At 38.2% G+C, this 115,343-nt stretch carries 102 protein-coding genes and 1 pseudogene (1 of these 103 cut by a window edge); 44 read left to right on the forward strand and 59 right to left on the reverse strand.

Annotated elements, in window-relative coordinates; all coding sequences use genetic code 11:
- Nucleotides 1–850 precede the first annotated feature (850 nt).
- Nucleotides 851–1,357 (reverse strand): peptidoglycan-associated lipoprotein Pal, encoded by a 507-nt coding sequence (gene pal, locus Bra60_RS05820; protein WP_078688893.1) that lies wholly within the window; start codon nt 1,355–1,357, stop codon nt 851–853.
- Between the two features lie 209 nt (nt 1,358–1,566).
- Nucleotides 1,567–2,262 (reverse strand): DUF1013 domain-containing protein, encoded by a 696-nt coding sequence (locus Bra60_RS05825; RefSeq protein WP_078688894.1) that lies wholly within the window; start codon nt 2,260–2,262, stop codon nt 1,567–1,569.
- Between the two features lie 334 nt (nt 2,263–2,596).
- On the opposite strand from Bra60_RS05825, the gene Bra60_RS05830 reads away from it, so the two are divergent.
- Nucleotides 2,597–3,346, forward strand: a complete 750-nt coding sequence (locus Bra60_RS05830; RefSeq protein WP_078688895.1) for a YebC/PmpR family DNA-binding transcriptional regulator — start codon at nt 2,597–2,599, stop codon at nt 3,344–3,346.
- A gap of 473 nt (nt 3,347–3,819) precedes the next feature.
- Here the strand turns inward: Bra60_RS05830 and rpmE are convergent, their stop codons facing one another.
- On the reverse strand, nt 3,820–4,041 hold the full coding sequence (gene rpmE, locus Bra60_RS05835) for a 50S ribosomal protein L31 (RefSeq protein ID WP_035006561.1): 222 nt from the start codon (nt 4,039–4,041) through the stop codon (nt 3,820–3,822).
- 188 nt (nt 4,042–4,229) lie between these two features.
- Between rpmE and Bra60_RS05840 the strand changes: the two genes are divergently transcribed.
- A complete protein-coding gene (locus Bra60_RS05840) occupies nt 4,230–6,086 on the forward strand; it encodes an ABC transporter transmembrane domain-containing protein (protein ID WP_078674000.1) in 1,857 nt (618 codons plus the stop codon).
- Between the two features lie 188 nt (nt 6,087–6,274).
- Here Bra60_RS05840 and Bra60_RS05845 read toward each other — a convergent pair whose 3' ends face one another.
- The 4 genes from Bra60_RS05845 to Bra60_RS05860 all read right to left on the reverse strand — a co-directional run bounded on the left by Bra60_RS05845 (nt 6,275) and on the right by Bra60_RS05860 (nt 9,494).
- A complete protein-coding gene (locus Bra60_RS05845; protein WP_078688896.1) occupies nt 6,275–7,066 on the reverse strand; it encodes an inositol monophosphatase family protein in 792 nt (263 codons plus the stop codon).
- A 3-nt stretch (nt 7,067–7,069) separates the two neighbouring features.
- Nucleotides 7,070–7,642 carry an elongation factor P gene (gene efp / locus Bra60_RS05850; protein ID WP_035006559.1) on the reverse strand — a complete coding sequence of 191 codons (573 nt, stop codon included), beginning with the start codon at nt 7,640–7,642 and terminating at the stop codon, nt 7,070–7,072.
- Between the two features lie 137 nt (nt 7,643–7,779).
- Complete coding sequence (locus tag Bra60_RS05855; RefSeq protein ID WP_236823916.1) at nt 7,780–8,814, reverse strand: tetratricopeptide repeat protein; 1,035 nt, start codon at nt 8,812–8,814, stop codon at nt 7,780–7,782.
- Nucleotides 8,811–9,494 carry a thiamine phosphate synthase gene (locus tag Bra60_RS05860; protein WP_078698146.1) on the reverse strand — a complete coding sequence of 228 codons (684 nt, stop codon included), beginning with the start codon at nt 9,492–9,494 and terminating at the stop codon, nt 8,811–8,813. The genes Bra60_RS05855 and Bra60_RS05860 overlap by 4 nt, the downstream gene beginning before the upstream one ends.
- A gap of 105 nt (nt 9,495–9,599) precedes the next feature.
- On the opposite strand from Bra60_RS05860, the gene Bra60_RS05865 reads away from it, so the two are divergent.
- The 10 genes from Bra60_RS05865 to tolB all read left to right on the forward strand — a co-directional run bounded on the left by Bra60_RS05865 (nt 9,600) and on the right by tolB (nt 18,416).
- Nucleotides 9,600–10,721 carry an OpgC family protein gene (locus Bra60_RS05865; RefSeq protein ID WP_078698147.1) on the forward strand — a complete coding sequence of 374 codons (1,122 nt, stop codon included), beginning with the start codon at nt 9,600–9,602 and terminating at the stop codon, nt 10,719–10,721.
- Nucleotides 10,722–10,900: 179 nt separating this feature from the next.
- Nucleotides 10,901–11,419 carry a DUF1465 family protein gene (locus Bra60_RS05870; protein WP_078689067.1) on the forward strand — a complete coding sequence of 173 codons (519 nt, stop codon included), beginning with the start codon at nt 10,901–10,903 and terminating at the stop codon, nt 11,417–11,419.
- Between the two features lie 207 nt (nt 11,420–11,626).
- On the forward strand, nt 11,627–12,136 hold the full coding sequence (gene ruvC / locus Bra60_RS05875) for a crossover junction endodeoxyribonuclease RuvC (RefSeq protein ID WP_078674124.1): 510 nt from the start codon (nt 11,627–11,629) through the stop codon (nt 12,134–12,136).
- A 175-nt stretch (nt 12,137–12,311) separates the two neighbouring features.
- Entirely contained in the window at nt 12,312–12,959 is a 648-nt protein-coding gene (gene ruvA / locus Bra60_RS05885; protein ID WP_078698149.1) for a Holliday junction branch migration protein RuvA, read from the forward strand.
- Complete coding sequence (gene ruvB / locus Bra60_RS05890; RefSeq protein WP_078688901.1) at nt 12,959–14,041, forward strand: Holliday junction branch migration DNA helicase RuvB; 1,083 nt, start codon at nt 12,959–12,961, stop codon at nt 14,039–14,041. The genes ruvA and ruvB overlap by 1 nt, the downstream gene beginning before the upstream one ends.
- Entirely contained in the window at nt 14,034–14,504 is a 471-nt protein-coding gene (gene ybgC / locus Bra60_RS05895; protein WP_078688902.1) for a tol-pal system-associated acyl-CoA thioesterase, read from the forward strand. Before ruvB ends, ybgC begins: the two co-directional genes overlap by 8 nt.
- A 146-nt stretch (nt 14,505–14,650) precedes the next feature.
- Nucleotides 14,651–15,364: a protein TolQ gene (tolQ, locus tag Bra60_RS05900; protein ID WP_035006551.1), complete on the forward strand. Its 714-nt coding sequence runs from the start codon at nt 14,651–14,653 to the stop codon at nt 15,362–15,364.
- Between the two features lie 11 nt (nt 15,365–15,375).
- A complete protein-coding gene (gene tolR, locus Bra60_RS05905; RefSeq protein WP_078674005.1) occupies nt 15,376–15,828 on the forward strand; it encodes a protein TolR in 453 nt (150 codons plus the stop codon).
- Between the two features lie 76 nt (nt 15,829–15,904).
- Nucleotides 15,905–17,056, forward strand: coding sequence for a cell envelope biogenesis protein TolA (locus tag Bra60_RS05910; RefSeq protein ID WP_078692478.1), 1,152 nt, complete (start codon nt 15,905–15,907; stop codon nt 17,054–17,056).
- Nucleotides 17,057–17,093: 37 nt separating this feature from the next.
- Nucleotides 17,094–18,416 carry a Tol-Pal system beta propeller repeat protein TolB gene (tolB, locus tag Bra60_RS05915; protein ID WP_035006548.1) on the forward strand — a complete coding sequence of 441 codons (1,323 nt, stop codon included), beginning with the start codon at nt 17,094–17,096 and terminating at the stop codon, nt 18,414–18,416.
- A 291-nt stretch (nt 18,417–18,707) separates the two neighbouring features.
- On the opposite strand, the gene Bra60_RS05920 is transcribed toward tolB, so the two are convergent.
- From Bra60_RS05920 to tkt, 4 genes are all read right to left on the reverse strand, one after another.
- A complete protein-coding gene (locus tag Bra60_RS05920) occupies nt 18,708–19,739 on the reverse strand; it encodes a class I fructose-bisphosphate aldolase (RefSeq protein WP_035006547.1) in 1,032 nt (343 codons plus the stop codon).
- Nucleotides 19,740–19,818: 79 nt separating this feature from the next.
- Nucleotides 19,819–21,012: a phosphoglycerate kinase gene (locus tag Bra60_RS05925; RefSeq protein ID WP_035006782.1), complete on the reverse strand. Its 1,194-nt coding sequence runs from the start codon at nt 21,010–21,012 to the stop codon at nt 19,819–19,821.
- Nucleotides 21,013–21,232: 220 nt separating this feature from the next.
- On the reverse strand, nt 21,233–22,240 hold the full coding sequence (gene gap, locus Bra60_RS05930; protein ID WP_078674007.1) for a type I glyceraldehyde-3-phosphate dehydrogenase: 1,008 nt from the start codon (nt 22,238–22,240) through the stop codon (nt 21,233–21,235).
- Nucleotides 22,237–24,243 carry a transketolase gene (tkt, locus tag Bra60_RS05935; protein ID WP_078688907.1) on the reverse strand — a complete coding sequence of 669 codons (2,007 nt, stop codon included), beginning with the start codon at nt 24,241–24,243 and terminating at the stop codon, nt 22,237–22,239. Before tkt ends, gap begins: the two co-directional genes overlap by 4 nt.
- A gap of 312 nt (nt 24,244–24,555) precedes the next feature.
- Here tkt and Bra60_RS05940 point away from each other — a divergent pair, with 312 nt between their 5' ends.
- Together Bra60_RS05940 and Bra60_RS05945 are read left to right on the forward strand one after the other, a co-directional pair.
- Complete coding sequence (locus Bra60_RS05940; RefSeq protein WP_078688908.1) at nt 24,556–24,831, forward strand: DUF4164 domain-containing protein; 276 nt, start codon at nt 24,556–24,558, stop codon at nt 24,829–24,831.
- Nucleotides 24,832–24,842: 11 nt separating this feature from the next.
- A complete protein-coding gene (locus Bra60_RS05945) occupies nt 24,843–25,208 on the forward strand; it encodes a cell division protein ZapA (protein ID WP_078688909.1) in 366 nt (121 codons plus the stop codon).
- 340 nt (nt 25,209–25,548) lie between these two features.
- Here Bra60_RS05945 and Bra60_RS05950 read toward each other — a convergent pair.
- Nucleotides 25,549–26,013: pseudogene (locus tag Bra60_RS05950) on the reverse strand (DUF1036 domain-containing protein); the annotation flags it as partial.
- 299 nt (nt 26,014–26,312) lie between these two features.
- Here Bra60_RS05950 and Bra60_RS05955 point away from each other — a divergent pair.
- The gene (locus Bra60_RS05955) at nt 26,313–26,570 is read left to right on the forward strand and encodes a DUF2312 domain-containing protein (RefSeq protein ID WP_035006538.1); all 258 of its coding nucleotides are present in this window, start codon (nt 26,313–26,315) and stop codon (nt 26,568–26,570) included.
- On the opposite strand, the gene Bra60_RS05960 is transcribed toward Bra60_RS05955, so the two are convergent.
- Complete coding sequence (locus Bra60_RS05960) at nt 26,567–28,390, reverse strand: ABC-F family ATP-binding cassette domain-containing protein (protein ID WP_078698150.1); 1,824 nt, start codon at nt 28,388–28,390, stop codon at nt 26,567–26,569. The genes Bra60_RS05955 and Bra60_RS05960 overlap by 4 nt on opposite strands.
- A gap of 4 nt (nt 28,391–28,394) precedes the next feature.
- Here Bra60_RS05960 and Bra60_RS07750 point away from each other — a divergent pair, with 4 nt between their 5' ends.
- The gene (locus Bra60_RS07750; RefSeq protein WP_153300835.1) at nt 28,395–28,619 is read left to right on the forward strand and encodes a GvpL/GvpF family gas vesicle protein; all 225 of its coding nucleotides are present in this window, start codon (nt 28,395–28,397) and stop codon (nt 28,617–28,619) included.
- Nucleotides 28,620–28,953: 334 nt separating this feature from the next.
- Here the strand turns inward: Bra60_RS07750 and Bra60_RS05970 are convergent, their stop codons facing one another.
- A complete protein-coding gene (locus tag Bra60_RS05970; RefSeq protein WP_035006532.1) occupies nt 28,954–29,589 on the reverse strand; it encodes a thiamine diphosphokinase in 636 nt (211 codons plus the stop codon).
- A 156-nt stretch (nt 29,590–29,745) separates the two neighbouring features.
- Between Bra60_RS05970 and Bra60_RS05975 the strand changes: the two genes are divergently transcribed.
- A complete protein-coding gene (locus Bra60_RS05975) occupies nt 29,746–31,248 on the forward strand; it encodes a M48 family metalloprotease (protein ID WP_153300890.1) in 1,503 nt (500 codons plus the stop codon).
- Between the two features lie 84 nt (nt 31,249–31,332).
- On the opposite strand, the gene Bra60_RS05980 is transcribed toward Bra60_RS05975, so the two are convergent.
- The gene (locus tag Bra60_RS05980; RefSeq protein WP_078688913.1) at nt 31,333–32,244 is read right to left on the reverse strand and encodes an RNA polymerase factor sigma-32; all 912 of its coding nucleotides are present in this window, start codon (nt 32,242–32,244) and stop codon (nt 31,333–31,335) included.
- Between the two features lie 502 nt (nt 32,245–32,746).
- Here Bra60_RS05980 and Bra60_RS05985 point away from each other — a divergent pair.
- The 3 genes from Bra60_RS05985 to Bra60_RS05995 all read left to right on the forward strand — a co-directional run bounded on the left by Bra60_RS05985 (nt 32,747) and on the right by Bra60_RS05995 (nt 35,489).
- Entirely contained in the window at nt 32,747–34,282 is a 1,536-nt protein-coding gene (locus Bra60_RS05985; protein WP_194284813.1) for a hypothetical protein, read from the forward strand.
- Between the two features lie 42 nt (nt 34,283–34,324).
- Entirely contained in the window at nt 34,325–34,663 is a 339-nt protein-coding gene (fdxA, locus tag Bra60_RS05990) for a ferredoxin FdxA (protein ID WP_078688915.1), read from the forward strand.
- Between the two features lie 250 nt (nt 34,664–34,913).
- On the forward strand, nt 34,914–35,489 hold the full coding sequence (locus tag Bra60_RS05995; RefSeq protein WP_078688916.1) for a CarD family transcriptional regulator: 576 nt from the start codon (nt 34,914–34,916) through the stop codon (nt 35,487–35,489).
- A 545-nt stretch (nt 35,490–36,034) separates the two neighbouring features.
- On the opposite strand, the gene rpmF is transcribed toward Bra60_RS05995, so the two are convergent.
- Together rpmF and mtgA are read right to left on the reverse strand one after the other, a co-directional pair.
- Nucleotides 36,035–36,214, reverse strand: a complete 180-nt coding sequence (gene rpmF, locus Bra60_RS06000) for a 50S ribosomal protein L32 (protein WP_035006774.1) — start codon at nt 36,212–36,214, stop codon at nt 36,035–36,037.
- Nucleotides 36,215–36,379: 165 nt separating this feature from the next.
- The gene (mtgA, locus tag Bra60_RS06005) at nt 36,380–37,048 is read right to left on the reverse strand and encodes a monofunctional biosynthetic peptidoglycan transglycosylase (protein WP_078688917.1); all 669 of its coding nucleotides are present in this window, start codon (nt 37,046–37,048) and stop codon (nt 36,380–36,382) included.
- A gap of 118 nt (nt 37,049–37,166) precedes the next feature.
- Between mtgA and Bra60_RS06010 the strand changes: the two genes are divergently transcribed.
- Nucleotides 37,167–38,069: a polyprenyl synthetase family protein gene (locus tag Bra60_RS06010; protein WP_035006523.1), complete on the forward strand. Its 903-nt coding sequence runs from the start codon at nt 37,167–37,169 to the stop codon at nt 38,067–38,069.
- A 170-nt stretch (nt 38,070–38,239) separates the two neighbouring features.
- Here the strand turns inward: Bra60_RS06010 and ispG are convergent, their stop codons facing one another.
- Complete coding sequence (gene ispG / locus Bra60_RS06015) at nt 38,240–39,478, reverse strand: flavodoxin-dependent (E)-4-hydroxy-3-methylbut-2-enyl-diphosphate synthase (protein WP_078688918.1); 1,239 nt, start codon at nt 39,476–39,478, stop codon at nt 38,240–38,242.
- Between the two features lie 255 nt (nt 39,479–39,733).
- On the opposite strand from ispG, the gene Bra60_RS06020 reads away from it, so the two are divergent.
- Entirely contained in the window at nt 39,734–40,021 is a 288-nt protein-coding gene (locus tag Bra60_RS06020) for a hypothetical protein (protein WP_035006520.1), read from the forward strand.
- Nucleotides 40,022–40,221: 200 nt separating this feature from the next.
- Here the strand turns inward: Bra60_RS06020 and Bra60_RS06025 are convergent, their stop codons facing one another.
- From Bra60_RS06025 to Bra60_RS06065, 9 genes are all read right to left on the reverse strand, one after another.
- The gene (locus Bra60_RS06025) at nt 40,222–41,193 is read right to left on the reverse strand and encodes an HlyD family secretion protein (RefSeq protein ID WP_078688920.1); all 972 of its coding nucleotides are present in this window, start codon (nt 41,191–41,193) and stop codon (nt 40,222–40,224) included.
- Between the two features lie 23 nt (nt 41,194–41,216).
- A complete protein-coding gene (locus Bra60_RS06030; RefSeq protein ID WP_078698151.1) occupies nt 41,217–42,857 on the reverse strand; it encodes an MFS transporter in 1,641 nt (546 codons plus the stop codon).
- Nucleotides 42,858–42,877: 20 nt separating this feature from the next.
- Nucleotides 42,878–43,294, reverse strand: coding sequence for an ATP synthase F1 subunit epsilon (gene atpC, locus Bra60_RS06035; RefSeq protein WP_035006769.1), 417 nt, complete (start codon nt 43,292–43,294; stop codon nt 42,878–42,880).
- A gap of 47 nt (nt 43,295–43,341) precedes the next feature.
- Complete coding sequence (gene atpD, locus Bra60_RS06040; protein ID WP_078688922.1) at nt 43,342–44,934, reverse strand: F0F1 ATP synthase subunit beta; 1,593 nt, start codon at nt 44,932–44,934, stop codon at nt 43,342–43,344.
- 19 nt (nt 44,935–44,953) lie between these two features.
- Entirely contained in the window at nt 44,954–45,865 is a 912-nt protein-coding gene (locus tag Bra60_RS06045; RefSeq protein WP_078688923.1) for a F0F1 ATP synthase subunit gamma, read from the reverse strand.
- Between the two features lie 20 nt (nt 45,866–45,885).
- On the reverse strand, nt 45,886–47,421 hold the full coding sequence (atpA, locus tag Bra60_RS06050; protein WP_078688924.1) for a F0F1 ATP synthase subunit alpha: 1,536 nt from the start codon (nt 47,419–47,421) through the stop codon (nt 45,886–45,888).
- Nucleotides 47,421–48,005 (reverse strand): ATP synthase F1 subunit delta, encoded by a 585-nt coding sequence (atpH, locus tag Bra60_RS06055; RefSeq protein WP_078688925.1) that lies wholly within the window; start codon nt 48,003–48,005, stop codon nt 47,421–47,423. Before atpH ends, atpA begins: the two co-directional genes overlap by 1 nt.
- Before the next feature lie 186 nt (nt 48,006–48,191).
- Complete coding sequence (locus Bra60_RS06060; protein ID WP_236823980.1) at nt 48,192–48,806, reverse strand: hypothetical protein; 615 nt, start codon at nt 48,804–48,806, stop codon at nt 48,192–48,194.
- 61 nt (nt 48,807–48,867) lie between these two features.
- Entirely contained in the window at nt 48,868–51,096 is a 2,229-nt protein-coding gene (locus tag Bra60_RS06065; protein ID WP_078688926.1) for a primosomal protein N', read from the reverse strand.
- 292 nt (nt 51,097–51,388) lie between these two features.
- On the opposite strand from Bra60_RS06065, the gene fsa reads away from it, so the two are divergent.
- The gene (fsa, locus tag Bra60_RS06070) at nt 51,389–52,042 is read left to right on the forward strand and encodes a fructose-6-phosphate aldolase (RefSeq protein WP_078698152.1); all 654 of its coding nucleotides are present in this window, start codon (nt 51,389–51,391) and stop codon (nt 52,040–52,042) included.
- A gap of 165 nt (nt 52,043–52,207) precedes the next feature.
- Here the strand turns inward: fsa and Bra60_RS06075 are convergent, their stop codons facing one another.
- Together Bra60_RS06075 and leuS are read right to left on the reverse strand one after the other, a co-directional pair.
- Nucleotides 52,208–52,804 (reverse strand): hypothetical protein, encoded by a 597-nt coding sequence (locus tag Bra60_RS06075; RefSeq protein WP_078698153.1) that lies wholly within the window; start codon nt 52,802–52,804, stop codon nt 52,208–52,210.
- Nucleotides 52,791–55,415 carry a leucine--tRNA ligase gene (gene leuS / locus Bra60_RS06080; RefSeq protein WP_078698154.1) on the reverse strand — a complete coding sequence of 875 codons (2,625 nt, stop codon included), beginning with the start codon at nt 55,413–55,415 and terminating at the stop codon, nt 52,791–52,793. The genes Bra60_RS06075 and leuS overlap by 14 nt, the downstream gene beginning before the upstream one ends.
- Before the next feature lie 147 nt (nt 55,416–55,562).
- On the opposite strand from leuS, the gene Bra60_RS06085 reads away from it, so the two are divergent.
- The 5 genes from Bra60_RS06085 (at nt 55,563) to Bra60_RS06105 (ending at nt 61,048) form a co-directional block, all read left to right on the forward strand.
- The gene (locus tag Bra60_RS06085; RefSeq protein ID WP_078688930.1) at nt 55,563–56,243 is read left to right on the forward strand and encodes a YggS family pyridoxal phosphate-dependent enzyme; all 681 of its coding nucleotides are present in this window, start codon (nt 55,563–55,565) and stop codon (nt 56,241–56,243) included.
- Between the two features lie 421 nt (nt 56,244–56,664).
- Complete coding sequence (gene acs / locus Bra60_RS06090) at nt 56,665–58,620, forward strand: acetate--CoA ligase (protein ID WP_035006505.1); 1,956 nt, start codon at nt 56,665–56,667, stop codon at nt 58,618–58,620.
- 101 nt (nt 58,621–58,721) lie between these two features.
- Nucleotides 58,722–59,381: a cell division ATP-binding protein FtsE gene (gene ftsE / locus Bra60_RS06095; protein ID WP_035006504.1), complete on the forward strand. Its 660-nt coding sequence runs from the start codon at nt 58,722–58,724 to the stop codon at nt 59,379–59,381.
- Nucleotides 59,374–60,348 (forward strand): cell division protein FtsX, encoded by a 975-nt coding sequence (locus Bra60_RS06100; RefSeq protein WP_078688932.1) that lies wholly within the window; start codon nt 59,374–59,376, stop codon nt 60,346–60,348. The genes ftsE and Bra60_RS06100 overlap by 8 nt, the downstream gene beginning before the upstream one ends.
- A gap of 4 nt (nt 60,349–60,352) precedes the next feature.
- Complete coding sequence (locus Bra60_RS06105) at nt 60,353–61,048, forward strand: YdcF family protein (RefSeq protein WP_078688933.1); 696 nt, start codon at nt 60,353–60,355, stop codon at nt 61,046–61,048.
- A gap of 175 nt (nt 61,049–61,223) precedes the next feature.
- On the opposite strand, the gene Bra60_RS06110 is transcribed toward Bra60_RS06105, so the two are convergent.
- The 6 genes from Bra60_RS06110 to Bra60_RS06135 form a co-directional block, all read right to left on the reverse strand.
- A complete protein-coding gene (locus Bra60_RS06110) occupies nt 61,224–63,206 on the reverse strand; it encodes a MacB family efflux pump subunit (RefSeq protein WP_078688934.1) in 1,983 nt (660 codons plus the stop codon).
- A gap of 3 nt (nt 63,207–63,209) precedes the next feature.
- Nucleotides 63,210–64,430 carry an efflux RND transporter periplasmic adaptor subunit gene (locus Bra60_RS06115; RefSeq protein WP_371326067.1) on the reverse strand — a complete coding sequence of 407 codons (1,221 nt, stop codon included), beginning with the start codon at nt 64,428–64,430 and terminating at the stop codon, nt 63,210–63,212.
- Nucleotides 64,430–65,914 carry an efflux transporter outer membrane subunit gene (locus tag Bra60_RS06120; protein ID WP_078688935.1) on the reverse strand — a complete coding sequence of 495 codons (1,485 nt, stop codon included), beginning with the start codon at nt 65,912–65,914 and terminating at the stop codon, nt 64,430–64,432. Before Bra60_RS06120 ends, Bra60_RS06115 begins: the two co-directional genes overlap by 1 nt.
- Nucleotides 65,915–65,967: 53 nt before the next feature.
- A complete protein-coding gene (locus Bra60_RS06125) occupies nt 65,968–66,786 on the reverse strand; it encodes an exodeoxyribonuclease III (protein WP_078688936.1) in 819 nt (272 codons plus the stop codon).
- The gene (locus tag Bra60_RS06130; RefSeq protein ID WP_078688937.1) at nt 66,786–67,418 is read right to left on the reverse strand and encodes a LolA family protein; all 633 of its coding nucleotides are present in this window, start codon (nt 67,416–67,418) and stop codon (nt 66,786–66,788) included. Before Bra60_RS06130 ends, Bra60_RS06125 begins: the two co-directional genes overlap by 1 nt.
- Nucleotides 67,419–67,518: 100 nt before the next feature.
- On the reverse strand, nt 67,519–69,936 hold the full coding sequence (locus Bra60_RS06135) for an FtsK/SpoIIIE family DNA translocase (protein ID WP_078698155.1): 2,418 nt from the start codon (nt 69,934–69,936) through the stop codon (nt 67,519–67,521).
- Nucleotides 69,937–70,124: 188 nt separating this feature from the next.
- Here Bra60_RS06135 and Bra60_RS06140 point away from each other — a divergent pair, with 188 nt between their 5' ends.
- A complete protein-coding gene (locus tag Bra60_RS06140; protein ID WP_078688939.1) occupies nt 70,125–71,369 on the forward strand; it encodes a ubiquinone biosynthesis hydroxylase in 1,245 nt (414 codons plus the stop codon).
- A 216-nt stretch (nt 71,370–71,585) separates the two neighbouring features.
- Here the strand turns inward: Bra60_RS06140 and Bra60_RS06145 are convergent, their stop codons facing one another.
- From Bra60_RS06145 to rimM, 7 genes are all read right to left on the reverse strand, one after another.
- Entirely contained in the window at nt 71,586–72,365 is a 780-nt protein-coding gene (locus Bra60_RS06145) for a succinate dehydrogenase iron-sulfur subunit (RefSeq protein ID WP_078688940.1), read from the reverse strand.
- Between the two features lie 14 nt (nt 72,366–72,379).
- Complete coding sequence (gene sdhA, locus Bra60_RS06150; RefSeq protein ID WP_078698156.1) at nt 72,380–74,224, reverse strand: succinate dehydrogenase flavoprotein subunit; 1,845 nt, start codon at nt 74,222–74,224, stop codon at nt 72,380–72,382.
- A 4-nt stretch (nt 74,225–74,228) separates the two neighbouring features.
- Complete coding sequence (gene sdhD, locus Bra60_RS06155) at nt 74,229–74,615, reverse strand: succinate dehydrogenase, hydrophobic membrane anchor protein (RefSeq protein WP_078688942.1); 387 nt, start codon at nt 74,613–74,615, stop codon at nt 74,229–74,231.
- A 15-nt stretch (nt 74,616–74,630) separates the two neighbouring features.
- The gene (sdhC, locus tag Bra60_RS06160; RefSeq protein WP_035006763.1) at nt 74,631–75,032 is read right to left on the reverse strand and encodes a succinate dehydrogenase, cytochrome b556 subunit; all 402 of its coding nucleotides are present in this window, start codon (nt 75,030–75,032) and stop codon (nt 74,631–74,633) included.
- Nucleotides 75,033–75,796: 764 nt separating this feature from the next.
- Nucleotides 75,797–76,234, reverse strand: coding sequence for a 50S ribosomal protein L19 (gene rplS / locus Bra60_RS06165; protein ID WP_035006493.1), 438 nt, complete (start codon nt 76,232–76,234; stop codon nt 75,797–75,799).
- 203 nt (nt 76,235–76,437) lie between these two features.
- Entirely contained in the window at nt 76,438–77,136 is a 699-nt protein-coding gene (gene trmD, locus Bra60_RS06170; protein ID WP_078688943.1) for a tRNA (guanosine(37)-N1)-methyltransferase TrmD, read from the reverse strand.
- Nucleotides 77,137–77,187: 51 nt separating this feature from the next.
- The gene (gene rimM, locus Bra60_RS06175; protein ID WP_078698157.1) at nt 77,188–77,703 is read right to left on the reverse strand and encodes a ribosome maturation factor RimM; all 516 of its coding nucleotides are present in this window, start codon (nt 77,701–77,703) and stop codon (nt 77,188–77,190) included.
- Between the two features lie 178 nt (nt 77,704–77,881).
- Here rimM and Bra60_RS06180 point away from each other — a divergent pair, with 178 nt between their 5' ends.
- Both Bra60_RS06180 and Bra60_RS06185 read left to right on the forward strand, forming a co-directional pair.
- Nucleotides 77,882–78,700 carry a SapC family protein gene (locus tag Bra60_RS06180; protein ID WP_078688945.1) on the forward strand — a complete coding sequence of 273 codons (819 nt, stop codon included), beginning with the start codon at nt 77,882–77,884 and terminating at the stop codon, nt 78,698–78,700.
- A 2-nt stretch (nt 78,701–78,702) separates the two neighbouring features.
- Nucleotides 78,703–79,668: a tyrosine recombinase XerC gene (locus Bra60_RS06185; RefSeq protein ID WP_078688946.1), complete on the forward strand. Its 966-nt coding sequence runs from the start codon at nt 78,703–78,705 to the stop codon at nt 79,666–79,668.
- A 25-nt stretch (nt 79,669–79,693) separates the two neighbouring features.
- Here the strand turns inward: Bra60_RS06185 and Bra60_RS06190 are convergent, their stop codons facing one another.
- Complete coding sequence (locus tag Bra60_RS06190) at nt 79,694–79,972, reverse strand: BolA family protein (RefSeq protein WP_035006487.1); 279 nt, start codon at nt 79,970–79,972, stop codon at nt 79,694–79,696.
- A gap of 130 nt (nt 79,973–80,102) precedes the next feature.
- Here Bra60_RS06190 and Bra60_RS06195 point away from each other — a divergent pair, with 130 nt between their 5' ends.
- The 3 genes from Bra60_RS06195 (at nt 80,103) to cobT (ending at nt 83,794) form a co-directional block, all read left to right on the forward strand.
- On the forward strand, nt 80,103–80,720 hold the full coding sequence (locus Bra60_RS06195) for a J domain-containing protein (RefSeq protein ID WP_078698158.1): 618 nt from the start codon (nt 80,103–80,105) through the stop codon (nt 80,718–80,720).
- A 189-nt stretch (nt 80,721–80,909) separates the two neighbouring features.
- Nucleotides 80,910–81,896: a cobaltochelatase subunit CobS gene (gene cobS, locus Bra60_RS06200; RefSeq protein WP_035006761.1), complete on the forward strand. Its 987-nt coding sequence runs from the start codon at nt 80,910–80,912 to the stop codon at nt 81,894–81,896.
- 14 nt (nt 81,897–81,910) lie between these two features.
- On the forward strand, nt 81,911–83,794 hold the full coding sequence (cobT, locus tag Bra60_RS06205; protein WP_078688948.1) for a cobaltochelatase subunit CobT: 1,884 nt from the start codon (nt 81,911–81,913) through the stop codon (nt 83,792–83,794).
- A 140-nt stretch (nt 83,795–83,934) separates the two neighbouring features.
- Here cobT and Bra60_RS06210 read toward each other — a convergent pair whose 3' ends face one another.
- Both Bra60_RS06210 and rpmB read right to left on the reverse strand, forming a co-directional pair.
- Entirely contained in the window at nt 83,935–84,588 is a 654-nt protein-coding gene (locus tag Bra60_RS06210; protein WP_078688949.1) for a VUT family protein, read from the reverse strand.
- A 107-nt stretch (nt 84,589–84,695) separates the two neighbouring features.
- Entirely contained in the window at nt 84,696–84,983 is a 288-nt protein-coding gene (rpmB, locus tag Bra60_RS06215) for a 50S ribosomal protein L28 (RefSeq protein ID WP_078688950.1), read from the reverse strand.
- A 251-nt stretch (nt 84,984–85,234) separates the two neighbouring features.
- On the opposite strand from rpmB, the gene Bra60_RS06220 reads away from it, so the two are divergent.
- Nucleotides 85,235–86,011, forward strand: a complete 777-nt coding sequence (locus tag Bra60_RS06220) for an SURF1 family protein (RefSeq protein ID WP_035006481.1) — start codon at nt 85,235–85,237, stop codon at nt 86,009–86,011.
- A gap of 271 nt (nt 86,012–86,282) precedes the next feature.
- On the opposite strand, the gene Bra60_RS06225 is transcribed toward Bra60_RS06220, so the two are convergent.
- The 5 genes from Bra60_RS06225 to htpX form a co-directional block, all read right to left on the reverse strand.
- A complete protein-coding gene (locus Bra60_RS06225) occupies nt 86,283–86,435 on the reverse strand; it encodes a DUF1127 domain-containing protein (RefSeq protein WP_078674034.1) in 153 nt (50 codons plus the stop codon).
- Between the two features lie 158 nt (nt 86,436–86,593).
- Entirely contained in the window at nt 86,594–88,210 is a 1,617-nt protein-coding gene (purH, locus tag Bra60_RS06230; protein ID WP_078698159.1) for a bifunctional phosphoribosylaminoimidazolecarboxamide formyltransferase/IMP cyclohydrolase, read from the reverse strand.
- 151 nt (nt 88,211–88,361) lie between these two features.
- Nucleotides 88,362–90,074, reverse strand: coding sequence for a heparinase II/III family protein (locus tag Bra60_RS06235; RefSeq protein WP_078688952.1), 1,713 nt, complete (start codon nt 90,072–90,074; stop codon nt 88,362–88,364).
- Between the two features lie 57 nt (nt 90,075–90,131).
- Nucleotides 90,132–91,499 (reverse strand): RsmB/NOP family class I SAM-dependent RNA methyltransferase, encoded by a 1,368-nt coding sequence (locus Bra60_RS06240; protein ID WP_078688953.1) that lies wholly within the window; start codon nt 91,497–91,499, stop codon nt 90,132–90,134.
- A gap of 42 nt (nt 91,500–91,541) precedes the next feature.
- A complete protein-coding gene (gene htpX / locus Bra60_RS06245; RefSeq protein ID WP_078698160.1) occupies nt 91,542–92,591 on the reverse strand; it encodes a zinc metalloprotease HtpX in 1,050 nt (349 codons plus the stop codon).
- A gap of 78 nt (nt 92,592–92,669) precedes the next feature.
- Here htpX and Bra60_RS06250 point away from each other — a divergent pair, with 78 nt between their 5' ends.
- Entirely contained in the window at nt 92,670–92,885 is a 216-nt protein-coding gene (locus tag Bra60_RS06250) for a DUF1674 domain-containing protein (protein ID WP_035006759.1), read from the forward strand.
- Nucleotides 92,886–93,013: 128 nt separating this feature from the next.
- On the opposite strand, the gene rpsP is transcribed toward Bra60_RS06250, so the two are convergent.
- From rpsP to Bra60_RS06270, 4 genes are all read right to left on the reverse strand, one after another.
- On the reverse strand, nt 93,014–93,382 hold the full coding sequence (rpsP, locus tag Bra60_RS06255) for a 30S ribosomal protein S16 (protein ID WP_078688955.1): 369 nt from the start codon (nt 93,380–93,382) through the stop codon (nt 93,014–93,016).
- A gap of 79 nt (nt 93,383–93,461) precedes the next feature.
- A complete protein-coding gene (locus Bra60_RS06260) occupies nt 93,462–93,722 on the reverse strand; it encodes a hypothetical protein (RefSeq protein WP_078688956.1) in 261 nt (86 codons plus the stop codon).
- A gap of 25 nt (nt 93,723–93,747) precedes the next feature.
- Nucleotides 93,748–95,295 carry a signal recognition particle protein gene (ffh, locus tag Bra60_RS06265; protein ID WP_078688957.1) on the reverse strand — a complete coding sequence of 516 codons (1,548 nt, stop codon included), beginning with the start codon at nt 95,293–95,295 and terminating at the stop codon, nt 93,748–93,750.
- A gap of 227 nt (nt 95,296–95,522) precedes the next feature.
- Nucleotides 95,523–96,182, reverse strand: a complete 660-nt coding sequence (locus tag Bra60_RS06270; RefSeq protein WP_078688958.1) for a carbonic anhydrase — start codon at nt 96,180–96,182, stop codon at nt 95,523–95,525.
- A 238-nt stretch (nt 96,183–96,420) separates the two neighbouring features.
- Between Bra60_RS06270 and Bra60_RS06275 the strand changes: the two genes are divergently transcribed.
- On the forward strand, nt 96,421–101,151 hold the full coding sequence (locus Bra60_RS06275; RefSeq protein WP_236823917.1) for an NAD-glutamate dehydrogenase: 4,731 nt from the start codon (nt 96,421–96,423) through the stop codon (nt 101,149–101,151).
- Nucleotides 101,152–101,492: 341 nt separating this feature from the next.
- Here Bra60_RS06275 and Bra60_RS06280 read toward each other — a convergent pair whose 3' ends face one another.
- From Bra60_RS06280 to Bra60_RS06290, 3 genes are all read right to left on the reverse strand, one after another.
- The gene (locus Bra60_RS06280; protein ID WP_078698162.1) at nt 101,493–102,248 is read right to left on the reverse strand and encodes a glutamine amidotransferase; all 756 of its coding nucleotides are present in this window, start codon (nt 102,246–102,248) and stop codon (nt 101,493–101,495) included.
- A gap of 88 nt (nt 102,249–102,336) precedes the next feature.
- Nucleotides 102,337–103,881: a heme biosynthesis protein HemY gene (locus tag Bra60_RS06285; RefSeq protein ID WP_078698163.1), complete on the reverse strand. Its 1,545-nt coding sequence runs from the start codon at nt 103,879–103,881 to the stop codon at nt 102,337–102,339.
- A 12-nt stretch (nt 103,882–103,893) separates the two neighbouring features.
- Nucleotides 103,894–105,069, reverse strand: a complete 1,176-nt coding sequence (locus Bra60_RS06290; protein ID WP_078698164.1) for a COG4223 family protein — start codon at nt 105,067–105,069, stop codon at nt 103,894–103,896.
- Between the two features lie 664 nt (nt 105,070–105,733).
- Between Bra60_RS06290 and Bra60_RS06295 the strand changes: the two genes are divergently transcribed.
- Nucleotides 105,734–106,609 carry a YihY/virulence factor BrkB family protein gene (locus Bra60_RS06295; RefSeq protein ID WP_035006466.1) on the forward strand — a complete coding sequence of 292 codons (876 nt, stop codon included), beginning with the start codon at nt 105,734–105,736 and terminating at the stop codon, nt 106,607–106,609.
- 465 nt (nt 106,610–107,074) lie between these two features.
- On the opposite strand, the gene Bra60_RS06300 is transcribed toward Bra60_RS06295, so the two are convergent.
- The gene (locus Bra60_RS06300) at nt 107,075–107,773 is read right to left on the reverse strand and encodes a TlpA disulfide reductase family protein (RefSeq protein WP_078688963.1); all 699 of its coding nucleotides are present in this window, start codon (nt 107,771–107,773) and stop codon (nt 107,075–107,077) included.
- 33 nt (nt 107,774–107,806) lie between these two features.
- On the opposite strand from Bra60_RS06300, the gene argH reads away from it, so the two are divergent.
- The 5 genes from argH to Bra60_RS06325 all read left to right on the forward strand — a co-directional run bounded on the left by argH (nt 107,807) and on the right by Bra60_RS06325 (nt 114,268).
- Nucleotides 107,807–109,207, forward strand: coding sequence for an argininosuccinate lyase (argH, locus tag Bra60_RS06305; protein WP_078688964.1), 1,401 nt, complete (start codon nt 107,807–107,809; stop codon nt 109,205–109,207).
- A 64-nt stretch (nt 109,208–109,271) separates the two neighbouring features.
- Nucleotides 109,272–109,451 carry a hypothetical protein gene (locus Bra60_RS06310; RefSeq protein WP_035006462.1) on the forward strand — a complete coding sequence of 60 codons (180 nt, stop codon included), beginning with the start codon at nt 109,272–109,274 and terminating at the stop codon, nt 109,449–109,451.
- 7 nt (nt 109,452–109,458) lie between these two features.
- Nucleotides 109,459–110,733, forward strand: a complete 1,275-nt coding sequence (gene lysA / locus Bra60_RS06315; RefSeq protein WP_078688965.1) for a diaminopimelate decarboxylase — start codon at nt 109,459–109,461, stop codon at nt 110,731–110,733.
- 115 nt (nt 110,734–110,848) lie between these two features.
- Complete coding sequence (locus tag Bra60_RS06320) at nt 110,849–113,266, forward strand: TIGR02302 family protein (protein ID WP_078698165.1); 2,418 nt, start codon at nt 110,849–110,851, stop codon at nt 113,264–113,266.
- 231 nt (nt 113,267–113,497) lie between these two features.
- Nucleotides 113,498–114,268, forward strand: a complete 771-nt coding sequence (locus tag Bra60_RS06325) for a class I SAM-dependent methyltransferase (protein ID WP_236823982.1) — start codon at nt 113,498–113,500, stop codon at nt 114,266–114,268.
- A 60-nt stretch (nt 114,269–114,328) separates the two neighbouring features.
- Here the strand turns inward: Bra60_RS06325 and Bra60_RS06330 are convergent, their stop codons facing one another.
- Entirely contained in the window at nt 114,329–115,009 is a 681-nt protein-coding gene (locus Bra60_RS06330; RefSeq protein WP_078688968.1) for a response regulator transcription factor, read from the reverse strand.
- Between the two features lie 67 nt (nt 115,010–115,076).
- Between Bra60_RS06330 and Bra60_RS06335 the strand changes: the two genes are divergently transcribed.
- On the forward strand, nt 115,077–115,343 hold the 5' portion of the coding sequence (locus tag Bra60_RS06335; protein WP_078698166.1) for a L,D-transpeptidase family protein. Its footprint extends 297 nt past the window's final position; the window shows 267 of its 564 coding nt (coding positions 1–267); it begins with the start codon at nt 115,077–115,079; its stop codon lies beyond the right edge, outside the window.

Consider the following 115,343-nt stretch of genomic DNA (forward strand, 5'->3'; position numbering starts at 1 on the left):
ACGACTGCACTCCTCATTTAAAGCACGGACAAAAACACCTCTAATATTTTAGTCTCTTTTGATTTATCTTTAAGTTATCACAAACTTTACTCTTTTGATCAATCCATTATACACTGGATTAAAATCGGCAAAATCGCAAAACTATAAAGTATTTTTATCTTTCCAACTCTTCATAAAAGAGGATAGCGCTTCATAAAACTCTTTTTATCACTCTATAGCTTCAGCTGCATGTCTTCAAGAATTGATGATCAAAACACTTAATAAATGGCGTAAAAATTCTTGCATCCACACAATAAAGAAAACCTTCGATCACAGCAAATATGATACAGTATATGCCCCTCACAGCATTGTAGAAAAAATGCACCTCTTTGCTTGAGCGCTCCTTCCTATGATTGCTCTGCGTTATATCCTCTAGACAAACATTACAGGGATTATAATTGGCTGCCGCATCATCTTTCATCCCTTCCCGCATCAACCTTCTTTACAGTTTCCCTCATCCATCTCTTGAGAAACTCAATACACAAAGGAATTATGGATCAAATAAAGCACTCTTGCTTCTTAATCAAAAATCGCTTTTCTCTCTGTATTACACTGTTATATGTAAACACAGTTTGACACTTTTCGATTTTAAAAAGCATAGAATATTTTTCTCTCTGACGGAAAAAGGAAGAAAAGAATTTTTTAAATATTCTACAGAGAAGACTACAAACGAAGCCAAAATGAGAAGAAAATTCCCCACTCTGTTGTTCCCTTTCTGTTTTTTGCCTCTATCTTCTTTTCTTTTTATCCCTTCTCGGCATTTCATTCCTTTACCCAAACTACTGACGGGTCTCTTTCAACCCTTTATTTGTTAATAACTTCCCGTATTATTAATGACCAAAACGGCACGCCGATTTTGGTTCCAACAAGAGATGTTATCACAAACTGCTACAGGTCTTTCTTTTCCGTAAGAGATCGTATTCATTCGTTGGGAAGAGACACCCAAAGAAATGAGGTGATCACGCACCGCAACAGCACGGCGTTGTCCAAGAGCTAAATTGTACTCACGTGTTCCGCGTTCATCGGCATGCCCCTCAATCGTAATAGAATAGTGCGGATAACGGAGCAACCATTCTGCTTGACGGGCTAAAATATATTCAGCATCCGATTCAATAGAAGAGGAATCCAAACTAAAAAAAACACGATCCCCAACATTAACAGTGAAGTCTTGTGACGAACCCGCCTGTGCATTATTATACCCAGACTGACCGAGAGAATTTGTTGCATCAATACTTTTTTTGCCACAACCGATCAAAGTTAATAACAAACAAAAAACTACCGCAAGTGGGTAGCGAACAATATTTCGAAGAGAGTTCATAAACCAGTTCTCCTTAATTTTTAGCATCATCATAAACAGATGCTTTTCTTCTCACAATCTCTCCGAAAATAAAAGTTTATCCTCTTTTATTTTCTCTTTTTTCTCCCCTCTTCTCACGTTTTCAGTGAATGTTTCGCCTCCTTTTCTTTCTAAAATGCTTTTTTTCAGTTTATCTAAGATTTTCTGCCTCATTTATACAGCTTTGCTTATTATTCTTGCTCTTCCTCTTGAGATTTTGTTTGCAGAGCGTTGAGTTTAGCAAACACAGTATCAGCATCGAGATTTTTGTCAAAAGTTTTTTCAAGTTCACTCTCATCAAGAGTAACATTTTCTGTCACCGATGTAGGGAGTAAAGTTTTATCTCCCTCCATAGGGAGAGGAAGATTTTTTGCTGCTCGTTGCAATTCAAAATCCAAATCAATTTGCGAACATAACCCTAATCCTACCGGATCAAGAGGAACTAAATTATTACTGTTCCAATGGGTTCTATTACGAATTTGCTCGATCGTTCCTTTGGTTGTGCCAATCAATCGAGCGATTTGCACATCTTTTAATTCAGGATGATTGAGAATCAACCATAAGACACCATTCGGACGATCTTGACGTCGAGACAAAGGAATATAGCGTGCCCCTTTGCGTTTAACTTGAGGAACGCGCACTTTTGATTCAGAAATTTTCAATCGCGCTGTTGCATCTGCTTCAACACGTGCAATTTCACTCCGTGTTAACTGACCAGAACTAATAGGATCCAAACCTCTAATTCCGTGTGCAGCTTCACCATCAGCGATTGCTTTGACCTCCAACACATGCAATTGACAAAACTCCGCAATCTGATCAAAAGAAAGTGCTGTATTATCGACTAACCAAACAGCTGTTGCTTTAGGCATCAAAAGTTGCGTTGACATGTTTATTATATCCTTTTATCGACCTCTTTTTGAGGCAAGTTATTGCCCACTCTGAAACTTTGGAGCACTATGACCTTTCATCATAGAAGACTTTCACCCCTTCTAATAAGATGAAATACAAAATAAGTCACTTAATGACTATGAAATCACGATCTTTATACCCTGATTTTTGCCCCACGACAAGAGATCTCTCTTATAACAATCATAATCAGAATGTCTTTACCTTTGAGGAGAATTTTTTTATAAAGGTTTTCTTTATTCTCTTTCATTCTTTTTATGATACATTTATTCTTCAAAGAGGAAATGTTTGATCATCCAAACAAAAAGGTAAGCCATGGCAGGCCATTCACAATTTAAAAATATTATGCACCGTAAAGGACGCCAAGATGCAATGCGTTCAAAAATATTTTCCAAACTTGCACGTGAAATTACGGTTGCAGCCAAACAAGGCTCTCCTGACCCAACAATGAATCCACGTTTAAGACTCGCGGTTCAAAATGCAAAAGCACAATCAATGCCGAAAGATAATATTGAACGCGCGATTAAAAAAGCTTCAGGGAGTGATGTCGAAAATTATGATGAAGTCCGCTATGAAGGATATGGTCCCGGCGGTGTGGCTGTTATTGTTGAAGCCTTAACCGATAACCGAAATCGTACGGCTTCAAATGTCCGTGCTGCTTTTACAAAATCAGGAGGCGCCTTAGGAGAAACAGGTTCCGTTAGCTTTATGTTTAATCGCATTGGTGAAATTATTTATAAATTTGAATCTGGCACCGCAGACACTATTATGGAAGCAGCCATTGAAGCAGGAGCTGAAGACGTACAATCGGAAGAAGAAGGAGGCCACCATATTTTCTGTGCCTTTGAGGATATCGGTGAAGTTTCGAAAATTCTTGAAACCACACTTGGCGAAGCAGAATCTATCAAAACCATTTGGAAAGCAACCACCCTAGCACCCATTGATGAAGAAAAAGCGCTTTCTGTTTTACGTTTAATTGTAACCTTAGAAGAAGATGACGATGTGCAGAATGTTTATGCCAATTTTGACGTTAGTGATGAAATTTTAGCAAAATTGTCGGCATAATCTTTTATTCCGTTCCTTATTGACGGAAATTTCATAGGCAAAACAAAAGAACGAAAAGGAAAAAAGAAGCAAACATCCTGTTTGAAAAAGAATCTTCACTCGTTAAGGAAGGATTTTTATTTGACCTCTTTAAATGCAGAGAGGCTTTTTTCTTTTATTTTCTAAAAACAGCATTGCCTTTGTTTTTCACACGCAGAATTTTCAGCACTTTTTCTTTATTCTAGAGTTTTTTATTTCTCTGTTCTGTAACTTTTTTGATCGAGGATTAGGACTCTTGAGTTTTTCACTTATTTTTGGGATTCTTCAAAGATCTTTTACGCTTCTCTATCAAAATAAGGCTTTCTCCATCTAAAGCCTTCCCTTTTGACTTAAGCAATTAAATGCGTCCTATTTTTTCTTTGCAAAAAAAACAGAGCTCTCTTTAAGAGCTCTTGCAAAACGCATACAATTTATACCGCATATTCCTGAAAATTTTAGAAGCCAAGGCCCCCAAAGCGATTTTTAAACTTAGAAACACGCCCATCACGATCGACAAATGTTTGCGACCCTCCAGTCCAAGCTGGATGGCTTATTGGATCAATATCCAAATTCAGGGTATCCCCTTCTTTGCCCCATGTTGAACGCGTCACATATTTTGTTCCATCAGTCATCACAACATTAATCATGTGGTAATCAGGGTGAATATTGGGTTTCATACGACAAACTTTCTATTTCCACACAACGAAATAGCACTTTATGCATTTTTTAAGTGCGCTCTCCTTGTCTTTTTGATACACTTATTCAATTAAAATTTCAATAGCTGAGCACACATGAAAAAACAAGTATTCAAAATGTTTGAATTTCTTAAAATTTTATTGTCAACCCAATTAAGATACAAAATCCCATGCAATTCCTGAATCTCTCAGAAAAATCTAAGAAGCCTTTTAAAGCGAAATATTCTTTTTCTTTATTGTCCAGTTTTAGCCCTTATATAAAACGCTACAATTGGCTTATATTTTGCGCTTTTCTGTCTTTATTGGTTGCGGCTTTTGTCACTCTTGCGTTACCCGTTGCCATTCGTCAAATGCTTGATCATGGTTTTTCGGCTCCAAGCAATGGCAAGATTCATTTCTATTTTGGTATTTTATTTATCTTAGCTTTCCTGCTTGCTCTGGCTTCCGCCATCCGTTACTATTGTGTCGTTACATTGGGTGAGCGATTTATTGCTGATTTACGGCGTGATGTTTTTCAGCATATTCTGCACCTTTCTCCTGATTTTTTTGATGATTCCCATTCAGGAGAAATTGTTTCACGCCTCTTAACGGATACAACCCAAATAAAATTAGCAGTAGGATCGACAACCTCGACAGCATTGCGTCATCTTATTGTTGTGATTGGAGCCATTGTCATGATGGTCATCACAAACGCTAAACTCTCCTTTTTAGTTTTGATTTCCATTCCCCTGATTGCAATTCCCCTGATTATTTTTGGACGCAAAGTACGCACACGCACACGCACAACGCAAGACCGCTTGGCGGAAGCCAATGCTTTAGCCTCCGAACAGGTGAGCGCCATTCGCACGGTCCAAGCTTTTACAGCCGAAAAAGATATCTCTGAACGTTTTTCAATGTTAATTGAACGTGTTTTTCAAACTGCTCGTACTTCTGTGATTCTTCGTTCTTGCTTCACAGGCTTTATGATTTTTCTAGTCTTTAGTAGTATTGTCGCTATTTTATGGATTGGATCACAGGATATGTTGCATGGCACCATGACAAGCGGAACTCTCGGCCAATTTGTTCTCTATGCGGTTTTTGCAGCAACAACCTTTACACAATTATCCGAGATTGGTGCAGAATTAGTGCAAGCAGCAGGAGCAGCAGAACGTCTTGCTGAATTATTACAAAAGAAACCCACTATTACAACACCTGCATCTCCTTTATCGCGTGCCCTTCCCATTCAAGGATCTCTTATTTTTGATCGTGTTCATTTCAGCTACCCTTCCAGACCAGAAAAAAAGATTTTTCGTGATTTATCTTTTTCTATCAAAGCAGGAGAAACTGTTGCTTTTGTTGGCCATTCAGGTGCAGGGAAAAGTACTCTTTTTTCCCTTATTCTGCGTTTTTATGATCCTATTAGTGGTCAAATCAAGTTTGACGGCATTGACATTAACCGCCTTTCCCTTCACGATTTACGTTCTTCGATTTCCTATGTTCCTCAAGAAATCGATATTTTTGAAGGAACAATTCGCGAAAATATAGCCTTTGGTGCTCACAATCCTAATCAAGAACAAATTATTGCTGCAGCCCAAGCAGCCAATGCATCTGAATTTATCGACTCCTTACCAAAGGGTTTTGACACTCAAGTAGGCGAAAGAGGCATCACGCTTTCAGGAGGACAAAAACAACGCATTGGTCTTGCACGAGCGATCTTGAGAAATGCTCCTCTCCTATTATTGGATGAAGCAACATCAGCCTTAGATGCAACGAACGAAAAGCTGGTACAAAAAGCCTTAGATGAACTCATGAAAAATCGCACAACTTTGGTCATTGCTCACCGTTTAGCAACAGTCTTAAAAGCAGATCGTATTCTTGTAATGGATCAAGGCTCTATTGTTGAAGAAGGAACGCACACACAATTGATTGAGAAAAATGGAATTTATGCCCGTTTAGCTAAACTGCAATTTTCGCCTGAACAAACTTCACAAAAAATGAAACCAAACAAATCTCAAGAAAATAAAAAAAGAAAATCCTCAAAAAAATAAAGTCCAAAACCTCAAATCTAAAGAATATATGCCAACTGATTTGTGCTTCCCTTCAAACAACGCTGATCAATACTCAAACGAAAAAGAAAACCATCCCCATTTTTCTCGCCAGACATTTACTTTTCGTAAAGCCTCGCTTTTCTTTCTTCTGTAAAAGCTGCTTTCCTCTGTAAAAAGTTTGTATTTTATCACGTTCCTTTTTTGAGGATTTTTCGTAATTGGGTGTGAATAATCTCATTACCAGCAACAATATTTTTTTTATCAAAAATATCTTGCCTGCCGTCTTTATCGCTTACAAATCCACCTGCTTCACGAATCATCAAAAGTCCAGCGGCCATATCCCAAATTTGAAGATGATTTTCCCAAAAGCCATCGACCCTTCCAGCAGCCACATAAGCCAAATCAAGAGAAGCAGCGCCGAAACGACGAATTCCAGAAACTTCAGCCATTACATTGCGTAATTCCACCAAGTAGTTTCCGTGATTTGGATATCCCAAATGAGGTACCCCTGTAGCGATGATACAATGTTCCAATTGGCGTCGTGCTGCGACACGACAACGGCGATCATTGAGAAAAGCCCCACAGCCACGTTCAGCAGTAAAGAGCTCATCAAGAATAGGATTATAAATAACACCAGCGACGATCTGCCCTTGACGTTCTAAAGCAATTGAAACAGCAAAAAAAGGAAGACCATGCAAAAAATTTGTTGTCCCATCCAAAGGATCAACAATGAAACGATGCTGAGAATCTTCTCCGATAATTTCCTGAGACTCTTCCATCAGAAAGCCAAATTTTGGTCTTGCTTTGCTCAATTCAGTAAAAATAATTTTCTCAGCTTTATAATCTGCTCGGCTTACATAATCTCCTGGGCCTTTCAAAGATACTTGCAGATTTTGAATTTCACCATAATCACGCACCAAAGAACGGCCTGCTTTTATAGCGGCCTGCACCATAATATGCATGATTGCAGAATGAGCCATCTCTTATCCTTTTTCATTTGCACGACGTACATAACTCAACTCATTGGTATCCACAACGATACGCTCTCCTGAATTAATGAAAGGAGGAACAAGAATACGAATTCCATTTTCAAGCACAGCTGGTTTGTAAGAAGAGGTAACGGTTTGTCCTTTGATTGCGGGATCGGCTTCAGCAATGGTTACAGTTACTTGATCGGGCAGAGATACCCCAATGGGTTTTTCTTGGTAGAGCTCTACAGTCACGGTCATTCCATCGTTTAAGAAAGCAGCACGCTCGCCGACGAAATCTTTTTGCAATTCGAGCTGTTCATAGGAAAGTGAATCCATGAAGACCAAAACATCCCCTTGCTGATAAAGGAAAGTAAAATCTTTTTGTTCGAGTCGCACTCTTTCAACGGTTTCAGCGGCACGAAATCGCTCATTCAGCTTTGTACCATCGATCACATTTTTCATTTCAACCTGATTAAATGCGCCTCCTTTTCCTGGTTTAACGGCATTACATTTCACAACTGCCCATAAACCTCCTTGATGTTCAATCACATTTCCAGGTCGAATTTCATTTCCATTAATTTTCATTGTTCATCTCCAATTTGATAAGAACAGAGGAGACCTCTTATTTTACTTTTTACAAAAACCGTTGTGTTATTGAATATATGAATATTTTACACTACCATAAAACTTTAAACTTTCGTTTAAATGCCTTCTAAAAATTATTAGATCAATTTTTTTGCTTGTTGCACTGCTCTTTGTAATTGATCTCTATCCATCCTCTCAATCATGGTTTCAAGATCGGGAATTTTTGCTTTTTGAACTTTTGCAATCAAATACCACGCAGCAGCCATAATGAGATTCTCGGTTGTCCCAATCCCATCGCGATAAAGCCTTGCCAAATTGACCTGTGCGACCACAATATTTTTATGTGCACTGTCCAAAAATAAATTAAAAGCACGTTGAAAATCGTTTTCTCCTCCACGTCCCTGCAACAACCATTGTGCCAAAATAACTTGAGCCATTAAATGTTTATTTTGTGCTGCAACTTCCAAAAGTCTGCGCGCATTACCATCATTTTTGGGGATTGTAAAAGTGCCTACAGAAAGAATTTTCGCAGCAGCAAAAGCTGCTTCAGGATCTCCAAGAGAAGCACCTTTTAAGAACCATATTAACGCTTGTTCTATGCTCTCATTTTCTCGACTTTTTACATCACTCTCTTTTACATCTTCCTCCTCGGATGCTTTGTTTTCGTGCAAGGTTCTATAAAGGTGAATTTGCCCAGCATAAAAATAAGCTTCTCTAACACCAGCATGCATTGCTTTTTGAATGAATTCTTCGGCAAGATTTATATTTTTTTCGACGAATTTTCCATCAAACAACATCAAACCATAACGGAGCTGTGCTTGTGGTTCTTCTTGATTTGCAGCGCGTTCAAACCACAAAGCGGACTGTTTCCCATCAACAGGTCCGATACATCCTTCCATATACATTCGCCCTAACAAAGTCTGAGCAATTGGATCATTGTGTTCGGCACGCATGAGCGCGGCACGAAAAGCTTTTACATAATGCCCTTTGGTGTAATAATCATAGGCTTCATCATATTGACCGGCTTCTAAAGGCATCACAATTTTTTGAGCCTCTTGAATATTTTGAGAGATATCTACAATTTGCCCTCCCTGTTGAGCCTGTGAAGAACTTCCAAAAGCCATCACAAATGCGATTGTTCCCAGAATAAATACCCTGTAAAATTTATTCATGACTTTTCCCTCTCCGTCCGTAGAAGAACGTTTTGACATTTTTCTTTTATCATATCAAGCACCCTCAAAGGATCATCCTGCATAAAAATCATTTCTTCCACGGCAATAAATTCACAAGCGGTTTCCAAAGTTTCATCAAAAAATGCATATTCACTCCCCGCTTGAATAATGGCGGGCGTGTTCATAATCTCTGCCCACCATTGTGCCAGCTGAATATTTCGAGGATGGGCACGAGGTTTTTTGTCAGCACCTAATTTTCCAAAGAAAAGATAATCAACGCCTGTTTCAGCGATAACCATTGCAGAGTGGCGATTCTGAAAATTTCCACAACCAATTATTTTTTTTTCTTTTTTCAAGTTTTCGATAACTTGGGAAAGATTAAAATGGCTTTCTAAATGCAAACCATCCGCCTTGATCCGGCCGACAACACGACTTTGCTCAGCAATAATCAAAGCTGCGCCATTCTGCCGAATATCATGAGCATAGAGATGTCCACTCTTTTGCAAATGCTCTTCCCCCATTTTTTCCCCTTGCGAATCATACAGAATAACGCAAACAAAAGATTGCGTTTGCAAAATCTGACGAAATAAAACAGGATTGAGTGTACGATGGACATCAACTGTCAAAATCAACTGAGGGGAAAGACATTGCACAATTGGTTCACTTTTTTGTTTTGTCATCCTGCATCTTTCAACATTGCATTGCACGACTCACACTTAAAAACCATTTTATGGTCATGCGCTTTTAAAAACAGACTCTTTATTTGATACCTTAAGGGCCCCTTCATGACATATTCTAGAACGTCTTCTCATCATAATTTACAGATTCCCCGTGATACACGGATTGATGTTTGTCGTTCTTTAGCGCTGTTGACAATTTTCATCAACCATATTCCTGGTACATTTTATGAACATCTCACCCATAAAAACTTTGGTTTTTCTGATTCAGCAGAAATATTTGTCCTTCTTTCAGGCGTTTCACTTGGACTTAGCTTTCATGCGCGTTGGTATAAGTTACCTTTTTCTTCTCTGATGAGCAAACTTTGGAGAAGAGCTTTTCGCCTTTATAAAGCATATCTCTTTACTACTTTTGTCACCTTAGGCCTTTTTTGGGGAGCTTTTTCCCTGTGGCATTTAGAGAAATTCACCTCTATGAATAACGTAGGATTATTTTTTACAGACCCTTTTCTGGCATTTTTGAGTATTTTAAGTTTTGGTCATCAACTTGGCTATAACAATATTCTTTCGCTTTACGTTGTTTTCATGATTTTCGGGCCTTTTATGCTTTATTTGAGCTGTCGGCACAAGGGGCTTCTTCTTTTCACCTCCTTCACACTTTATGTTCTCTGTGGCCTTTATAGGATTGCGCCTCCTTCTTATCCTCTTCAAGGGCAATGGTTTTTAAATCCTCTTTCATGGCAATTTCTCTTTGTTATTGGCCTCACAACGACTCTCTTTCTCAAAGAGAAGAAATCGATTCCCTTTCGCCCTTTTTTGTTGACATTCTCTATCATCTATCTTGTTTTTTCTCTGTTATGGGTACGCTTAAATTGGTGGGGAAGCTTTAGTTGGCTTAGTTGGTCTTCCCCTTTGATTAATTTCAATAAAACTTTTTTAAGCCTCCCACGTCTGTTGCATATTCTTTCTTTATCTTCTTTGCTTATTTGTCTTCCTTGGATACATCAAAAGCTTCATGTCTCAACACGACATCCCTTAGCGATCTTAGGAAAACAGAGCTTACCGGTTTTTGTAACTGGAACTCTTTTTGCTATGTGCGGACAGATTTTAAAAACGGCAATGAACAGTACATTTATATGGGATAGTTTTTTGATCATAAGTGGCCTCTGTCTTCAATTTATGATCGCTTATTATTATGAAAACAAAAATGCGTATTCCACTTCACTGTAAAAAAAAACGGAGAAACCCTTCTCCTTCAAGCTCATTAACCTTAGCCTAAAAAGGACATTGCACAATAATGCTAAAAAAGGTACTTATTACCCTTCAGGAGGCATTTGAAAAAAGAAATTTCCGTAGTGTTATTTTTTAAATGTTCCCAAAATTGTTCTAGTTTTGGAGTATAGTAGGTGGTGAACGTACATGAGCGTCCACACAATCAAGCCATTGTCATGATTGAACACAATGCCTTTGAGAACGTGTTTAATCGTCTTTATGAAGAAACAATGGCCCTGATTGAAGAGACAGCAACTTATATTGATACAGAAGGTCGCTTAATTGCCCGCGATCTTTCGATAGAGCTCTCTGAAATTTATGGGAAAGAAGCAATGTATTTGAGTACACGTTTAATGCAAATTGCTTCTCAGCTTTTATTGATTCGAGCCGAGCGTGAAGGGGAAATGTCGCCGGAACAAATTCAAAAAGAGATCGCAAAAGTCTCTCTTTCCACCCCATCCCTTGAATCAAAATCTGCACACTGGAAAGAATTGCCAGAAGTTTTTCGTCACTTTGTCAAACGCTCGCTTCGATTAGAAAAAAGAATGCAGCATATGAACTATGATAAAAAACACACTTCTTTACAGACTGTATCTCAAAACAATCCAGTCAATAAACAACTTCAATTGCTTAAAACAGCTTTTCAGCGCCTTTAAGCACTTTCACCCTTAATGCCCTCTTAGACTTTCTTCTTCTATTTTTCTCTATAAAGGCCTTTAAAAAGAAAAAACAATTTTTTAAGGTTATATTTTTGTCTTTTTTTTCAAATATTTTTGAACTTTCTTTACTTTATATTTTCTTCTTTTGTTCTATTCGTTAACTCCATCTATTAAAATACTAAGAAATCAAATAAACTGGATTTTATGGTAGACACGATTCGCATCATAGGAATTGATCCTGGACTTCGACGTACAGGATGGGGGGTGATTGACCTATGCGGCAATCATCTCCATTTTGTAGCATCGGGAACACTTCACTCTAATGCGCAGAATGACCTTGCTTCTAGACTATGTGAACTTTATGAAGGGCTTTCAAAAGTTGTCCATCAATTTATGCCCCATGAAGCAGCTGTTGAACATGTTTTTGTCAATAAAAATGCTGCGGCCACTTTAAAACTTGGTCAAGCCCGTGCCATTGCACTCCTTGTTCCTGCTCAAGAAGGTCTTCCTATTTCCGAATATGCTCCGAATAAAGTCAAAAAATCAGTTATTGGTGTGGGACATGGAGAGAAAGAGCAAATTCACATGATGGTGAAAATTCTTCTCCCTCGAGCTGAATTTGATAGCAGTGATGCAGCCGATGCCCTAGCCCTTGCTATTTGCCATAGTGCTCACCACACAAATCCTTCTTACCGCCTAAAGGCAAGCGCATGATTGGGAAACGCAACACACCCCTAGCCCTTGCCATTTGCCACAGCGCTCAACACACACATTCTTCTGACCCCTCTACAGGCAAGCGCAGGATTGGAAAACGCAATACCTCCCTAGCCCTTGCCATTTGCCATAGTCCTCAACACACAAGTCCCTCTAACCGTTTAAAGGCAAGCGCATGATTGGGAAACTCAAAGGCATTCTTGAACATATTTTTAGCGATCACATTATTCTCGATGTGCAGGGTGTTGGATATATTATTTTTATCCCTAACCGCCTTCACTCTTCTTTACCAGCCATAGGTGAAAGTCTCAGTTTATTCATCGAAACCCATGTCCGTGAAGAAGCGATTCGGCTTTTTGGCTTTGCAACAAAATCTGAACAAGAATGGTTTTGCCTTTTACAAAATGTCCCGGGTGTTGGCGCAAAAGTTGCATTGGCAATTTTAGGATCCTTATCCGTTAATGAGCTCACCCAAGCAATTACCCTCAACGATATTGTGATGATCAGTCGTGCTCCAGGCGTTGGCAAAAAAGTCAGCGAAAGAATTGTAAGCGAACTCAAAAACAAAACGCTTCAATTTTCTAAAGAAGACAATAAGAATCTTGCTTTCTCGTCTTCTTTGACTTTTTCTTCAGAAGAGGAGTATCAGCCAACCAACGATGCTTTATTAGCGTTAATCAAGCTTGGTTTTGATCATGAAAAAGCGGCCACAGCTTTAGCTTCGGCCGTTTCTGCTCTTAAAGGAGAAACGATTTCCTCAGCACTTCTTGTGCGCCATAGTCTCAAACTTCTTTCCTCACAAAATCAAGGGAACAATGCATAATGCATAAAGATGATTCTCACCGCCTTCTCGGATCTATCCCTCTTCCTAACGATCCGGATCGCTCCTTAAGGCCTCAAACCCTAGATGATTTTATTGGTCAAGAAGCTGCCCGTGCGAATTTAAAAATTTTTATTGAAGCAGCGCGGACACGACATGAAGCCTTAGATCATGTCTTATTTGTTGGACCTCCTGGTTTAGGAAAAACAACACTTTCACAAATTATGGCAAAGGAATTAGGTGTTAATTTTCGTTCGACTTCAGGACCTGTCATTGCCAAAGCAGGTGATTTGGCAGCTCTTTTAACCAATCTAGAAGAGCGAGATGTTCTTTTTATTGATGAAATTCATCGTTTAAACCCGGCTATCGAAGAGATTTTATATCCGGCCATGGAAGATTATCAACTTGATCTTATCATTGGTGAAGGTCCTGCGGCTCGTTCAGTCAAAATTGACTTAGCTAAATTTACCTTAGTTGCAGCAACAACACGTTTAGGATTACTGACCACCCCTTTACGGGATCGTTTTGGCATTCCCATCCGATTAAATTTTTATACCATAGAGGAATTAGAATACATTGTTCAACGCAATGCGCGTCTTTTTTCAGTTCAGATCAGTGATGATGGCGCTCATGAGATTGCGCGCCGTTCCCGTGGGACCCCCAGAATTGCAGGGCGTCTTTTACGGCGTGTCTGTGATTTTGCTTTAGTCAAAAAGGCTGAAAAAATTGATCATACAATTGCTGATGCAGCTCTTTCACGTCTTGAAGTTGATCATCTTGGCCTTGATCCTTTAGACCGCCGTTATCTCATCCTCATTGCGCAAACTTTTTTAGGAGGGCCGGTTGGGATTGAAACAATTGCTGCGGCTCTTTCAGAACCGCGTGATGCAATTGAAGATATTATCGAACCTTACTTGCTTCAACAAGGCTTTATTCAACGAACAGCACGTGGGAGGATTTTAACAGAAAAAGCCTGGACACATTTAAGACTTTGTCCTCCCACAACAGCAGAAGCAATCAAAAAGGTTTCTTCATCAACGAAGACGTCTTCTCAATCTTCTCTGTGGGAGCAAGACAATGAATAAAACCACACCTTTGACACAATCACCTTCTTCCTCTTCTCATACTCTTCAAGCACGAATTTATGTGGCTGATACGGATTTTTCCGGTGTTGTTTATCATGCACGTTACCTTGAGTTTTTAGAAAGAGGACGTTCAGAATTTCTGCGTGATATGGGATTTAACAACAATGAATTACTCTCGGATAGCCAAGGGGAGAAATTATTTTTCGTCGTCCGTCATATGGACATCACCTTTTCCAAACCAGCCACGCTTGATGATCTTTTGACTATCAAAACATCCCTGCAAAGCATTCAAGGGGCGCGCTTTTTTATGAATCAGATCATTTTGCGCAATGAAATGACCTTAATTAAAGCAAAAGTTGAAATTGCCCTCATTAATCAAGAAGCAAAACCGCGCCGTTTACCTAAGAATCTCTCCTCTGCTCTTTTAAAAAGCGATCTTGGATCAGAAGTCCTTAAAGGGTAAACTGCTCTTGGAAGAAAATAAAGAAACTTTTTAGACATTTTTGTTAAAAAAACGCAACTTTGTTTTGTCAAATTTAGAAACTATAAAACAATATGCTGTAATGGACTGTAAAGAAATGAATCTTTCATTGAAGAGGTTAAAAGATCATGGCACAAGTAGAATTTGCAAGTCCAGAAACAATAGGAATATTAAGCCTATTTATGCAAGCCAATTGGATTGTAAAAGCTGTTATGCTTGGGTTAATCTTTGCCTCTATATGGAGCTGGGCTATTATTTTTGATAAGATCGTTTCTTATCGACGAATACGGCGTGATATCCACCATTTTGAGCGAAATTTTTGGTCAGGACAATCTTTAGACGACCTTTACAGCACCTATAAAAGTCAACGAAATAATAGTATGTCAATTGTTTTTCTTGCCGCAATGACGGAATGGAAAAAGTCACTCTCAAAAGGATTGCCCACACCCTTAAGCCTCCAATCTAGAATTGATAAAGCAATGGATCTAACCTTAGGCCGTGAAAGTGTAAAAATAGAATCACGATTAGGCTTTTTAGCAACTCTCGGATCTGCAGGTCCTTTCATTGGTTTATTTGGAACCGTTGTTGGAATTATGAATTCGTTTCTTTCTATTTCTGCCTCTCAAAATACATCGCTAGCAATTGTAGCTCCAGGCATTGCAGAAGCACTTTTAGCCACTGCCATTGGTTTGTTTGCGGCCATTCCCGCTGTTATTGCTTACAATAAATTGACAAGTGAAAGTGGGCAGATTATAGCAAAAATAGAAAATTTTGCTGATGAATTTTCGACAATTTTGTCACGGCGAATTGATGAAACAACATCCAACAATTCATCCTTATAAAGAGGTGTGCTATGGGACTCTCTGTTGCTTCTTCCGCTCACAAAACGACACGTAGACGGCGCCGTTCACGCACTTCTTTAATGAGCGAAATTAACGTTACACCTTTTGTCGATGTTATTCTCGTTTTACTGATTATTTTTATGGTATCCGCTCCTCTTTTGGTAAACGGTGTTCCTCTTGATCTCCCCCACAGCCAAGCAGGACCCGTGCAAATGGAAAGCACCCCCTTAACGGTTTCGCTTGATGCCCAAGGGCGTTTAGCTATCAATCAAAACTACTACGATACAAAAGAAGCTTTGATTGATCACCTCAAAGCCCTCTTAGCCGAGGATCCTAAGCAAAAGAACAAACGTATTTTTGTCCGTGCCGCCAAAACTGTTGAATATCAACAAGTTTTGCAACTTTTAGCACATATTCAAAAAGCAGGTTTTTCGCAGGTTGCTTTGGCCAGTTTAGGACAATAAAATTCTCTATAAACTGTTGCATTATCTATCTCAAAACTCCTTGCAAGAGTAAAAAACAAAACAGCAAGGCATACAAATGGAAAAAGGCTCTCATCACGGCATGAAGAAAAGTTTAACTTTATCATTTGCACTGCATTTCATTCTTTTCAGCTGGGGAATAATACACTTCACTCCCTCTTCTCCTTTCATGCAACACCCCTTAGAAATGGCTCCGATTACTTTATCTTCTCTTGACCAAGAGCTTGCTGTTCAAGAAGGCTCATCGAACGCTCCTCCTCTTGAAGACTCTGCTCCCAAACCAACGACGCAACCACAAGAAAAAGAAGATGCGCGTCATTTTGGTGAAGGAACGATGGATCTTCAAGCGCCCTTTCAGCCAAAAGAAAAAGTGCAATCTATAGATGCAACACCTTCTTCTTTTGGACAACAAGATGCATCGGATATCCCTGAAACATCCCTAAAAACGCAAAATTTGACAACAACAGAAACAGAAGCCTTATTCCACCCAGTACCAGAACTGACAAAAAATGAAGTGAAAACACCGCCACAAGAACCGGAATCAACAGACCAAACAGTTCCTCCTACAGCTTTAGAACAAACAAAGCCCGAAGATCCTCTTGAGAAAATACTAGAAGAACTTACTGAGGAAAGCCCTCATGAATCAACACCAACAATGACGCTTCCAGACACTATTCCTGTCCCATCGTTTAAACCAAAGGAAAAGCCGGTTGACCCTTCTCATCTTCAAAAGGCACAAAAATCTCCTCCCAAAGGAGAACAAACGATTGAAGACATTTTAGCAATGGAAAAAACACAGCTTATTAATCGTGCAAAAACCCAAGGGGGAGGTGCAAAACGTTCCAACAAACCAGAAGCTTTAGGTGCGCAAAAAAATATTGGTGATTCCGAAAAAAAAGCACAAACACTCGTTAATATTGTAGGCACCTGTATTCAACAAAAGCTCAAACTTGTTGCTATCGGAGGGAAGTTGAACAATCGCCCTGTTGTGCGTTTACAATTTTATTTAAATAATAATGGAAATGTGATAGGCGAACCAAAGATCGATCCTCTCAAAGGTGAAGAAAGTCAGCTTGCTATCATGACACAACAAGTTTATGCTGCTGTTTTTTCGTGCCAACCCTATGAAAATCTTCCCCGTGATCAATATAATTTATGGGGACAAGGCTTTGATTTTAATGTTGATCCTTTTCAAGAAACAGCACCATAAAACAACAGTTTTTATATAAAGAAAGGATGAAGACCACATGACTGTGATAAAACGTATAATTTCTTCCTTGTTTTTTTTCAGTGTATATTTATGGTTTTCCGGTTTTTCATCTTCATATGCACAGCTGAAAGGCACGATTGCAAAGGCTGATTTTAACCCCATTCCCATTGCCGTCGCGGATTTTGTTTCTCACGATTCATTAGGCATTAAAATTGCAGCTGTCGTTGCAGCAGATCTCGAAAGATCAGGCCTTTTTTTTCCCCTGCAGAAATCTTCTTTTCCTGAAATAACACCTAATCCCGATCAACAACCAAACTTTCCTGATTGGAAAAAAATAAACGCTCAAGGATTAGTCACAGGAAAAATTTATAGAGAAACAGATGGACGGCTTAAAGTTGATTTCCGTTTATGGGACGTTGCAGGCAAGCGACAAATCAAAGGACAACGCTTTTATACAGCAACGGAACGCTGGCGCCGTGTTGCCCATATGATTGCAGATGAAATTTATAGCCAAATGACAGGTGAAAAGGGCTATTTTGATACCCGCATTGTCTTTATTGATGAAACAGGACCACAGAATGCGCGTATCAAACGTTTAGCAATTATGGATCAAGATGGAGCAAATTTAATCTATCTTTCCGATGGCAGTGAACTTATCCTTACGCCACGTTTTTCTCCTAAGCGACAAGAAATCACTTATATGGCTTATGGGAAAAACAAAACACCTCATGTTTATCTCCAGCAAATGGAAGTAGGACAAAGAGAATTGATTGGAAGTTTTGATAACATGACCATTGCTCCCCGCTTTTCTCCGAATGGACAAAAGGTGATTATGAGTTTGTTACAAAACAATGGAAGTGCTAATTTATATACGATGGATTTACGCACACGGAAAATGACCCGTTTAACAGCAACCCAAGCGATTGATACATCAGCCTCTTATTCACCAGATGGCACTAAAATTGTTTTTTCCTCTGATCGGAATGGAAAACCACAAATTTATACGATGAACGTAGACGGCAGTGATCTCCAACGTATTTCTTCTAATGAAGGAAGCTATTCCACACCTATTTGGTCTCCGCGCGGGGATTATATTGCGTTCACAAAACAATTTCAGGGTCAATTTTCCATTGGCGTGATGCATCCTGATGGAAAAGGCGAGCGCATTTTAACAACAGGTTTCCATAATGAAGGTCCTACATGGGCACCCAATGGCCGAGTACTGATGTTCTTTCGTCAAAATCCAGGAGAAGGCTCAAAAATTTACACAATTGATATTACCGGACGCAATGAACGCCTCTTGCCCACTCCAAATGATGCCTCTGACCCAGCATGGTCTCCTCTCCTCAATATGCAATAAAAAGGATAAAGGACAAATAAAGAGACTATTCTCTTTTAAACTCTCAAAACTACTCTTACGGTCTTGCAGCCTTCTCTTTATACGCAACGGATTGTATCAGTGCTGTTTCGGTCAGATAAATTCCCCCGATCAATACTGCTCAAACCACGAAGAAGGGTATTTACTAAAGAATACACCCCTTGAGAAGAAGGAAAAATTATACATCTAAAACCCCTGTCTATCATTTCCATCATAAAGGACAGGGATTGAAGACAATCTAAAATTTGTTTTTATCTTCTCCTTTATTTTTCATTATGCACAAGACTGTTCTTGTTCTTTTGTCCACTGTCCTAAAGCCGCCAAATGGTTCATGCGCGCACGATGATAAAAAGCCTTTTGTGCCGCAGCGCTTTGTTCGGCTTTTCCACCCCATGCTTTCAAAGCTGCAGCTTGTAGCGCACGTCCATAAGAAAAAGTCAATTTCCAAGGCAATAAACCAAAACTATTCATAGCAGACAAATGCGCTGTTGCTTCTTCATCGGATTGCCCTCCAGAAAGGAAAGCAATTCCTGGAACAGCAGCAGGAACAGTTTGTTTTAGAACACGAACTGTCTTTTCAGCGACTTCATCAACGGAAGCCTTGCGTGCATCCTTGCCATCAATAACCATATTAGGTTTTAAAATCATGCCTTCCAAAAGAACACGTGCTTGAAATAATTCTTCAAAGACTCTTTTTAAAACTGTTTGTGTTACTTCAAAACAGCGAGCAATTGAATGCTGACGCGACGGACCATCCATCAAAACTTCAGGCTCCACAATTGGCACGAGTCCAACTTCCTGACACAAAGCAGCATAGCGTGCCAAAGCTTGAGCATTTTGATTGATTGCACCCCTTGTTGGCAAAGAATGTTCATCAATTGCAATCACCGCACGCCACTTAGCAAAACGCGCACCCAACGCATAATAATCCTTCAATCGCTCACGCAGACCATCCAATCCTTCTGTAATTGTTTCCTGAGGAAAAGCAGACAAAGGCTTAGCCCCTGTATCAACTTTAATGCCTGGCACAGCACCAGTATGACGAATGAGATCTGTTAACATTTGCCCTGTTGATGCTTTTTGACGAATTGTTTCATCAAATAAAATCACACCAGAAATAGCCATTTCCATTGCTTCTTTTGCTGAAAACAACATTTCACGATAAGCCCGACGATTTTCTTCGGTAGATTCGACACCAATGGTTTGGAATCGTTTTCCAATCGTTGCTGTACTTTCATCGGCTGCTAAAATGCCTTTTCCCGGACGAACCAGAGAAACTGCAATATCTTCAAGACGCTCACTCATAATCAAGCTCCTCTTTTTCCACGCTATAAAATCAATAACCGATCAGCCCATTTGCTGAAGTCATCGGATGCTTTTCCCTTCATACATGCTGAAGAGCGAGAATTCCAGGAAGACCTTTCCCTTCCATCCATTCTAAAAACGCCCCACCTGCTGTTGAAAGATAGGTAAAATCATTGGCAACACCTGCGTGATTTAACGCAAAAACTGTATCTCCTCCTCCAGCAATGGATACCAATTGTCCCTGCTGACTGCGTTCTGCAACATACCGTGCAACTGTCACCGTTCCCTGATCGAAGGGAGACATTTCAAAAACACCAAGTGGACCATTCCAGACAAGCGTTTTTGCCTTATCAATTGCTGCTTGAATATGTGCAATAGAACGAGGACCAATATCCAAGATCATTCCTTCTTCAGGAATATCCTCAAGAGCATAACACTGATGCGGTGTTTCTTTTGCGAAATGAAATCCAACAATGACATCCAAAGGTAAAAGGAGTGTACAGTGATTTTTCTGTGCTTTCTCAATGATTTCTTTTATTGTTGTCATCAGCGTTTTTTCACACAATGATTGACCAACAGAAACACCTTGTGCTGCTAGAAAACTATTGGCCATACCACCGCCAATAACCAAATAATCAACCTTTTCAACCAAATGATTAAGAACAAAAAGCTTACTAGAAACCTTAGCCCCTCCAACAACCGCTACCACTGGGTGCATCGGACGATCCAAACCCTTTTCTAATGCCCGCAATTCTTTCTGCAACGCCCTCCCTGCGTAAGAAGGTAAGAGATGTGTAATCCCTTCTACTGAAGCATGAGCACGATGAGAAACAGAAAAAGCGTCATTCACATAAAGGTCCCCATTGTGCGCTAAAGCTTGAGCAAAAGAAGGATCATTCTTTTCTTCTCCCGGATAAAACCGCACATTTTCAAGCAAAAGAATTTGCCCCTCTTGTACTGTATTGACTGCTTTTTGAGCGACCTCCCCTATACAATCACTTGCAAATAAAACCGACTGATTTATGATTTTTTCGAGCACCTCAACGACAGAACGCACGGTAAATTCTGGAACAACTTGTCCTTTGGGACGACCACAATGAGACAGGATAATAACCTTAGCCCCACGCTTTTGAAGTTCAACAAGTGTGTCTTTATGGCCTTCAATCCGGGTTGCATCACACACTTTCCCGTTCAATATAGGGACATTAAAATCCACCCGCACCAGCACGCGTTTTCCTGTTACATCAACATCATCGAGTGTCTGAAATTCCATAACTGTTTTCTCTTCTTCTTTATCCTTGAAAACACTCTTCTTTCCTTTGGCGTGCACTTTTAGCTCACTGTTCATCAGTTCTTTATATATTCAAAGCCTTCATAGCACTCCTTCACCATTTTTCTTGCGCTAAAATATTTTTTGATGCTCCTCAAAAACATCAGATTTTTTTCAAAACACCCTCTTTTTTATGCGACAACAAGGATCAAAAATCCTTCTTTCACAATGTTTTGGCAAAAGCAACAGCCGTATCACTCATCCGATTTGAAAAACCCCACTCATTGTCGTACCAAACCAAAACGCGACACAATGTTCCATCAATCACTTTGGTTTGATCATTCTGAAAAATTGCTGAATGTGGATCATGATTAAAGTCACTACTCACAAGTTTTTCCTCTGTATAATCCAAAATTCCTTTTAGAGATCCTTCAGCAGCCATCCGAATAGCCGCATTAATTTCTTCAACAGTCGTAGAACGCTTAGCAGTAAACGTTAAATCCACAACAGAAACATTGGGTGTTGGAACCCGCAGTGACACACCATCTAACAAACCATTTAGTTCTGGTAAAACTAATCCCACTGCTTTAGCAGCTCCTGTTGATGTGGGAATCATAGAAAGAGCTGCAGCACGCGAACGATAAAGATCTTTATGCATTGTATCTAAAACAGGCTGATCACCGGTATAGGAATGAATCGTTGTCATAAACCCTTTTTCGATTCCAATTGCTTGATGGAGCACTTGTGCAACGGGAGCCAAGCAATTCGTTGTACAAGAAGCATTCGAAACAACACGATGCTCTTTGCTCAATGCCTGATGATTGACTCCATACACTACGGTTAAATCAGCCCCTTCAGAAGGTGCAGAAACCAAAACACGCTTTGCCCCTGCATCTAAATGAAGACACGCCTTATCACGCGCTGTAAAACGCCCCGTACATTCGAGAACAATATCAATATCTAAAGACTTCCACGGCAATTGTGCCGGATCACGTTCAGCGATCACTTTAATCGCACCACATCCAACATCCAAACTATCCCCCACCACCTTCACAGGAGCAGGAAAACGCCCATGAACGGAATCGTAGCGCAATAAGTGCGCATTTGCTTCCACCGATCCTAAATCATTAAGCGCCACAATCTGAATATCTTGGCGTTTTTTTTCAACGACAGCCCGTAAAATATTACGTCCAATCCGTCCAAATCCATTAATTGCAACGCGAACACTCATATCATCACTTCCTTATTAATCTCTTCAAGTTTTTCTTTAACAATTGCCACTACAGCCTCACAGGTAATGCCAAAATGCCCATAGAGGGCATCACCTGGCCCACTGACTCCAAATCCCTCCATTCCAACAAAGACTCCATCACAGCCAATAAAGCGCTCCCACCCTTGTTGAATAGCTGCTTCAACAGCAATTTTAATTGGAGCATCACCAATGAGTGCCTTTTGATACGCAGCAGATTGTTGTGCAAATAATTCAAAGCAAGGGACAGAAACCACCCGTGTTGGAATCCCACTTTCTTCTAAAACAGAGTGCGCTTTGACAACAATATGCACCTCTGAACCAGAAGCAAAGAGTGTAACTTGAGCATCATCACTGGCTGTTAATAATTCATACGCCCCAAACATACAGAGATTTTCTTTTATATACTCTTGACGGACAAGAGGTAAATTTTGCCGACTTAAAGCCAAAGTAGAAGGTGTTTTTCTTGATTTTAAAGCCAATTGCCAACATTCGAGTGTTTCAACAGCATCCGCTGGCCGGAAAACAAAATGATTCGGCAATGCACGTAATGTTGCTAAATGTTCTACTGGCTGATGGGTAGGACCATCCTCACCCAAACCAATTGAATCGTGGGTCATGACATAAATAACCCGCAATCCCATAAGAGACGACAAGCGCATTGCAGGACGCATATAGTCTGAAAAACATAAAAAGGTCCCACCATAAGGAATAAAACCACCATAAAGTGCAAGACCATTCATCATCGCACCCATAGCATGTTCACGAATTCCATAATGGAGGTAGCGTCCTGAAAAATCCTCTGCAGAGATAGCTTTCATCTGACTTGTTTTGGTATTATTAGATCCAGTAAGATCAGCAGAACCACCAATTGTTTCCTCAACAACCTCATTGATAACTTCGAGCGCCATTTCAGAGGCCTTACGGGTTGCAACAGCAGGGCATTCAACAGTCAATTTTTGTTTATAAGCATCAACAGCATTTTCAAAATTTCCGATTAGATCACCACGCATCAACCGCTCAAACTCAACCCGCTCTGCAACAGATAAAGCAAGAAATTTCTCTTCCCATTTTTTTCGTTTTTTTGCAGCATTCAAACCAGCCAAACGCCAACTATCAAGAATATCAGCCGGCACAACGAAGGGTTCTTCTTCCCACCCCAAAGCTTTACGGGTTGCATCAATTTCTTCTGCTCCTAAAGGAGAGCCATGAACCTTATTCGTTCCACCTTTATTAGGCGCTCCAAAACCAATCGTTGTTTTACAAGCAATCAACGTCGGTTTACAAGAAGCTTGTGCCGCTTCAATAGCCCGCGTTAAAGCAGCCTGGTTATGCCCATTCACTTTGATAGTATTCCAGCCAGATGCTTTAAAACGCGCTATTTGATCTGTACTATCGGTTAATGAAATAGCCCCATCGATCGAAATATCGTTATCATCCCAAAACACAATCAGCTTATTGAGTTTTAAATGTCCTGCTAAGGTTATCGCTTCTTGAGAAATCCCTTCCATTAAACACCCATCTCCCACAAGAGCGTAAGTATAATGGCAAATTAACTCCCCAAAACGGGCATTGAGCAAGCGTTCCCCCAATGCCATTCCGACAGCATTCGCAAGCCCCTGACCGAGGGGACCAGTTGTTGTTTCAACCCCAGCGACATGTCCATATTCTGGATGACCGGCAAGCTTAGATCCTATTTGGCGAAAATTGCGCAAATCCTCACAAGAGACATCCTCGTAACCAGAAAGATACAAGAGAGCATACAGTAACATTGACCCATGCCCTGCAGATAAAACAAAGCGATCACGGTTAGGCCAATGTGGATTTTTAGGATCATAGGCTAAAAATTTTGTGTAAAGAACAGTAACAACATCCGCAGCTCCCATTGGTAAACCGGGATGACCAGAATGAGCAGCTTCAATTGCATCAATAGCAAGAAAACGAATGGCATGGGCCATTTGATTTTGTTGTTCGTTATTTGTCATAAATAATAGACCACTTTTTTGTAAAATTTACTTTTATCTTAATCATTCTTTATGCCGTTCTTATGCCGGTTAATTCTTAAAATACGCGCACACTTTGCACCTATACCTCATATCAACTAAAAGAACATCCTTCCTTATCATCCTTATGCACACCACACTTCTACCTATAATGTCAAATAATCCAGTTTTTAATTCACATCAATCTTCTGCTTTGCTTGCTAAAATAGCCTATATCTTTAAAAATGAAAAAGATGCAAAAAGAATATAAGTGATTCGTTTTTGCACAAATGACTGTTAAGGAATGCACTCATTATGAATCAAGAGACTGTTATTTTACCACAAGCTCTAGAAAAATTGGAAAAAGCACTCAGAAATTTAGAAGTTGCTGTTATCAATCACAACACTATTATTGATAAAAGCAACGAATGGGAAGAAGAAATTCAACGAATGAATGCGGATCGTAGTCGTCTTGCTCAAGAACTTGATAAATCCGAAGCGCAGACGGAACGATTGACCATAATCAACAAGGACGTTTCTAAACGTCTGATTAAAGTTATGGAAACAATTCGTGTTGTAGTTGATCGATAAAGGTTTAAAAAATGGAAACCGTTTCTGTCACGATTGATGGCAAAACTTACCGTATGGCCTGCGATGCAGGGCAAGAAGAATATCTCATTCAGCTCGCTGCTAAATTGGATCAATATATTGCACATCTTAAAAAAAACTTTGGGGAAATTGGTGATCAGCGTCTCTCCCTTATGGCCGGTATTATGATCATAGATGAAATGGAAGAAATAAAACGAGAAAATAAAAAATTACAAGAAAGTTATAAAGCTCTTCTCGAAGAAAATAAGAAAAAAGACTGTATGATGGATAAAATTATAACAGAAACAACGAAAAGAATTGAAAAGATCACCTATCAATTACTCAAAGACAATAAAGAGGAATCTTCTCTACGGGAATAAAACAAAATATATGCTTATCTGGATCCTTAAACGACCGTACTAACACATAAACAAAGGACCCAGTGAGCCTCCTCTCAACCAAGAGAAAAGACTTTATTTCCTTTAACACTCTTTCATATTTAAGAATTAAGCTTTTTATAGTAGCTTTAAAAAGTTTGTCATTCATGAAAACAGATCCAAATATCAGCAAGAAAAAAGCGACTAACACTTTATGCAACGATATATTTTATGATGAAGATGACGGTTTTGAAGGTGCAAGTGTAGGAACAGGAATAGATACAGGTGAAGAAAGAGGCTCAGCAGAAGGGACAAACAGGGGCACAGATGTAGCCGCCTTAGATGGTGAAGCGTTAGATATAGGGGTGGGTTTGAATACACTTGAATCGTGCGATACAGGCTTATCGGTCAGCTGCACCATCCAATTGGTTTGATCACCGGTATCAATTTCTTCAAACTCAGCTCTTTGAAACCCTCTTACAAAACAATTGTGGATACCTTCAATCGTAAATTGGCTATCTTGGACACACATCATAACTTTCCCTACCCCACTCCCTTTTTTTCGCGTGTTTTCGAAATATAAATAATAAAATCGTGATGCAAGGGGGCCATCGATCAAAGTTTTACACTCTGTTGTTGGAACAATCCACCAACCTTCAGTAACCCAATTTGAAACTGTACGATAGCCAATAGCAATACCGACAGACTCTTGCGTTGTATTACAAACGCGAAAATCAGCTTTCGCACACTCAAAAGCAGAGAAGAAAAAAAGAATATTGAAGAACAAAACTCTAAACTCTTTTAGCACAGTCCTTGCTCCTTATCTTCGTTTTAAAATTCATAAGTTCACTTTCACAAGGCAAATATTGAAAACAAAATATCCATTTTTCTCTTTTTTCAAAATTATAGCACTCTATATATTTCTTTCTATCTCTTTTTTACTCCTTGATCTCTTTATCTCAATGTAGACAACTCGTTTATACAAAAAATTAAAATCAATAGATTAAAAAAAACGTAGAGCTTGACTCTCTACCCCTTCTTAAGGCATCCCCAATAAGGGTTTATTATCAACAGTCCAATAAACAATATATATTCGGAGAGAATACGATGAGCGATGTGATTGATACCACACAAGCTATATCCGTTAATCAACTGCGTAGTTTTATCGAACGGATTGAACGGTTAGAAGAAGAAAAAAAAACAATTTCTGATGACATCAAAGATGTGTATACGGAGCTTAAAGGATCTGGTTTTGACAGTAAAGCAGTCCGCAGCATCATAAGACTCCGCAAAAAAGAAGATCACCAACGAATTGAAGAAGAAGCAGTAATCCAACTTTATAAAGACGCCCTGGGGATGACTTAATCAGTGAGACATTTTTGTTCTATTTCTTCACGTAAAAGCTCAAGTTCTAACCATTCTTCTTCTTTTTGCGCACAGAGCTTTTTCTTCTCTTCCAGTGCTATGGATAAATCTTCAAAACGATTTTTGTCACAACAATAAAGCGCTGGATCAGAAAGAGAATCTTCAATTTTCTTGATTTCATTCTGCAAAACAGTAATCTGTTCCGGTAATTTTTCCAAAGCGTATGTTTGCTTATAGGATAATTTACGGGGTGCTATTTTTGTATGTAATGATGTTTGTTTTTTCTGCTCCAGAGTTGTTAATTTTTGCGACTCTTTACGCAAAGGAAGCGCAGCTTTTTTTATTTGCACCTCCATATCACTATAGCCCCCAGCATATAAAATCCAATGACCATCCCCTTGAGGCGCTAAAATATGAGATACAGTTCGATCTAAAAAATCTCTATCATGACTTACCAACAAAACTGTTCCAGGAAAATCAGCAATAAATTCTTGTAAAAGATCAAGTGTTTCCATATCAAGATCATTGGTGGGCTCATCTAAAATCAAAAAATTTGCAGGTTGGGACAAAAGACGTGCCAACATTAAACGCGCTCTTTCACCGCCTGACAACTCCTTCAGCGGCGTGCGTGCTTGTTCTGGTAAAAATAAAAAATCTTTCATATAAGAAACAACGTGTTTCTCTTGCCCATTAATTAAAAGAGTATCGCCTCTGCCTCCCGTTAAATACTGCGCTAATGTTTCTTCTTCATTGACAGTACGCTGTTGATCAAGCAAGGCCATCGATAAATTATATCCCCGCTTTATGATTCCATGATCCGCAGGCTCCTGCCCTATCAAAACAGAAAGCAATGTTGTTTTTCCAATACCATTTCGGCCAACCAAGCCTACCCTGTCCCCCCGTTGAAGACGCCATGAAAAATCCTTAACGAGAATACGATCCCCATAAGATTTTGAAATCTTCCTCGCTTCCAACACAAGTTGCCCAGATTCTTGACTTTTAGACACCTCAAATGAGGCATTTCCGAGAGGTCCTTTATAGGTCTGAGAACGCTGACGCAATTCCTTTAACGCTCCTAATCGCCGTACATTGCGCTTACGTCGTGCAGTAACTCCATAACGCAACCATTGTTCTTCTCGTTCAATCTGACGGTTCAATTTATGCTGATCACGCGCTTCTTCCTCGAGCACTTTATCACGCCATTTTTCAAATTCAGAAAAAGGCTTTTCAACCCTTTTAGCTGTGCCCCTATCAATCCAAACTGTTGAACGCGTCACCGTTTCCAAAAACCTCCGATCGTGCGAAATAACCACAATCGCTGATCGTAAAGAACATAACATACCCTCTAACCATTCGATCGTTGGTAAATCAAGATGATTGGTTGGTTCATCCAACAACAAAATATCGGGTTGCACTGCAATTGCTTGTAATAATGAGAGACGACGTTTTTCTCCTCCAGAAAGGGTTTCTCCTTTTTCTGTACCCGAAAAACCAAAATTCCCCAAGAGAGTGTTGACCCACTGCCTATCGTGAGTCTCATTTAAACCAGCTTGTATATAAGTATTAACATCATCAAATCCTGAAAAATCAGGGTTTTGCGACACATAATGGACCGTCACCAGAGGGTGGCGAAAAACCTCGCCTCCACTCGGCTCTAATAATCCAGCAGCAATTTTTAAAAGCGTCGATTTTCCACACCCATTACGGCCCACAAGAGCTATACGCTCACCTTGACCAACTGATAAACTCACCTGATCGAGTAAAGGATGCCCTCCAAAGGTTAAGAAAATACGATCAAGCCGCAGAAGTGGAATAGCCATTCACATGATTAATGGCAAGGAGCCTGATAACGTTGTCCTCTTTGATCAGTATAAGTGCACAATTGTGGTATCTGATGTGGTGTCTGATGAGTACAAGGTGCTTTATACACATACCCTTTTCCATCACGATAGGTGCATAAGCCAGACTGTTGAATCACTTGCTGTTGTACCATTTTCTTTTGATTTTTTCTTTGAACTGCAGCAACACCTGTTACGGTTCCTGCAATAGCACCAACAGCCGCACCTGTCGTTACTGCGCCAAGTTTTCCACCATCAAGCGCTGCACCAGCTAAAGCACCCAATGCAGCACCTCCAACACCATATTCTGTAATTTTTCGTTCAGACATTGTACATGCTGTTGAACTCAACCCAACAGCTGCAATAACTGCCATTGTAAAAACTGGTTTTAACATATTAAACCCTTTCTTTTTCTACTTTTCTTTTTCTACTTTAAAGTCTAAAATCACGTTATACTATTATATCAGTCCCCCTGATTTTCCTGCTCCTGCTTTTTTACTTATCTCATACATATAAACGACTTGCCTTACACAGACAAGAAGACTCTATGAAACAGGTATAGACGCTAATAATATAGCTTTACCAGAATACAAATAACAATAAAAAGTTCCACAAATACGGTTAGAGAGTGTTAAAGAAGATCCAAAAGGCACATTTTTGTCTAACAATGGCCATTTAACCCCTGACATTGTTAAACCTTGTAAATCAGAAAATCCAATAATACTAAACAAGCATCCATTCGGCAAATCACAAGAAAAAGAGTTTGATATGATTGGCCATCCTTCTTCACAACCACTGGTCAATAACACTGAAATGCCTTTCTCTGCCATTGCTATTGCTTGAGTCATATGAGATAAAGTATGATCACTTCTTTCTCCTCCAAAAGCACCACATAAAATAAGTCGTTGAGCACCTTCCTGTAAAGCGCGCTCACAAGCTAATGCGCTATCGGTTGCGTCTTTATCAGAAGGAAAAAATTCCTGTGCAATATGGCTATATTTCTGCAATAAATCCTGCTCAGAAGAATCAAAATCCCCTAACCACAATTCGGGGACAACGCATAATACTTCAGCATGACGTATCCCCCCATCAGCAGCAATGACGCGACTATTACGAATTTGATCACGTAAACGTTGCGTAACGCAAATGTCGCCATTTAATAATATTGTAAATGTTTTCATGCCATATTATGCCTTGTATAAAACGTCCTTTAATATATTACTGCTATAGATTATAATCATGAAAACATCTCAAGAATCCTTATAAAAATTCTTAAATATAAAGTGCAAACAAAATCTTAAAGCTGAAAGTTGAAATAATAAAAAATGAAAAAAGCAATGATTCAAGGATTCAGATTTTTTCCAAAAAAATTCTTTTCTTACCACACAATTTATAGAATATTTTTTGTAAGCTTCTCTCTTTTCCTTGTCGCATGCCAAATAAAATTTAAAGGGAATAATCACTTACATCCTTCAGATTTCCCTATAAAAACGGCTCATTCCAACAACAATGATGTTTATGCCACATTGGGTGCTACACAACATCCCCGCATTTTAAAAACTTATGGTCAGGAATATAATAATCCAAAACTTGAGCGTATGTTAGCAAAAATTATAGGAAAACTCGTTGCCGTTTCACACAACCCCAATCAAACCTATCATGTTACAATTTTAAACTCAGCCCATGTAAATGCATTTGCGTTACCTGGTGGCTATATTTATGTAACCCGTGGAATGCTAGCACTTGCTAATGACTCTTCAGAAGTCGCTGCTGTCTTAGCACATGAAATAGCGCATATTACGGCTAATCATGGTATCTTACGCCTACAAAAAAAAGTAGAATTGAAATACACGAACAACACGTCCTCACATGTTGAATTATCCTCTGACATGAAATTGCACAACACCGTAAAAACAGAACAAACTCTGGCTCAATTTTCAAAGAATCAGGAACTTGAAGCTGATGCCATTGGAATTGAAATGCTCCATCATGCTGGATATGATGCATTTGCTTTTCCACGCTTTTTGCAATCCATGGAAGCTTATAAAGCTTTTCGCAACATCTCCGGAACAACGAATGATTCATTAGACTTTTTATCCCACCATCCTACAACCCCACAACGAATTCGCCTAGCTATTAATAAAGCATATCAAATAAGCACATCTGATCCTAAGACTAAAAACACTGATCGTGATACCTTTCTTAAGAGCCTTGATAACATGATTTTTGGAGATAACCCTGAAAAAGGATATATACGAGAGAATAAATTTGTCCATCCAAAATGGGGCGTCACTTTCTCAGTTCCAACCAATTTTACCATAAACAATTCTTCTCCAGCTGTCATTGCAAGTGGTCCAGATAAAATTGCTATTCGTTTTGATGCCATCCCTTTTCCAACAAACATATCTGCAAGCGATTACTTGAAAAGCGGTTGGGTTTCTGGACTTGATGAAACCTCTGTTCAACCGATAATAATTCAAGGCTTACCTGCAGCCCATGCCCATGCGACTAATAAACAATGGCAATTTGATATAGTTGTTATTCCCATCAAAAATCGTGTTTTCCGCTTTCTAACAGCTGCCCCTCATCATTCCAAAAATTTTGAAGCCATCGCAAAAAATACAACCGAAAGTTTTCACACCCTTTCTCCTCAAGAGCTGAGGAAATTACCCCCTTTAAAGATTCGTATCGTCCGCGTTGAACAGAAAGATACAATTTTAAGCCTTTCGGATAAAATGCAAGATACACCACACAAAGAAAAACTCTTTCGGGTGATTAATGGACTGTCACCAACACAAACTCTTCTTGAAAGCTCGTATGTTAAAATCATTTCTGAATGAATAATGAATGCAGAAAAATATTTTTGCTTCCTCATTCAACAATGATAATTTTAATTTTTTTCAAAGAAGCACCGAATACTTATCCTATACTTGATAAACTTCTGCAGAATTCACTGTTAACAAAGCACACCGAAGTTTTTGCAAAGCCCGCGCTTCAATTTGGCGTACACGTTCTTTTGAAATCCCCAATTTTTCACCAAGCACTTCTAAGGTTGTACCCTCTTCATTTAAGCGGCGAAAACGAATAATTTCGAGTTCTCGTTCATTGAGAATTTGTAAAGCCTCATGAAGCCATTGCGCCCGCCGTTGCCCATCAATTGCTTGCTCAATCACAGAATCAGGGAGAGGATGATCATCTATTAAAGAATCCATTTTAGCAATTGGAGTTTCACCGTTCTCAGAAATAGAAAGACTTAATGAATTATCCGTCCCAGAAAAACGGAAATCCATTTTTTCAACATCATTCACTGAAACCCCAAGCTTTTCAGAAATCGCACGAAAAATTTCTTGTTTGGTCAAAGTATTATCATCTTGCGCTAATTTAGCACGCAAACGTCGAAGATTAAAGAAGAGTGCTTTTTGCGAAGAACTCGTTCCTCCCCGAACAATTGACCAGTTCCGTAAAATATAATCTTGAATAGAAGCCCTTATCCACCATGTCGCATAGGTGGAAAAACGTACTCCACGATCAGGATCAAAACGCGCAGCTGCTTCTAAGAGTCCCACATATCCTTCTTGAACTAAATCACCTAAGGGCATTTTAAAACGTTTAAAACGGCTAGCAATTGAAATAACTAAACGCATATGAGCCGCTGCAATTTGGTGCATAGCATTATTATCACGTTTATTTTTCCATCGCAGTGCTAAATCATGCTCCTTTTTTCGTTCAAGATAGGGCGCCTGCTTCGCAGAACGCATCATATTGCGACCCAAACTTGTGTCAGTGTTATTATAATTTTTACTGCTTTTATACACAACATGTGAATGACTACTCATAATAATCCCTTGCGATTAAAATTATTTTCTAAGTTGTTTTGACAACGACATCATTATTTGCTCTAATAAACTTTAAAGTTGTTTATTATTACGAATACTACTTTAACGTGTATTTTTACAATCGCAATTGTTTTTTTATTTTGACAACACAACTTATTTCTTCACGCATAGGTTTTTACACAGCAAATGCCTGCAAATGCTTGCTTTCACCACATAATTAAATGAAGAAAAAAAATTAAAAAGGATAAATAAAAGAGAAATTAGTGTCTTTTATCACTCACTTTAATTGTGAAATAAGAGAGAAATTTTAACATTATTGCCTATATTTACAACTAAAAGTTGTATAGTTGTCTTGATAAGACAATATCGAAAATTAAAATACCTACAAAAAGACAATAAGAACACATTGAAGCAAGCATAATAAACATGCTAAAATGCTAAAGAGAATGCAAAGTGGTCTTATTGAGAATAACCTTTTACCCCATAAACTTTGAGAAAGAAAATGATCATGGAGAGCGAAATTATTCAAAAGGATGATGTTCTTATTGAAAAAAGTGGAAGTGGTAGATTTGAGGGGTTTCGTTTTTATATCAATAAAGGCAATACAGATACAGATAAAGAAACTGATGAACAAAACAATATCAATAACGAAAGTTTAATTGCTGCCTTTACGAAACGTGCAACACGTTTTTGTGCTGCCGCTAATGGGGATTTTACACTCAGTTCCGATGGGATTATTCGCTGGATTGGTCAACCTGTCGGACAACTCATTGCAACAACAGATATTTTAAAGCCCAAAGTTCTTCTCTTAGCAGATGCACAACTAACAGGCGAACCTCGTGATCAAGTAATAGCGCGATTAGAGCGTTTTGTAATCTTTCATTTTGAAACAATTTTAAAACCGCTCTTAGATTTACGCAATGCTGATCATTTGACAGATTCAACAGCTAAACTTGCTTCACAACTTTTCGATTCTTTAGGCATTTTACCCCGTCGTAGTGTTGCCAAAATGGTTAAAAATCTTGACCAAGAAGCACGGGGAAATCTTCGACAGCTCGGCATTCGCTTCGGTGCTTTTAATATCTATGTTATGGGAATGCTCAAACCAGCACCGATCCAAGCACTCACACTGCTTTGGTGTCTCCAAAATAAAGACAGTGATCAAACAGGATTAAATGAAATATTAGCTGCTTTGAACAACGGACGAACTTCATTTGTTGCGGACCCAACATATAACCCCACATTTTATCGTTTAGCGGGTTATCAAGTTCTAGGCAAACGTGCCGTACGTATTGATATTCTAGAACGTCTTGCCAATCTTATTCGCCCTGCACTCCATTGGAAACCAGGATTAGAGCCAAAACCAGACGGCGCCTATGATGGTAAAAGTTTTTTTGTGACTCCAGCGATGATGTCTACTCTTGGAGCCAATGAGACTGATATGGAGGAAATTCTTAAAGGACTTGGTTATCGATCGAATCGTTACGATAATTCTGTGCTTACACAAAATCTCGCCCACCAAGATTTAGCGCATAATGGCTCAACAACAAGGACACTGTTTCCTGAAGCAGAATGTGTGGGTGATCTTTGGAAAACAATACAACACTCCAACACACCCCAAGCCGAAATAAAAACGGTTTCTTCTCTTGAACAGCACTCTTGTGCTACAGATTGTCTACCAAAAGCTGAACCCGTTGGTGATTTTGCCAAACACATACAAAATAAAGCAGAAAATAAAACTATTTTATTATGGCATTATCATTTTCAACAAACACAACATAATCGGAAGCGTAATAGCTCTCAACAAAAATGGCAAGAGAAGAGCCAAAAAACCTCCACCCCAGGAAGCAATACACCCTATAAAATTTCTCAAGAAAAACCTTTAAAAACTCAACATTCTTATAAATATAATAAAAAGAAAACGGCTTCCTTACACAATAAATCATCGCGAACACAAAATCATGATTCCAATTCACCTTTTGCAAAATTGGCTGTGCTGCGTGATCAACTTAAACGTGATAAAGACGCACGCTTATAAACCCTTTTTAAAGATCACTAAGACAGAAAATGGAGTTTGATCTTGACCTACGTTGTAACTGACAATTGTATTCAGTGCAAATATACTGATTGCGTTGAAGTTTGTCCTGTTGACTGTTTTTATGAAGGTGAAGACATGCTTGTTATTCACCCTGATGAATGCATCGATTGTGGTGTCTGCGAGCCAGAATGCCCAGCTGAAGCGATTAAACCAGATACTGAACCAGGACTCGAAAAATGGCTAGAACTCAATCTCCGTTATGCAAAGAAATGGCCTAATTTAATGACAAAAAAAGATCCACTTCCCCAAGCAAAAGAAATGGATGGTATTCCCAATAAACTAGAAAAATATTTTTCAGAAAATCCAGGAAATGGCGAATAATACCTCATCTTCTCAACAAAAGATCTTTCCAAAAGTTTAAACCGTTGTATGGGTATACAAAATTCTTAAGAGAAATGATTGATTCTTTTGAATTTTTATGTTAACAAAGTCTTAACATAACTGTTTTGCTAAGCATTTTTTTGGCCTTAAAGTACTTAGCTTCAACGCTCAACTCTAAAGATATTTAGCTTTAAAGCATTTAATCCGTTTGCCAATATTATTATTGGCCATAAAGGGAGTAAACTAAAATATGGCACCCCCGCGAAATACCTCTTTCAGTGCTGAAGATTTTTCAACTTCTGAGTATATCGTTTACCCTACCCATGGAGTAGGTCAAATTATAGCGATTGAAGAACAAGAAGTTGCAGGACATAAATTAAAACTTTTTGTAATCCACTTTGCTAAAGATAAAATGGATGTAAAAGTGCCCGTTGCAAAAGCTCTTTCTACTGGAATGCGCAAATTATCTACAGTTGATTCTATGAATCGTGCTTTTAAAATTCTTCAAGGAAAAGCACGCATTAAACGCACTATGTGGTCACGACGTGCTCAAGAATATGATACTAAAATTAATTCAGGAGATATTATTTCTATTGCTGAAGTTGTTCGCGATCTATTTCGTTCAGCTCTACAACCTGAGCAATCTTATTCAGAACGTCAACTCTACGCTATTGCTCTCGATCGTATGGCCCGTGAAATTGCTATTATCAATAATCTCACCGAAACAGAAGCAATAAACTTAATAGAAAAACACCTCGATAAAAAATCGAAATGCGATTTTAAAAATGAGATTGATGAAGGAAATAATGCTGTTTACGCTGCGTAATCTCCTGAAAAATTTTGCCTTATAACAAGATAAATTGGTAAAAAGTCAATTTTTAATTATTCCTTGATCTGCTTCTTAAGCTTTCATCCTTTGCAATTGCAAGCAGAAGGGTTTCTTTTAATATATCAACGTCGCATACACACTATAGTCTCTCTTTTTCTGAGAGACTATAGCTTTATAAAGTAGATTGTAAACACAATAAAAGCTTTTATGATAAAAACAATGAACTGTATAAACTATGAAAAAGCTTCCGGTTCATTTAATCCGGATTACAGAATTTGCGATCAACTTGATTATTGACATCTGATAGACAATTGATCTTGAGCAAACAAAACCGAACGCCTACAATCTTCTGTTTTCAAATCAATATGATGAGGACGGCGCAATTCGCTGGAACTTTTATTATATATAATCGCTACAAAAACAAAAAACTTCCCTTATCAAAAGAACAAGCAGTTAACTGCAAGGAATGCAGAAAAGCCTTTTGTCGACTAAACTCAGGGGACAACGGGAACAATAAACTTATGTGGTAACTGAGAGAAAGCTTATTCTTTAGCAGGCAAAACCGAACGCCCACGATACATACCTGTTTTCAAATCAATATGATGAGGACGACGCAACTCGCCAGAACTTTTATCCTCGATATAAGTTGGTGCTTTAAGGGCATCAGCCGAACGGCGCATACCGCGTTTAGACGGAGAAGTTTTTCGTTTAGGTACAGCCATAACAGGACACTCCACACTCATCAACACAGAAGCGCTAATGCTCAAAATGACAACTTCTGTCAACAATAAAATAAAATTCCGCTTCTTTATACATTGATTATAATCTTTTGACCAGACTTTTATATAATTTTTTTATTTTTCTTTTCTAACAATTCTCATTCTTCTTTAATGAAGACAGTGTGTATAAGCACGTGAAAAATGAATTCGTTTTTCAATAAGATGAGTTAAAGCTATAAAATTATCGATTGGTTGATATGGATTGCGCCAATAAGGATTAGGTAAGCTTGCCACAAGAGCAGCAGCCTGTTGCACAGTTAAATTTCGTGCAGACTTTTGAAAATAATAAAAAGCGGCAGCTTCTATTCCATAAATTCCTGGCCCCCATTCTGCAACATTCAAATAAATTTCTATAATTCGTTTTTTTGATAAAATAACATCAGCCATAACAGAATAAGGAATTTCTATAATCTTGCGGATATAAGATCTATTAGACCATAAGAAAAGATTTTTAATCACTTGCATATTGATTGTTGATCCTCCTCTCAAAGGTTTTGAATCTGTTTTTAAGATGTCGATCAACATAGCCCAATCAACGCCAGAATGATGACAAAATCGCCCATCTTCGGACATAATAACTCCAGATGGAACTGAAAATGCAATATCAGACAGCGCAACCCATTCACGCTTGTATTTTTTATCACTCACCCAATCACGAATCATTAAAGTAGAAATAGGGTGAACACAATCCAAACGATAAATGAACAACAAAATAATTGGACATAAAAATAAAAACACAAGAAAACTGATCAAATAACGCATTCGCCCCATCGCCATCTTTTTCTTTCTTTTTATTTTTTTACAAAATTTAAGAGTGTGAAAATAACCGTTTTATTCTTCATTCTTTTATCATAAAAAGAACCTTATCATTTTGCAAAGAAGAAAGGAAGAAATGATGCATGAATTCACGACTCTTCTTGCAAAACATGCGCAGAATGTTGAAAAGCGACTTGATATACTTCTTAGTCATAAAGCCCAAAATGATGAAATTACCCGGCCTGAAATTCTCATCAATGCCATGCGCCATGGTGTTTTGAACGGCGGCAAACGCTTACGTCCTTTCTTGGTGATTCAAAGTGCTGCTCTTTTTGATATCTCTCCTGAAGACTCTCTTGATATTGGTGTCGCATTGGAATGTATTCACTGTTATTCACTCATTCATGATGATCTTCCTGCTTTAGATAACGACACACTCCGACGTGGACAACCCACTGTTCACATAGCTTTTGATGAAGGCACTGCAATTTTAGCAGGGAATGCGCTTCTCACTTTTGCCTTTGAAATCATTGCCCATAAAGCCTGTTCTTTTTCTTCAAAAACGAGAATTGAACTGATTACAGCTCTTACACAGGCTGCAGGTCTCGGCGGTATGATCGGTGGACAAATGCTCGATTTAGAAGCTGAAAAAAAACCACAAAATGAAAGTGCAACGATCACTTTACAACAAATGAAAACAGCTGCTCTTATCCGTTTTGCTTGTCAAGCAGGTGCTATTATGGGTCGAGCCTCCAAAACATTAACGCATAAACTAGCCTCCTTTGGGACACATATTGGCTTAGCTTTTCAATTGACCGATGACCTTCTTGACCTTACTTCTCATACAAAAATTCTTGGAAAAACTGCAGGGAAAGATCAAATAGCCAACAAAGCAACACTCATCAATCTTTATAGCCTTGACGAAGTTAAAAAAAAACGAGATGAACTTATCACAAAAGCAGAAGAGTTTCTTCTTCCTTTTGGAGCAAAAGCAATCCCATTGAAACAAGCAGCACACTTTATTGCAACACGTAAAAATTAACACTTCCCATTTTTTGGGGATCATCAATAAAATAAAAGCAAGTAGAACGAAATAATTGTTTTGTATCACCCATACCAAAAATACACGTCAATATATTCTTCTAAAATTTCTTCAAATATCTCAGCAATTGAGAACAAAGCAGAGGGAACAATATACTCCTCTTCTATCCATTATGTCCCAAAACGGGTATGAATATACTCTTTTAAAATCGCTTCAAATTCTTCGGCAATATGAGGACCGCGCAAAGTCTTTACTTTTTTGCCATCAATAAAAACAGGAGCCGCTGGATTTTCTCCCACCCCAGGTAAGGAGATTCCAATATCGGCATGTTTTGATTCCCCTGGTCCATTAACAATACACCCCATAACAGCAACTTTTAAACCTTCAACACCAGGGTATTTATTCCGCCAAATTGGCATATTTTTGCATAAATCTGCTTCGATTTTTTGTGCTAACTGTTGAAAAACCGTCGACGTTGTCCGACCACATCCTGGACACGCAGCAACCACAGGAACAAACTGCCGAAATCCCATAACTTGCAAAAGTTCTTGACAGACCTTTACTTCTCGCGTTCGATCACCGCCTGGCTCAGGTGTTAATGAAATACGAATTGTATCACCAATTCCTTGTTGCAATAAAATTCCCAAAGCCACAGATGAAGCAACAATTCCTTTTGTCCCCATGCCCGCCTCTGTCAACCCGAGATGAAGAGCATAATTACACCGTTGTGCCAACATAGTATAAACAGCAATGAGATCTTGTACATCACTCATTTTAACAGAGAGAATAATATATTCCCGTCCTAAACCAGCTTCTTCCGCTAAAAGAGCTGAATGAAGTGCCGATTGAACGACAGCTTCCCGAATAACTTCAGTAACAGACAAAGGCTTTTCCTGCCGAGCATTTTCATCCATAAGCCGTGTTAATAACACATGATCCAGTGACCCCCAATTCACTCCAATCCGTATAGGTTTGCGATAATGGCATGCCATCTGGATAATTTGAAGAAATTGCTTATCCTTTTTTGCACCAAAACCAACATTGCCAGGATTAATGCGATATTTTGAAAGCGCTTCTGCACACGCAGGATAATCAGCCAAAAGCGTATGGCCAATATAATGAAAATCCCCTACCAATGGTACAAAAATACCCAACCGTTCCAACCGCTCTCGTATTTTAGGAACAGCCGCTGCTGCTTCATTCCGATCAACAGTTATTCGAACCAATTGAGATCCTGCACGCCAAAGAGCAGCAACTTGAGCAACCGTCGCATCAATATCAGCCGTATCCGTATTGGTCATAGACTGAATAACAATTGGATTCCCGCCCCCAATCATAATATCATCAACCGCAACCGCAACAGACCAATGACGCTCTAAAGGTTTAGATAAATAATGTGCTATATTCATCAGCTCTTCAAAACTTTCAAAACTTGAACTTATCTAGCCTTATGGTAATACGCACCATAGCACAATTCAAAAGAATGGATTCATGGGAAAATTCTTTCAAGAGTCTCTCTTTTTAAACATCAAAAACCAACGCTCAACAGAGATTCAGAAAGAAAATGCAACCTTTCAATGTTCAATCCGTTATATCAAATTCCACAGAAAATTCCCATCTTATATATTTGCTATAAGACATTAAAAATAAGAAGGAGTAAACCCATGTATATCTTTCAAAGCCCTTGCAGTAAAAATGATAAAATCAAAAAACGCATTGCGCAATTAAAAGAGGAGCTCACAACCATCAACCGTCAGTCCCTTCAAAACAATCGTTTCGATAGCATTTCCAAAATGCTGAAAAAATGGAAACAAAAAGGACACCACGCTCTTTACCACATAAACAACCATGCCGAAGAGCTCAAAAAGAAAGCAAAAGACAATCCTAAAACCACTCTCTTATTAACTGCTGGACTTGTTTTAACCAGCTATTGTTTAATGCGCAAAAACTAACCAACGCACTAAGTGCTCCTTTTTTAAGGATTCATTGAACAGTTTTTTCACCATTCATCCAAAATGGGCACTCTGTTCTCTTATCTTGCAAAGATAAGAATTTCGCACCATTCTTTAAAACCAAAATAACAATAAAAAAATAAACCCAACGCAATCCTCTAAACTGAAAATACACTTGAGGATAAAATAAAGAGAATATTTCAATCCTTAGAATGGTGGGATGCTGTATCAACATAGGTAATCACCGACATTCCAGGAATAAGTTTTTCTATTCCCTCTTGCCCTTGATCTATGGCAATACGAATAGAGATGCGTTGCGCAATTTTGATAAAATTACCATGTGCAGTCTCTGTTCCTAATAATGAAAATTCTGATCCTGTCGCAGGAGCAAAGCGTACCACACGGCCTGTTAATTTTTGATTCTTTAAAGCATCAGCATAAAAAACAACAGGCTGTCCAATACGCATATTAGAAATCTGTGTTTCCTTATAATGGGCAATAATCCAAATGTCATCAGAAACAACAGCCACCAACCGCATACCAGACTCTACATATTGCCCTACTTGTATGCCAACCGATCCAATATGTCCTACAGCAGGAGAAATAATTTTAGTGTGCGCTAAATTTAGCTCAGCGACTTCAACACCCGCTTTTGCTTCCGCAATATCCGATTGTAAACCTTGTCGTTCAAATTCCAATTTCTTGTGCAACTGGCTCTTTGTTTCAAATGTCGCGGCTAAATGTGAAGCAGCAGAAGATAATGGCAAAGTTCCTTGAGAACTTAAACCCTTAGAATGAGACAACTCGGTTATTAGCCTATCAATTTCCTTTTGCAACAATTGAATCTGTGACAAAACACTCGCAAGTTTTGCTTTTTTTGCCTCAAGAATTGCTTGCGCCTGTGCAAGCTGATATCGGAAAAGGGTATCATCCAGTTCAAATAAAACCATTCCCTTTTCAACTTTTTGATAATCTTGAATATAAACCCGTTTCACGATACCAGAAACTTGCGGACTTATCAGAGTAATATTCCCCTTAATCAAAGCATTATCGGTTTTTTGAAGGGTACTCACAAATGGCGGCAATTGCCAAGCCCATAAAATCAATACAATTCCCATTATACCGGACAGAAAGGCAACAATGGTTGATTTTGATCGCAAGATTTTGATCATTGCTTTTCACACATCCTTACTGATCACACTTTACTTTTTAACAACATCATAAAATTCTCATAAAAATATGATTTATAAAATATTTTGAGGAGAAAAATAATTAAAACAATCATTGTCATATAAAAATAAAGTCGAAAAACATCATCATAAGCCAAAACATTTGCTGTCAATTGCAACTGATCCGTTAGACTTGATATCGTTTTTTCACTCTTTAAGCTATGAGAAACTAAAGCACTGTAAGGAGAAGATAAGTGATTTATCTTCTCAAAGATAAGTGTGCCCGTCGTTGTAATTTCTTGTGTTAAATATTCAAAATGATGGCGTGCGAAAAAAAATTGCAAACTACTAAAAAGAGCTGCACTCATAAGCCCTCCTGTAACTTGTGCCAATAAAAAAATTGCAATAAAACTTAAAACATAATTGGGTCCTCGGGCACTCGCTTTAACAAAACCATTACATAAAGCAGGAGACAAAAAAAGAGCATAACCAAAACCAATCAAGCCCTGACTTATAATCATATCCACTGGACGGGTTAACTGGCTCACACGACTATCTAAATAAGAGCCCAGTGCTAAACAGCTCAAAGATAAAAGATAAAAATAATCCTCCCGACCCATTCGTAAAAAAAAGACACACACACCGCCCCCTAAAAGGGTACCAAAAGTAACCGCAAAATACATAGGGGCCATATCACGATTTAACAAACCAAAAAGATTAAAGAAATCCGCAGCTAAAGTTGATTGCTCTAATAAAAGAATTCGAAACACCAACAAAACCAAAACAACTTGGATCATTTCTTTGCTAAAAAGCCACCGTAAATCAATCAACGGAGTTTCTCTATTCAGTTCAATTATAATAGCAATCGTCAAAGAGAAAATGGCAAGTGCAAGCCCACAACCAATCCATAGCGTTTCAGTCCACCAATACCATTTGCCAATAGACATTACGATAGCATTTAAACCAAGTCCAAGGGCAATCAAACTATAACTTACCCAGTCTAATTTCTTAATGACCTTGTTGCAAACAACTGGTGTAAGTGGGAGAGAAAAAATACATCCTAAACCGATCAAAACAAGTCCCATCTCCATTGCTGAAAGACTAGAAAATCCGCCATTTTCAAGAAGACTTGGTGAAATCAAACGAGCTAAAGGAACTGCTAAAGCCGCATTCATATAATTTAAACTGATACCGATAGTGTATTTTTTTTCCGGTGCAAAAGCCTCCATCATATAGAGAAAGGCTAACGAGGCCATTGGTGCAGCAGCAATACCAGCGAAAAAACGAATAATCAAAGCTGAACGTAAATCCGTAACAAACAAATGCAAAATACACACCACAACAAATCCAAGAATCGATAATTCAGCAAAATTCCTTAAGCCGAATTGATAACGAATCTTAATCAACATAATTGCAATACTGACATGCGGTGCCATATAAGCACTAACCAACCATGTCGTTTCAATAAGTGTTGTGTTGAAATCTCCTGTGAGCTCGATAATATTGGATTGAACCATATTGGCCCCTAAGCCATAAGCCCATTGTAAAATAAAAGAAGCAAAAATATAAGTGAAGCATTTTGGCAAAGGTCCTGCAAAAATAATACCTGGATGAGTGAAAGACCCAAGTTCTGCGGCAGATCCCCCACTGTTCCCCTCGTTACTCATCTTTCTATTCTCGCATTTCATTATGCCAGTACTGAAGCACCATCCATAGAAATTAATTTCTGAAAAACCTCTACCACTTTATGATGAGTTCCACCACTCGCGTTTTCTTCCACCATGACTCGAACTTCTGCCATGCGTTGTTCAAGATCCTGAAGAGATAAGTGATTAACGGCAACAGCGGTTTCAGCTAAGAGAGAGCACCCCGAAGATGTAATATCTGCAACCCCTCCTAAAAGAGCAAATATTTTTTCTTCTGAGGAAGACATAACCCTAATAACACCTGGAACGAGACTCACCACTAAAGGAGCATGATTAGCCATAATCGTTAAATATCCCGATACTGAAGGCAGAACAACAGACATCACTTTCTCTGAAAAGATAAGTTTTTCAGGTGATACAAGCTCAAACAAGAAAGATTCTGTTCTTTTATTTTCCACGGGAACCCCTTGTTTTTCTAGGACAAACATTCATCACAGAGCACCTTTTATGAAGAAGCTTCTTCAATCAAACGTTTTCCTTTTTCAATTGCTTCATCAATCGAACCAACCATGTAAAAAGCTGCTTCTGGTAAATCATCATAATCACCAGCACACAATCCTTTAAATCCTTCGATAGTCTCTTCTAAAGAAACCAACTTTCCAGGAGCCCCAGTAAAAGCTTCCGCTACATGGAAAGGCTGCGAAAGGAAACGCTCAATTTTACGCGCCCGCGCAACCAACAATTTATCTTCTTCAGACAATTCATCCATACCAAGGATAGCGATAATATCTTGCAAAGATTTATAACGCTGCAAAATAGTCTGGACCTGACAAGCAACAGTATAATGCTCTTCACCCACGATCAATGGATCCAGCATTCGCGAAAAAGAATCGAGTGGATCAACTGCTGGATAAATCCCCTTCTCTGCAATTGAACGGGAAAGAACCGTTGTGGCATCTAAATGCGCAAAAGACGTAGCAGGCGCTGGATCAGTTAAATCATCAGCGGGAACGTAGATAGCTTGAACAGACGTGATAGACCCCGTTTTGGTACTTGTAATACGCTCTTGCAAAGCTCCCATATCCGTTGCCAAGGTTGGTTGATACCCCACAGCAGAAGGAATACGTCCCAACAGAGCTGAAACTTCAGCGCCAGCTTGTGTAAAACGGAAAATATTATCCACAAAGAAAAGCACATCTTGCCCTTCATCACGAAAATTCTCTGCAATTGTCAAGCCTGAAAGTGCTACACGTGCACGTGCCCCTGGTGGCTCATTCATCTGTCCATAAACAAGAGCACATTTTGAACCCACAGTGGACCCATTTTCTCTTGGGTCAACGTTCACACGACTCTCAATCATTTCATAATAGAGATCATTCCCTTCACGTGTACGCTCTCCTACACCGGCGAACACTGAATAACCCCCGTGTGCTTTTGCGATATTGTTGATGAGTTCCATAATTAAAACAGTCTTACCAACACCAGCTCCCCCAAACAAACCAACCTTTCCCCCCTTCGAATAAGGAGCAAGCAAATCAATCACTTTAATTCCAGTAACAAGAATTTCTGACTCGGTTGATTGTTCCACATATTGAGGCGCTTCTTGGTGAATTGAGCGTTTTTTAGTCGCCATAATAAGTCCAGCGTCATCAACAGGTTCCCCAATCACATTCATAATACGACCAAGAGTTGCCTCTCCAACAGGCACACAAATTTGCGCTCCCGTATCATAAACCTTTTGACCACGAACAAGGCCCTCTGTTGTATCCATCGCAATGGTGCGAACTGTATTTTCACCCAAATGTTGAGCAACCTCTAGAACAAGCTTATTGCCCAAATTTTCTGTTTCTAACGCATTAAGAATATGAGGTAATTCTCCTTCAAAATGCACATCAACAACAGCGCCTATCACTTGCCTAATTTCACCAATAGATCCCTTGTGATAAACAGTCTTAGAATCAACACGCGCAAGACTAGAAGAGTCCTTGGTCTTTTTTGCCGATTTTGCTGAGGAAGTCTTTTTTACGCCTGAACGAGCAACTGATTTTTTTTCTTCACCCTTTGCTGTTCTTTTTTTTGACGTTGTTGCTTTCATCATTAATCTTTACCTTCTCACTTTAAAGCGCTTCAGCGCCCGCAATAATTTCAATCAATTCGGTCGTAATCTGCGCCTGACGCTGACGATTATACGTTACCGTCAATTTATTAATCATTTCACCGGCATTCCGTGATGCATTATCCATAGCGCTCATTTTTGCGCCCATTTCACCCGCGACATTTTCAAGCAAAGCACGGAAGATTTGTACAGAGAGATTACGTGCGACAAGCGCATCCACCAGAGAAACTGCATCCGGTTCATAATCATAAACAGCTGCTTGAACACTCCCACCTTTTTTTTCTTTTTTAACACCACCACCCTCATCAGAAAATTCCTTTTGAGCAACGACTGGAATCAAATTGACGGCCTTTGGAGACTGGTTAATAACCGACACAAATTCAGAATAAAAAAGTGTACAAACATCAAACACCTCTTCATTGAAAAGGTCAATAATACGTTGACTTACTTTAACCGCCTCTGCAAAACTGATCTGTTTCACAGAGCGCAAATCAATATGATCAATCATCAGAGCTTTAAAATCACGAAGTAAAATATCCGCTCCCTTTTTTCCAACAGTTAAAATTTTAACTATCTTACCGAGAGAAAGAAGGCTATTAATGTGTTCACGCGCACGACGAACAATTTGCGTATTAAAAGCCCCACACAAACCACGCTCAGCCGTACATACAACCAAGAGATGCTTATCGTCTCGACCCGTACCACGCATCAAAGCTGGGGAATCCACTGGATCAAGATCAGCAGACACATGCGCTAAAAGAGCAGCCATATGCTGAGCATAAGGCCGTGCAGATTCAGCCGCTTCTTGCGCACGGTGCAACTTTGCTGCTGCAACCATTTGCATAGCTTTGGTAATTTTCTGCGTTGCCTTAACCGAGGCAATACGGTCTCTAAGATCCTTTAGCGACGCCATTCAAGCATTCCACCAATCAATTAAGAAAAATTCTTTGCATAATAATCAAGAACAACAACCATCTGTCTTTTAATTTCATCCGTTATTTGTTTCTGTTCAGCAATCGCCTCTAAGAGCTCCACATGATTATTGCGGAGTAGTGTTAAAAGCCCTTGTTCAAATCGCCCAACATCAGAAACAGCTAATGAATCAAGATAACCATTCACACCAGCAAAAATAACAACAACTTGTTCTTCTACTTTAAGTGGTGAAAATTGTAACTGTTTTAAAAGCTCAGTCAAACGTGCACCACGATTTAAAAGATGCTGCGTTGACGCATCTAAATCTGAACCAAATTGCGCAAAAGCGGCCATTTCCCGATATTGCGCTAATTCACCCTTGATAGAACCAGCAACCTGCTTCATTGCCTTAATTTGAGCAGCAGAACCAACACGTGAAACAGAAAGACCAACATTCACTGCAGGACGAATCCCTTGATAGAATAAATTTGTCTCTAGAAAAATCTGACCATCAGTGATCGAAATCACGTTGGTTGGAATATAAGCAGAAACATCATTGGCTTGTGTTTCAATTACTGGCAGTGCCGTTAAAGATCCAGAACCATAATCAGCATTAAGCTTTGCAGCTCGCTCCAAAAGACGAGAATGCAGATAAAAAACATCTCCTGGATAAGCTTCACGACCAGGAGGACGGCGTAACAAAAGAGACATTTGACGATAAGCAACAGCCTGTTTAGAAAGATCATCATAACCGATCAACGCATGTTGACCATTATCACGAAAATATTCTCCCATAGCACAACCAGCGAGAGGAGCAATAAATTGCATCGGAGCAGGATCAGAAGCTGTCGCTGCAACAATAATTGAATAGTCAAGAGCTCCGCGTTCTTCTAAAACTTTAACAAACTGTGCAACCGTTGAACGTTTTTGACCGATTGCCACATAAATACAATATACTCTGTCTTGATCTTCCTCAGTATCATTGTCATGAAAATGCTTCTGATTTAAAAATGTATCGAGCAAAATCGCTGTTTTTCCTGTTTGACGATCACCAATCACCAATTCACGCTGCCCACGTCCAATGGGAATTAAGGCATCAATAACCTTTAATCCAGTTGACATTGGCTCATGCACAGACTGACGTGGAATAATACCAGGAGCCTTAACATCAACACGACGACGCTCCTTCGCTTTAATAGGACCTTTTCCATCAATGGGATTACCGAGTGCATCGACAACACGACCAAGCAAAGCAGGCCCTACAGGAACATCCACAATAGCCCCGAGCCGCTTAACGGTATCGCCCTCATGAATATCACGATCTGATCCAAAAATCACAATCCCAACATTATCCGTTTCCAAATTCAGCGCCATCCCCTGCACACCATTGGAAAAAGCAACCATTTCACCTGCCTGGACATTATCCAAACCATAAACGCGAGCAATTCCATCACCCACAGATAAAACCCAACCAACTTCTGAAACTTCAGCTTTTTGGTCAAAGCTTTTGATTTGTTTTTTTAGGATTTTTGAAATTTCAGACGGTCTAATATCCATCAGCTGACCTCTTTTTTCAATGCAAGCTTAAGTGAAGATAATTTTGTTATAAGGGACGCATCAATCTGACATGACCCTAAACGAATGATAAACCCACCAAGAATTGTTGGATCACTGGAAAATTGTAATACAATTTTTCCTTTCACAACATTCTCCAATGCCGTGCGCAACATTTCTTTCTGATCAGCATTTAATGGATATGCAGAAACAACTTGCGCAAAAAACTCTCTCCGGAAAAGAACAATATGACGCTGAAAAGCACGTAAAATACTAGAGAGTGCAAAAAGCCTACGATTAGCTGCGATAACCCCTAAAAAATTGCGAAAAATACGACCTGCCTCTTCATGCGCAAATTCTATAGTTTCACAAAGGACATTTAACGCTTCCTTTTGTTCTTTTTCTGAAAAAAACGGACTGTGCACAAAGTATTTTAAATCCTCATTTTGCTCTAAAATGTTCAATAAAGACGCCACTTCCTTTTCCACATGTTCGACACATCCTGCTTCTTGAACCAAATCAAAAAAAGCTCTTGCATAACGCTGGCTCACGAGCGGCAATGGGACAAGAGAAACTGAATCTAACACGAAATACCGCCTCTTTTCCTTAAGGGATTCTCTGATATTGATCAGAAAAAATGGACCACATATTTCAAATTCTAAAAATCTTTTTTCTTGAAACTCAGAACAAAAAATTTTCCAATCTCTAGCATAGACATAATTGACTCGCAACACCACAAAGTAGTGCTTTTTGAAAATTTTTCGTTAAAATAATTAAAATAGCTTTTCAGTTGGTGGATGAGGAACACAATTTTTTTTGAGTCCATTTTTAATCTTGGCTGAGACCTGATTTAAGTTTCTCATATCTCCTTCATGAAAGGTGTCGAACACTGAAGAGGAAATTTCTTGTCCAACTTTGGATAATAAAATATCGATTTTAAAACTTTCATCCATCAAAAGAGCTTTCACAACATCTCCTGAAAGATCCAATATACGTGCCTTTTCCATCAATTTACGATGATTTTTTAAATGCTGCAAAATTTGTGCTGTCAAAGGTCCGACAACAGCCTTATGATCAATATTCAATAATTTATTAAAGGCCATAATATCTTGCAAAATTATATCATCATAAAAAACCGCGTAGGCGTAAACCAACTGGCGAGCATTTACAACTGGAAAACCACAAAGGGACTGCATTGTTTTTTGTGGAGAAGCAATGATTGGCTGAAAAACTTTTTCCACTTCTCTTATTAAGCGATAAGTAAAAACAAAAACAGTCGCATCAGCACTTTTCATTTCCTTTTTTTCATTATTTTTAATGACATCAGAAACCGATGCGTGCGCTCCTGTCCCAATAAACCAACTCAAAATAAAAAGGATAAATCCCATCTTTTTCAAAACAACTCCCCCTTTAAAACAGTCTTTTAACAAACAAATATCCCTAAACTTTTCAGAGAAAACTTTGCGGATCAATATCAATCTGAACCCGAACCGAACTAGGCTTTTTTGGTGCACGAGATAGAACAACACGAATAAACCCTTGTAAATCAAAAGAGCGCTGCCCATGAAATAATAGGCGAAAACGATAACGCCCCCGCACAAGTGCCAACTGTGCTTCTGCAGGCCCCATTACCGATACACCTTTCATCGATGGTGCAACCTGGCGCAATGCACGGGCATAATTTTCCGCCACTTGGCGTTTTTCCGAAGAAATAATCAAAGCTGCAAGTCGTCCATAAGGAGGCAAAACATCATGTTGGCGTATTGCAATCTCACGCTTATAAAAATCCTCACGCTGTTGTGAAAGCAAAGCTTTTATAACCGGATGATCTGGTTGATATGTTTGCAACAATCCTAGACTTTCTAATCCCATACGCCCTGCACGCCCTGTAACCTGAGACAAAAGTTGAAAGGTACGTTCACTTGCACGTAAATCACCATTGGCAAGCCCTAAATCAGCATCAATCACCCCAACCAAAGACAATCCGGGAAAATGATGCCCCTTAGCAACTAACTGTGTTCCAATAATAATATCCACATCCCCCTTTGCAATTGCTTCTAATTCTCGCCGCAATTGACTGATTCTTCCTTTTAAGTCAGTAGATAAAATAAGCAACCGTGCCTGTGGAAAAAGCCTCTGTGTTTCCTCGGCAATTCTTTCCACCCCTGGCCCACAAGCCACTAAATGATCCAATGTCCCACATTCTGGACACGCTTCTGGAAGAGGTTCATAATAACCACAATGATGACATTTAAGCTGTCCTCGCAAACGATGCTCAACCAACCAACTTGAACAATCCGTACAATGGAAACGATGTCCACACATTCGACAAAGTGTTAAAGGCGCATATCCACGCCGATTGAGAAACAAAAGCGCCTGCTCACCCTTTTCCAAAGTTTTTCTTAAAGCTCGTTCAAGAACAGAAGAAATAAAGCGTCCTTTTTCTACACCCCCTTTACGCATATCAATGACTTGCAAATCCGGCAGTGCTACTGCTTGAAACCGTGAAGGCAAATGCACCCGCTGATAACGCCCCCATAAAACATTCACTTGACTTTCAATGGAAGGAGTCGCTGATGATAAAATAACAGGACAACGCTCAAAAGATCCGCGCGCCACAGCCATATCCCGCGCATGATAAAAAATACGCTCTTCTTGTTTATAAGCACCATCATGCTCTTCATCAACAACGATTAATCCAAGATCCAGAAAGGGTAAAAAAAGCGCTGAACGCGCTCCTGCAACAACCCGCACCTTTCCTTCTAAAACTTGCCGCCACACACGTTCACGACGACGTGGGGTTAAATCAGAATGCCATTCAGCTGCTGAAGCTCCAAAACGCGCACGAAAACGGTCTAAAAATTGTTGTGTTAAAGCAATTTCTGGCAGTAAAATCAAAACCTGTTTGTTGTCCCTTAACGCTTGAGCTACCGCTTCAAAATAGACTTCTGTTTTTCCAGATCCCGTAACTCCATCAAGCAAAAAAACCTGAAATTGAGAAAACAAAACACCTTCTCGCAACACATTCGCTGCCGCTTTCTGTGCTCCTTCTAAAACAGGTGGACAAAAATCAGGATCAGGGAGAGCAACCACTGCTTGTGCAGGCACCATAACTTCTTCAAAAACCCCAAGTGATTTTAAAAGATCTACCACGGAAAGCGCAGTTTTGGCCGCATGAGCAAGATCAGAACGATTCCAAATCATTCCATCACGCGCCAAGTCTAAAACGCGCGATCGTGCTGGTGTTAATCGTGCCACGTTCCCTCCACAATAACGCAGTCCCACCATCTTTTCTTCTGGATCTAAAGCTGTCGGTACACGTAAAACTAACCCCGCGATAAGACCGAAAGGCGTCATGGTATACTGACTAACAAAACGCAAAAACGCGATCATCTCAGCTTTTAATGGCGGACAATCAAAAACGTGCGTCACAAAGCGCAATTTATCACGCGCTACAGAAACAGCGGTTATGTTCTTTAAATGATCCTTTTGTTCTTCTTCAAAGATCGACTCACCAACAGCAACCACAAAACCACAAATCTCGCGTCCTGCAACAGGAACACGCACAAAAGAACCAACTTTGACCTCTATATGCGGTTCTACCCCATAGCTATAAGCCTGAAAAACTGGGATCGGCACCACAACCGAAACAATTTTCATTTCTGTCACAATGGACATCACCTTTTCATCAATAGTACTTTGGTTTTATTGTTGCATTTTTCTATTCTTGTACTACCCTATTTTTTCCCTGGTCTGTGCTTTATATAACCAATCCAATAACTATCCCAGAATGAAACAATAAGATAAGAGACTTTTTTCATCGATTTTCTTTCGTCTCAAGACGTTTTGTACCACTTCTCTATCCATCAACCAAATCCTTGCTTTTTCTATAAAGAATGACGCATAACATAGACAAAAAGAACCGATGGAAGTGTTAAAAACAAACTTTTAAAAACCAAGGAGATGTGAAATGAAATTTTTTGTGGATAGTGCTCACAGAGAAGATATCCAAGAATTACAAAATTTAGGATTAGTCGATGGTGTCACAACCAACCCTTCTCTCATTCTCAAATCTGGACGGAATATTCTGGAAACCATCAAAGAGATTTGCGCTCTTGTCAGCGGACCAGTCTCTGCTGAAGTTGTTGCAACTGACTTCGATAATATGATGGAAGAGGCGGCTGTTTTAGCAAAGATTGCCAACAATATTTGCATCAAACTTCCCTTAACACTTGATGGATTAAAAGCTTGTAAAGCCCTCACTGAAAAAGGATTAAAAACAAACCTTACCCTTTGTTTTTCGGCCAATCAAGCTTTGTTAGCTGCAAAAGCAGGTGCAACATTTATTTCACCCTTTATCGGAAGAATCGATGACTGTGGATATAATGGTATTGAACTGCTCCATGAAATTCGTACTCTTTATGACCAATATAATTTCAACACTCAAATTTTGGCTGCTTCTATCCGCTCTGTCAATCACGTTAAAGAAGCAGCATTAAGTGGCGCAGATGTTGCAACTGTTCCACCAGCAATCCTAAAAAATCTGATTAAACATCCTCTAACCGACCAGGGCTTACAAACATTTGCGGCGGACTGGGCAAAAACGGGACAAAGCATCGCTTAAAAAGCATTTAAAACCCTACAAATATTATGATTCTTCTTCAAACATCTCAACTGGGATGTTGAAACAAGCAAAAATATAAATTGAAGGGATGAGAATAAGATTTTTTTGGCTATACCGTGTCCGAAACTTCTTCATATCCTTTTAATTGTGAAAGAATTTGAGCTTTTACAAAGAAGAATTTTTTGCGAGATCTTTTGCAAGCAACATAAAAATGCGTTCAGCTAATTCTTCAGCAACGCGTTTTTGCGCATTTTTTTCAGCTTGCACCGTTGCATATTCTTGACGAAGTTGATCAAAAGAAGCCCTTATTGTTCCTGCCCCTTTCGCAATAAGTTCATTGTTCATAGTCTTTAAAAGATAAGAAGCTCTACTCACAATTGTCCCAACAGAAGGGTGTCCCCTTCCATCCCCTTCCTGGTCATTATCTATATCTATCTCGAAAGATGTTCGTGTAAAAACCGATGTTTGCAATGATAATTGATAAAGAGGTACAGAAGGCTTTCCTCCATGCCCATAGAGAAGAAACAATAAATGATTACGAACCATTTGACTGAAATGATCAGAGGGTTCTTCAATCACAATGGCTGCAAATTTCTCAGAAAGTCCTGTAGAAATCTTTTCTGATGTCCCACCATGCAAAAGAGAAATTGCGGATGTCGATCCCTGTGAAACCTGACGATAAAGTGGTTCAACGGTACATCCACTAAGAAAAGCAAACAAACAAGAAAAAACAGCAACACTCAATCCATTAAATAATGACATTAACAATCCTTTTTGGAACAATAATCATTTTCTTAATAGATTTGCCAGCTAAGTGTGCTTGGACAAAGTCAAGAGCACAAACCGCTTCTTCAATTGCCGCATTATCAGCCACTGCAGCAAGAGTGACAGTCCCTCGTTTTTTGCCATTAATTTGCACTGGTAAAGTAATATATTCCTCAACCGTTAATGCAGAATCATAAGCAGGCCAAGCGCACTGTGACATCAGTGTATTCCCACCCAAAGCAGCATGACATTCTTCTGCTAAATGAGGCATCATAGGAGCGATCATTGCAATAAAAAAATCCATTGCTTGACGTAGTGCAGACTTCATCTCATCTTCAGCATTTTCTATATTATTTAAAGAGGAAGCAATCACATTCAATAATTCATAAAGGCGTGCGACAGCTCGATTAAAAGCGAGTTTTTCTAAATCATCTTCTACAGCACAAAGTGTGCGATGGGCTGCTTTGGAAAGCTCCAAAGCAGCTCCTTGCTGTCCTGCACATGACTTTGCTTCCTTTAAAACTGGAGCACTTAAAGCCACTAAACGCCAAACACGCTGCACAAAACGGTGCGCCCCTTCAATTCCAGATTCCGACCAAATGACATCACGCTCAGGAGGAGAATCCGATAACATAAACCAGCGTACAGTATCCGCCCCATAGGAAGCGATAATGTCATCAGGATCAACGACATTCTTTTTTGATTTGGACATTTTTTCAATTGAACCAATCCTTACTTCACTTTGATCGGTCAACTTATAGGCATGACGTTTTCCATCCTTTTCAACAATTGCGACATCCGCTGGCGAAACCCATCCTTTCTCATCTTGATAGGTTTCATGAACAACCATACCCTGCGTAAACAAGCCTTTGAAAGGCTCATCTACCGAAACATAGCCTATCATCTTCATTGCACGTGTGAAAAAACGTGCATATAAAAGATGCAAAATCGCATGTTCAATCCCACCAATATATTGCTGAACAGGTAACCATTGTGCTGCTATTTTCTGGTCTATTGGTTCTTGGGCATGGGGTGTTGTAAAGCGTGCATAATACCAAGAAGAATCAACAAAAGTATCCATTGTATCGGTTTCACGTTTTGCCAACTGACCACAAGAAGGACAAACCACCCTTTGCCATTCATCATGGCGCGCAAGTGGATTACCGGGCTGATCAAAAGTGACATCATCGGGTAACACAACGGGCAAATCATCACGTGGGACAGGCACGACACCACAATCCGTACAATGGATTATAGGAATCGGACAGCCCCAATAACGCTGACGCGAAATTCCCCAATCCCGTAATCGAAATTGCACTGTTTTTTGTGCTTGAGGCTGATCCTTGAGCAACTGTTTCTCAAGCCGTTCAGCAACCATTTGAAAAGCTTCTTGCGGTGTCAAACTATCTAAAAAACCTGAATTCATCATCACGCCGTCGCCCATATAAGCTGTTTCAGCAATGACAAACTGCTTAGCGTCACTTTCTTTTGGTACAATTACTGGACGCACAGCAAGATTATATTTTCGAGCAAAATCCAAATCTCTCTGATCATGAGCAGGGCAGCCAAAAATAGCTCCGGTTCCATAATTCATAAGAACAAAATTAGCGATATAAACAGGAAGACGCACCGTCGGATCAAAAGGATGAAGAGCAAAAAGTGGTGTACGAAATCCTTGTTTTTCCACTGTCTCAAATGCCGCTTCTGTGGTACCATGACACTGACAATCTTTAATAAAAGTATCAAGTGTCTTATCTTTTTGCGCTAAAGCTTTTGCAATTGGATGATCAACAGAAAGTGCTAAAAAAGAAGCACCAAAAAGAGTCTCAGGACGTGTTGAATAACAAACAATCTCATCAAATGCATCACAGACATCATCCACTATATTGGTTTTATGCAAAGCCCAACGAATCAGAAGCCCCTGTGATTTGCCAATCCAATTTTTTTGCATAATGCGTACTTTTTCTGGCCACTGATCAAGCGTTTCAAGTCCCGCCAATAAATCATCACTAAAATCACTGATTTTGAAAAACCACTGGGTTAATTCGCGTTGTTCAACCAATGCACCAGAACGCCAACCACGACCATCAACAACCTGTTCATTCGCTAAAACTGTTTGATCAACGGGATCCCAATTAACTTTAGCCACCTGCCGTGCAATAAGCCCCTTCTGATAGAAATCCAGAAATAGCATTTGTTGACGATGATAATAGTCGACATCACATGTAGCAAATTCACGGGACCAATCCAAAGAAAAACCCAGTTGCTGCAACTGCTTTCGCATGACCTTGATATTGTCATAGGTCCATACTTTAGGATGGACTTTATTTTGCATGGCAGCATTTTCAGCAGGCATTCCAAAAGCATCCCATCCCATTGGATGTAGCACATGAAATCCCTTTGCCCGCTTATATCGGGCAACAACATCGCCCATAGTATAATTGCGCACATGCCCCATATGAATACGTCCAGAAGGATAAGGGAACATCTCTAAAACATAATATTTTTCATGCTCACCATTATCAGCGACTTGAAAAATTTTCTTTTCATCCCAAATCGCTTGCCATTTTTTTTCCTGTGCACGTGGATTATAGCGTTCGCTTATCATTCCCGTTATACTCTTTATAAAATTAACTTCAAAATTCTTGCAAGATTCACCACGGATTAACTTTATCGTCAACCTTTTCATGAATTATTTTAAAGCTTTTATAAAAAAATTATCTCATTCCTGCATAAAAACAGAAAGCACACCCCTATGAATATACCTCATATTTCCTCTATTGACGCGTGGAAAAACCTTCAACAAGACATTGCCAAAACATGTCATGACTATCATCGCCCCGTGGAGAATATTCAACTCATTGCTGTTTCAAAAACTGTTGCCGCAAACAATATTGTTCCTCTTCTACAAGCAGGCCACTCCCTTTTTGCTGAAAATCGCGTGCAAGAAGCAGCCGAAAAATGGCCTTCCTTACGACAAAAATTCAACACAATCGAACTTCATCTTATTGGTCCCTTACAATCCAACAAAACAGCAGAAGCTGTCAGAATCTTCGATGCGATTCAAACTGTTGATCGAGAAAAAATAGCTAAAAGCCTAGCAGAAGAAATGCACAAGCAAAAAAAGCATCTCCCCTGCTATATCCAAGTCAATATAGGATTAGAACCACAAAAAAGTGGCATTTTTCCACACGAAGTGAAAGCCTTTGTTGCTCAATGCAAAAATAATTACGGGCTTGATATCGTCGGACTGATGGGCATCCCTCCTATTCAAGAAAATCCCGGCCCTTATTTTGCTCTTTTAGCAAAACTTGCAAAAGAAATTGGTCTTTCAAAACTCTCTATGGGCATGTCCAATGACTTTAAAATCGCTCTCCAATTTGGTGCAAATGTTCTTCGTATTGGATCAGCTTTATTTGGTCCCCGCTCCTTTTAATGATTGTCTTTTTTAAGACTTTCCACCTTTTACAAACACACATAAAAAAGCTTTTTTTGATCTTCATTGCATAAAATTAACTATTCAAGCCTATGACTTAAACTAAGTTAAATATAAAATTTTCATTCTTATCAAAGTACTCATGAAAAAGTTGTCCCCAAAATAGAATAACAAGATAGCCATAGAGCAATCTTTTTGATATCAATAAAATAGGAGGGAAACAATGTCTGAAAAAACTTACCAGATCCAATGTATCTCAAAAATAGCATAACAAGAGAGCAACAGAGCAATCTTTTTGACATCAATAAATGAAGGGGAACAACGTCTGAAAAAACTTATCAGACCCAATGCATCTCAAAAAACAGAAGAACAAGAGAGCCATAGAGCAATCTTTTTGACATCAATAAAATAGGGGGAAACAATGTCTGAAAAAACTTATCCAGTACCAATGCATCTCAAAAAAAATGCTTTCATTCACTACGAAACCTACCAACAACAGTATCAAGAAAGCATTAACAATCCAGAAGCTTTCTGGGCAAAACATGGTCGCCGTATTGAATGGTTTAAACCCTACACAAAGGCAAAAAACGCTTCATTTAATGACTCTGTATCGATTAAATGGTATGAAGATGGAATTACCAATGTAGCTTATAATTGCATTGATCGTCATTTAAAAAATCACGGTGATCAAATCGCACTTATTTGGGAAAGTGATGATCCCAATATTGATCAAAAAATAACTTATAATTCTCTGTATGAAAAAGTCTGTCGTTTTGCAAACATCTTAAAAAAATACGGTATTAAAAAAGGAGACAGAGTCACCATCTATCTACCAATGATTCCTGAAGCAGCTTACGCTATGCTCGCATGTGCCCGTATTGGAGCTATTCATTCAGTTATCTTTGCTGGTTTTTCTGCTGAAGCGATTGCAGGGCGTCTCATTGATTGTGAATCAACTTTTATCATTACTGCTGATCAAGGTTTACGTGGAGGAAAAACAATTAATTTAAAAGAGAATATTGATCAAGCTATTCATATAGCAGCACGCCACAATGTGCATGTCAACCACGTCATGGTCATACAACGCACAAATGAAAAAATTAACTGGGTTGCAGAACGTGACTTCTGGTACCATGAAGAAGCACTTCAAGCTCCAACTGATTGTCCCCCTGAAAAAATGAATGCAGAAGATCCTCTTTTTATACTCTATACCTCAGGATCAACAGGCAAACCAAAAGGTGTTCTGCATACAACAGGTGGATATCTTGTCTATGTATCGATGACACATCAATATGTTTTTGATTACCATCCCCATGAAATTTATTGGTGTACAGCTGACATTGGCTGGATTACTGGCCACTCTTATTTGGTCTATGGACCTTTATGTAATGGTGCGACTACCTTAATGTTCGAAGGCACACCAACTTTCCCTGATAAAGGGAGATTCTGGGATATTGTCGATAAACACAAAGTCAATACACTCTACACCGCACCAACGGCTATTCGTGCTTTAATGGGCGCAGGAGACTCATATGTCACCCGCTCTCAAAGAACCTCTCTTCGCCTCTTAGGAACAGTAGGCGAACCGATCAATCCAGAAGCATGGGAATGGTTTTATCATACCATTGGAGACAGCCGTTGTCCCATTCTTGACACATGGTGGCAAACAGAAACAGGAGGACATATCATCACTCCTCTCCCCGGAGTAACAACACTCAAACCGGGATCAGCTACACATCCATTCTTTGGCATCCGTTTACAAATCATTGATGCGCAAGGAAATGTTTTGGAAGGAGAAGCAGAAGGAAGCCTTTGTATCGCTGATTCATGGCCTGGTCAAATGCGCACCCTTTATAATAACCATGAGCGCTTTATCCAAACATATTTTTCCACATATAAAGGAAAATATTTTACAGGCGATGGATGTAAACGGGATAGCGATGGCTATTATTGGATTACAGGACGAATTGATGATATACTTAATGTTTCTGGTCACAGACTAGGAACTGCTGAACTTGAATCAGCCCTTGTTTCACACCCTTCTGTTTCAGAAGCAGCTATTGTAGGATATCCTCACTCTATTAAAGGACAAGGAATTTATAGTTTTGTAACCTTAATGGAAGGGATAACATCAAGTGAGGAGTTACACCAAAATCTTATTCAACATGTAAAAAAAGAAATTGGGGCTATTGCAATAATAGATAAACTTCAATTTACTGCTCAATTGCCCAAAACACGATCAGGAAAAATCATGAGACGTATTTTGCGAAAAATTGCTGAAAATGATCTTGATACTCTAGGAGATATTTCAACCCTTGCCGAACCACAAGTCATCGATGATCTTATTGCAAACCGGCAAAATATAGAAAATAATTGAGGTTACCAATAGAACAATAACATTGGAAAAAGAAAGTAAATTAAGTACTTAAGAGAGCATTGTCATCATATTCACTCCAAAAACAGAAGTGGTATTTAAAAGTGATTCGTTTTGAAAATGTTGGTTTGCGCTATGGAATGGGACCCGAAATCCTCCGGGATATTAGCTTTCACATTCCCGAAGGGTCGTTTCAATTTATAACCGGAGCTTCTGGATCAGGAAAAACATCGTTGATGCGTCTTATGTTTCTTGCAATCAAACCAAATCGTGGTCACATTGATTTATTTGGCAATGATACAGCATTACTTAAACGACGAGAGCTTCCTGCTCTACGACGACGTATTGGGGTTGTTTTTCAAGATTTTCGATTGCTTGATCATATGACAACTTATGAAAATGTTGCTCTGCCTTTACGCATCAAAGGACAAGAAGAAGCAACCTATCGCAGTGAAGTGGAAGATCTTTTGCGATGGGTTGGTCTTGGAAATTATATTCATGTTTTACCACCCGTCCTTTCAGGTGGAGAAAAACAAAGAGTAGCGATTGCACGTGCTCTTATTGATCAACCCGAAATTCTTCTCGCAGATGAGCCCACAGGAAACGTTGATCCATCTTTAGCATCGCGCTTACTTCGCTTATTTATTGAATTAAATCGTTTTGGCACAGCTGTCGTCATTGCTACCCACGATATCTCATTGATGGAGCAAGTTTCAGCGCGGCGTTTAATTCTTCACCAGGGACGGATGACAATTTATGAATAAATCTTCCTCCATTTTCTACATTCTAAAACGCATCTTTACAGCTGATAAAGGAAAAAGAACACCTCTTATTCCTAGTAATAATATCTCTGGGCAAGCATTAGTTGCAGTCATTGCTATTATGACATTTCTTTCAAGCTTAACATTAATCAGCGTTGATTTAATACAACGCGCTGCCAATAACTGGAGCAGTCAAATAAGCTATGAAGCAACGATTCAAATCCGTCCAATTGAAAATATTGATATTGAAAAATCTCTCCATGATGCTGTTAAATTAGTGAAAACATTTCAAGGTGTACAAAACGCCAAAATTATTGATCAAAGAGCCACTGAACAATTACTCGAACCATGGCTTGGAACAGGTATATCCCTCAAAGAATTTCCCATTCCCCGACTTATCATTGTCACTTTGAAAGAAAATGAAAAAATTGATTTTCAAGCAATCAGTCACGCTATTAAAACACAAATTCCAGGTGGTCAATTCGATGATCACCGCTTTTGGATGAATCGATTTAGCACTATGACACAAACAACTGTTTTTATTGGTTTTGCAATTCTAGCTCTCATTCTTGGCTCATTAATCCTTACAATTATTTTCGCTACACGTAACGCGCTAGCAGAAAATGCACATATCATTAATGTCTTATATTTTCTGGGTACTGAAACCGTCTTCATTGCCCAACAGTTTGATTGGCATTTTTTTAAAACTGCATTCCGCGGTGCATTATATGGCGGTGTGATCAGTATACTACTCTTTAATGTTTTTCTTTTTTGGACAAATTACAATTTAGGTTTAGAAAAAACGCGTCAAATTATCGCTTTATTTGGGCACTTTTTCATTAGTTTGACCACCTATGGAAAAATTTTCATTCTTATTCTTTGTGTTGCTATCATCACAGCGCTTACCAATCGAATTACGATTCTCGCACAACTTAAAAAAATCGATCAATGCGAAAACGGCTTATTTTAATTTTATGACCCACAATACTCCTGATCCCAATTTTTCGCATGACAATTTTGCCCATGATAGACCGCAAAATTCTCTTCTTAAATACAGAATAGATGTTACGAGAAAACGTAAACGATTTTTTTACTATTTGCCACCAACAGCATTCTTTATTTTGATCATCATTCTCATTTTTTGTTTTACTTTTGTTGCCTTTACTGAAAAAGTTGGGCAGCTTACTCCTCCACAGCCTTTACCGAAAGCTGATGCTATTATTGTCCTTACAGGAGGAAAAAACAGAATAGAAACAGGATTAAAGCTTTTACAAAAAAAGCTTGGTTCGCGACTCTTAATCAGCGGAGTGAACACAACAACACATCCCAACAGACTGATCCGTATCATGAACATCAATCCTCGACTCTTTTCCTGTTGTGTTGACATTGATCATCAAGCGGTCAACACTCAAGGAAACGCTAAAGAAAGTACTCATTGGATCAAAAAGCATCGCTATAAAACACTTTATATCGTTACTCACGATTATCATATGATCCGTTCTTTACTTGAGTTTAAATATTTAATGCCTGACGTCAATTTTATTGCCTATCCGATAAAACAAAATGTTGCGGATAACTGGATAAAACAAGCCAATCAAATACGTCTTCTTGCCCTTGAATATATCAAAAGCATCAGTGTAAAAATAAGAATCATATTGTCTTCTTTGTAAAAAAATTTTCAACTGTCTTTTCACTTTAGACAATCAATCCTTTTTTCATATTTCCCTGCATCATAGATATTTTTAACTCTTAACATTCCAAAAACAACTCAACAATCTTATAAACAAGACCATCCTTTGCTCTTACAATTACGAAAAGAGTCATCATCCTCTTGAATGAAGTTTCTCAATCCCGTGCAAGAGCAACGACAGGATCAAGCCGTGAAGCTTTTCGTGCTGGAAAAAAACCAAAGCCCACCCCAATAAAGGCTGCAAAGAGAACAGCTATTATGATTGAACGAACAGTATAAATCAATTGTATAGGAGAATTTCCCAACATAAATATCCCCCCAATAGCAAGTCCAAAGAGAACCCCTAAACTTCCACCAATCAGACAAACCAAAATTGATTCAATTAAAAATTGTTGCAAAATATCACTCTGACGTGCACCAATCGCCATACGTACCCCAATTTCATTAATCCGCTCAGAAACAGTAACAAGCATAATATTCATGACTCCAATTCCGCCCACAATGAGTGAAATTGCTGCAATTGAAGTCACTAAAAGCGTTAAAATATCTGTACTATTCACAATTTTTTTGCGAAACTCTTCCGAATTTTTAATAAAAAAATCTTCTTGCCCATGCCGCATAATTAACAAACGCCGAATCATAGTTTCTGCTAAATGTGAATCAACGTTATCAGCAATTTTAAGAATAATAGCACGAACATCTGTTCTACCAAGAAAGCGCATTTGTACTGCCGTATAAGGCAAATAAATCTGTATTGTATCTGAAACACCGCTATTGTTTTGTGAATCCACAACACCAATGATACGAGCTGGCACATTCCCCACACGTATAATTTTTCCAATAGGATTTTCTTGACTATGGGGAAAAAGAACAGAAAGCGCCTCTTTTTCTATGATCAAATCAACAGCCCGATCACGCACACTTGATTGATCAAATAACCTTCCTTGAATGACTTTCAGCCCCTGTATTTCAAAAAATTGTTCTCCTACACCAACAACAATAGCCTTTGTTTCAATTGCATTATAATACACCATCGAGCTTACCGAAATCTGAGACGTAACACCAGCAACATAAGGCAATTCAGACAGTGCTTCTGCATCTGCCTCTACTAAACTGGTTATTTTTCCCGATTGTGGATCAGAAAAGCTTTTACCTGGCATAATTGTCAAAGTATTGGTCCCGAAACTCTTTAAATTTTCAAGAATCTTTTTCTGGGTACCATTTCCCAAAGCAATCATCGCAACAACTGAAGAAATACCGATAATCATCCCAAGCATTGTTAAAAAAGTCCGCATCCGATGGGCATTCATGGCCAATAAAGCCATAACAAACGCTTCACCAAAACGTCCCATAAAAGCGCGGAAAATTCCCAACTGTTGAGTACTTTTGAAATCACCTTCTTTTTGAAAAGAGTGTTCCTTATTAGGTGTTTTGTTAATTTTTGAAACAGTATCAGAAATAATCTCCCCATCACTGATCTCAATAATACGATCTGCCCTTTCGGCGACCTGCATATCATGCGTTACAATGATAATAGTCCGTCCCTCTTGATGAAGCTCATCTAAAATATGCAAAACTTCTTGACCACTTTTTTTGTCTAAAGCACCGGTTGGTTCATCTGCAAGAATAATATCAGCATCATTCATTAAAGCACGAGCAATTGAAACACGTTGCTGCTGCCCTCCTGAGAGCTGATTGGGATAATGGCTCATCCGATCACGCATTCCTAAACGTGTTAAAAGGCTCTGTGCACGTTGTTTTCTTATTTCTGCTGAACATCCTGCATAAATAGCCGGAATTTCAACATTTCCAAGAGCCGTTAATTCTTTGAGCAAATGATAACGCTGGAAAATAAAACCAAAATGATTGCGTCGCAAAGCTGATAAATCATCTGCTGAAAGCAAAGCCGTATCTTTACCAGCAATCCAATAGCGCCCTGAACTTTGTCGATCCAGACAGCCTAAAATATTCATGAGCGTAGATTTTCCTGAACCTGATGCTCCTACAATTGCAACCATCTCGCCACGCTTAATGGTTAAATTAATGTTTTTTAAAACACGGATCAATGTCTCACCTGCACGAAATTCGCGGACAACATCTTCCAAGACAAGAACAGTATCCTTCGATTCTGTTATCATGTTTTAAGCCCTATTTTCACTCTGCAAATTAGAAGATACGAGCAACCCATCTCGTGCACCAACCACCACCACATCCCCCTCATTAAGCCCAGAAACAATCTCAGCCATCACTTTATTATTGAGTCCGACTGTTACTTGTTTTGTAATCACTTTATCGCGACCAACCAAAAGCTGCACCCATGCTTTACGCTCTTTTGTCTCATTGCGCAAAGCATCACTTGGAACCAACAAGACATTTCGAGCACGCCCTAATATAATATGCACTTGAGCGGTCATATAAGTGCGCAAAAAACGATCTTTATTGTTAACATGCACAAGCCCATTATAATAGATAGCTGATGACGCTAAAGAGCTCGATCCCGACATGTTAGGGTTAATACTAATATCGCTACGAATATCTTCAGGAGCAGGTTCTATTGTCTCTAATGATCCCTCATAACGACGTTTTGCGTCTCCTAAAATGGTGAAATAAAGATCTTGTCCTGCATGAACTTTTAAAATATCCGCTTCTGAGATTTGTGCCTTAATTGTCATTTTCGTCAAATCTCCTAAAATAACAATTGTCGGTGCTGACTGAGTTGCATTAATATTTTGTCCTTCTTCGACAACGGTTGCTAAAACTGTTCCTGAAGAAGGCGCTGTTATCTTCGTATAGCTTAAATTCACTTCTGCACTTCTCACATCAATTTGTGCTTGCACAATCTGTTCCTGAAGTTGAGCAATTTGAGCTTCACGTATTTTGACTTGCGTGACTGCATCATCAAAATTAGCACGTGAAACTGCTCGTGCTTCAATCAGTTTATTTTGACGCTCTAAATTTTGTTTTGCCAAAGTGAGATAAGCTTCATGCTCTTTTAAACTCGCATAATAATAGGACAAGACTGCTTTTTTTCTTTTCAGATCATTTTCCTGATCCGTAGGGTCAATCTCTGCTATAAGATCTCCTTCTTCTACAAAATCTCCTGATGAAACACGGACAGAAACCACACGCCCTGTTGCACGCGCACCAACAGCCACCAATCGATAAGGACGCACAATTCCAGAAGCTAAAACCGTTTCTTCAATATCACCACGCGTAACCACTGCTGTCATATAATTTGGTGTATTTTTACTCCCAAATAAAACAAAGAGCATCTTAAAGGCAAAGATGATAATAACCACACTGCAAAATAAAAAAAGCTTTTTGCGTTTTATGGTTGCATATTTTTCCATAAGATATTTCATCATTGTTTCGCCCTCACATGTGAACTGGTAATCTTATCAACGACCTCTGGACGAGATACATCAACGACACCATTCCATCCTCCTCCTAATGCCTTCATCAATGCGATATAATGCTTTGCCAAAGTGATAGAGCTATCACTCAATGACATTTGCGAAGAATAGTAGGAACGATAAGCATTGAGTAATTCGAGAAAGCTGGTATTACCACTTTCAAAAAGGTCTTGCGAAAGCTTCAATGAATGTGAATAAGCTGCATTTGCAGCCAATAACTTTTTTAAACGCTGTTGTTCTTTGTACAATCGCACCAATGCATTCTCTACTTCTTCTAAAGCTCCTAACACTGCCGCTCGATAAGCAATAAAAGCTTGATCACGCTGAGCACGTGCTACAGCAATCGAGGCAACCACTTGTCCTCCATTAAAAAAAGGAAAGCGAATATTTGGTCCAAAGGACCAACCAATCGTCGAACCTTTTGCTAATTGACCCACGGATTCTGCTGTTGTAGAAATATTACCTGTTAAGCTTAATGAAGGGTAACGTTCTGCTTCGCGTTGACCAATTCGCGCTGTCGCTTGAGCATATTGACGCTCAGCACGTCGTAAATCTGGACGTGTCAACAAAATATCAGCAGGAATTCCCACAGAGATTGGCCATTTTGGTTTTGGAATCTGTTTCTTTTTAGCGCTTTTTTGCAAAAAATCCTGTAATGCTACAGGCACACGCCCAGTTAAAACAGAAAGACGATGAATACTCATCGATAAATTCACTTCCATCTGTAAAATATCGGCCTCTGTATTGATCATTTGTGCTCGTGCATTTGAATTATCCAGCTCTGAGATGTCCCCAGCTTTCAATTTAGCCTCTATTAATTGCGCTGTTTTTCGCTGCGACGCAGCAATAGAGCGCGCAATCGACAGTTTTTGTTGCCAACCACGCATTTCAACATAATTCGTTGCGATATCTCCTAAAAGAGTAACCATTGTAGCCCGCAGATCCTCTACCGCTGCATCAAGGCCATAACGTGCTGCTTCAACTGCTCTTTTATGTCCCCCAAACAGATCAAGCTCCCAACTTGCATCAAAACCACCACGATATTGACTCAAAGAAGTATCAGACTGACTAGAACTATGAGTGCCGACAATGGAACTTGAAATACTTGGCGAAAGATGTCCAATCGATTGCCCTAAACTAGCCCGCGCTTCACGAACCCGCGCTTTCGCAACCGCAATACTATTATTTGCAGCGATTGCATCATGAATCAACGCATCTAAAATCGGATCATTAAAATTTCGCCACCAACCCGCAAGTGTAGCGGAATGTTCAAGAGTTTGTACAGAAGAATGTTGCCCCCAAATTGCTGGAACAGAAAAAGATGTTTTACGATAATCGGGGCCAACAACACACCCTGGCAGAACAAAAAAAAACAGACAAAAAGGATGCAAAAACCCTTTTAATAGAATCTGTTTTAAATGACTGATCCCCATCCATTCCTCTGCATTCTTCGAGAATTAATCCATTCCTTTTCTTCATTCAATGCTTATTCTAAATTGCCTGAAAAATCAAATAAAGTTTGTACTGGGACATGATCTGAAGGCTGAAGCCATCCCCGTGTATCACGAAAAATTGCAAGTTCTTTAACGAAAGGCACTAAATTTGGTGAAGACCAAATATGGTCAAGCCGTCGACCGCGATCAGAAAGTGCCCAATCACGTGCACGATAACTCCACCAGGTATAAAGTTTAGTAGGAATTGGAAATTTCATCCGCATCAAATCAACCCATCCACCTTCACAACATAAAGCTTGTAAACGCTCTGTCTCAATCGGCGTATGGCTAACAACCTTCAATAATTGCTTATGAGACCAAACATCCTCTGGCAAAGGAGCAATATTAAGATCACCTAACAAAAGAGACTCTAAACCATCTCCCTGATCCGCACGGATAGAAGACATTTCTTCTAAAAAATCGAGTTTATGACGAAATTTTTCATTTTTGTTTACATCAGGTTCATCACCACCAGCAGGAACATAAAAATTATGAATCCGAATTTTTCTCCCATGAAGTTCAATAACAACTGAAAGGTGACGACAATCTTCTTTTTGACAAAAGAAACGCCTTTCAACACTAATAAAAGGCAAACGAGAAATAATCGCCACGCCATGATAAGATTTTTGACCACTCAATGCGATATGCTGATAACCTGCTGCTTCAAAAAATTGACGTGGAAATAAATCATCTGGACATTTTATTTCTTGTAAGCATAACATATCTACAGAAAAAATATCTAAATACTGAAGAACCTGGGAAAGGCGCAAACGAATAGAATTAATATTCCAAGTAGCAATATGAAAAAGCATTAATTGTTATTCCGACTTTGTAGCGTCACAGTATTTTTATGGGGAATGACGAACATATCATCAGAAAATCTAACGTTTGTACGCACATTCATGATTTTAACAGTTGTTTCTAAATTTTGTTGATCAAGAATTGCCCATTGTCGCAACGCATAACTTTGAGAATCAAAGATCATCTTTATTTGCCCTTTTCCAATTGTTTTATCCCGTAAAACAATCATGATTGTTGTCGGATCCTCTCGAAATGCTAACAAATTTTCTGACGATAAATGAATCACATTCCCTAATAAAAATTTCATTGGTGTTTGAGACAACTGGTAAAAGCTCCATGTATTTAAAGCCCGATTGTTAATCCCTACAGATTTACCATCTGAAATAACCTGCAATGGCACGCCTTTGTAACTAAAACGAATTTTCCCTGGACGCTCCAAATAAAATGTTCCTTTTGTCATTTTTCCCTTTGGATTAAATTGAATAAAATCCCCTGTCATCACTTTGATCGCCGCAAAATGATTAATAATATTCTGAGCCCGAGCAAACTGCTTTGCTGACTGCGAAAAAGCAGGACTACTCAACAGAAAAAATAACAAAATAAGACTAAACGTTCTTCTTAACGTAAAAAAATACACCCTCATACATCATGCTCCTCATGTGCTCACCATACATACTCTATTGATTTTTATATAAGCAATAGATGATAAGAACTTTCTAAAAATATGTTTTAAAAAACTTTATTTAAAAGGGTTCTTCTGAAGCAGGCACCAAAATTTCTCGTTTTCCTGCATGGTTAGCTGGGCTAATAATTCCTTCTTCTTCCATCCTCTCAATTAATGAAGCAGCACGATTATAGCCAATACCCAAACGGCGCTGAATATAAGAAGTTGAAGCTTTACGATCACGCAGAACCACCATCACAGCCTTTCTATAAGGCTCATCTTCTAAGGAAGAAACAGATGAAACACCACTTTCACGATCTGCAACTTCTTGTGTAATAGTCTCCAAATAATCAGGCATTGCTTGGTCTTTCAGGTGCGCAACAACCTGTTCAACTTCATCATCTGCAACAAAAGCTCCATGAATACGTTGAATACGTCCTCCTCCCATCATGAACAGCATATCCCCTTGCCCTAATAATTGTTCAGCCCCTTGTTCCCCCAAAATTGTCCGACTATCAATTTTTGAACTTACAGCAAAAGAAATGCGTGTAGGAAAATTTGCTTTAATTGTTCCTGTAATAACATCGACTGAAGGACGTTGTGTTGCCATAATAACATGAATACCAGCAGCACGTGCCATTTGCGCTAAACGTTGAACAGCGCCTTCAATCTCCTTACCAGCAACCATCATGAGATCTGCCATTTCATCAATAATAACAACAATATAAGGTAAAGGATTTAAATCGAGGGTCTCTGTTTCATATAAGGGCTCACCGGTCTTGTGATCAAATCCAACTTGAACCGTCCGTGTTAATACTTCACCCTGTTTTTTTGCTTCTTTTAAGCGAGCATTAAATCCATCAATATTGCGAACATTGACTTTTGACATTTTGCTGTAGCGCTCTTCCATTTCACGAACAGCCCATTTAAGAGCAATGACTGCTTTTTTAGGATCTGTCACCACGGGCGTCAATAAATGAGGAATGCCGTCATAAATCGAAAGCTCGAGCATTTTAGGATCAACCATGATTAAGCGACATTGTTCAGGTGTTAAACGATAAAGAAGAGACAAAATCATTGTATTAATAGCAACAGATTTACCTGATCCCGTCGTGCCTGCCACTAAAAGATGAGGCATCTTCGTTAAATCTGCAACAATTGTTTCACCGCCTATGGTTTTACCCAAAGCAAGCCCTAATTTTGCTTCAGTCCCAAAAAATTCCCGCGCCTGTAAAATTTCTCGCAAATAGACTATTTCACGAGATGCATTGGGTAATTCTATTCCAATAACATTCCGTCCTGGAACAACAGCAACACGCGCTGAAATAGAACGCATAGAGCGAGCAATATCATCTGCTAGCCCAATAATACGAGAAGATTTAATACCAGCAGCCGGCTCAAATTCATACAAGGTTACAACTGGACCAGGACGTGCATCAATAATTTCTCCCTTAACCCCAAAATCTAATAAAATATTTTTCAGTTCCTGAGAATTGGCTTTTAAAGTAGCAGGGGAAAGACGCATATTTTTTACTGCTGATGAAGGAATAGCAAGATAATCTAGCCGTGGAAGAGTAAAACAATATTTTGAACGCGCTTTTGAAGTCTTTACCACGAAGTTATCAGAAGCAGAAAGAGCTGTATTTTGGAAATCCTGAAATTCTGTTTTTTCATCAAAAAAAACCGGCTCAATTCGATCAAATGAATTTTCTATTTTTCTAAACCACCTCATAAACGAAAAAAAACGCTCAAAACGGGCTTGTAAAAAATAAAGAAAATGCAAAACTGCTCCAAAAGCTGTAGAGAAAAAACCACTATGGAGTTCATTATGAGAATATTCTTCATTTTCTAATGTCTCAAAAACTGGATCCACACGAACTGATTCGCTTTCACTTGTATCGGTCTGACGTCGCCACACTACATTGCCAGCAAAAATAGCCACTACAAAACTGGCAAATGCCAAAGCAATACCCCACAACACATTCTCTATAGATGAAGAAAAAGAAAATAAAAAAGAAATAACATTTAGAATCTTATCTCCCCAAACTCCTCCAAAACCAATCGGCAATGGCCAATTTGTAAAAGATGCAAAAGGGGTCATTAAAGCAAATGCAGTTGTAAACGAAATTATTGAAACCAACCATAAAAAAAGACGAAACAGAAAATTATGAATTCTTTTTTGTGCAAGTAACAAAAGTGACCAAAAGAATGGAGGCAACAAAATACCAAGACTTGCCAAACCAAAAAGTTGCATAGCAAGATCTGAAAAAACTGCACCAGGCCATCCCATAAGATTTGTGATCTCATTAGAACTAGCATAAGTCAATGATGGATCTACAAAATTCCACGTTGCTAAAGCTAAGATACAAAAAATCAAAAGCCCTAGAAGACCAAACCCAATCAAAACCCCTATTTGTTGCAAAAACATTTCAATAAAATGCGAATTTCGATATTCTGGTTTTTTTGGCAAATCATAAAGAGAGGAACCCCGATGCATTCATCAATCCCGAACGTAAGATTCTTAAAGCAAGAATTATATCTAAAATTTGTAACATAAAAAATATTAATACAGTTTTAACCAATATAATAACAACAATTTCTCTTTAAGACTGCACAAAAAATGATAATAAGATCAATATCCATATCATTTAAGATGAAATAACTGCTAAAAGTGAAAGAAACAACGTGACTTCTTACACCGATCAAACAATAAAACAATGTGACCTTCTTATTGCAGGTGGTGGAGTTGTTGGCTTGACTCTTGCTGTAGCTCTCAAACAGGCTGCCCCTGAACTGAAAATAAATGTTGTGGATGCCACTTCCCAAAGCAACACATCTCCCAAAAATACACAAGCATTTGCTCTTTCTGCCGCTTCTATTCGTATGCTTGAACAACTACAGTGCTGGAAACATATCAAACCTTACGCTCAACCTATCCATTCAATAACCATCACTGACGCACGTCTCAATGATCCAATCAAACCAATTTTTTTAACCTTTGAAAGAGATATAACACCCAAAGAACCCTTTGCAAGTATGATTGAAAATAAAAGGCTCATCAGTGCATTAAAAAAACGTGCAAAAGATTTGCATATCTCTTTTATCGAAAAAACCACTGTCGTTCATTTTCATCAAGAGAAGCAACATACAACCGTTACCTTAAGTAATAAAGAAACTTGGCAAACAAAATTGCTGGTTGCAGCGAATGGAGCACACTCTATATTACGAGAAAAAGCCGATCTTAAAAGCTTTGCTCATTTTTATCCACAAACAGCAATCACATGCATTATCGAACATGAAAAAGCCCACCATGGCCGAGCAATTCAACATTTCTTCCCTGCTGGACCTTTTGCTCTCCTGCCTCTCAAAGGCAACCGATTAGCTATCGTATGGAATGAAAAACATCACACCGCCCAATCTTATCTTAAAGCAGACGCTTTAATTTTTGAAGCAGAGATAGAAAAACGTATTGGTCATCAATTTGGAAAACTTTCTTGGAATGGTGAACGCCAAGCATTTCCCCTCGTTCTTTCCTTAACAAATCAATGCATCAAACCTCGTTTTGCTCTCATAGGAGATGCCGCCCACACAGTCCACCCTATTGCAGGACAAGGCCTTAATCTAGGACTCCGTGATAGTGCCGCTTTAGCTGAAGTCATCATCGAAACAGCACGATTGGGCCTCGATATCGGATCAATGACAGCTCTCGAACGCTATCAAAGTTGGCGACGTTTTGAAACTGTACGAATGTCTCTTAGTAATGACTGGCTCAACAGACTTTTTTCGAATGATATCTTACTCCTACGCCTCTTTCGCGATGTTGGCCTTGGACTTATTAATCAAATGCCAAAAATAAAAAAATATCTTATGCAAGAAGCTTCTGGACTCACCTCCAACGCACCACGCCTTCTCCGTGGACTTCCACTCTAACAACGAAAATAAACGCCTTCAATCTCCTGTATATCAACAACAAATAAGGAGTGATATAATAACACTCTCCTGCAAGCAACTATAACCACTCTGCAAAAAGTAAACATACAGAAAAGACTTTATACTTAAGCCGCGTCTACTTCATTTACCTTCAAAATACACATATACGAACCGCCAATGAGCCTGTACTTATTTTCTATTTTAGCTGGTAAATTTTCAAAGACGTCGTTCAACCATAAGCTTTTTAATTTCAGCAATCGCCTTAGCTGGATTTAAACCTTTCGGGCAAGTTTGCGCACAATTCATAATCGTGTGGCACCGATAAAGCCGAAAAGGATCTTCTAAATTATCAAGGCGCTCACCGCTCATTTCATCACGAGAATCAACAATCCAGCGATAAGCCTGGAGTAAAACAGCAGGCCCCAAATAACGATCACCATTCCACCAATAACTTGGGCACGACGTTTGACAGCATGCACAAAGGATACACTCATAAAGACCATCAATTTTCTGACGATCAGAATAGCTTTGTAACCATTCTTTTGCAGGCTTAGGAGAAACAGTTTTCAGCCAAGGCTCAATAGCGCGATGTTGCGCATAAAAACGCTTTAAATCAGGAACCAAATCTTTTACAATAGGCATAGAAGGAAGTGGATACACTTTAATTGGATGTTTTATATCATCCATTCCTTTAGTGCAAGCCAATGTATTGGTGCCATCAATATTCATCGCACATGAACCACAAATGCCCTCACGGCATGACCGACGAAGTGTTAAAGTTGGATCAATATGATTTTTAATAAATAAAAGCCCATCAAGAATCATCGGGCCACACAGTGAACGATCCACGTAATAAGTATCAAGATGCGGATTCTTCTCATCATCAGGTGACCAACGATAAATATGAAATTCTGTTAAATGCGTAGCACCTTCAGGTTTAGGCCAAACTTTTCCAGCTTTAACTTGAGAATTTTTGGGAAGCCTAATTTGTACCATAACTCACTTTCCCCTTAATAAACACGCTTTTTAGGCATAATACGCTTTAAATCTATACCACCATCCTCTTCAAACGTTAATGGATCAACATGAACAGGACGATACGATAATGTCACCTTTCCATCTTGAGACAGATGCGAAAGTGTATGACGACGCCAATTTTTATCATCACGCTCTGGATAATCTTCTCGTGCATGAGCACCACGACTTTCCAAACGAGCAGCTGCAGAATAAACAGTCGTAATTGCATTCACCATCAAATTTTCAAGCTCTAATGTTTCTACCAAATCAGAATTCCAAATAAGCGAGCGATCTGTTACTTTAAGGTCAGAAAGTTCATCCCAAATTTTACTGATCCGTTGACATCCTTGTTCTAAAGAATTTGCTGTACGGAATACCGCAGCATCCTCTTGCATCGCACGCTGCATTTTTTCACGCAGCATAGCTGTTGGAACCTGCCCTTGAGCAAAACGTAAACGGTCAAAACGTGCCATAATTGCATCAACTGCGGCTTCATTAAGCGCTGGGATTTCTGCATCGCGATCTATGACTTCTCCTGCACGAATTGCAGCAGCACGTCCAAAAACGACTAAATCAATCAATGAATTTGATCCCAAACGATTAGCCCCATGAACAGATGCACATCCTGCCTCACCCACAGCCATCAAACCTGGTTGAACACGATCAGGAGAATCAAGGGTTGGATTTAAAACTTCTCCATAATAATTGGTAGGAATACCACCCATATTATAATGAACTGTTGGCAAAACAGGAATTGGCTCTTTGGTCAAATCAACCCCTGCAAAAATTCGAGCTGATTCAGAAATCCCGGGTAAACGCTCATGCAATATAGCTGGATCGATATGATTAAGGACTAAATGAATATGATCTTTTTTCGCACCAACACCACGCCCTTCCCGAATTTCAAGTGTGATACAACGTGAAACCAAATCGCGCGACGCCAAATCCTTAAAAGATGGTGCATAACGTTCCATAAAGCGCTCACCTTCAGAATTCACTAAATAGCCACCTTCACCACGTGCACCTTCTGTAATTAAGCAACCAGAACCATAAATCCCTGTAGGATGAAATTGAACAAATTCCATATCCTGAAGCGGTAACCCAGCCCGAGCAATCATCCCGCCACCATCACCTGTACATGTATGCGCTGATGTTGCTGAAAAATAAGCCCGCCCATAACCGCCAGTGGCAAGAACAACCATCTTCGCAGAAAAACGATGAATTGTACCATCATCAAGATTCCAAGCGACAACACCTGTACACACACCATCTGTCATGATCAAATCAAGGGCAAAATATTCAACAAAAAACTGCGCATTATGCTTAAGGCTTTGCCCATAAAGCGTATGCAAAATTGCATGGCCAGTACGATCAGCTGCAGCACAAGTACGTTGAACTGGTGGGCCTTCACCAAACTCTGTGGTATGACCACCAAAAGGACGTTGATAAATTTTCCCTTCTTGTGTACGCGAAAAAGGAACCCCATAATGTTCTAATTCATAAACAGCTGCCGGTGCATTTCGCACTAAATATTCCATAGCATCGGTATCGCCAAGCCAATCAGATCCTTTCACCGTATCATATAAATGCCATTGCCAATTATCAGGCCCCATATTCGACAAGGATGCCGCAATGCCGCCTTGCGCTGCAACTGTATGTGATCGCGTTGGAAAAACTTTTGTAATACATGCTGTTCTTAATCCTTGCTCAGCCATACCAAGGGTCGCACGTAAACCAGCTCCCCCAGCACCAACAACCACAACATCAAATTTATGATCGACATAGTTATAGGCAGCACGCCCCACTCTAGCACCTAGAGATGATATTGCTCTCACCATATTTTCAAGCCCCTAATGCGATTTTCAAAAGAGCAAACATCATTATACTGCCCAGAATAAAACAAAATAAAATATTCAATACAAAAAAGAATATTCGCATACCTTCATGTGGAATATAATCTTCAATAACGACCTGCATCCCCAATTTCATGTAATAAAGACTTGAAAAAATCATCAACCCCATCCAAACTGTAACCATAGGATGGGAAAGTCTCGCATGAACAACACTGTAATCTTTTCCCACGCATGACATAACGAGAACAATAAAAAGTGTCCAAAGAAGCACATTAGCAAAACTGACCAGATTCTCTAACCAAAAATGCTCTGTTCCTGTATGCGCACTGCCGAAGCCACGTACTTTTCCAAGTTCTGTTCGCAAATCTTTTTTCATTTTTTCTACCCCTGGCTAAACAACGCCGTACCCAATGACCCAAAGTGCAATCGTGACAATAAGAGAAATAAAAACTGTAGCCCAAGCAGTTGAGGTTGCTTTTTCTTTTGCTAAATAACGAGGATTCAAATTCCACACAATATGGCGAACACATCCAACGATATGATGAACTCCAGCTAATGTATAAAAAAACAAAAAACAAAGCCCAGGAAAAGATCCATAAATCTTGTTAACCATTTTAAATGTATCAGCACCACAAGCAATTGAAACTAACCAAAGAGCCAAAAAACACATTCCAAAATAAAGCACTATACCAGTAATACGATGTGCTATCGAAATTGCCATAGTAATTGACCAGCGATAAACGCTTAAGTGAGGAGAACGAGGGCGATCTTTTGTTGTGGTTGTCTCTATCATAAAACATCCTGACCTGGCTTTCACTGCAACCTCATTATTACGAGAAAATCCACGCAAAGCGATTCAGTGCACAATCATTTCAACTTGTTCAGTCCTAAGGGACTAACATTACAGGCCGGTTATTAAAATGACGGATTAAAGGTCGCGCATAAAAAAACCGATTTGTTATATAGCCATAGACCATAAAACTTCCTCTGTTTAGTACAATTTTATCTTCACGTCAAAGGTTTAACATTATTTCTTAAATATAAACATATTTTTTACATATCTTTCACTCTACTTTTCCTTAAGATCAGCGGATCTATTCTATAATGATTATGATTGTGACTCTTTATAAAAAAGATAGTGTTAATTTTTTAAGTTTTATGACAAATCAGCCGTTCTTTATAATTCAATCTTGAACATTTACACCTCTACCAACTTCATTGCGTGAAAACTTATAAGATCCTTCACTTACTATATGCATCATACACTCTTCTAAAGAGCTTAAGTTTAAATAACCGTCGCCGAAAATATCAAAATTTTTCCTATCCTAAGATACTCTCTCATCAAAAATTCTATTCTCACAAAATATATTCTTCTGTAAATGTTCTTTATTCATGAGAAAAATTAATAATAAAAAACAAAAGAGACATTAAAAATTTTATTATAATTCTTTTAAAAATGGATATTTTATTCCTTTTTTGTTTTAATTATTACAATAAAAAAGCAGCCTTACAGCTGCATTTTTTAATAAATCTCATTCATATAATTTATTGAGTAATTCATTCTGAGACATTTGTAACATTGTCTACAACAGCGCTCTCTTCTGTTTCTTTTGCACTTTTTGCATCTTTTTTATGGTACTCTCTCTTTTCAGCAATACGTGCTGCTTTTCCTCTGAGACCACGTAGGTAGTAAAGCTTCGCACGACGAACTTTACCCCGACGAACAAGCTCAACCCCTTCAATTAGAGGGGAATAAACTGGAAACACACGCTCAACCCCTTCGCCATAAGAAATTTTACGGACTGTAAAAGTTTCATTTACACCACCCCCTGAACGAGCGATACAAATCCCTTCATAGGCCTGAATACGCGTTCGTGTACCTTCTGTCACACGAACCATCACACGCACTGTATCACCAACCTGAAATACAGGCAGTTGACGTTTTGCTTCAATTTTTGCGCACTGTTCAGCCTCAAGCTGTGCTATAATGTTCATCTTTTTATCCTTCGCGTTCTTTTCGAACAGTTAGAGCGCTTAAAACTCTCACCAAAAAAATTTTAAATACTCTTTAGGCTACGTTGAATATAGAAAGCGAATACACCATCTTTTAATTTTGGGATACGCACTTAAAATTTAGAATATACAGAAAATTTCTTTGAAGAAAACTACGCTAACAGTATATTATTTTTTGAGATGAATCAAGCTTTCTGATGTTTTTTCTTATAAAGAGCATAAAGATCAGGACGACGTTGATGCGTGAGCAATTCAGCTTGTTCTCGCCGCCAATTAGCAATAGCTTTATGATGACCCGATGTTAAAACCGATGGAATGCTTCGTCCTTCAAAAACAAGAGGGCGTGTATATTGTGGATATTCAAGTAAACCATTTTCAAAACTTTCACACTCTACAGAAATCTTATTCCCTATCACACCGGGTAAAAGCCGTATAATTGCATCCAACACAACAAGGGAAGCAACTTCTCCTCCTGAAAGAATATAATCACCAATAGAAATTTCTTTTAATTGCCGTGCTTCAATGATACGCTCATCCACCCCCTCAAAACGCCCACAAATCAGTGTCACCCCTGACCCAACTGCTAAAGAACGTGCATAAGCTTGATCAAAAGGTTGCCCACGTGGACTGAGTAATAATCTTGGTGTATCCAATGGACAACTATCAATTGCCGCTGCTAATACATCAGCACGCATGACCATACCTGCACCACCACCAGCTGGTGTATCATCAACGCTATGGTGTTTATCTAAAGTAAAATCTCGAATTTGCACTGTTTCCAGCGACCATATTCCTTGCTTTAAAGCCCGTCCTGCTAAAGAATATCCTAAAATTCCTGGAAACATTTCAGGATAAAGTGTTAAAATACGCGCATGAAATCCCATATTGATAACTCTTCATCCCTTCATTTAATTTACGCACATTACTTATGCATATTACTCTTGATCATGAAACAAACCAGCAGCTATTGGATCTACAATAAGAAAACCAGAAGCAACACAAATTTCGGGGACAGCAGCTTTGCTAAAGGAAATAAGAATCTTTTTACCAGAAACCAACTGTATTTCAATTAAATCACCAGCGCCAAAATTAAAGAAACCACTTACCTTACCTAGAAATTGTTTGGCACAATTATAAACACAAAGGCCGATCAAATCTATTTGATAAAATTCATCTTCATCCAAATCATCAGCCAATTGATTTCTTTCAACATAAAGTTTGATTCCCCTTAAAGATTCTGCAGCACTCCGTCCTTCTATTCCTTTAAAATGTATAATTGCATTATTCTTTTGCATACGAAAGCTAACAACTTCATAAGAACGTTCTGTTTCATCATAAAAAACACTATAGCTCTTTAAACTCTCAGGGTTAGAACTCAATACTTTAACAACAGCATCCCCCTTAATTCCATGTGCCGCACCAATAATGGCAAGATATACTTTCTTTTTCATACTTTTTCCATTACACTTCCTATAATTAAATTTTTTTATTTAAAAAAGAAAGAATCATTATAAACTTAAAGTACTTAATTCATCCTGTAACTCGCATTCGATATTGTTGCCACATAAAATCTTCTAAAAAGGCTCATTTTGGTAACAAAATAGAAATTAATCATAAGGAGAAAATATTATGGCAAATATCATGCTCTTTTACAAAAATGTGACTCCACTGAACAAAATCACTCATAAAAATCTTAAATTCAGCCCATTAAACGATATGTCTTTTGCACAGGATACCCATTGGATTCCTTTAGCCAGTGCTGAATATTTTCAAGCCGCTATAGATTATCCCATCCTATTTATGAGTGCGGAAGATGAGCAGAAAAAACGCCATTATACGTCCGTTGCACTCGTAGGCCTTTCTAATAACGATAATGATTACATTACTTCTGATAAACAGTGGAAAAAGGATACTTATATTCCTGCTTTTGTCCGTCGCTATCCTTTTGTTCTTGCAAAAATGCAAAATGAAAAAGAACTTTCTGTTTGCTTTGATCAACAATCAGGTATGTTTAATGAAGTTTCAGGGAAAGATCTTTTCAATTCAGATGGATCTATTTCGCCCTTTATGGAAGAATGTATTAATTTTCTTGAAAGTTTTAAAATCAGTATGGAAAAAACCGCTGAATTTATCGAGACCCTTGTAGAAATGGACCTTTTATGTCAAAAATCAATCAATGTGAAAAATGACAGAGGTGTATCAGCGCAATTAGAAGACTTCTGGATGGTTGATGAAGAAAAATTCAATAAATTATTTGCTCATCAACTTGCTAAATTGCATAAAAATGGTTTTCTTGGATGGATTTTTGCGCATCTTATGTCAATGAATAACCTTTTAAAGATTCTTTCTGTAAAAAGTGAAAATCAACTCACTCATGAAGAGTTAAAAAAACAAAACAGTCAAGAAAATGAAACAAAAACTAAGAAAAAGAAAAGTGCTCTTAACTAAAAATGCTCTTCGAATATGACAGTAAAAATGAAAAAATTCCTCTAGTTCCAGCTGATCATACCCTCCTCATTGCGAGAAAGAATTGGCTGGATCATCTCACACAAACATGTCGAATGGCTCTTCATACGGCCGTTGCTTATGAGCGTGATACAAGGCAGTTTTTATTTTTTCTTTGTCAACATTTAGGATATCAACCAACTCTCGACGATCTTGCTGATTTGCGTGTAGCTGATTTGCGTGCTTATTTAGCTTATCGTCGAACACAAAACATAAGTGCTCGCTCCTTAAGCCGAAACATGGCAAGTTTACGCTCTTTTTTTAACTATTTATCCCGGGAAAAACTTGTCAATGTTCCTGCCGCAAAACTTGTACGAACACCAAAACATCCAAAATCATTACCAAAACCTTTGACCATAGAATCAGCACTCCGTATAGTCAAAGAAGAAAATCAACAAGAAACTGAACCCTGGATTATTGCTCGTAATACCGCTATTTTGATTCTTCTTTATGGTTGTGGAATGCGGATATCAGAAGCCTTAGCACTCACTCCAGAGCAATTTGCTGATCCCAGTATAAAAAGCCTATCTGTCACTGGAAAAGGAGGAAAAACACGTCTTATCCCACTGATTCCAATTGTCCATAAAGCGATAGAGAATTACCTAAAATGCTGTCCTTATCCTTTAGTAAACACTCAGCCAATATTCCTTGGTGTCCGGGGAAAACCTTTACAACCCGCTATTATTCAACGAACTGTCCAAAACCTACGAGCGCGTCTTGGCTTACCAGAAACAACCACACCACACGCATTACGCCATTCTTTTGCTACCCATCTTTTATCACGGGGAGGAGATTTGCGCACTATCCAAGAACTTCTCGGCCATGCCTGCCTATCCACAACACAAATCTATACCCATATTGATACAAATCATTTATTAGAAATCTATCAAAAAGCACATCCCCGTGCCTAAAAACTTTTGAATTGAGAAAAACATGTTAAACACTTTCAATCTCAAGCGCTAAAGCATGAATGTTTGTTGCCAACTCTTGCTCCAAAACTTTATAAATAGCCCGATGTATTTCTACCCGTTTCATACCAGAAAAAGAAGAAGAAAGCATTTTCACACGGAAATGTGTTTCCCCCTTACCATCAAAAGCATGTTCTTCGTGAGGATGACCTACATGAAGATGGCTTTCATTAATTATTTCAAGCTTTTGCGGCAAAAAAGCATCACGCAGTTTTGTCTCAATTGTTGTATAAACCGTACAAGACATTTTTTTTCCTTCACAAAAACGGATATTGTAACTAATTTTTTAAGACAATATTTAATAAAATCAAATGTGGAAAGAAATTTTTTACAAGTCAATTCTTATCAAAAAGATCGATCTTGCATAAGGCAAAAATATGACAACAACATCTAAATTATTCGACTCAATTCGTATTAGCTCAAACAAAAAAAAACAGAGTCAATTACAAATACAACAATGCCAATGGGAAAGGTGCGAAAAAGCAGGATCGCACAAAGCACCAGCAGGACGCAATCACGAAGGTCAATATCTCTATTTTTGTATTGAACACATCCGTGCTTATAATAAAAATTTTAATTATTTCTCAGGTCTCAGCGATGAAGACATTGCGAAGTTTCAAAAAGATGCTCTTACAGGGCATCGTCCAACATGGTCTGCAGGTAATAATAGCACGGTTACAAAAACAGCTTCCGATTACGCAAAAATTCGATCTGGAACCGCTGCTTACCAAAATCGTGTGCGTAATCCATTTAAACTTTTTACCCAACGACACTCAAAGACTACGGATACACGAAAACTAAAACCTTTGGAAGCTAAAGCTTTTGATACTTTGGGCTTACAAGAAAATGCTTCAGCCGAAGATATCAAAACAAAATATAAGGAGCTTGTTAAAAAACATCACCCTGATGCTAATGGTGGGAATCGTTCTTCAGAAGAACGCTTTCGTAACGTGCTCCATGCCTATAATTTACTGAAAAAATCTGGTAGATGTTAAAATCTATATTCAAATACTCCATTCTATTGTTCAATGATTAAACATTTAAGATTTTTGAAAAACGATCATGCAACACAGCATCTCCTTCACAGCCAATCTCTTTTGCCATTAGAGCATTTGCATAAGTGGTCTATGTTCTATAGTGTTTGACAACAAAATAATAAACAGCGGATATCTTCCTCAAAAATGATGACAAAAACAAATCTTACAGTCTCAAATATGCCTGACACAACAGTCTGGGCAAAGGATGTATTCAATATTGATACTGAAATGAAAGTGCCTGCTTTTAGCACAAAAAGCTCTCATGTTCCTGATTTAGATCCCGATTATCTTTTTGATCAACAAACAACTTTAGCACTTTTAGCAGGTTTTGCTTTTAACCGACGTGTTATGATATCTGGCTATCATGGTACAGGAAAATCAACGCATATTGAACAAGTTGCTGCACGTCTTAATTGGCCTTGTATTCGAATTAATCTTGATGGACATATTAGTCGCATTGACTTAATCGGAAAAGATGCCATTGTCTTGAAAGATGGCTTGCAAATCACCGAATTTAAAGATGGTATTCTGCCATGGGCTTATCAAAATAATATTGCCCTTATTTTCGATGAATATGACGCAGGACGGCCAGATGTTATGTTTGTCATCCAGCGAGTACTTGAATCCTCTGGGCGCCTCAGTTTGCTTGATCAAAACCGTGTTATTACTCCTCATCCAGCATTTCGACTTTTTGCAACAGCAAATACTATTGGTCTTGGCGATACAACGGGACTGTATCATGGCACCCAACAAATCAATCAAGCGCAAATGGATCGTTGGTCAATTGTAACAATATTAAATTATTTACCCCACGATAAAGAAGTTGATATCATTTGTTCGAAAGTCAAACATTTCCAAACCACTGAGGGTAAAAAAACCATCTCACAAATGGTACATGTTGCTGATATGGTGCGCAAAGCTTTCATGAATGGAGATATTTCTACAGTTATGAGCCCGCGTACCGTTATAACTTGGGCAGAAAATACCACAATTTTTCAAAATATTGGTTTTGCTTTCCGTTTAACTTTTCTCAATAAATGTGATGAACTTGAACGAACAACTGTTGCAGAATTTTACCAACGTGCCTTTGGAAATGAGCTTCCTGAATCACTGATTCATCATGTCTTGCCTTAAGGAATGCGTCAATTATGGCTGCAAAAGAAGGTGATAATAGCAAAAATTCAGCAAAACATTCTTCTAAGAGCCACTTTGATATTGAAACTTTTAAAAGAGCTACATCTACTTGTATTCGCGCCATTGCTAACACACGCGAACTTAACGTTATGTTTAGTCATAACAAGCTATCCTTAAGCAAGAATTGTGCACGTTTACCAGAATTACCTCAACAAATAACCGATAAAGATATAGCTGTTACTCGTGGATTAAGCGATTCTATAGCACTCCGCAAAGCATGGCATGATAGCCATATTCACACCCAATTTGCCCCGATAGAACCAGAAGCACGAGCGATCTTTGATGCACTTGAACAAACACGTATTGAAGCAATTGGCACTTTAACAATGAAAGGAATCGCACAAAATCTTGATATGATGCTTGCTGATAAATATCAAAAAGCCTGTTATCAGAGGATAAGGAATCAAAATGAAGCTCCTTTTCAAGAAGCGATTGCGCTTTTATTGCGTGAAAAAATAACAAAACGCTCTCCCCTAAAAGAAGCCGGACTTGTCTTGGAACTATGGCGTCAATCCATAGAAAAAAAAGTCGCAACAGAATTACATGAGCTAACACTTCATGTTTATAACCAAAATGTTTTTGCACAAATAGCACGTCAAATGCTCGTAGCCCTTGAAATGGCGAATCCATTAAAAATAAACCCTAAGAATCGCACTTCTAAAAAACAGAGACAGAACCACGATACACAAAATCAAACAGAAGAAGAAACTATAAACGAAAAAAAATCTCAAAGTGAAAAACAAAAAACAACCGAACAAAGTAATGATGCACAAAATAAAGGCAAAGAAAAAACTATTCAGTCAAATGATAATGATACACCTCAAAATGAACAAGAAAATTCTCAACAAAATAAATTCAGCAAATCAAAATACTTTCTTCATGCTTCTCAGAAAATGGAAAATTTGGCTGATTATAAAATTTTTACCCATGAATTTGATGCTATTTTGGATGCGACTCATTTTTGTTCTGTAACAGAATTAGATCATTTACGTCATTATCTTGATCAACAATTAAATCATCTCCAAAACATTGTTGGACGCTTAGCAAACCGACTCCAACGCCGCCTCATGGCACAACAAAATCGTTTTTGGAACTTTGACCTAGAAGAAGGTTATCTTGATACAACACGCCTTCCACGCCTTATTATTGATCCAATGCAACCGCCTTCTTTTAAAATGGAATGTGAAACACAATTTCGTGATACTGTTGTTTCACTGCTTATTGATAATTCAGGTTCCATGCGAGAACGCCCCATTACTGTTGCAGCAACTTGTGCTGATATTTTAGCACAAACTCTTGAACGTTGTGGAGTTAAAGTAGAAATTTTAGGCTTTACCACAAAAGCATGGAAAGGAGGACAATCGCGCGAAAAATGGATTCATCAAAATAAACCCTCTCATCCAGGGCGTCTAAATGACTTGTGTCATATCATTTATAAAAGCGCTGATACACCATGGCGCCGTGCTCGACGCAATTTAGGATTAATGCTGCAAGAAGGATTACTGAAAGAAAATATCGATGGAGAAGCCCTTATTTGGGCGCATCAGCGCTTGATCTCACGCCATGAACATCGTCGAATATTGATCGTTATTTCTGATGGTGCTCCTGTTGACGATTCAACTCTTTCTGTTAACCCCAGTAATTATCTAGATAAACATTTGCGTGCTGTGATACAAGAAATCCAAGCAAATTCCCCTATAGAACTTATCGCTATCGGTATCGGCCATGATGTAACACGTTATTACCAACGCGCTGTAACAATCATCAACGCTGAAGAGTTAGCAAATGCCATAACAAAACAGCTTACAGCACTCTTTAAAGAAAATCTGAAGAGATAAAGACCCAATCAACCACCGATCTTATATAAATATTGTTACACATCATCTTGTGCCAAGAATAGAATAAAAATCTTTCTATTTCAGCAGTATAATATAATAAATATCGTTATTGTTGAATAAACAAAAGACATCGTCTCTTCTCAACGCCCTTGATAAAAAGGAGTCCGAAAACTCTTTAAAATTACCCCATAAGGGACAAGCATAAATAGGCTCATAATAATTTTTATTAAAAAATCACCAAAAGCAAGTGAAAACCAAACAGGAATTTCAATACTCATAACACTGATACTGTCAATAATAGAACCATCAGAATAATCAACCAATTGATCGATAAAAGAAAAACTGCTTGCAAAAGCAAGAGAAAAAAACAAAATTGTATCTAAATCTGAACTCACTAATGCTGCTATTAAAGGGGCTTTCCACCATGTTTTACGCCGCAAAGGTGTGAAAACTATTATATCAAGTAATTGCCCAAATAAAAACGCTGTACTAGAAGCAATTGCGGGACGCGGTGTAGCTAATATCCAAGAAATAAAAGCAGCAGAAATAAAACCAACATACACAACACGCCTTGCTGCACCGGGACCATAAAAGTGGTTGGTCAAATCATTAATTAAAAAAGCAAAGGGATATGTGAAAGCTCCATAGGTTAATAGCTCATCCAAACTAAAGAAATTAACAGGATATTGAACCAAAATATTGGAAGCAACTACAGCAATACACATTGCAAAGCTTGCAAAAAAAAGACGACTTTTCTCTTTTTGCGCAGCTAAAGATTTATATGCTGAAGACATTCCTTTAACCTAGAGAATAGAATCAAAATGAGATATTGAGCCTAAATAATCAAACGCTTCCCTCAATGAAAAAACTTTTTATTCTGCAGGAAAATAAAAGAATTAAGCTACTCTTTCAGCTTTTTTTTCATAATTTGGCGCTTCAATAGACGCCCACGCTGCGACAATTCCTTATCATCAGCTTTAATCAAAAAGTTATCAAGACCACCGCGGTGCTCAACCGAACGCAAAGCATTTGCAGAAATACGCAAACGATAACTCTGTTGAAGCAATTCCGAGATCAATGTCACATTGCAAAGATTTGGTAAAAAACGACGACGGGTTTTATTGTTTGCATGGCTGACATTATTGCCATACTGGACCGTTTTTCCTGTCAATTCGCAGGCACGAGACATAGATTTCACCTTTAAATTTAAGAAATTCCAAACTCCAACGCCAGAAAAATAAATGGACGCAAACAAAAAATCCACCCATAACCTTGAACGGGCATTATTGGAAAACTGAGTTTTTATAAGTCGTTGGCTATAAAAGGTCAAGTCTTTTAGAAACTTTTTCATTCCTCTATCGGTTATTTTATTATTTTTTTGGTAAAACCCTATAAAATACTTTCTTTTAGCTCTTTTCATATTAAAAGGTATTCATTATCATGATGAAAATGGGCCATTCTAAAATAAATCTCCAACGCAAAAACATCCGTCTTTTTTCTGTTCTATTGAGCATTTTATGGGTATTTCTGTTTACTGTCTTTAGTGCATTAGGTGTATGGCAAATACAACGACTAAAATGGAAAACAAATCTTATTACCAGTGCTAATCAACGTGTCCATCTCACACCTATCCAAGCGCCACCTTACAAACAATGGCCAGATATTACTTTTAACAAAGATGAATATCGTCCTGTTACAATCACCGGAAAGCTTCTTACAAACAAAAATATTCTCGTAACCGCTGTTGCACAAAATACCACGGGTTATTGGGTTTTAACTCCTTTAAAAACAACCGATAACACAGTGACCTTTATCAACCGCGGTTTTATTCCTATGGAAGCACGTCATCAATTTGAACAAGAGGAAAAAAACGCTTCGTTTAATAATAATTCTGCACATACTCTAAATCAGATTACGATTACAGGCCTTTTAAGGATGAGTGAAAAAAATGGGGTGTTTCCACGCAAAAACAAACCTGATCAAAATGTATGGCATACGCGCGAACTCCCTGCTATGGCCCAAAAATTAGACCTTTCTCCTGTTGCTCCCTATTTTATTGATGCGCAATCAGAAACAGTGTCACAAGAAAATCTTCCCATTCCTGGCCTTACTGTTGTGCAATTTCACAATAACCACTTAATATATGCAATAACGTGGTTTATTTTAGCCGCTGGTGTTTTAGGGACATCTCTTCTTCTAATACGATATAAAAACTGAAAAAGACACAAAAACTATCCTCCCTTACACACTTAAATGTAAAGACTTCATTCTTATGCTCAAAACCATACCAACACTTCTCGAAAGCAGAACAAATGACAGCTTATTTTTCTGTTTTTCCGTTCTTTCTCCTTACTAAAGAAGAACATAGTACACCCTCTAAACCAGCAGACAATACCGTCTTTACTTTAAAATTGACTGACAACATTATAAATAAAAACAGCGCTCCTTAGAACGCTGAATAATTTCTAAATTTTTATCAAAAATAATATTACAATGATTTACGTGAAGAACGCCATGCAACCAAACTAATATCAGCACGATTAATGCCAAGATCACTAAGCTCATATGTTGAAAGACGACTTAACGCATTAACTGTCCGACGATAACGACGCCATTGGCTGTAAGAACGTAAAATATTCATATTTTTTACCAAACTATTATAGTTAAATTCCTAAACAAGGAAGATAAAACAAATTACAAAAATGAGGAGTGTTATAATTGCATAACTGATTTGCATTTATAACACAGAAGCCTACTCTTCTTATTTTTGAGAATAAAAAATGAAAAAAGACCATAAATTTAGTGGCGAAAATGTCTCACTCCTGTAAAAACCATTGCTAAACCATGCGCATTAGCTGCTGCAATAACTTCTTCATCACGGATCGATCCACCTGGTTGAATAACCGCTGTTGCACCAGCTTCAATCAAAGATAACAAGCCATCTGCAAAAGGGAAAAATGCATCTGATGCGACCACAGATCCCTTCGTTAAAGATTCCGTTAAGCCCATTTTTTGTGCGCTTTCCTCAGCCTTCCGTGCTGCGATTCTTGCTGAATCGATACGACTCATTTGGCCAGCCCCAATCCCAACCGTTGTATTATTTTTTGCATAAACAATAGCATTTGATTTGACGTGTTTAACAACACGAAAAGCAAATTTAAGATCACGCATTTCGTCTTGGCTTGGTGCGCGTTTTGTGACTACTTGCAATTCAAAATCATCAACAACTGCATTATCACGTGTTTGCACTAAGAGCCCTCCTGAAAGTGTTTTAGCAACGAGCCCGTTATCACGCGGATCAGGCATTCCTCCTGTTATCAACAAACGAAGATTTTTTTTCTGAGCAATGATTTCGCGTGCAGACATTGTAGCATCAGGAGCAATAATCACTTCAGTGAAAATTTTAACAATCTCTTCTGCACAGGCTTCATCAAGAGGACGATTTAAAGCAATAATACCACCAAATGCTGAGGTATTATCACACGCCAAAGCTTTCAAATAAGCCTCTTTTAAATTCTGCCCTTCTGCAACACCGCAGGGATTAGCATGTTTAATAATAGCAACGGCCGCGCTTTTTTGAGAATCAAATTCTGAGACAAGTTCAAATGCTGCATCGGTATCATTCATATTATTATAAGAAAGTTTTTTGCCTTGCAAAAGTGTCGCAGTAGCAACGCCAAAGCGTTTATCACCAGAGAGATAAAATGCCGCTTGTTGATGTGGATTTTCTCCATAGCGCATCACATTTTCAAGATGACCAGAAAAACTCTGCCAAGACGGAGCTTGAATTTTTAAATCTTTCGCAAACCAAGCCGCTATCGCAGCATCGTAAGCAGCTGTACGCTCATAAGCACGTGTTGCTAATTGACGCCGCAATGAAAAACTTAAACACCCATCCTGTTGTTTTAATTCATCCACAATCAATGCATAATCACAAACTGCTGTTACAACACCAATATAAGCGTGATTTTTAGCCGCTGCACGAATCATCGCCGGTCCACCAATATCAATATTTTCAAGAATCATCTGAGCATCTCCCTCTAACCGAGCAGTTTCTTCAAAGGGATAAAGATTAACCACGAGAAGATCAATTCCGTTGATACCATGTTGTTCCATAGCCGCCTTATGGTCTGGATCGTCTCTTATTCCTAATAAAGCACCATGAACCAAAGGGTGAAGTGTCTTGACGCGTCCATCCATTATTTCTGGAAACCCTGTAATATCAGAAACATCAGTAACAGGTAAACCAGCAGCACTTAACGCTTTGGATGTCCCTCCCGTTGAAATTAATTCAATTCCATAAGCATGCAGCGTTTGCGCAAACTCAATCAAACCAGTTTTATCAGAAACAGAAAGAAGAGCACGACGAACATGACGAAGATCCACCGTAGAAAATTGTTTTGCAATAACAACCATAATAGAAATCCTAAAATAAAATGGCTAAAATTCAAAAAAAGCCACTATGGACATAGCATAAGCTTTTGCCAAAACATACCCACAGGACATGCAGACAATGCTCCAATCCACAAATAATAGAATTATCTTGGTTGATCTTTCCAAGCGAAGATTATGCTAATCTATGACGTATAAAACGCCAATGAATTTTTCTCTGCAATGCAGTACGAAAATATAAAACAATCTGTTGTGTGCGTTGTGGACCTTTTAAATGAGCAAAATCAATTGAATCTTCGAGAAAAATGTCCGCATCGGGTGACATAAAATGCCACTCCTGCCCACTTTCTACAACTAAGGAAACGCGATTGCCATCATAATAAGCCTCAACCTGCGGATTAAGATGAAACCGAACAGCAACACTATCGTCTTCATTTTGATTGGCCTTATATTTATACCATTGATTTTTCTGCGGTGTAAAAAAATGATCGAAACCTTCAATCATTTCTCCATTTCTAGTTAAAATAAGGCCACGCTCATGCATAAGATTAAAAGGCTTCACATAGCCATCATGGCACGCAATAAAGCCAATTTTTTCTAAATCTTCTATGCGTTGTACTTGAATATTTGTCGGTCCTTTAAGTAAAAGAGAAGCATCATTGTTCCTTTTTTTACGAAAAGCACCCACTGAACAATCATTCACTGTTGCCGTTGAATGTGCTGCTGTCAAACGCCCAAAATGTCGATATTCTGCAGAACCATAAGGATTAACTCCTGTATTAATAATAAAGCGTTTTCCCTGCGAGGACATCTCAAATGACAAACAACCTGAACAGGCATATTCTGCAAAAGAAGCGGGTGGAAATTTTCCCGTATCTGCAAGAACTGTCGTTTGATTAGCCTGTAAACGCTGAAAACCAGAATAACGGGCATAACTAAAAGGGTGCCCAACGGTTTCATCACAATTTAAAATAGTCGATAAACACGCTGGTATAATGGGTCCAACGCCATTAAAACGAGCTACTGTTTGATCTTCATGAATAAAAAATCTCAAAGCAGGCAGCATACGCTCAATAGAATCAATTAAAATACGCGGAGCCGTTTCATTACTGTGCATATACAGATGGCGCAAAGATAATAAATCCGATAATAAATCGAGCAAAATAGCAGGGCTACGGGAAATATGTCCTCCATCAATAAGAACCTGATGCGAAAGTTCATAAACAAGATAAGTTTGTACTTTTTTCTTTGCTGCTGCAGAAACGGGCAAAGCTAAAGATGCAAGTGCTAAAGAAATTGCCGCTTGTAAACGCTGTTCATTTGCTTCCATACAACGAATCAAGATGCGCAAATAGCGAAACTGAAAACCAAGTGAACGTAAAAAACGCTTTTCAAAGCTTTTATTCGCCCCCTCTAATAACATTTGCGAATGGCAAATCCATGAAATGAGGCGCCTTGCCACAACGGCTCCACTCCAAGCAGGCCCTTTTATCTTCTTACTATGATGCTCCAACCAATCTTCTACCAAGGAACGCGCATAAGCTTTTGCCAACTCACTTTGTGCAGCAGTCATATGACGTAACCAATGAAAATCATGCAATGCTTTTTCCCATTGCAATATTGGCGGTACCAATGAAAAAGGAGAAAGAGCACCCGCTTGAACCGTACAACCAGAAAAAGCAAAACGACCATGGTAAAACTCACGCGCTATCATTGGATCAGCGAGATGCAAATCAATTGGATACGCTAAAATCTTTTGTGGACGAAAACCAGAAAATCGCCAACGAAAGAGTGGTCCTGCCCGTAAACGTCGTAGAAAGTGTTGTATGCCATATACAACGGTTGATGTTTTTATCTGAGGAGCAATCTCTGTAATTACCACAACCATATCTCCGTCTACATTTATCCAATACAGCTTCAACTATTTGAGTAAATGAAACGTTAATTAATGTACCTTTCGGAAACGTGCGGCAAAAAAACCATCCATTCCTAAGAATAATTTTTCTTCTGTATTAAAATTTTCATAACAACAATCAGAAGGGATTGTGCGCAAGAAACCCTCCATTGATATCAAATGTGCCATAGCACCCATTTCCTCGGCTAAAATAGGCTCTAAAACAATATCATGACGTATTGCTAAAATTTTCTTAACAAGATCTTCACCCTCTTCTCTTGCTAATGAACAATTAGAAAAAACAATGCATCCATTTTTTTTCACTAAATCAATCGCAGCTAAAAGCAAATCATATTGCACCTCTGCTAATTTGGTGACATCGTCTATTGTTTTTGTCCATAAAATATCTGGATGACGATGTATTGTCCCCGTAGAAGAACAAGGTGTATCAAGAAGGACAGCATCAAAAAGTTGATCAGGATGAAATTGTCTTAAATCACCAAGCCAATAGTGCACTGAAAAATTGAGTCGGTCCATATTTTCCCTTAAACGCTTTAATCGATTGGCTGAAATATCAAGAGCCGTTACATCTGCTCCCTGCAAAGCCAATTGCGCGGTTTTTCCTCCAGGACTCGCGCAAAGATCTGCTACCTTTTTGCCGCACACATTTCCCAACAAACGAGCAGGTAAAGCTGCTGCAACATCTTGAACCCACCAAGCTCCCTCTGCATAACCTGGTAAATCAGCAACAGAATAAGCCGAAGAAATAAGGCGAACTGAACCATTAGGCAAAACAATGCCTCCCAACCGCTTTGCCCAACCAGCACTATCAGATTTCACCGTCAAATCAAGAGGAGGTGTTATACTTTGAATGGCTAAAATTTGATCAGCTTTCTCTGCTCCATATGTCGATACTAAAAGTTGCCCGAACCACATTGGAATAGCTTTAATTGTAGGCGTTTGCATCCGCAAAATAGGCGCCTCACGTGCAAAATTACGTAAGATAGCATTCACTAATCCCGAGAAACGGCGCATCCGCGGATCAATCTTTGCCACACGTACCGCTAAATCAATCGCTGCATGATCGGGAATATCAAGATAAAGAATTTGCGTTATACTAATATGTAAAAGATGATGCAGGGAAAATGCTTGCGCTGGCAAAGGGCGCACTAAAAAGCGTGATAAAGCCACTGTAATCTGGCTTCGATGACGTAATGCCGCTCCCAAAATAGCACGACACAATAAACGATCACGATATGAAAGCTTTAAATATTGTGGATGACCATACTCATTATCTGTCAAACCAGCAAGAGATGTACGCTTATCAAGTACTGCACCTAACAAACGAACGCACACTTGCCGAACAGCTAACCCAGGCACATCTCTCTCAAACATATGCCCCGCTTTTTTATCTTTCAACACAATGCCTTTATTCTACCTTGTTTCTTTTAATCTTTATGATTAAAACTTCTTCGGATTTTTACGACGAAGCCAAGCAGGACGAGTTTTCGCCTGTAGTAAAACATTTGTCTCTTCATCGCTTAACGGATTATTCTTATCCTTAAAATTGAGATTTTCATAGTCTAAGATATTATTTAACCCTTTCAGATTATTCTCCTCATAGTGCTTGATAATGCCTTGATCAATTGTTGATATATTCATTTCTATGGCTTGTTGTTGCAATGCTGCAATCCGATTTGCCGTCGCTGGGTGTGTAGAAAAAAGGCTATCCGCACCTTCACCACTCAAAGGATTAATAATAAACATATGAGCTGTCGCTGGATGATGTTCCGCCTTTTCATTATAAATCGTATATCCACCCCCTGCAATCTTTCTCAAAGCCGAAGCTAACCATAAAGGATTACCACATATTTCAGCACCTCTCCGATCAGCAGCATATTCACGCGTACGGCTAATAGCCATTTGCACCAACATAGCCGCGAAAGGGGCTATCAACATAGCAATAATACCCACAAATGTCCCGGTACCTTGAGAAGACCTTGAAAAATTACGCTGTCCTCCCGTTAATAAAGCAAAATTACCAAGCATTGAAATAGCTCCTGCAATTGTTGCTGTAAGAGTCATCGTTAATGTATCACGATGTTCAATATGCGCGAGTTCATGAGCCATAACTCCAGAAATTTCTTCTGCACTTAACTTTTCCAACAACCCTGTACTAGCAGCAACAGCAGCATTTTGGGGATTACGCCCCGTAGCAAAAGCATTCGGTTGTGCACTATCAATGACATAGACCTTCGGTTGAGGAAGAGAAGCTTTCTGAGCTAATTCACGCACAATATTAAAATAAACTGGTGCAGAATACTGATCAACCTCACGCGCTCCATACATACGCAAAACTATTTTATCTGAATTCCAATAAGAAAAAAAGTTTAAGCCTCCTGCCATTAAAAGCGCAATAAGCATACCCTTGCTTCCTCCAATGAGATAACCAAATCCCATAAAAAGGGCAGTCATAAAAGCTAAAAGCATTGCTGTACGCACTCTATTCATAATTAAAACTCCATGATAGAATATTATTATTATATGATGGGGCTCTCTTGTTATTTCTTCAATGAAATTGAGGTACAAATGAACAAAAAAGACAAAAAAATGAGAACACAAAATACCACTATTCCCCAACACACACCGATTCCCCCTGAAGCACAACGTGCCCTTCAAGAAGCTGAAGAAAGACGTAAATGTGCAACAAATGAAAATCAGCCATTAGAAAACGGCGGACGGGGTGGAAAAGATCCCGCACGTTATGGAGATTGGGAAATAAATGGGCGCGCCATTGACTTTTAAAGCCTTTATTGACTTTAAAAAAACCAAACCATCTTCTAAAGAAAACAAATCTTTTTAAAATAAAACCAACAGTGAAATTTTACATTGTATAAGCTTTTAAGGCTCACATTGTTGATTTACTTCACTCATTATGCTTCTTCTTTTGAAATTGTTTCTGACGCTTCTTCAGCAGCGTGTTTTGCTGCAGCTATACGTTCTTGTGCTTTTTTACCAGGTTCACCTTTATGAGGATTATTACGTGCCGGACGCTTTTTTAAACCAGCGGCATCTAAAAACCGTAGAACACGATCTGTCGGTTGAGCTCCTTGACCAAGCCAATATTGGATACGCTCTTCATTAAGTTTTACACGTTCTCCATCTTTAGGCAACATTGGATTCCAAGCACCAACGCGTTCAAGAAAACGTCCATCACGCGGACTCCGTACATCCGCAACAACGATATGATAATAAGGACGCTTTTTTGAACCACCACGGGACAAACGAATTTTTAATGCCATATTTTTCTCCTGTTGTCATCTTGACTTGTCGTTTAAACTAATTTGTTTTCTGTGTTCTTTAAAAATTATTTTTTGATTATCAATCACTTCTTGAATAATGACCTGTAAATTTCTTAGCAAGATTCGGATTAAAATAACTGTCTCGCGTTAATCGCTGCAAATGCACCACCTGACACTGCTCATACGCACAATCAACTTCAAGCAAACCATGACGCACTTTATCCCCTTCTGTCCCTTGCATACAATAAAATCTTTTTGCTAAAAAATGACCCAGCGCTGCATTAAAATGATCAAGCGATGTCCACAAATGCCCTAAATCATTGGGTGCTTTTCCCTGCATTACACTTCCTTCTCTTTTTGTCTTTTTACTTTTTCTTAGAAAAAGGAGAATTTTTCTCCGTCCCCTTTAAAAGACCAGGAAATGTTAGTTCGCGCCCCAGAAGTCCAGGTAATCGACCCCCTAAATGACCCTTTCCAATCTGATTTTGCAGTTTTGAGAATTGAATTGAATCAAGTTCTGATAAATCGGGTATAGTATCAGGAGCTTTCATATCACCAAATCCCGTTTTGGAACCGAACTTCCCTAACATTTTCTCCATAAAACCGCCTGTATTTTTCCCTCTCATAGCTTTTACCATATCAGCCATTTGGCGGTGTATTTTTAAAAGCTTATTAATATCTGCTGCACTTGTCCCCGACCCCTTAGCAATTCTTTGTTTACGACTATGTTTTAAAATCTCAGGACTAGCGCGCTCTGCATGTGTCATAGATGAAATAATTGCTAATTGCCGATTAAAAAGACGATCATCAAAACCTGCTGCTGCAATTTGATTCTTCACCTTACTTAACCCTGGCATCATACCCATAATACCCCCCATTCCACCCAGTTTTTTCATTTTATGCAACTGTTCGGCAAAATCATTAAGGTCAAATTTTCCGGCTTGCATTTTTTTCGCAAAAGCCGCCACTTTTTCACGATCAATTGTTTCAGCAGCCTTTTCAACCAAAGAAACAATATCACCCATACCGAGGATACGATCTGCAATACGACCGGGATGAAACTCTTCTAGAGCATCCATCTTTTCACCAGTTCCGATTGCTTTAATCGGCTTGCCTGTCACTGCACGCATTGAAAGAGCAGCTCCACCACGCCCATCACTTTCCATACGTGTTAAAATAATTCCTGTAATTCCTATACGCTCATCAAAAGAACGGGCAAGATTAACCGCATCTTGACCAGTAAGACTATCGGCCACCAACATAATTTCATAAGGTTGCGAAGCTGCTTTAATTTCTTTTAATTCAAGCATAAGTGCTTCATCAATATGGTTACGTCCTGCTGCATCAAGAAGCACAACATCATATCCCCCTAATTTAGCAGCTTGCACTGCACGCGCAGAAATATCGACAGGAGATTGATCAGGAATAATCGGTAAACTCGGAACTTGCACTTGCTCCCCTAATTGACGGAGCTGCTCTTGCGCCGCAGGACGACGTGTGTCCAATGATGCTATTAAAACTTTTTTATTATGTTTGTCTCTTAAACGCTTTGCAAGTTTTGCTGTTGTTGTTGTTTTCCCCGATCCTTGTAGACCAACCAGCATAATAACAACGGGTGCCGGCGCATTGAGATCACTTAAAACACCTTCTCCCCCAAGCATATGAACCAGTTCATCATGAACAATTTTCACAACCATTTGACCGGGTTTAATGGACTTAACAATTGCAGTCCCAACGGCTTTCTCACGAACTCTATCGGTAAAAGAACGAACAACATCTAAAGCAACATCAGCCTCTAACAGAGCACGACGAATTTCGCGCAGCGCTGTTGTTATATCCTTATCTGATAAAACGCCACGTCCCGTTAAATTAGATAAAATGGAACCAAGACGTTCTTGCAAAGTTTCAAACATCATTTACCTCATTGCTTCATAACAAACAAATCAACATAGCACCCGAGGACGCAACGCGTTGTCGGATGTTGACCTCTGGGATCTTTTTATACCATAACAGGGTCCCAGGCGGTGGCTCCAAATTAATCTTGTCATTGAATGCTGTTTCTTTCAAACAACAAAAACCTTTCTTTGTCAAGATATATCACACAGCACCTTATTTATATGAAAACTAAAATAAAAATCACTTATATCTGCGCAGAAGTTCCACGCTCAACACGCACGAAATTACCCGTTTCTTGTTCCATACTCCATAATTCACCATTTGCAATGTCAAACCAAGCACCGTGTATTGTCAAAAGTCCTTGATCTTTACGAGCCTTTAACCATGGAAATGTTTCCAAATTCTGCAATGAATAACGAATAGAAAGTCGTTCTAATGCAGTCTGTCGCTCTAAAGGAGTGATCAATTTATTCTCGGTTACTTCTTCTGCAGCAGGAGCCAAAAGACTCACCCATCGACCAATAAAATCATTTGATGATAAAGATGTGCATTTTCCATTAAGGACATTATTAATTCCCCCGCAATGCGCATGCCCCAAAATAACAACATGCTTAACTTTCAGCACTTGCACTGCAAATTCAATAGCCGCTGATGTTGCATGATATTGATAATCAGGCGAAAAAGGAGGAACTAAATTGGCGACATTACGCACCACAAAAATTTCACCAGGATTCGCATCAAAAATAATTTCTGGTATCGCGCGCGAATCACAACACGCAATCAATAAAGTTTCAGGTTTCTGTCCTTCCACTGCTAATTGCCAATAACGTTCCACTTTATGCGTAAAATGATTCGTTATAAAAGATTGATAACCGCTTAAAAATTTTTCTGGTAAACATGTCATAATATATTTACTTTCATTATACACTTTTAAAATATGCTCTTACCCTGCAATAAAATTAATGAAAATATTCTTGTTACGCACAAGATGTACTTTCTTAAAACAACCAGACACTTCTTACGAAGTAGAAAATAATTTTATTCTAGCAACAACAAATAACTATTCACTTCAAAAGGAAGATGTTACAGTATAAAAATGGCATAAGGACCTGCTCTTAGGATTTAAAGAAAAGGTTGCCACAATGAATAAAGGGAGGATGATTGTGTCAACACAAACAGCACTAAATCTAAAGAGCACTGAAAATAAAATAGAACAAATTCTTTTTTCTCATACTGATAAAGAAGATATTGCTTTCTATAAGCAAGATGAACTTCACAAAGCTACAAATGTAGCCATCGAAGCATTTAAGTCCCACCAGCCTGGTAAAAGTACAATTTGTTTTGAGCACGCTTTAACGCGTCATGATAAATCTATAACTGTTATTACACTTGTTAATGATAACAAACCTTTTCTTCTTGATTCTATATTGCATGTTTTTAAACAGCAAATAAATCACATTTATTTAATCGCACATCCTGTTCTTGAATGTGACTCTGGACAACGTATCAGCTTGATGCAAATCCACATTGAATCATTAAACAAAGAAAAGACAAAAAAGCTTAAAGATGAAATCACTCTCGTTCTTGAACAGGCCAATGCGGCTGTACAAGACTGGAAACCGATGCTTGAAGAAGTCAAGAAGCATATTCATACCTATCAAACAAATCTTCCACCGAACTACCAAAATGAAGGGGTAAAAGCCATTGAATTTCTTGAATGGCTTATGGACAATAATTTCATCTTCCTTGGAATGCGGACCTATGACTTTACCAAAGGCCAAGAACCCAAAAAAGCCTTTAAAACCGGTAGTATTGAGCTAGGTATTCTCACTGATGCTTCTATTCGCATTATTGGTGATGCGAGCGTAGAAGAACGCCCCAAAGAAGTCTTATCTTTTATGGAAAGTGACAATTTGCTTATTGTTACAAAAGCCAACAGCCGCTCAAAAATCCACCGTCCTGTTTGGTTAGATTATATCGGTCTTAAGATTTTTGATAAAGAAGGGTATCTATGTGGAGAATTACGTATTGTTGGGTTGTTTACATCCTCAGCCTATACGCACTCTATTCTGCAAATTCCGTTTTTAAAAGAAAAAGCGAAGACAATTATTCAACGCCTTGGATATAATCAGACCGACTATTCTGGAAAAGCATTGATGAGTGTCTTAGAAACCTACCCAAGAGATGAAATGTTTCGCTCTGATGTCGATACATTGACAGAAAATGCAGAGCTTATCATGCAATTGGATGAACGTCCGCGCTTACGGGTCCTTGCTCACACTGATCCTTTTGGACGTTTTGTTTCGATTCTTGTCTATGTACCGCGTGATCAATATAGTAGTAATATCCGCGAAAAAATTGGACTATATCTTGTTGAAACCTATAAAGGTGATTTCTTTGAATCTTATCCACTTTTCTTAGAAAGTACGCTTATCCGCGTTCACTACATTATCCATCGTAAAGGAAGTCACAGTGCTCCTGTCATTGAGCGTACCACACTTGAACATCATATTCGCTCTATAACCCAAAATTGGGAAGATAGCATCCAAGCCATAGCTCTTATTCATAAAGCAACAGACCAACAAATATCTTTAGCCAGTGACTTTCCTAATAGCTATCGTGATTTATTTTCAGCTGAAGATGCTATTAAAGATGCTGACCATATCTTAAGCCTTAATAGCGAAAAACCTCTTTTCGTTACTTTTTACCGCGCCCACAATAAAGAGAAACACAATATTTCTCTGCGACTTTTTCATCGTAACGAAGCCCTTGCCCTTTCCAAACGTGTACCCCTTCTTGAAAATATGGGCTTTCGGGTTATTGCTGAACAGACGTTGGAGCTCCCAGACGGCTATGGGCATTCTGTATATCTTCATGATATGCAATTGGAAAGTGATTTCCAACTCGATATTGATCTCGATAAAAATGCACAAAAGCATGCTGAAACATTTGAAGCCGTTTGGGAACAAAATGCGGACAATGATGCTTTTAATGCCTTGACACAAACAGCTCAACTCGACTGGCGCGAAATTGTTATTTTGCGTCATTATGGACGCTATCTCCAACAAACTGGAATTCCTTATTCACAAAAACGCGTTGCTCAAACTTTAAACGCTTATCCTGAAATTACTAAAGATCTTTATGCTTTATTTCATTTGAAATTTCATCAAAGCCATAAAGAAAAAGAACGACTCAACAATGAAGAAATCATTCAGCAACGCATTGAAGAAAAATTGCAGAAAGTGCCAAGTTTGGATGATGATCTTATTTTGCGTCGTTATCGTAATCTCATTGTTGCAAGCTTACGAACGAATGCCTATTCTCCTCTTCCTGATGGAAGCCCACGACGTATCATAGCAACAAAATTAAATCCACGCCAAATTGAAGGCTTACCTGAACCACGTCCTTATCGAGAAATTTTTGTTTATGGACCTGAAGTTGAGGGTGTCCATTTACGCTTTGGTCCTATCGCCCGTGGTGGTATTCGTTGGTCTGACCGTGCATTAGACTATCGTACTGAAATATTAGATCTCGTTAAAGCTCAACAAGTCAAAAACGCCGTTATTGTTCCTGTGGGTGCGAAAGGTGGATTTTTCCCTCATCGCCTTCCTCAAACCAATGATCGTGCCGTTATAACAGAAGCAGCACGGCAAGCTTACACAAACTACATTACGGCACTCCTTTCGATTACTGATAACCTGATCGATGGTAAGATACACCCGCCTCAAAATGTCATTTGTCACGATGGCGATGATCCTTATTTTGTCGTTGCTGCCGATAAAGGTACTGCAACCTTTTCTGATACCGCTAATGCTATTAGCCAAGCAAATAATTTTTGGCTTGACGATGCTTTTGCATCCGGAGGATCCGCAGGATATGATCATAAAGCAATTGGTATTACAGCTAAAGGTGCATGGGAAGCTGTAAAAAGACATTTTCGAGAATCATTTAATCACGATATTCAAACAACCCCCTTCACCTGTATTGGAGTTGGTGATATGTCGGGAGATGTTTTTGGGAATGGAATGTTACTGTCTCAACAAACAAAGCTTATTGCTGCCTTTGATCATCGCGATATTTTCATCGATCCCGAACCAGACATAGCAGCAAGTTATGCAGAGCGTATGCGCCTCTTCCAACTTCCTCGTTCAAGCTGGCAAGACTATAATCAAACAAAACTCTCAAAAGGGGGCGGTATTTTCTCACGAACTGCCAAAACAATCACTCTTTCTCCTGAAGCAGCACAAGCTATTGGTTTTGAAAAGCAAACAGGAACACCCTTTGAAATTATTTCAGCCATTTTAAAAGCCCCTGTAGATCTTTTATGGTTTGGTGGTATTGGAACCTATATTCGTGCAACAACCGAAACGGATACTCAAGTCGGCGATCGCACCAACGATTCCATTCGCATCACCGGTGAACAAGTGCGCGCAAAAGTTATCGGTGAAGGAGCAAACCTCGGTCTTACACAACGCGGTCGGATTGAATATGTTTTAAACGGCGGACGCTGTAATACCGACGCCATTGATAATTCTGCAGGTGTTAATTGTTCTGATCTTGAAGTTAATATTAAAATTGTTCTTGCCTCAGCTCTACGCACAAAAAAACTGACTCGTGAAGCCCGTAATGAGTTGTTGAAACAAATGACCCCACAAGTTGAGCAATTGGTTTTGCGTAATAATTATTTGCAACCGCTTTCGCTTTCCTTAGCTGAAAAACGAAGTGTTATTGATTTACCTTATCAAATACGTTTTATGCATGATTTAGAACAGAAAAAACTTCTAGATCGTAGAGTTGAAATTCTCCCCAATGAGCAAATTTTACGTCAAAGAATGAGCCAAAATCAAGGACTTATCCGCCAAGAGCTTGCAGTTATTTTAGCTTATGCTAAATTAACTCTACAAGAAGAAATTGCAAACAATCCAATTGTTGACAATTGTTATTTCGATACAACCTTGTTGAATTATTTTCCAACTCAACTTCAACAAAATTTTAAAAAGGAAATCATTGAACACCAATTACGTCGTGATATTATTGCAACTCTTATTGCTAATGATATTGTGAACCGCGGTGGACCTACTTTTGTTAATCACTTGCAAGATATAACAGGTCAAAAAACTGAAAACATTATTCGTGTGTTTATTATCATCCGAGATAGTTTTGAAATTCCTCGGCTTTCGAGCCAAATTGATAATCTTGATAATAAAATACCAGGATTGAATCAAAATAAATTCTATGCAGCAATCACTTCAATGCTTTTTGAAGCAACCAATTGGGGCTTGCGCAATATGGATCTCTCAGTGCCATTAGAAGAGCTTGTGCAAACAATTAAAACAGCGCGTAGCCTGATTGAAAAAAAGCTTCTGCACGCCAATGATCAAGATATCAGTCAAAAAATTGAAGAAAAAGCAACACAATACAATGAAGAAGGAGCTCCAAAAGCTTTAGCAAGACAATTAGCTCTTTTAGATGTTGCTCCAATGATCTGTGATATTTCTTTGATTGCAGAACAAAGCAAAAGTGATCTTATGAAAACTGCAGAAATCTATTTTTCACTTGCTCAGGTTATTCGTATAAATCGTATCAATGAAGCAAGCCAAACAATTCCTATTGTCGATTATTACGATGGTATGGCCTTAAGTGAAGCTAAAGAAAACATCGCTGATAGCTTGCGACAAATCGTTATAAAAATCTTAAAAAATTATAATGAAAAAAATGATTCTCTAGCAGCTTGGATAAAATCTGATGAAGATCAAATTCACAATACCATCAACCGCGTTCATGCACTCATTGAAGGTGATCTCAATGTTTCTCGCTTTACTTTTACAGCAAGTATGATTGCCCAACTTAAAAATACTGCTTTTCAAACTTAAAACATTCACGATCAACCTTAGAAAAGATTTTATTGATCTCCTTGTAGATTAAGTGCAAGGAGATATATGCGCTGTTGTTTGCTTTTGAAAAAAGAGAACAAAAATAAAATACGGAAATGATGAGCATTATCGTCACTCATCCTAAAAATATGACGCATATCAACAAGCCATACTCATAGTGAAGCAAGCAGAAAAAGGACTGTGCTCATCTCATTTCTTGATTGTTCTTTTTTCCATAAAAATGATCATACTTTTTTGGATGTTTTGTTATCGTATTGTTTGGTATAATTTCTTTAATTCAAATTTCTCTTTTTAAGAATAATTTTCAGAATCCATACAATTCACAATTTCGTATTGCAGGCAGTAGGAACACCAAAAATATGTTGTAACATATTGTCAAACCATTCGCACAAAACGTGACCATAAAGTGAATAACCTTCTAAATGTGCAGAAGCAGATTGGGCGCCTTTTTTAGTCAATTCTTGAGCTGAATGTTTCAACCAATGTTGTATCATTACACGCGTTAATTCAGGATGAAATTGTAAACCCCATGCATTTTTTCCATAATGAAAAGCTTGTGTCGGATAAGTTTGACCTGTTGCCAAAAGAACAGCTTCTTTAGGCAAATCATAGATGCCCTCATTATGTAAATGATAGACCATTTTTGGCCAATTCATAAGGGTCTTTCCCTGCAAAGTCCCCTCTAACGGATACCAACCAATTTCTACACTTTTATCACTTTTTGCAGCAACACGCCCGCCTAAATTTTTTGCGAGCATCTGTGCTCCAAGACAAATCCCTAAAAAAGGTTTATTGTCTTTCAAAGATAATGAAATCCAATCAATTTCCTCATGAATATATGCATCCTTATCATTCACACTCATCGGACCACCTAAAATGACAACACCAGCGTGATGTTTCAATGTTTTAGGAAGTTTCTGTCCTAAAATAGGATAATAAAAATCAAGAGCAAAACCATTTCTTTGTAAAAATTGCCCTAAAAAACCAGTCTGTGAAAATTGGCGATGCAAAACAACTGCAATTTTTAGTTTACCGTTTCTTTGTTTTCTATCAAGATATGTTTTCGCTAAAAGCATATTTTAACCAATCATTTTTATAATCAGATTTCATTTCATTTGAGAATAAATAAGAACCTTATTTTTATCAAAAATGTCTACAACACCTCTAAAATAATTGAAATTTCTCTCTTGGCAAAGAACTTTCTTCTTCTGCTTCTTCATTCTCTAAATCTTCAACATTTAAAGGTATCTGATCGACTTTTTTTCTATTCTGTTTTTTTGTGCGCGACTTTAATAAAAAAGCAGGCCCTATCGATGATTTTTCTTCAAAGGATTTATTTTTAATAACTTCTTTTTCATCCACAACGCCTTTTTTGCATTCTCTTTTCAGCATCACGTTATCGACTTCTAATGTTATAGGAGAACAACGGGGAGGTACTTTCCATTCACAACGACCTAATCGACCACTGATTGGAGAAACGATCAACCAAGAAGAAAAGAAAGAACCATCACACGCCCATGCTGGATCAAGTTCTGCTCGTAATGCTAAAGACAACCATTGACGACTCCCTTGACCATTACCTTTTGCTTCTTCAATATCTGCTAATAATAAATAAACGCTTTCACGCGGATGATAAGTGAGTGCTTTTTGTGCGTACTCTCTTGCTAATTCCAATTCGCCTGCATCCAAAGCAGCTTTTGCAACAATAAAAGCTGATTCAAATATTTCTTTATTATAAGAAGCAAGTGTTTTAGCTCTTTTCAAACGGCCAACTGCGCTTTCTTCTCTCCTAAGATAAAGTGCTCCCAAATCAGGATGAGGATTTTCCTGCCAAGCTTTAATAATTATTTTATCAGCTTTACGAACTTCTTTTAATTGATAAAGGATATCAACCATAAGCACCGTTATTGGTACAAAATCAGGCATCAACTTATGGGCCTTTAAAATAGCTTTACGTGCTCCTGCGAGCTGAGTCTCCGTAAGGTGAAGTGCTAACCCACTTAATAGAAGAGCATGGGTATACTTACGCTCTGAAGTACAATGCTCAGAACGTGGCAAAGCTCTTTGCGCTCGATAAAAAACATCAAGCGCTTTATTCCACTGACCCTCAGCACTTAATCGATCAAGGACAAATTGTTGAGCCCATAAAAGCGCTGGTGACAAATCGAGTGCCTCTTCTGCATAGTGCTGTGCGACATCATAGGCTTTTGTATTCATAGCTTCACGAAACAAACCATAAAGCCCAGCAAGCTTTGTCGATTCATCTTTTTGCATCTCTTCATAAAGCGCAATAGCCTTCATAGAGTTTTTTTGCAAAGATAAGATTTGAGCCCTTAAAAGCTTTATCAATGGTTCATAATCTTTTATAAGATATTTTAATGCACGTCTTTCCATTTTTTGTGCAGCCGCGTAATCACCTGCAAAAGCAGCAAGCAGACCTTGCGTAAGAGCTTTGCGACCACATTCTTGGTAACGTCCCGAAAAAAAGCTGTATAAAGTTCTAGGAATGGAAAAAATAATTCTAAAAAACTTCCATAAAAAAACTAATACCATCAACAGGATAACAATCCCACTAATAATCGTAAGCAATGAGACAGTAAATCGCATCTGCAAAAATGTTATGACCAAGAAACTATTATTATTGGCACCCCAGCTAAAAACTGCACCGATCACACAAACGACAAAAATATAAATAAAAATACGTATCATTTTTGATCCTATTTACATTTTTGCAGCTTCGGAAGTTTCTTTTGGCATTCCAATCAACAACTGTTGAAGAACGTGCTGGACAGCAAGATGTCGTTTAAGTTGATCAATAAAATCTACCGAAATATCTTTAGCATTTTGAGGTAAAGTTTGCCATTCAGCTAAAGCTTTTTCATAATCTCCAGCTTGAATAGAAACTTCCATCCGTGCCACAATTGCAGGCACTGTTGTCCCTTCAACATATCCAATTGGACGCGAAACAATAAAACTTTTTATCCATATCTCAATCTTCTTTAAAAAATCAGCATCCGATGCAAGACTATTTTGCGTCCCAACAATTTTATCTGCAACATAAGCAAAATCAGCTGAAAGCTTTGCAGAGCTTGGAAGACCAGTATGCGCTGTTTTCTGTAACAAATCCAATCCTTCAACAGAAGATGAAAAATGTTGTACTGTTTCCAACTCACGCACATAAGATCCACCACGATCTATAGCGTTTTTTAATGCATTGACTGCAACAAACCGTGCAGTATTTATCCCATTTTTTTCGCTATTTTGAGTGAATATTTCTTTTTGGACAGTATCTAACTGTTGTTTTAAAGTAATAATATCGTTTTTATTACTTTCTCCAACAAATAAAGCTGTCTTTACATCTTCTGATATTCTCATTAAAGTCTGTATATTCTTTTCGAAAGCATCTACTTTTTTTTCTAAGAGTGCAAGAGATTTGCTTCTCTCTTTTTGAAAAGATTCATCTTCTTGAAAAGCTTCAACCTGTTGTGATGAAAAAGAAGAAAACTCTCTCTTCAATACATCAAACTGTTGAAGCATATGATTCAACTGTTTCTCTGTTTCTTCTGCTTTTTCTTTTGCATGCCTAGTAATCTGAAGATTTTTTTCTTCTTCCAAATGATCAACCACTAAAAAAGATGGAAGAAAACCTGCTCTTTGCAGACCTACCCAAAGACTGATAGTTATAAGACCACAAATAATCCCTGAAACCATTAAAGAAGTAAAAGCAACACCACTTACAGTCTTGCGCTCAACATCGCTTTGCTTTGTTATTATCGGCTCTTTTGAGTGTTGTGTTTCTTGTTCTGAGTCATGAGCTATAATTTCAGATTTAACAACAGATGCCTTAGATGCCTTAGAACTTTTTAATTTTTCTTTTGATCTTGAAGAATTTACCATAATGATCACTTTTTTTACCACATGCTTTTTTACAATACGATATCAAAATGAAAAAAACTTTAAAAATTAGATGTTTTTCGAATAACATCCTTTTTTGCAGAGGGCTTCTTATGAACAGTGTATGATAAGGACAAATAAAATCTTTTCAAATTTCTCTTACTCAAGATCCTTTTTTAAAATAAAAATAATGAATATGTTTAGTCTTATAATATTTTACAAACAATAATGAAATAATTGAGAATGGAAATTCTTAAAAGACACAAAAATATAAACACCCAAATTGAAAAAATGCTTCTCATAGTATATACGAGAAAATCCTCTAGAAGCATACTGTATGATATTTTCATGAGTATAATCAAACGCTATGCACTCTTTAAAACGCCCTCCGTAACTTCATTATTTTTAAAATAATTCAGCTTCATTTACGAACGTTCCTTCCTATAAATTTATCCAGTACAATCTTAAAACGCTCTAAAATCGTTTTTCCCCTTTTATTTCCGATATATTCTTCACAATGTTAAAATATAAGGTAGACAATATTTACCTCTACCATAGATGAACATTCTGATAAACAGTTCCTATTGTGCAAATGTTTTTTATTTTTATATATTCCCAATGAAAAAACTATGCTAAGCGTGAAGCTATTATCCAAAGGTATTTAAATGTGATAAAAAGGGCATTTTGGTATAGCTACCGTATTTTTTTTAACGCAGTGAGTCATTATTTTCGTGATAATGGGAGTGCCTTTGCGAGTCATGTTGCACTTTCGGGACTTTTAGCGTTTTTTCCTTTTTTTATTTTCGGGACATCTCTTGCTAGTTTTCTTGGAGCATTTACATATACACCGCAAAAAATTGAAGCACTTGTACAATTGTTGCCGGATGCAATTGCAGAACCTCTTTCTAAAGAAATCATTACTGTCCTCACCACACAACGGGGAGATTTATTAACACTTTCAGTTATTGGAGCCGCTTATTTTGCTTCAAATGGTGTGGGTGCTTTGCGTACAGCATTAAATAAAGCTTACCGTGTTATTGATCGACGCAGCTTGTTTTTTTGTCGTTTTCAAAGTTTATTTTTCGTCATTATTGGGACAGTAGGTCTTGTTGTTATTAGCTTTTTATTGGTTTTAGCACCTTTACTGATTAAAATTATGCAAAACCACTCTTCTCAGATTACTGAATATATTGGCATAATTCGTTTATGGCGTTATATAATTGCGATAGTTGTTCTTTTTACGAGTCTTTTAATTGTTCACAAATGGTTGCCAGCGGGACAGCGAAAAGTAAGAGATATTTTACCAGGTATTTTAGTGACAATATTTGTTTGGTTTTTAACTTCTATTGCCTTTGCCCAATATTTAACAATGTTTAATTATGCTTCTACTTACGCAGGATTAACTTCTATTATGGTTGCAATTATTTTTCTGTATATCTTAAGTGCAATTTTTATTTTAGGAGGAGAAATAAATGCAGCAATTATATTTTATCGTGATCATGCACAACGCACAGATCCATTAAAGTCATTCTCTATTGATTGAATGCAAAAGACAAACACAAAAAACGCCTATCATTTTCGGAAATGGAATTGATACTCATTTTCTAAAATCCGGAATTGATCATAATATAAAACTTTTATCAGCTTGAAATATTGATTGTAACCAACTGTTTGTTTTCTCCTAAAAATCCCTTATCGTGAGAGCGATTTTCACTGTAAACCTCATTAGATAACAAAATTTAAATGATAATCATAAACGAAGCTCATTTGTACAAATATAACTTCTTTGAGCGCGTGAAATACAAATTCTGCAGCCTAAATGAATGTGCTTCATCAATGAGGTATTTTCTTATCGAAAGTGTGATTGGTCAAACTGTTAAGAATAAACAATCTTTAGAAATAAAGCTATCTAACAGGTGAACCTTGCCTTTTTTATTGCAAAAATATACCTGCTTTATGCATGAGTTCTAGATTTAATCGCACTCCATTTAAAATTTAATTATGAAAGTTATAAATTCTCTTCAATAACGGCTTTTATAAGCGCTTTTGCATCATCATCAGCCCATGGAGCAGCGCCATTAAACGAAGCAATAAGATAACCATCTTTATTTATGAGAAATGTGATAGGCAAACCTAAAGCGAGTCCTTTTTTTCTAATATCCTGAAAAATATTCATTGTATTATCCCGATAATAAACTAAATTATCAGCATGAGCATCATTTAAAAACTTTTGAATTTTTTCAGCAGAAGTATTTTTATCAATATTAATAGCTATAACATCAAAATTATTTCCCCCCATATCACATTTTAATCGTGCTAATTCTGGCATTTCTGCGCGACAAGGTGCGCACCAAACAGCCCATAAATTGACGAGTATTGGTTTTCCCCTAAATTCAGACAAATTATGATCTTTTCCCTCAATATCTTTAAAAGACAATTGGTTCATATCATAAAGAGTATCGGCAAATCGTATATGTGTAAAAAAGCCCTTTGCTGCTTTTTTAATTGCTCCTATTTTTTCCGTCTGTTGCTTATTGATATCTGTTTCTTGAGCTCTTGCCTCTGAAATAAAATTTGGAAAGAATGCTCTTCTGTTGTTATTTTGATTAATTGTTGTGTATAAACTTAAAACAATCATAAAAAACATAAGAAAATATTGTGTTTTTTTATTCTTATTTTTTCGGCTGATAAAAATTTTATGAATCATAATTTTTGTCCTTTTCAATAGGTATTTTAAGATATGGCAGATGAAGAATTAAAAAACCAGATGTGGGGTGGTCGATTTAAAGCAGGACCTGCCGCAATTATGGAAGAAATTAACGCTTCAATTGATTTTGATCAAAAACTTTATAAACAAGATATTGAAGGTTCACTTTGTCATGTAGCCATGCTAGCGCAAACAAAAATCATTTCACAATCCGACTATGAAAAAATTACCCATGGCTTAAAGAAGATTCATCAAGAAATTGAAATGGGTACATTCACATTTTCACGAAAACTTGAAGATATTCATATGAATATTGAAGCACGGCTGAGTGAATTAATTGGCCCTGTTGCAGGACGTTTACATATAGCACGTTCACGAAATGATCAAATTGCTGTTGATTTTCGTTTGTGGGTACGAGAAGAAATGCAAAAAATGACACAAGCTTTAAAAGAGCTGATAAAACAACTCCTGATTCGAGCAGAACAGCATGTCGATACTTTTATGCCAGGTTTTACGCATTTACAAACCGCACAACCTGTTACATTTGGTCACTATATGATGGCCTACGTTGAAATGTTTAGTCGAGATTTATCGCGTATGCATGATGCTATTGAACGAATGAATGAATCCCCCTTAGGGGCTGCTGCTCTAGCAGGTACAAGTTTTCCGATTGATCGTTTTATGACAGCAGAAGCATTAGGTTTTCGTGAGCCAACGCGTAATTCGATTGATAGTGTTTCAGATCGTGATTTTGCATTAGAATTTTTAAGCGTTGGGACTCTTTGTGCTATGCATCTTTCCCGTTTAGCAGAAGAAATTGTTCTTTGGTCGAGTGCACAATTTCACTTTATTCGTTTATCAGATGCTTTTTCAACGGGTTCATCTATTATGCCACAAAAGAGAAATCCTGATGCTGCCGAGCTTATACGCGCTAAAGCAGGGCGATTAAATGCTGCTTTAATTGGACTCTTAACAGTGATGAAGGGTTTACCCCTTGCTTATTCAAAAGATATGCAGGAAGATAAAGAATATGTATTTGATGGAGCTTTGAGTTTGGAATTATCGCTAGCAGCTATGACAGGGATTATTGGTGATCTTGAAGTTAATAAAGAAGCCATGAAACAAGCAGCTCATTTTGGATATGCAACAGCAACTGATTTAGCTGATTGGCTTGTTCGTGAATTAGGGCTTCCTTTTCGTGAGGCGCACCATATTACTGGATCTATTGTAGCATTAGCAGAAAAAAAACAGTGCACTCTTAATGAGCTAACATTAGTTGAACTTCAAACGATACATCCCAATATCAATGCAACCATTTTTGATATTTTGACAGTTGAGAAATCCGTTAAAAGCCGGAAAAGTTTTGGTGGAACAGCACCTTCAGAAGTTCTGCATCAAATTGCTTATTGGAAAAAGCGCCTTATAGCCGCTTAAGTGATTTTATTTTTTAATACAAAAAATAAAACAGAAACAATATCAACATAATAGGAAAAGATATATGATAACCATTGTGAAAAATTTAATAATTATTCTTTTCTGCAATGTTATCATATTTGGATGTGGACGGAGAGAAATATTAGATTTACCATCTTCAACAATCATGAATCCTTCACAAGAAGCATTTATTTCTGAAAGAAAAGCAGATAAACCTTTTTTTCTTGATCAGCTGATACAATAGGTTTTTTATGCATTTCTTTTCTTATTATCAAGGCGAACTTCACGCTGAAGACCTTTCACTTTCTATGCTTGCGCAAAAGGTAGGGACTCCTTTTTATTGCTATTCAGCGCGTACACTTATTACAAATTTTGAAAACTATCAGCAAGCATTTCAAGATATGCCTTATCTGATTGCTTATGCAGTCAAAGCGAATTCTAATCAAGCAATTTTACGACTCTTAGCACGGAGTGGAGCAGGAGCTGATGTGGTATCAGAAGGTGAACTCCGACGTGCACTTGCTGCCGGTATTCCTGCTCATCGAATTGTTTATTCTGGTGTTGGTAAAACAGTGAAAGAGATTGATTTTGCTCTTACGCAAAATATTCATTGTTTTAATGTTGAGTCAGAACCAGAACTTGAACAATTATCAGCACGTGCTGTTGCACTTTCGACAACAGCACGCATTTTACTGCGAATTAACCCAGATGTGGATGCAAAAACTCATAAAAAAATCACAACAGGGAAATCTGAAAATAAATTCGGTATTCCACTCTCATCAGCACGAGAAGTATATAAAAAAGCCGCTCAATTGCCTGGTTTATACATCTGTGGTGTAGATATACATATTGGCAGTCAGATTTGTAATTTAAAACCCTTTGAAGATGCTTTTCTTATTACGGTAGATTTTATCCGTCAGTTGTGGAATGATGGTTATACTATAACCCATGTTGATATTGGAGGAGGACTTGGAATTCCTTGTGGTTCTGAACATCACTCCGTACCTTCTCCTTTTGAGTATGCAGCTCTTGTTAGAAAACATATTGCCCCTTTAGGGATCAATATTATCCTAGAGCCTGGACGTAGTATTGTTGGTGAAGCTGGCATACTCGTCACATCTGTAATACATTTAAAAAGGGGAAAAGAGCGAAATTTTGTTATTGTTGATGCAGCAATGAATGATTTCATTCGCCCAACGCTATATGAAGCTTGGCAAAATGTGCTCCTGGTAAAAGAAAAACCAATAGATACTCCGCTGATCAATGCAGATATTGTTGGCCCTGTTTGTGAAACGGGTGATTATTTAGGTTTGAATCGTTCTTTAGCGCTCTTGTCGCAAGGAGATCTTTTGGTTGTTACAGGAGCAGGGGCTTACGGTGCGGTTATGTCAAATACTTATAATAGCCGACTTTTAATACCAGAGGTTTTAGTTCAAGATATGCGGTATGCAGTTATTCGTCCACGTCTTGATTATGAACAATTGATCGGACTCGATCAAATTCCAGATTGGATTGAAAATTTTTAAATATCTTAGTCTTATTTTCACTCAACTCTCATGAAACAATTTATTTTCCCATAATTATTTTGTATGAATCTTATGATTTCAATGCACCGCTATAAAAAAAGGTAACTATTTATCTATGAACAATAAAAACATCAAAAGTTTTTCAGAGCTAAAGCTTTTGTTTGTGCGCATTCTTGTTTGGTGTATCCTATTTTGTGAGCGAATATGGCCACGATTATTACCCTTTTTTCTTGCTCTGAGCCTTTTATATTCGCTGAGTTGGTTTGGCATTTTCAATGCTCTTGGTTATTGGGCGCATTTATTTCTTCTATGGCTCGTGCTTTTTATAGCAACGGGGAGTCTTTTTCTGCTTTTCGGTTTCCGTTTGCCCACAATCAAAGATATTAATGACCATATCGAAAAAACAAATAATCTCAAACACCAACCTCTCAATGTTCAAAAAGATCGTTTACACTTTGAAGATGAAGAAGATACAACTACAAATATTTGGCGTGAACATCAGCGCCGTATGGCAGAACAATTGCATCATTTGCGAATTGGATTAATTTATCTCAGGAGTGCTTCCTACGATCCCATGGCTCTTAGAGCTTTATTTATTCTATTTTGTGTTTGTGCTTTTAGTTTTTCTTTTGGTTCATCAGGTGGACGTTTAGCAGATGCATTTGATTTTCGTCCTACCGTTGATGAAACATTAATGCGCGTTGATGCTTGGGTTACACCACCTGCTTATACAGGAGTTGCACCCATTTATTTAACGCAAAATGAAACAACACTATTTACAATTCCTGAAGGTAGTGAGGTTGTTGTACGTATTGTCAATGGTGCTGGTGTTACAGTAACAGCAATCTCTGAAGAAGATGGCCAGAAAATTTCACTTACTAAGAAGAACGAACAACCGGCTTTAAATAATTCAATTATTCGTTTTGAAACACACTTAGAGCGTTCAATTTATTTATCTTTAGCGTCGCGCCATAAGCAACAACAATGGCATTTACGCATGATTAAAGATCAATTACCAACGATTCATTGGTTAGAAAAACCAGAAAGAATTTTATCTGGATCATTAGAATTGCAGTATGAAATGGATGATGATTATGGAGTTACAAATGCTTTTGTTGAAATAGAACCTTTTTTTGATCAAGAAAAAAATAGTTCTCCCCTTTATAAAGCACCTGAAATAAAACTTCTTTTAGCACGTGGTGGAAAAGGTAAAATGCGGACAGTGCAAGATTTATCAAGCCATCCGTGGGCTGGTTCAGAAGTAAAAATTACTTTGATAGTACAAGATGGTGCTGACCAACAGAGACGCAGTAAAACTTTTCTCATGACGTTACCAGAGCGCATTTTTGCAAATCCTGTTGCACGTGCAATCAATGAACAACGTCGTTTATTGGCTCTTAACGCATCTAAACGCGAGCATGTACTTGATATGATTTCTGCTTTGCTTTTACGTCCAGAAAATGGTCTTCAAAATACAACTCATTTTCTTCTTTTACAGAGTGCATGGACAAGGCTTTCTATGGCACAAACAGAGGATCAATTGCGAGATGTCGTTGATTATTTATGGACAATTGCTTTAGGTATTGAAGATAATCAGCTCGAGTCTGCTCAACAGAGATTAAAACAAGCACAAGCTGCTCTCCGTGATGCATTGCAGCATGGTGCTTCTGCTGCTGAAATCGAGCGACTTATGGCAGATTTACGACAAGCTGTAAATGATTATATCCATGCTTTAGCTGAAAAAGCACCAGAAGATAAAGATTCAAGAGAGGCTAATCTCTCTATAGATACATTACAAAATAAACTGAATTCAATGGAAGAAATGGCTAAAATGGGTTCTTCTTCTGCAGCGGAACAACTTTTAGCTGAAATTGAACAAACACTTGATCATTTGCAAATACGGAAAAGTCATCAAACAAACGGGCAAAACAAAAATCAAACGACACAAATGAAAGAAAAAATAGATCAACTTGGTGATTTAATGCGTCGTCAGCAAGAAATTCTTAATGATACACACAATTTAAAAACAGATCAGCAACATGGAAACAGTACGCCCAAAGTACAGAGTGAATCCTTAAAAGAACGCCAAAATGAGTTGCAATCTGAATTATCAATATTGAAAAAAGAATTGACAGCAGAAGGATTTGAATCAAATGATGACCTGAAAGAAGCAGAAGAGAAAATGAATTCTGCAAGAGATGCTTTTGATAAGCAAGACTATGAATTGTCAATACAAAATCAATCAGATGCTTTAGAAGCTTTGCGACAAGGCGCACAAAATGTATTAAAAAAGATGCGTAACATGCTCAATAAAGAAAAAAATAATCAGAATGTTATTCGTAACCGTAAAGATCCATTAGGGCGTCCACTCTCCTCAGAAATTGACCAAAAACGAGAAGGTGTAATTGAACCAAAAGCAAATGATAGAATGCGCGCACGGCAAATTTTGGATGAAATTCGCAAACGCCTTAGCAATGAGTATATTTCAGAAGAAGAAAAGAATTATCTTGAAAGATTACTTCATTTTAATTGAAGAAAAAATTTTTGCGACTATTTTGAAAATATAGTGCAAATTATTATGCAATAAAAAAGCACTACAGATAATAATAAAGTTAATTACTTATAATAAAGGAGACGATAAAATAACTTTTTCCCCATGCTTTTAAAATCATTCGGATGAAGGAAATTAAAGATTAAGATTTTTCTTCTTGAGACAAAAAAGCAGAATTCCATATAAATTTAAGTGTGTGAAAACTTGCGATACTTGAAATTTGCTTCTAAACGGTATTTTAAATTGGATATAATCACATTAAAAGATTTTTATACTTCTACGCTTGGTATGCGTATGCAAATGACAGTTTATGATCAGTTAAATGTCTGTTGGCCTGATCTTATAGATAAACGAGTTATGGGCCTTGGCTATACACTTCCTTATCTTTCTGCATTGCGTAAACGTGCAAAGCAGTGTTGTGCTTTTATGCCTGCTAGTCAAGGAGCATCACCTTGGCCTTATCCCGATAAAGTTGCTACAGCACTTGTTTTTGAAGAAGATTTGCCTCTTCCGGATGCTTCGATTGATTGCATTTTATTAATACATGCACTTGAATATACAGAAAATTCATACGAAACACTAAACGAAATATGGCGTGTTTTGATTCCTAATGGTCGCCTTATTGTTATTGTTCCTAATCGTTATGGATTATGGGCACGTAATGACCGTACACCTTTTGGTTATGGCAAATCTTATAGCCGACAACAAATAGTTCGTTTATTGAGAGAAACCAATTTTATTACTGAATCAGTACAAGAAATTGTCCATTATATGCCCTCTTTAAACTGTATATCGCGGTTATGTTCATTTTTTTATGAATCATTAGCAAGTCATATTTTTCCTTATTTTGGTGGACTTTTAATGTGTTCAGCAGAAAAACATGTCTATCAAGGTTCTTTTGTGCAACGTCATCAGTCGCGACGCATTTTTATTCCTACACTAACACCACAAACATGTACAAAGAGACAGACCACTTTAATCTAAATTTTTATCTTAGAACAATGTTATCTGAATTGTATTTCAAACAGCGCGCCTCCAACACAATTAAAGATTCAAACGATATCCATTATGATCGGTAACAAGAATTTTTGCTTTAGAAGGATCTTTTTCGATTTTTTTACGCAAACGATAAATATGGGTTTCCAATGTATGCGTGATAATATTTGCGTTGTAGCCCCAAACGTGTTCCAATAATGTTTCACGACTTACAATTTTATCTCTAGTCTCATAAAGATATTTAAGAATTGCTGTTTCTTTTTCTGTAAGGTTAATTATATTGTTCTGCTGATCAATAAGGAATTTTTCTCTAGGTTTAAAAATATAAGGACCAAGATCAAAAGAATCTTCATTGTGTTCATATTGGCGCAATTGGGCGCGAATACGAGCTAAAAGCACTGAAAAACGAAAAGGTTTTGTCACATAATCATTAACACCCATTTTAAAACCTAAAATAGTATCGCAATCTGTATCATAATGAGTCATCATAATAATGGGAGCACGAAATCCTTGGGAGCGTAATTTTTTTACAGCTTCACGACCATCGAGATCGGGAAGTTCTACATCAAAAATAGCGAGATCAACATTGTCTTTTTGAGCCACTATAATCCCTATTTCAGTAGTTTTTGCTTGAAGCACTTCAAACTCTTTATGAATTTGCAATTGTTCTACAAGAATAGAACGAAGATCGTTATCATCCACAACGATTAAAAGGGTATAATCCTTCATTTTTTTTCCTATAAGATGTATTTTCACTAAGATTGAAGAAAGAATAATTTCATGAAAATAGGATTGCTTGCAAGTGACATTAAAAAAGAAAATATATAAAAAACAAGCTTTTGTTTCTTCTATTGTTATCCGTCGACAAACAGGTATGCAGACACAGGGTATTCTGTGTATTGGTCAGCATCGCTTTTTTTGTGCTTTAGGGCGAGCTGGTATCTCTGCTTTTAAACGTGAAGGTGATGGTGCTACTCCTTTAGCCAATATGCGTTGTTTAGGGGGATTTCGCAATAATTTTTACCGTTATTTCCCACGTTCAATTTTAGCAATCCGGCATATT

The organism is Bartonella sp. Raccoon60 (assembly GCF_002022585.1).
GTDB classification, from domain to species: Bacteria; Pseudomonadota; Alphaproteobacteria; order Rhizobiales; family Rhizobiaceae; genus Bartonella; species Bartonella rochalimae.

Coding starts and splice junctions, on each gene's coding strand:
- pal (WP_078688893.1), bottom strand. CDS start 1,357: ATGAACTCTCTTCGAAATATTGTTCGCTACCCACTTGCGGTAGTTTTT.
- Bra60_RS05825 (WP_078688894.1), bottom strand. CDS start 2,262: ATGTCAACGCAACTTTTGATGCCTAAAGCAACAGCTGTTTGGTTAGTC.
- Bra60_RS05830 (WP_078688895.1), top strand. CDS start 2,597: ATGGCAGGCCATTCACAATTTAAAAATATTATGCACCGTAAAGGACGC.
- rpmE (WP_035006561.1), bottom strand. CDS start 4,041: ATGAAACCCAATATTCACCCTGATTACCACATGATTAATGTTGTGATG.
- Bra60_RS05840 (WP_078674000.1), top strand. CDS start 4,230: ATGCAATTCCTGAATCTCTCAGAAAAATCTAAGAAGCCTTTTAAAGCG.
- Bra60_RS05845 (WP_078688896.1), bottom strand. CDS start 7,066: ATGGCTCATTCTGCAATCATGCATATTATGGTGCAGGCCGCTATAAAA.
- efp (WP_035006559.1), bottom strand. CDS start 7,642: ATGAAAATTAATGGAAATGAAATTCGACCTGGAAATGTGATTGAACAT.
- Bra60_RS05855 (WP_236823916.1), bottom strand. CDS start 8,814: ATGAATAAATTTTACAGGGTATTTATTCTGGGAACAATCGCATTTGTG.
- Bra60_RS05860 (WP_078698146.1), bottom strand. CDS start 9,494: ATGACAAAACAAAAAAGTGAACCAATTGTGCAATGTCTTTCCCCTCAG.
- Bra60_RS05865 (WP_078698147.1), top strand. CDS start 9,600: ATGACATATTCTAGAACGTCTTCTCATCATAATTTACAGATTCCCCGT.
- ruvC (WP_078674124.1), top strand. CDS start 11,627: ATGGTAGACACGATTCGCATCATAGGAATTGATCCTGGACTTCGACGT.
- ruvA (WP_078698149.1), top strand. CDS start 12,312: ATGATTGGGAAACTCAAAGGCATTCTTGAACATATTTTTAGCGATCAC.
- ruvB (WP_078688901.1), top strand. CDS start 12,959: ATGCATAAAGATGATTCTCACCGCCTTCTCGGATCTATCCCTCTTCCT.
- ybgC (WP_078688902.1), top strand. CDS start 14,034: ATGAATAAAACCACACCTTTGACACAATCACCTTCTTCCTCTTCTCAT.
- tolQ (WP_035006551.1), top strand. CDS start 14,651: ATGGCACAAGTAGAATTTGCAAGTCCAGAAACAATAGGAATATTAAGC.
- tolR (WP_078674005.1), top strand. CDS start 15,376: ATGGGACTCTCTGTTGCTTCTTCCGCTCACAAAACGACACGTAGACGG.
- Bra60_RS05910 (WP_078692478.1), top strand. CDS start 15,905: ATGGAAAAAGGCTCTCATCACGGCATGAAGAAAAGTTTAACTTTATCA.
- tolB (WP_035006548.1), top strand. CDS start 17,094: ATGACTGTGATAAAACGTATAATTTCTTCCTTGTTTTTTTTCAGTGTA.
- Bra60_RS05920 (WP_035006547.1), bottom strand. CDS start 19,739: ATGAGTGAGCGTCTTGAAGATATTGCAGTTTCTCTGGTTCGTCCGGGA.
- Bra60_RS05925 (WP_035006782.1), bottom strand. CDS start 21,012: ATGGAATTTCAGACACTCGATGATGTTGATGTAACAGGAAAACGCGTG.
- gap (WP_078674007.1), bottom strand. CDS start 22,240: ATGAGTGTTCGCGTTGCAATTAATGGATTTGGACGGATTGGACGTAAT.
- tkt (WP_078688907.1), bottom strand. CDS start 24,243: ATGACAAATAACGAACAACAAAATCAAATGGCCCATGCCATTCGTTTT.
- Bra60_RS05940 (WP_078688908.1), top strand. CDS start 24,556: ATGAATCAAGAGACTGTTATTTTACCACAAGCTCTAGAAAAATTGGAA.
- Bra60_RS05945 (WP_078688909.1), top strand. CDS start 24,843: ATGGAAACCGTTTCTGTCACGATTGATGGCAAAACTTACCGTATGGCC.
- Bra60_RS05955 (WP_035006538.1), top strand. CDS start 26,313: ATGAGCGATGTGATTGATACCACACAAGCTATATCCGTTAATCAACTG.
- Bra60_RS05960 (WP_078698150.1), bottom strand. CDS start 28,390: ATGGCTATTCCACTTCTGCGGCTTGATCGTATTTTCTTAACCTTTGGA.
- Bra60_RS07750 (WP_153300835.1), top strand. CDS start 28,395: ATGATTAATGGCAAGGAGCCTGATAACGTTGTCCTCTTTGATCAGTAT.
- Bra60_RS05970 (WP_035006532.1), bottom strand. CDS start 29,589: ATGAAAACATTTACAATATTATTAAATGGCGACATTTGCGTTACGCAA.
- Bra60_RS05975 (WP_153300890.1), top strand. CDS start 29,746: ATGATTCAAGGATTCAGATTTTTTCCAAAAAAATTCTTTTCTTACCAC.
- Bra60_RS05980 (WP_078688913.1), bottom strand. CDS start 32,244: ATGAGTAGTCATTCACATGTTGTGTATAAAAGCAGTAAAAATTATAAT.
- Bra60_RS05985 (WP_194284813.1), top strand. CDS start 32,747: ATGATCATGGAGAGCGAAATTATTCAAAAGGATGATGTTCTTATTGAA.
- Bra60_RS05995 (WP_078688916.1), top strand. CDS start 34,914: ATGGCACCCCCGCGAAATACCTCTTTCAGTGCTGAAGATTTTTCAACT.
- rpmF (WP_035006774.1), bottom strand. CDS start 36,214: ATGGCTGTACCTAAACGAAAAACTTCTCCGTCTAAACGCGGTATGCGC.
- mtgA (WP_078688917.1), bottom strand. CDS start 37,048: ATGGCGATGGGGCGAATGCGTTATTTGATCAGTTTTCTTGTGTTTTTA.
- Bra60_RS06010 (WP_035006523.1), top strand. CDS start 37,167: ATGCATGAATTCACGACTCTTCTTGCAAAACATGCGCAGAATGTTGAA.
- ispG (WP_078688918.1), bottom strand. CDS start 39,478: ATGAATATAGCACATTATTTATCTAAACCTTTAGAGCGTCATTGGTCT.
- Bra60_RS06020 (WP_035006520.1), top strand. CDS start 39,734: ATGTATATCTTTCAAAGCCCTTGCAGTAAAAATGATAAAATCAAAAAA.
- Bra60_RS06025 (WP_078688920.1), bottom strand. CDS start 41,193: ATGATCAAAATCTTGCGATCAAAATCAACCATTGTTGCCTTTCTGTCC.
- Bra60_RS06030 (WP_078698151.1), bottom strand. CDS start 42,857: ATGAGTAACGAGGGGAACAGTGGGGGATCTGCCGCAGAACTTGGGTCT.
- atpD (WP_078688922.1), bottom strand. CDS start 44,934: ATGATGAAAGCAACAACGTCAAAAAAAAGAACAGCAAAGGGTGAAGAA.
- Bra60_RS06045 (WP_078688923.1), bottom strand. CDS start 45,865: ATGGCGTCGCTAAAGGATCTTAGAGACCGTATTGCCTCGGTTAAGGCA.
- atpA (WP_078688924.1), bottom strand. CDS start 47,421: ATGGATATTAGACCGTCTGAAATTTCAAAAATCCTAAAAAAACAAATC.
- Bra60_RS06060 (WP_236823980.1), bottom strand. CDS start 48,806: ATGGGATTTATCCTTTTTATTTTGAGTTGGTTTATTGGGACAGGAGCG.
- Bra60_RS06065 (WP_078688926.1), bottom strand. CDS start 51,096: ATGTCCATTGTGACAGAAATGAAAATTGTTTCGGTTGTGGTGCCGATC.
- fsa (WP_078698152.1), top strand. CDS start 51,389: ATGAAATTTTTTGTGGATAGTGCTCACAGAGAAGATATCCAAGAATTA.
- Bra60_RS06075 (WP_078698153.1), bottom strand. CDS start 52,804: ATGTCATTATTTAATGGATTGAGTGTTGCTGTTTTTTCTTGTTTGTTT.
- leuS (WP_078698154.1), bottom strand. CDS start 55,415: ATGATAAGCGAACGCTATAATCCACGTGCACAGGAAAAAAAATGGCAA.
- Bra60_RS06085 (WP_078688930.1), top strand. CDS start 55,563: ATGAATATACCTCATATTTCCTCTATTGACGCGTGGAAAAACCTTCAA.
- acs (WP_035006505.1), top strand. CDS start 56,665: ATGTCTGAAAAAACTTATCCAGTACCAATGCATCTCAAAAAAAATGCT.
- Bra60_RS06100 (WP_078688932.1), top strand. CDS start 59,374: ATGAATAAATCTTCCTCCATTTTCTACATTCTAAAACGCATCTTTACA.
- Bra60_RS06105 (WP_078688933.1), top strand. CDS start 60,353: ATGACCCACAATACTCCTGATCCCAATTTTTCGCATGACAATTTTGCC.
- Bra60_RS06110 (WP_078688934.1), bottom strand. CDS start 63,206: ATGATAACAGAATCGAAGGATACTGTTCTTGTCTTGGAAGATGTTGTC.
- Bra60_RS06115 (WP_371326067.1), bottom strand. CDS start 64,430: ATGAAATATCTTATGGAAAAATATGCAACCATAAAACGCAAAAAGCTT.
- Bra60_RS06120 (WP_078688935.1), bottom strand. CDS start 65,914: ATGGGGATCAGTCATTTAAAACAGATTCTATTAAAAGGGTTTTTGCAT.
- Bra60_RS06125 (WP_078688936.1), bottom strand. CDS start 66,786: ATGCTTTTTCATATTGCTACTTGGAATATTAATTCTATTCGTTTGCGC.
- Bra60_RS06130 (WP_078688937.1), bottom strand. CDS start 67,418: ATGAGGGTGTATTTTTTTACGTTAAGAAGAACGTTTAGTCTTATTTTG.
- Bra60_RS06135 (WP_078698155.1), bottom strand. CDS start 69,936: ATGCATCGGGGTTCCTCTCTTTATGATTTGCCAAAAAAACCAGAATAT.
- Bra60_RS06145 (WP_078688940.1), bottom strand. CDS start 72,365: ATGGTACAAATTAGGCTTCCCAAAAATTCTCAAGTTAAAGCTGGAAAA.
- sdhA (WP_078698156.1), bottom strand. CDS start 74,224: ATGGTGAGAGCAATATCATCTCTAGGTGCTAGAGTGGGGCGTGCTGCC.
- sdhD (WP_078688942.1), bottom strand. CDS start 74,615: ATGAAAAAAGATTTGCGAACAGAACTTGGAAAAGTACGTGGCTTCGGC.
- sdhC (WP_035006763.1), bottom strand. CDS start 75,032: ATGATAGAGACAACCACAACAAAAGATCGCCCTCGTTCTCCTCACTTA.
- rplS (WP_035006493.1), bottom strand. CDS start 76,234: ATGAACATTATAGCACAGCTTGAGGCTGAACAGTGCGCAAAAATTGAA.
- trmD (WP_078688943.1), bottom strand. CDS start 77,136: ATGGGATTTCATGCGCGTATTTTAACACTTTATCCTGAAATGTTTCCA.
- rimM (WP_078698157.1), bottom strand. CDS start 77,703: ATGAAAAAGAAAGTATATCTTGCCATTATTGGTGCGGCACATGGAATT.
- Bra60_RS06180 (WP_078688945.1), top strand. CDS start 77,882: ATGGCAAATATCATGCTCTTTTACAAAAATGTGACTCCACTGAACAAA.
- Bra60_RS06185 (WP_078688946.1), top strand. CDS start 78,703: ATGCTCTTCGAATATGACAGTAAAAATGAAAAAATTCCTCTAGTTCCA.
- Bra60_RS06190 (WP_035006487.1), bottom strand. CDS start 79,972: ATGTCTTGTACGGTTTATACAACAATTGAGACAAAACTGCGTGATGCT.
- Bra60_RS06195 (WP_078698158.1), top strand. CDS start 80,103: ATGACAACAACATCTAAATTATTCGACTCAATTCGTATTAGCTCAAAC.
- cobS (WP_035006761.1), top strand. CDS start 80,910: ATGACAAAAACAAATCTTACAGTCTCAAATATGCCTGACACAACAGTC.
- cobT (WP_078688948.1), top strand. CDS start 81,911: ATGGCTGCAAAAGAAGGTGATAATAGCAAAAATTCAGCAAAACATTCT.
- Bra60_RS06210 (WP_078688949.1), bottom strand. CDS start 84,588: ATGTCTTCAGCATATAAATCTTTAGCTGCGCAAAAAGAGAAAAGTCGT.
- rpmB (WP_078688950.1), bottom strand. CDS start 84,983: ATGTCTCGTGCCTGCGAATTGACAGGAAAAACGGTCCAGTATGGCAAT.
- Bra60_RS06220 (WP_035006481.1), top strand. CDS start 85,235: ATGATGAAAATGGGCCATTCTAAAATAAATCTCCAACGCAAAAACATC.
- Bra60_RS06225 (WP_078674034.1), bottom strand. CDS start 86,435: ATGAATATTTTACGTTCTTACAGCCAATGGCGTCGTTATCGTCGGACA.
- purH (WP_078698159.1), bottom strand. CDS start 88,210: ATGGTTGTTATTGCAAAACAATTTTCTACGGTGGATCTTCGTCATGTT.
- Bra60_RS06235 (WP_078688952.1), bottom strand. CDS start 90,074: ATGGTTGTGGTAATTACAGAGATTGCTCCTCAGATAAAAACATCAACC.
- htpX (WP_078698160.1), bottom strand. CDS start 92,591: ATGAATAGAGTGCGTACAGCAATGCTTTTAGCTTTTATGACTGCCCTT.
- Bra60_RS06250 (WP_035006759.1), top strand. CDS start 92,670: ATGAACAAAAAAGACAAAAAAATGAGAACACAAAATACCACTATTCCC.
- rpsP (WP_078688955.1), bottom strand. CDS start 93,382: ATGGCATTAAAAATTCGTTTGTCCCGTGGTGGTTCAAAAAAGCGTCCT.
- Bra60_RS06260 (WP_078688956.1), bottom strand. CDS start 93,722: ATGCAGGGAAAAGCACCCAATGATTTAGGGCATTTGTGGACATCGCTT.
- ffh (WP_078688957.1), bottom strand. CDS start 95,295: ATGTTTGAAACTTTGCAAGAACGTCTTGGTTCCATTTTATCTAATTTA.
- Bra60_RS06270 (WP_078688958.1), bottom strand. CDS start 96,182: ATGACATGTTTACCAGAAAAATTTTTAAGCGGTTATCAATCTTTTATA.
- Bra60_RS06275 (WP_236823917.1), top strand. CDS start 96,421: ATGAATAAAGGGAGGATGATTGTGTCAACACAAACAGCACTAAATCTA.
- Bra60_RS06280 (WP_078698162.1), bottom strand. CDS start 102,248: ATGCTTTTAGCGAAAACATATCTTGATAGAAAACAAAGAAACGGTAAA.
- Bra60_RS06285 (WP_078698163.1), bottom strand. CDS start 103,881: ATGATACGTATTTTTATTTATATTTTTGTCGTTTGTGTGATCGGTGCA.
- Bra60_RS06290 (WP_078698164.1), bottom strand. CDS start 105,069: ATGGTAAATTCTTCAAGATCAAAAGAAAAATTAAAAAGTTCTAAGGCA.
- Bra60_RS06300 (WP_078688963.1), bottom strand. CDS start 107,773: ATGATTCATAAAATTTTTATCAGCCGAAAAAATAAGAATAAAAAAACA.
- argH (WP_078688964.1), top strand. CDS start 107,807: ATGGCAGATGAAGAATTAAAAAACCAGATGTGGGGTGGTCGATTTAAA.
- Bra60_RS06310 (WP_035006462.1), top strand. CDS start 109,272: ATGATAACCATTGTGAAAAATTTAATAATTATTCTTTTCTGCAATGTT.
- lysA (WP_078688965.1), top strand. CDS start 109,459: ATGCATTTCTTTTCTTATTATCAAGGCGAACTTCACGCTGAAGACCTT.
- Bra60_RS06320 (WP_078698165.1), top strand. CDS start 110,849: ATGAACAATAAAAACATCAAAAGTTTTTCAGAGCTAAAGCTTTTGTTT.
- Bra60_RS06330 (WP_078688968.1), bottom strand. CDS start 115,009: ATGAAGGATTATACCCTTTTAATCGTTGTGGATGATAACGATCTTCGT.